This is a genomic window from Paenibacillus agilis (assembly GCF_007786455.1).
Classification (GTDB): domain Bacteria; phylum Bacillota; class Bacilli; order Paenibacillales; family Paenibacillaceae; genus Paenibacillus_B; species Paenibacillus_B agilis.
This window is the reverse complement of sequence record NZ_VNJK01000001.1, coordinates 1,311,088-1,426,430: the sequence shown is the minus strand read 5'-3', so window position 1 is coordinate 1,426,430 and position 115,343 is coordinate 1,311,088. Positions and strand designations below refer to the sequence as shown.

Here is a 115,343-nt window from a genome sequence, read left to right as displayed (position 1 = left end):
TTTATCCAAATAATCATCGAATGGAACAAGCAATCCATTTTGACGCAAACGTTCAACTTCGCCATCACGCTGCATCCAGATTACATCAGGAAGCGTCCCACCTGCGATCAATGTGTTAAGCTTTTGGTTTGCTTTACCACCTGAAAGAATCGGCTTAATCGTAACTTTCATATTGTCTTGAATCCACTTTGTAGCAGGGTCACCACCCCATGCTGGCATGGAGAACCAGTCATAGTGACCATAAAGTTCGATTTCAAGCGGTTCTTTACCAAACTCATACTTCGCAGTTGATGCTTCTGGTGCGGTTGTTTCAGAACCTTTTTTCTCTGGTGTTGTTGCAGCAGGTGTTCCACCGCCGCCACAGCCAGCCAACAATGACATTGCTGCAAATACCGCGATAAGCGGAAGCAACAATGACTTACCCCAACGGTTCTTCATAGACATAACCCCTCTCTTATTATGCGTGTGCTGATCACTAAGATCATCTATGTTTAAAGCAATGCTTCAAACAACATCAGTTAGAGACTACTCTTTCAAGGAACCTACCAATACACCTTTAACGAAGAAACGCTGCAAGAAAGGATACACCATGATGATCGGCAATGTTGCTACCATCATTGTCGCCATTGATAGCGATTTCGTAGTTACATTAGATGCACCTGCCATTCGAGCAGCAGCCTGTGGATCTAGCTTACTCATCTGCTCCGTCATGATATTTGCATTCAACGTATTACGTAGAATGGTCTGAACAGGCAGTAGATTTTCATTATTAATATAAATGCTCGGAATAAACCATTCATTCCAATGTGCGACTGCTGTAAACAAGGACAATGTTGCTATAACAGGACCAGACAACGGAAGAACAATAAAGAAGAACGTTTTCCAAGGTCCGCAACCGTCCATTTTCGCCGACTCTTCAAGTCCCGCCGGCAATCCTGCAAAGAACGTACGGAATATAATCATATTCCACACTGATACCAAACCTGGCAGGATCATAACCCAGAATGTATCCATCAATCCCAACTCGCGAATAAGCAAGTATGTCGGGATCAAACCACCGCTAAAGTACATTGTGAATACGCACATGATCATGTAGTATTTGCGACCCATTAATTCACGCTTTGTCATTCCATACGCTAATAATGATGTGGCGAAAATACTTAGAAACGTACCTATGATTGTACGAGATACTGAGATAACAAAACCATTCAGAATCCGTTCATCTTGCAGTACAATTTTATAGTTTTCGAGTGTGAACTCTCGAGGCCAGAAGGTAATTCCTCCAAGCATCGTATCTTTACCATCATTCAAAGATATAACACCGGCATTCCAGAATGGGTAGAACGTTACGAAGGCCAGCAAGGTCAGAAACGAGTAAATCCAAACCTGAAGCATTTTATCACCAAATGTTAGTTTCATCGTGCTACCTCCTTCCTACCACAAACTGTTGCCGCTGCGACGAGCGATGGCGTTAGCAAGTGTAAGTAATATGATACTGACTACTGATTTGAACAAACCTACTGCAGCTGCATAAGAGTAACGGTGATTCTCGATACCGACCCTGAGTACGTAGGTGTCTATAACATCCGATACGCTCCAAACGATTTTGTCCTTACTCAGGAGTAATATATCTTCAAATCCAGCATTCATAATGTTTCCGATGGCAAGAATCATGAAGATGATTACTACAGGCATAATGCATGGAAGCGTTATCAGGAAAATTTGTTTAAACCGGCTCGCACCATCCATCGCTGCTGCCTCATACAAGTGAGGATCGATACCTGCAATTGCGGCCAAGTATACAATCGAAGCGAATCCGATTTCCTTCCAAACGTTGGTCGTAATAAGGATAGACCAGAAATATTCCGGCATCGAAAGGAAATTCAATGGTTCTTCAATTAAGTTTAGTTTCTCTAGTATGATGTTAATGCTGCCGTTGTCTACAGATAGCATCGAGATAACGAAGCCCGATACGATAACCCAAGACAAGAAGTGCGGCAAGTAGCTTAACGTTTGAACAAGACTCTTAAAGTATTTGTTACCAACCTCGTTAAGCATTAAGGCGAGAAGAATTGGTGCCGGGAAGCTAATTAGCAACTTCAAAAAGCTAATGACGAGCGTATTGCGTAATACTCGTTCAAAATCAGGAGATTTGAAGAAAGCTGCGAAATGCTTAAATCCAACCCAGTCACTAGCAAAAAATCCTTTGAACAAGCTATAATCCTGGAAAGCAGTTAGTACCCCGTACATCGGGATATAACTAAAAACAAATACGAAGCAGAGAGCTGGCAGTACCATCAATTGAATATCGATTTGCTTAATAAAGCGCTGCCATCCACTTTGCTTTGATGCTTTGATTTGGAGCCCTGGATCTGGCGCTGAGCCTTTAGAAGTGCTCAAGTCAGTAGGCGACATAATCATTCTCTCCTTTCCATCTCTCTTTATAGACTTCTGTACTACTATTGTATGAAGCAACCGCTTAAACGAATAGATGAGGAAACAACGAATTGTGATACTTTCCCATGGAGTTATATCATTTCATACAAAAAGACCTACTGAGAAATTGAATTTCACAGTAGGTCTCTTATTAATTGTTATAACTATTAACGTTTACCAGGCTCATACGGAACACCAAGTGCAGCCGGAGAACTGGATTTTTTGGATGTAAAGATTAGAACGACAAGCGTAAGCACATAAGGAAGCAAGTAGAATATTTCATTTGGAATATGCTTTGCTGCTTCTATGACTTGAATTTGGTCTTTAACCGCTTGTGCTACACCGAAGAACAAGGCAGCACCAAAGGCTCCAATTGGATGCCAGCGGCCAAAGATTACAGCTGCCAAGGCAATGAAACCTTGACCAGAAATCGTATGGAATGTAAAGCTGCTGTTCATCGTCAATGTAACTGTTGCTCCACCAAGAGATGCGATCATCCCACCTGCTAATACTGCCAAGAAGCGCAAGCGATTTACTCGAACGCCTGCAGTATCCGCAGAACCAGGATGCTCACCAACCGCACGTAAACGCAAGCCTAGTGGTGTACGATACATTATGAAGTAAATAATGATAGCTAGTGCAATTGCAATATACGTTACCGGATATAGGCTAAAGAAAGCGACACCTACGAACGGAAGTTCAGACAAGACTGGAATGCTCACTTTACTAAATACGTTTTGCAGAAGTGGTGTTTCCGCCGCACCGTCGAACAAAAGCTTTACAAAGAAGAACGTAGAGCTCGCTGCCAACATGTTTACAACGATACCACTAATTACTTGATTCGCCTTAAAGCGTACGGAAGCAATAGCATGCAATAGAGCGAATAGCAAGGTGAATATTGGTGCAGCCAAGAAACCGATCCAAGGCGCTGCTCCAGCCATACCTGCTTGCTCGGCATAATAAGTGACAACCCCTGCTGTAAATGCACCCGATACCATGAAGCCTTCTAATCCTAGGTTAATTACACCTGCTCGCTCAGTAATGAGACCACCCAATGCTGCAAAGATAAGCGCAGTCGCGAATACGAACGTACCATTAATGAGAAACGCTATCATTTCCACGAGCGCTCACCTCCTTCCTACGAGTCGAACGTCGAAGTTGGAATAACACGCGAAGCATGCCTGGAGCCGCTGCAAAGAAGATGATGATACTAACAACCATGCGAATTACTTCTCCTGGTACATCAGCACCAAAGCTCATTCCTTGCGAACCGTACATCAATGCTCCGAACAATGCAGCAGCCAACAATATGCCGATTGCTGTATTCATACCTAGCAACGCAACCGCAATACCGTCAAAGCCTAGCCCTGATGTCGTTGGCGCGATAGCCAAATATTTGAACACACCTAAGATTTCAAATGTACCAACTAATCCACCCATCATACCGGAAATAAAGAATGTACGATGAATCGTCTTATTTACAGAAATACCAGCATAGTGTGCAGCATGTTTACTGGAACCAACTGCACGCAGCTCATAGCCCCACTTCGTCTTATTCATATAGAAGGAATAGCCGACCAGAAGAAGCATCGTGATGATGAATCCCCAGTGAATACGAGCTCCGTCAAACCATTGAATTAAGAAAGGCATTTCAATGCTTGCTGAATCTTGAATCAACTTCGAACGAGCTGTACCTTCTTCCATCATGAACATACGAACGACGATATGGCTAATATATAGCGCACTCCAGTTCAACATGATACAAGTTACAACTTCGTTAATGCCTCTGCTCGTTTTCAACCAAGCAACAAGCATCCCCCAAAGACCACCGAATATAGCGCCTACAACGATTGCAAACAATGTATGCAGAATAGGCGGAAGCTCTAAGAAATGTCCGACTAATAATGCACCGATGGAACCCATTACGATTTGTCCCTCTACCCCGATGTTAAACATTCCACCGCGGAAAGCAATCGCAACAGCCAAACCAGTCAGTATAAGTGGCATAATAGAGCGAATAGTTTCGCCAATATCATACGGATTTCCTACAATTTTCTCGATCATGGACTGGTAAGCCAATATAGGCTCATAGCCCCCAACTAGCATAACAATCGCACCGATCAGTAAGCCGAGGAAAATGGAAATGATCGAAATCCAAATGGATTCTTGTTTAAATACATTGATGAATGACTTAAGCTTAGCCATTGGACGATTCTCCCCCCAACTTTCCTGCCATCATTAATCCTAACTTCTGCTCATTTGTCGCCGAAGGAGTCGTCTCTCCAACAATTTGTCCATTGAAAATAACGAGAATGCGATCAGCTACATCTAAAATCTCATCCAATTCAAAGGAAACGAGCAGAACCGCTTTGCCAGCATCGCGTTCAGCAATTAACTGCTTATGCACAAATGAGATAGCACCTACGTCCAAGCCTCGAGTTGGCTGTGCCGCAATAAGGAATTTCGGATTCGCTTCGATCTCACGTGCGATAATGATTTTTTGCTGATTACCACCAGATAGGGAACGTGCCAGAACCTCTGTGCCTGGGGTACGAATATCGTAGCTCTCGATAAAACGCTCTGCTTCTTTTCTAATATTATTTTCCTGCAATATGCCAAGCTTGCTCATCGGACTGTTATAATAGGATTTCAAGACAGAATTTTCGCTGACTGTAAAATCAAGTACAAGTCCATGCTTATGGCGATCCTGTGGAATATGTCCAACGCCGGATTCGCTGACTACTCGTGGCGACAAGTTAGCCATTTCCGCTCCATTCATGCGGATAGAGCCCGAATCCACCTTCATCATGCCAGTTAATGCTTCTATTAATTCACTTTGGCCATTACCGTCTACACCAGCGATACCGACGATCTCACCTGCTCTAATGTCAAAGCTCACACCACGCAGCATATCTTGACCGCTTGCATCCTTTACATGTAGATCTTTAACTTCTACCAATCGTTCACCTGGCGTTGCAGGTTCCTTGTCTACATGAAGACTTACGTTACGGCCTACCATGCGTTCTGCAAGCGCTTCCGGAGAAGCTGTAGCTACTTGCAGCGTATCAATGACTTTACCTCTGCGAATGACTGTACAGCGATCTGCGATTTCCATAATCTCTTTAAGCTTGTGCGTAATGATGATGATGGATTTGCCTTCTGCCGCCAAGCCTTTCAATATCGCAAGCAATTCCGTAATCTCTTGTGGCGTCAATACAGCCGTCGGTTCGTCGAAAATTAGAATATCCGCACCACGGTACAAGATTTTCATAATTTCTACACGCTGCTGCATACCTACCGAGATCGTATCTACAACTGCATGCGGTTTAATATTTAGGTTGTATCTATCGGATAATTCTTGAATGCGCTGTACAGATGACTTAAGATCGAGAGCTAGACCTTTTTTTGTTTCCATACCTAGTACGATATTTTCTGTAACCGTGAACGGTGGAACAAGCTTGAAATGCTGGTGAACCATTCCGATGCCGAGTTCAATCGCTTTACTAGGGGTATCCATGGAAACAGGTTGGCCATTTATCCAAATCTCACCTTCATCTGGCTGATACAGACCAAATACCATATTCATCAGAGTCGATTTCCCGGCCCCGTTCTCACCTAGCAGCGCCAATATTTCACCTTTGCGCAACTGTAAGTCTATGCTGTCATTTGCAACGATTCCCGGAAATCGCTTGGTGAGCCCCTTAAGCTCAAGAACGATGTCGTGTTGAGCGGTCATACGGATTCCTCCTTAAGAAGTTCCCCCACCACTTAAGCGGCAGGGGAATTGGCAATGCATATTGTCAAAAGTACAATTACTCGCTAGGAACTGTGATTTCACCGTTGATGATCTTCGTACGGAATTCTTCTACTTTTTCCAATACTTCTGGAGCAACGTTTTTCTTAGAAGTTGGAGCAATATCTACGCCATTTTCTTTCAAGCCCATGTAAGTTGTTTTACCTGCAGGGAACTTGTCGCCTTCCAATTGCTTGGAAATTTCGATAACAGCGTTATCAACACGCTTAATCATAGAAGTCAAAGTAATGTCATCGCCAAATGTCAAGGATTGGTCCATATCTACACCGATAACCCAAACATTTTCACCACGTTGCTTACGCTCTTTTGCTTCATTAAATACACCGTTACCTGTCATACCAGATGCGTGGAAGATAATGTCCGCTCCGCCTTCATAAATTGTGGAAGCTGCAGATTTACCTTTGTCTACACGGCTGAAGTCAGCTGTGTAAATAACTTTCAAGTTCTTCGCTGCTTCTGGGTTAACTGCTTCAACACCAGCGCGGAAGCCAACTTCGAAGCGCTTGATTACTGGCAATTCCAAACCGCCAACGAATCCAAGTTTGTTTGTTTTAGTTGTAAGACCAGCAATAACACCAACCAAGAATGAGCCTTCATGCTCTTGGAACAGGACGGAAGCAACGTTAGGTGCTTTTACCTCCGCGTCAATAATAGCAAGTTTAGCATTTGGATTTTCTCCTGCAATTTGTTTAACAGGATCCATCATTGTAAAGCCTGTTGCCCATGTCAAATCATAGCCGCCCTTAACGAATTGGTTCAAGTTAGGAATGATTTCAGCATCTTTTTTAGGCTCCATGTACTTGACACTAACACCTTTTTCATCACGAAGCTTTTGCAAGCCTTCCCACGCACTTTGGTTGAATGACTTGTCGTTTACACTACCCAAGTCTGTTACGAGGCCTACTTTGAGATCACTTTTTGGTGCAGAGCCACCAGCTGCTGGATCTGTCTCTTTGTTTTTAGCACCACAGCCAGACAAAACGAGCGTGAGCACCATAACACTTGCAAGCATTAATAACCAACCTTTTTTCTTCATGCGTATGTTCCCCCTATGAATGATGTATTGGTATTGCGGTATTGCCACTACCTATCGTAACCTAAGTTACTAAAATGCACCATAACTTTGTTACTAGACTTATAGCTGGTAACTAAAACCATCACCCCCACACTAAAGTAAGAAGAAGTTAAACTTGGTTTGAAAGCGTTTTCTAGTGTATGATGACACTAGTGATAATATAAACAAGGTGGATTAATACGATGATAGATGATTTGCGTCAGGTTACCTTCTTTCAGGATTTGCCTGAGCATGCTATAAAAGAACTCATTCCTAAGCTAAAACACCGTCATTTCAAGAAAAATCACACCATTATTTATGAAGAAGATACGAATAGAGACATTTTTATTATTCGTTCCGGCTTCGTCAAAGTTTATCGCATTGAGGAAGATAAAGAGTTTATTTTCAACTTCTTCTTCCCAGGTGAAACCATAGGCGAAGTGGAAGCTATCGATCCGGCCTCCGCTAGAATTGCTTCTATTGAAGCAATGGATAACGTACAGGCATGGATGCTTAGTGGTGAAGACTTTATGGAACTAACCGAACGATATCCTTCGATACTGCGTCGTGCCTATTGCCAGCTCGTAGATAACATTCGGGTGTTGAATCGCAAGATTTGCTACTTGTCCTTTATGGACGTGAGACGCAAATGCGCTAACCTACTGCTGGACCTATCTACAAACTTAGGTGTTGAAGATAGCGGTTACATTCAAATTCAATATAAGTTCCCTCATCATGTGCTTGCCAATATGGTAGGCGTTACGAGAGAGTCTTTGTCCAAGACGCTCAAAGAATTTCAAGATGAAGGATTAATAGCCGTTAATCAGAAAACGATTACAATTATGAATTTGAAGAAAATGTCAGAAGTCAGTGAATCTTCCTATATTGAACAGAAGCAGCGCGTCTGGCGTCGTAAGGACACTGCACATAAATTCAACTTATAGCTGCTAAGACTACATCAAGCAATGCCTGAGCGTATTATTTTATGAATGCCTGTACCAGAACTTGTTCGCTAAATGATTCTAGCACCATTGTAGTCCAACCTTCGACCTAGTCGCAGTGAAGCCGAGAACTATTTTTTTGTGAGCAAGAACACAAAATGAAAACGTTACAAAACACTGAAATGATGAATATGTGGTGTTAGGCTAGTATTCAAACAGCATTTTCGTGTCATCCTAATAAGCATCGTCTACATTAAACCTATTTTAACCGGTGGTCAGTGTGAGCGTATTCAAAATTAAGATGAGACGAAGTTGCTACATTAAAATGAATGATAATTTGGAGGTTTAGCATGAGTATACATTTAGAGGCTCCACAAGGTGCAATTGCAGAGAAAGTACTTCTTCCAGGTGACCCGCTTCGTGCGAAGCATATTGCAGAGACATTTTTAGAAGATGTTCAATGCTATAACCAAGTTCGTAACATGTTGGGCTTTACAGGTACTTATAAAGGAGAGCGTATCTCCGTTCAAGGAACAGGCATGGGTCTTCCATCCTTCTCCATCTATGCAACAGAGCTAATTAAAGATTACGGTGTTAAAACATTGGTTCGTGTAGGAACTTGCGGCGCGATCCAACGTGATGTTCAATTGCGTGAAGTGTTGATGGCACAAGGTGTTTGTACAGATTCCTCCATCATCTCGCACTTCTTCCCTGGCATTTCGTTCTCGCCGATCGCGGACTTTGATCTTCTGCATCGTGCATATATGATTTCTAAAGATCGTCAAATGCAAGTACGTGTTGGTAATGTCCATACATCCGACTACTTCTACTCCGAGAACCCAGAGGCTGTTAGCAGACTTGGCGAATTCGGCGTTATGGCTGTTGAGATGGAAACGGCTGCATTGTACACGTTGGCTGCAAAATACGGCGTTAAAGCTTTGTCCTTGCTAACAGTTAGCGATCATATCGTAACAGGTGAGCAAACGACATCAGAAGAACGCCAAACTACTTTCAACCAAATGATCGAGCTTGCGCTTGATGCGATCGTAGAAGGCAAATAATATTCGTATAGATTCAAATTGAAGAAATACGTGAAACACAACCGGGCATTCCTAATTAAGGAGAGCCCGGTTTCTTTTGATTTTACGCACACGGTATAAAGACATACCAGACGGGAAATACAATGCTGTATGTTGTGTTCACTATCTCGTTATGGTATAGTTACCTTCCTGTTTTTACGCACTTAAGAACAATACGTAGCTATTTCAAACTACTCTTAGGAGGTAACTGAAAGTGAGCGAATCTTTTCAAAGTGCCTATCAAGAAGAAGAACAACGTCTCGAACAGACGTTGTCTCTCATTCACAGGCAGTATGATGAATTAAAACAAATTCCGGTCTATCGCGGTTCAGATTTCACAGAGCAAGTACTTGAAGATCATCGTGAGACAAGAAGGCAAAGACTGCGCAGAGCTGTTAAAGACCCGTACTTCGCAAGAATGGACGTACGACAAGTAGGTCGCGACAATAGTCATATTCTCTATATAGGTAAACAAGGGGTTGACGATGAAGAGACCTGGAAACTTGGGGATACAGAAGCCTACCCGCTTGTCTTGGATTGGAGAGCTCCTGTTGCGAGTTTATTTTATGCCTTCAACGGTGGAGAAGAAGCAGTTCAATATGAGACTCCTGAGGGAGCCGAAGCAGCACACGTCGATCTAAAACGAAATCTTGTTATTCGTCAGGAACGTTTGCAGAGAGTGGCAGATACGTATAATCGATCGTCCGGCGATGAGCATGTGAACGACGAGTTCCTCGTCTACCGGCTAGGAGAAAATAAAGATAATAAGCTTCGTGATATCGTATCAACGATTCAAGCAGAGCAGGATCTTATTATTCGTGCCCCTAAAAATAAAGCCTTGTTTATACAAGGGGTTGCAGGTAGTGGTAAGACAACTGTTGCATTGCATCGCCTTGCTTTTTTGCTTTATCAGTATCAAGAGCAAGTACGTGCGGATCGAATGATTATTTTTGCCCCGAACCGAATGTTCTTGGATTATATATCTGATGTGCTTCCTGAACTGGGTGTAGGAGATATCCAGCAGCGAACATTCGCTGACTGGGCCCTAGACTGGACTGGGCTAGATGATCGGATACAGCTTATCAGCGCAACAGAAGAAGCCGAGCTCTGGTATGGTGAACTGCAAGGAGCTAATCAAGATATTCAAGCTGCTGGCGGCAGAATGAAAGGCTCTCTTGCTTGGAAACAACTTATTCAGGATGCTGTGCAAGACATTGTCGAGCAGGCTGTACCAGAAGAAGACTTCAGTCCATGGGACGGGGCGCTCATTAAACATGAGCAGCTATTGACATGGTATCATGAGGAGTATCGTTCTTATGCTCCTGCCAAGCGGCTAGAACGTGTATCTGCACGTATTCAACGTTGGGTCGAAATGGAACTGAAGCGTGAACGTTCACGTACAACTCTTCAGGAGAAGAAACGCAAATCCTCTTCCCGTCTGAAAGCCTATATGAAAAAATGGCCGAAGCCAGATGTCCTGCATATCTACAAGACGTTGATAAAAACGGAACCTGTTCGCCAGTTCTTAGCACCAGCATTATGGAAACGAACCGTCAACGATCTGAAGCAGAATCAAATTCGCCAAGAAGATTTAACGACAATGACCTATATCCATATGCTTATGTATGGTGTTGAGCGAACGCATACTTTTGATCATATTGTCATTGATGAGGCACAGGATTTTTCTCCCCTTCATTTGGCATTATTGAATCAATGCGTCCGCAGTCAATCCTTTACCGTACTCGGCGATCTTTCTCAGGGTATCCATGCTTATGCAGGTATTGAAAGCTGGGATGAACTTCGCAATCTCTTCCAAGAGGAAGATACAGGTTACTTCGAGCTAAGACGAAGCTACCGCTCTACAATGGAAATTATAGAGTTTGCCAATGTCATCTTGAAGCGTGGAATTACTAACCCTATTCTGGCAGAGCCTGTCTTCCGCAGTGGAGAACCTGTTCGAGTTCTTTCTCATGACGAGGATAACCAGCTCACTTACATCGAGACTGAGCTTATGGCTATGAAAGAACAGAACTATGAGACAACAGCTCTCCTCACCCGCACGACTGAGGAAGCGCGTCAATTAGCTGCTGAGCTTAGAGAGAATGGTTGGGAAATTAATTTAATGGATGGCAAACAAGATACGTATGCAGGGGGCATTTCTGTACTACCTGTATATTTATCAAAAGGCTTGGAGTTTGATGCCGTAACGATTATAGGTGCTGACAGCACTCGCTATGGTCTGCAACCACTTGAGACTCGCCTACTCTATGTAGGCTGTACAAGAGCATTGCATCGTTTAACTGTGCTTTACACTGGAACGTGTAGTCCGTTAATTGATAGCGTCATCGAATAATAATTATATTGGCTAATACAGCCCAGCTGACTTTTCTTTAAGAATAAAGAGGAGTTAGCTGGGCTTATTCATGTGTTTAGTAGAAATAGAATGCAATAAAAATTGTCTAGATTGTGATCGATTCATCTTTGATTGGTTTAAGTAAGAAGAGAGGGATGCATTTGTACTGCACTCTTCCAAAAGAAGTATCTCAAAAAAGCTTATCATTTCATGAAACTTTTTCTAGTCGTGAAACGTCATTCTATAGAAGGAGGTTATGAATTTGAAAAAAACCGCCCTAATAACCTTTACATTAGCCATCGCTCTTACATTACATCTCGACTTACCCGTACAGGCAGCTGCTGCTGTTGATAATCAATCCGTTAATGTGTTCAACGCTCATGGTGAATCCATTTTATCAGGATCCATTTTGCACGAAGGCGCTAGTTACATCTTAGCCTCACAGCTTCATGAAGTGATGGACGTCGAACTTCATTGGGAATCCACTTCCCATTCCGTTGTCATAAAAGGTGAGCGGCATCAGGTAAATTGGTATTCCATTAGCGATAAACTAAAAGTAAATGGAAAAGATGTTACCTTAACAGAAAAGCCAATTATTAAAAATAAACGTACTTACGTGCCTATTTCACTGCTTAAAAAAGTATTTCATCTTCCCGTCAGCTGGGACCAGCCATCCAAGACCGTTATCTTCTTGGATGGTAGCTCAGCTGACAATTATTAATGCGCAAAAAACAACCTTAGTTCGTTCTTACACGAAACTAAGGCTGTCGCAGAAATAGTTAATTTTATTATTTTAGACGTTGGTCTCTTCTAAACCAGTTCCAAACCGCTTCTACGTCATGCTCATCCAAGCATTGTGTACTGAAACTGGTTCCCCCAACATCCCCCATCAGTTTCACTTTCATTCGCTGTAAACGCATCTTCTTCTGAAGAGGTGTTGAACGCTTTTGGAATGTTACTATTTGCTTACGGCGTGCAAAAATCGTATAGCGTGCCAAATCCCTTTTCCAAATGGTAAGCTGCTCGTCACGGCACGTGAATCCCTCGTCTGAATGTGCGATATAAGAAATCGGCACGGTTACAACGAATAACAGCAGAACCCACCAGCCAACTGCGCCAAAATACCAGACGGCTGCAGCTGTAAGCAATCCATTTATAAGCGTGTCCCACTTCAAGAAGGTCCAAATGGCTCTCTTCGGAGAACGTTTCTCCCGTTCAACCCAGTTAAACTGTGGTACCATTTCAGCCATCCAGCTTTGTAGAAGCTGCTTACGAATAAATGGGTGTAAAATAACCATTTCGTTTTTATTCGAAGATACGACATGAAGACCAACCTCGGCATATCCGAGAACTTGACGCAGAATACCTTCCTTCACAACGACCGCCTGCACCCGCTTAATGCGAAACACATGCTTCTTCTTCTCTAACAGCCCATAGGATATGCTAATTTGACTTCCATCAAACTCCAATTGGAATCCACCGTATTTCAATATATAAAGAATCGTAGAAAGAGCCCATGCTGCAATTACACCAACTATGACAATTCCCCACCAAGTCGGGAAAATCGCCTGTGCCATTGAAATGATTCGGTCGTAGAGAGCTGCTGGCAAAATATCATCAGCGAATGAAATAACACCTAACATAAACGTAATAACTAACCCAATGTTGACCGTTGTAATCGATGCAAACAACACCTCGATCAAAGGCAGCTTATATGTATAAGCAACAGTTTGAGCTGTATTACGCTCATGCTCTCGTTTGTTATCAATAACATCAGGTGAAGAAATGGCATGTTGCTCCGAGGCTAGTTGAGACTGGGCATTAACATCATCACTCTGATCATAAACTAACTTTTGTTGTTCCTGTCCCACGACTTCAACTTCTTTTTTCAGCTTCATCGATGATGATTGACTGCGAATCCACTGTTCCAGTTCGTTTGCCGTATCCAGTGTTATCGCTTTTAGAACGCCATCCCCTTCAGATTTCCCCCCTGGCATTTCGATCTTGATCCGAGCAATACCTAACAACCGATGAATTAACGGCTGCTCCACATTAACGGAATGAATACGAGAATAATAAAGATTTCGTTCTTCTCTGAACAAAATACCTTTGTGGATACGAACACGATCATGCTCTAGCACATAATAGAATCGCTGCCAAGACAAGTAGCTTGTAAATAGCCCAAAAAGCAATATACCCGGTAAAATTGCGTGATACCATTCTAATTGAGCCGAATCTCTTATATCAAAGAAGACAATAATAATTAAAGGTATGAGCGCTTTGATGACTTCCAGCCAAGACAGTAAAATCTGAGCAGGATGAAGCTTATTTCGCGTTGGGGTATACTGTACACTTTCATGATCATTCATCAGTATCCACCACCCGTGCTAATGTTCCGATATAAGCTTTAAGTTCATCTGCCTCCTTCTGCAGCAAACCGCTAATTTTATGCGTGCCAGCAGCTGTGACAATCATCGTAGAAGCAAGTCCGTATGCACGCAGCAGTGGGCCCGTCTCCGTCTCCACATGCTGTACTTTTGTCATTGGAATTAGCACATGACTACGGAACCAGACCCCTTGCTTAATTTCCATTTCTTCTTCATGAACAACGAAAGCAAAGTATCGATACTCGAGTCTAGGCCAAATAAAAACATATAGGACAAACAATGCGACAGCAGCTATACAGGCTGTAATGGCTGGCCACATTAGCCAATTCCACATATAGGCACATACTAGATAAGCTATCGCTCCCAACAAGATTAAGGAAGTACTAATAATACTGCGCCACCTAAATACATCCAGCATCTTTTCATGCAGCATACGCATAGGTTGATTTTCTCTCTCTATCATGATGACCCCTCCGCTATCCTTGTATCTTTGGTTTCATTTCTACTGGGGATGGATATGGAGTGAGTTTCTCCGCCCACTTAAGAAGTTCATCTTGCTTTAAGTCTGGATGACGACTCATTAATTCATAAAGATAGCCGTTCTCCTCCCAAGAAAGTATCTGAAGCTCTTCCCAATACATCCCTTGCTTATTTCTAACTTTCACTTTGTTATCGCCTGCCGAAGTATTATCTCCATCATTTGCAGATGGCGAGATATATAATTGAAACATTGGCGTTCCGTCAGGCTTATCATAAATAAGCGAAATTAATGTCCAGTCTGCATCCTCTCCAAAGTCATACACTTCTTTTTCCACATGTGAAAGTTTAATATCTTGATTTTGCGGTAGATGCATCAGACCGCTCTTTAGAAATTTGGCAGCCTCTTGCAATGTAATTCGATCTGGCTTGATGCTCTCATCCATACTCTCTATCTTTACATGGGATGGAAGAATTAACTCCAATTCCTTATCTTCGAATTTGTTCCTCGTTTCAAAGAGCGTATACTCCGTTACAAATTCGACTTCGTCGGACCGCTCTGAAGTTTTCAATACCATCCATGTTTCCTTATCAATCCACAGTTCCATTTCTGAACGATACGATGAATCTTTCGTTACAGCACGCAGTCGCTGTACAGGCCGTCCCAAAAAGGTATCATCCTCTACCGATTTGATGGTGTAATTTTTACGGATCGACTCCATCTGCATCATAAAACTTTCGCGAGTTCCGAAGGACACTTCTGGATCCTCTGGGGAAAATGAAGTGATGTAGGCTACTTTATCTCCCTTTGTATAAGTAAGTAAGTCTCGCGGTGTCTGTAGACTATATTGAACCTCATTCCCCTCTATCATCTCTCGATAAATCCGCCCCTGCTTAGCACCCACCCATTCTTTTAACAAATACTTCTCATCCTTTGACTTCCCGTCCCTATACGTAAAAGTCATGTTTGCCTCCGCATAATAAGAAACCAACTCGTAGTTAGGCGGCGTTACCATATCTAAGAAATTATTAGGTGGTTCGGACTTACTCCAGTTCCAGCTCCAGCCACAACCTGCCACCGGGAAAACGATGAAAACAACAAAGATCCATTTGATAACTGTCAAACCTTTTGTTCTCATGTATCTTCGCCCTCCTTCATAGCACTCTTACTGGGGTGGATCGGAAATTGACACATCACGACCGTACCATAAGGAGCTTTCGACCATATATGAAGCTGCCCATAGTGTCTGCGTATAATTTCTTGTGTAATACTTAGACCTAATCCGAAACCTTGCATGGACTTGGGTCGTGACTGCTCGCCTTGAACGAAAGGCTCAAGCAATCCGGACAAAATTTTATCAGGAATGACCGTACCTTCATTGAAAATGATAAGGCTTGCCGCATCAGTTCTACGAACATCGTTCAACTGCTGCTCAAATGGTGCCAACCAATCAGGTACTTGCTCAATCCCTGACACAGCTGCCATGCCAACACATCTTCCAGCTGAAGTATGGCGAAGCGCATTACTAACAAGATTGTCAGTCAGACGCATCATTTGTTTAGGGTCCATTTGATAAGTGCCCTGCACTTCGATACTCGTTTTTAATTGCACACCATTTTTGCTGCATAAAGCATCATAGCCGGAGAACAACATATCAAATATTTCTTCGCCTTCGACCTCGATCAAGTTAGTAGGATATTTAGAAGAACGCAGTGCTGCAAAAAGCGTTAGATCATCAAGCATTCCTCGCATCTGCTCTACTTTGGATTTAACAATTGCCCGATAATCCTCTTGCTCCTCTAGTGTCAATTGTGATCCATTTTCAAGTGCTTCCATATAGGCTTGAATCGAAGTTAGTGGCGTTTTCAAATCATGAGATAGAGAAGCAACCATAAATTGCTTGTCCTGCTGCTCTCTCGCCACTTCTTCACGTGCGGCTTCAATATCTTCACGCATATCTCCAAAATGCTTTATCAAAATCCCCATTTCATCATTGGAAGCTTGCTTCCACTCTGTAATAGGCTCATTATTCGCAAGCGCACTCATCTGGCTCATCAGATGTCGCATTGGCTGAATAAGTTTACGCTTCACCAGCAACCATACAATGACATACAAAATAACAAAGAACAAAATAATTCCGGCGATAAGCTGCCACACGGTGTTGCTAACTTGCTCTACATATTGCTCTCGCTCTACATGTAAGTCGTAAAATCCTATAAGTTGATCACCATGAAAAACGGGCTGCTTCATTTTAAAAGCACGAGGCGTTTTTTCAAGCTGATACAGTTTGCTGTATAGCTCTTCAGCAGGGACACGCAGGAAATATTGCTGGTAGTCATCCTGATTCGTGGAAAATAAGCGGTACCCATCCGCTCGATACAACGTTAGCTCAATGGAGTCATCCAGCAACAATTCAAGAGGCTTGTATCTCTCATTAGATTGTACACGATACCATTTCGGGTTCATGATTTGTCCTTCATACTGTTGCATTTTCTCTGTAACCTGGACGTATTCTTCCAACGCTTCACTTTTATCATGTTCATACGTTACATAGGCAAATAAGCCAAAAGCGATTACAGGAAGCAGCATAACGATTAAAAAAGCACTCATCAGCCAATTACGGAGCTTCATTGGTCACGCTCTCCAATAAATCGATAGCCACTGCCCCACACAGTCTCAATGAATTTTGGATTGCGAATTTGTTCCCCAAGCTTCGTCCGAAGACTCTTAATGTGAACATTAATCGTATTCGTGCAATCCTCATGACGCTGCTGCCAGACATGCTCATACAACTCGGTTTTGGAGAATGTCCGATCCGGATGTGTTGCCATAAGCACGAGCAAAGCCCATTCCTTGCTCGTAAGATGAATATCTTCTTCGTTCAAATAAGCACGCTGACGCTCAAAGTCAATTAACAATCCATGCTTAAATACCATTTTCATCGCTTGAGATGGCTGAGCATTTCCTTGACGATAACGTCGTAGGATGGATTGTATCCTTGCAGTAAGTTCAGTTAAACTAAAAGGCTTTGTCAAATAATCATCTGCTCCGAGTTGAAGACCGCGCACCTTGTCCTCATCCTCAGCACGAGCACTTATAATAATTAGCGGCACATCGCTAATTAATCGTATATTTTTACATAAATCATATCCATCCATCTCAGGCATCATAAGATCTACAATAACAAGATCATAATTACCATTCCGAAAATCTTCCCAACATTCAAGTCCAGTAGATGCCCATGTTACATCACATCGTTGTCTGCGAAAATGATCGCGTACAATGCGGGCAATCTCAGGATCATCTTCAGCCAATAAAATTGCAGTTCCATCTAACATTCCATTCAACCCTCCTGCACTTATTGTAAAGCTTCATCGTATAACGAGATTGACATTTAAGAAAGAATTCATATTTGGCAACAAAAACAAAAAACACCATACGTTTAGGTACGGTGTCATTTAATCACATTTATTTGCGTTCTTAACGGTGTAAGACATGTTCCTCTTTCCTCAATCCACTGAGGAAGTATGTGAGCCCTTTATCCTTCTTGCCTGCTCTGTCCACAATTGTCTAGCTACAATATGCAGACCATATCCAAGCCATCCCCCGCCAGTATTCAATATCATATCATCAACATCCAGGGTACCTAGTTGCAGACCATATTGGAGCATCTCTATCGTTACCGTGAGAACAAGGGACAAGAGCACTATTATCCACCAGCGCTTAAATACAGGCAGCAAAAGCGGAATAAGAAACCCTAATGGCAAAAACAACAAAACATTACCGAATAAATTATTAAACCATACATCAAATGGATAATAATCGAGGTGGAACATATATTCCTTAATCGTTTGAAAAGGGACTAGATTAATTGCATATTTACCCGTCATGTCCAAAGCTCGGTAGAAGCCGAAAAACAGCAAATATGTAGCGTATAACAAATATAAAATCAAGACAAGCCATCCAACTATCGTTAGATAAGTCTTCCATGCTTTGACTTGTTTAAGGGTAAACGAAGTCATACACGAGTCACCAACTCTCACACAACGAAGGAAGCTTGCCTCTCTTTATCATCGAATCAATGTAGAGATGATTCTACTTCTTCGTGGATTTAATAAAAAACCGCTCGTACCACAAATACCCAACAGCAATGAGGCAAAGCAACAAGACTAGAGCAAGAGTATACATCATTTAACCCTCCATGTGCAAATCATATTCGTCTGTATACGCTTATCATTGATGTCTGACACTTAACTTATACATCACTGGCCAAATCATTACTGCTATCTTTTTGACGTTTGTTCGAATTAAAAAGTTTGATACGGCTAAGCAAATAATCAATTAGCGCAAACAGCCATGCGGCCGAAACAAATGTGATTATTTCATGCCAATCCATAGAATACCAGTGCCATGAACTCTCGTTGCCATGAATAAAATAACGCAGCGTAATGAATGCAGATACCAATCCCCCAATTGCATATAACAGCAGATAGCCAAACAAGCGAACAATAATGACTACTCTAGAAGGAGCTTCTTCTGCTTTTTTACTACCTATCCGCATGATGAGATCAATTAGTATGGACAATGGAATTCCTATAGCATAATAAGTGCCTCCCAGCACAAACATAATCATGGTAAGAAGTACACGGCCAGTAGCGTCTACGGATAATAACGAAGACAATAATGTGATTATGTTTACACCGAAAACTATCATAGGTAATGTGAAAGAGAAAACAATAGTCGCTATAAGTGCCGAGATACATTTACGCATAATATACAAGGAATCACCTCCCGTTTCTTTATCCATTTTCTGTTTATAATTATATCACTATGTATAACAACTGTTCATAATAATCGTTAGATACAAATATGCATCCGCCACATAGCCACATGTATGCGTACATAAAAATAAAAAGCTGATATCCATTTTAATCTGGATACCAGCTTGTGCAATCATCATCGTATTAATGTACAAGAAGCGCCTTCTGCAATGCGTCTTCTACAGGTACGTACGCATAACCTAGGTCACGCGCTACTGCATGATACGTCATCTCTCCACCAGCCGTATTAACACCCGCTAGCAATGCCTTGTTCTCTTGCAATGCACGCTCTAGCCCTTTGTTAGCGATTTGCAGCGCGTATGGCAATGTCACGTTAGTCAGTGCCATTGTTGATGTACGCGATACAGCTCCTGGCATATTGGCTACGGCATAGTGTACGACACCATGTTTCACATAAGTAGGCTGGTCATGCGTAGTTACACGATCAACAGTTTCCACAATACCACCTTGATCGACAGCTACGTCAATAACTACAGAGCCTGGCTGCATAGATTGAATCATCGCCTCTGTGACAAGCTTAGGCGCTTTAGCACCTGGAATAAGCACGGCGCCAATGACAAGGTCAGAATTACGAACAGACTCTGCAATATGCATCGGATTGGACATCAACGTTTGCACGCTTGTACCGAATATATCTTCAATTTGACGAAGACGATCAGCGCTTAGGTCAATAATCGTTACATCTGCACCAAGACCAACCGCGATCTTCGCTGCGTTCGTTCCAACGACTCCACCACCGATAATCGTCACCTTACCACGTTGTACACCTGGAACACCGCCCAGCAATATCCCTTTACCGCCGTGTACTTTTTCTAAGAACTGAGCGCCAATTTGTGCTGCCATACGTCCCGCTACTTCGCTCATTGGTGTCAGCAATGGCAATGTACGATTGACTTCTACCGTTTCATAAGCAATACCGATTACACCTGAATCCAATAACGCCTTAGCAAGCTCAGGTTCAGCTGCTAAATGTAAATAAGTAAACAATATTAGTCCTTTGCGGAAATATCCATATTCAGCAGGAAGCGGCTCTTTTACCTTCATAATCATTTCCGCTTGTGCCCATACATCAGCAGCTTGCTGTACAATAACAGCCCCTGCTTGTTCATAATCACGATCTTCAAATCCGCTGCCTACACCCGCTCCACTTTGGATGAGCACTTTATGCCCAGCTTGGCTTAAAGCCATAACTCCTGCTGGCGTTGCAGCAACGCGGTTTTCATTATTTTTTATTTCTGCTGGAACTCCGATAATCATCATTGAATCCCCCTCAAGTTCATTGCGAATGCTTAAAAGTATCACTTCTTAGATTTAATATAACCGTTTATGACGATCACAGCTTCGTCCAACTTTATGAAAAAAAATAATCCGCCTTGTGTAATTTCACAAAGCGGATACCTAGCTGATTTATGATTGCCATTGGTCCATTTTCAATTCTAAATACAATGAAATTTTTTGTTCCATATCGTTTAAGTCGATACCGCCAATGTCTGTTATTCGCTTCAAGCGATACATTAGCGTATTGGAGTGAATATGCAGCATTTCAGCAGCTCGCTTCACGTTACAATCTGCTTGCAGAAAAATGGAAAGCGTACTAACTAACCCGCTCTGATGCTCTTTATCGTACTCCTTCAGCTTAGACAGGCTCAAATGCTTCATTGGACGTGCACGACGCTCCTGCATCATAGTAGGAAGGAAACGATACCAGCCCAATTCTTCGTATCGATGCAAATGTCTCATTTCCTCAGGCAGGTGCTTCTTCATATTCATAACCGTTATTGCTTCTTGATAACTCTTCACAACATCCATATATAAGGAATAAGATAGCCCACTCGTCAAATGAATGGGCTTCACTCCGAAACGCTGCTGCATCCGCTCCATGAGCAGCATCCACGCAGCGATGTGCCCATCCATATCTTCATCCGTCGCATCAATCAGCACAAGCAAGCGCTGCTCTTGCCTTACATGGAGCACTTTCCGATGCCGCTGTGCCGTATGTATCGTATACAGTACTTGCTCATACAATTTCTCATTCAGCAATGTATCAAATTCAATAATCATAATCCGATATGATTTGGGCAAAGTTATTCCTAATTGGTGCGCTCGATCTACAATTCGATGCTCTGAATCCATACTCCCGGTTAACATTCCCCAGAAAAATTCAAAGCTCTGTTCTTCACGTCTACGACGTTGGGTTTGAACTTGCAGCAATTTACCTCTAGCGGCATGTGATGCTTTGTTCAAATCATCCAAACCTTGTTCATCGATTCCTTGGTGCTCATCCATCACCCATATATAACCGAGGATATCCTGATGATGACGGATCGCGACTGCGATGCGCCGATTCAAGCCGATGGAATCAATCGGTTCAATAATCACGGGAACTTGGCTCCCCATAATCTGCTCAATGATACCTTCACGCCACAGCATACTAATGACATGTTCAGGTACACGCCTGCCAATAATTGTTGCAATGCGAACCGGATCGGTATCAGGTGCATGCGTACTATAAGCAAGCAGCCTATGGTTACTATCCTCAATCGTAACGGGACATTGCAAGATCTGACTAATCGTGTCCGCTATCGCTTCAATGGACTCAAAGTCACGATCAAATGGATCAAATGGATCAAGGTGAACATTCATTTAAACAAAACCCCTCTATCTGCACACACTTTTTCCATATGTACATCTATAATAATATGCACGAGGCGCTTACCTCTTTCAACCCTATATAACAAATGAAAAATTCGAACATATGTTACGTTATTTCTCCATTTTGACCGTTTATGGTGTATGCCCGGCACTATGCCCAAACTTATCATTATTTTTCTATCGTAAAATCAATTAACCCTATGCTATAATACAAAAATTGTCTATAAAATTCAAAAGAAAACTGAAAAGGTGAACCATTTGCTAACTAGAAAAACGTATCTCATTATTTTAGCAACCATCATGGCTTTGTTAATGTTCCTTATTTTCCGAGTTGAAAATTGGCAGTTGTGGTGTCTGATCGTAATGATTGCTTCCTTATGGGGAACTAGCAAGGATGCCAAGCAAATTTCTTGGCTTCGCTTTATGCCTGCGGGACTACTGACATTATTGATCTTCTACATCATCTACAAATATGCGAATCCATTCTGGTTCAAGGTCGTTGCATGGCAAACCGAATCCATGCATCATACATTCAATTGGAATGAATGGTTTAACTCGATTCCTGGCAATGCACCATGGATGTTCCAATTGTGGCAGCCTGAATGGCTAACGACCTATATGCAATCAGTATATATATATGGCTTTACGTTGACATATTGGTTGTGTATTATTCGCGCCTTTTTCACGAAGGACGTGAAAAAGTTTGGGCGCTACGCGCTCGCAGGCTATTTGCTGCAAGTACCGCTTATTTTACCTTTCTACAACCTCATCTTCTTGCAGGAAGTGTGGTATGTACAAGGAACACCTGACCTGCTTGAACGGGGCTTAACAGCAGCAGAGGCGTTCAATGTTACGATTAATTGCTTCCCTAGCATGCATACGTCTATTGCCTTTGCAGCCGTTCTGTTGGCTATGCGTGAACGGAGTAAATGGTATCGATGGATTGTTGGTGTTTTCGGTATCTCGATTATGATTTCAACGCTCTATTTGAACATCCATTGGATTATTGATATGTTTGCCGGTATGCTGTTCGCTTACGGCTGCGTGAAGCTGGCGGATTGGATTGTGGATCGAAAAGCATTTGATCGGTTTACGAATTACTTTGAAGGATTCGGAGCTAAGCTCGAACAGAAGTTAATCAAGGATAATCCTACAACACATGATAAAGATTTCGGTGCATAATGTTCAAGTAGTAGTGAATTATTGAGTTTGAATTTATGCCTATTCTAATAAAGAGCTGTTGGATGATTGAACAGGGTTGAACCCGAACAATGACCAATAGCTCTTCTTTATGTATGATTTTCGAGGTATGTTTTTCGAGCCTATTTTCTCTCAAACGAAGTAATGAACATATGAGGTGCCACTTCGATTTCTTTCATTTCTTGAAAGCCACATTGTTTGTACAATTGCTTAGCAGGTGTATTCTTTGCGCCTGTACTCACAATCACTTTTTTATTTTTTGCGATATCATCTATAATATGCGCGACTAGTTTTTTAGCAATTCCTTTTCTAAAATGATCGGGATGTACGACCAAGCGACAAATATCTATTAACTGTCCCTCGTCTATATAAGAAATAAAGGCAGTCAGTTCTCCCTCTACATAATAACCTTTAAAAGTCTCATTGCTAGCCATTAATGTTTCCACAGTATCCTTCAATGGCGGAATATCATAAAAGCCGATTAATTCAGCCTCTACTTGATAAGAAGGAATTTGCACATCAAGCATTTGTTTAGCAATTGCTTCATTGTCTACTATTAATGTATGTATCATAGAAACCTCCCAGATGTTAAATAAAATCTGCTTAATAACCGTCTCTTCATTTAACCATCGAAGTGGATAAATTGTCCATAATCTCCCCGTATGATAATTCTAGCTTACTGTCAGATTAGGATTGAACTCCCACTGTGAATTTCATCACTATTTGTGATACAATACTTTCTATAGAAAATGGTTTACTATCTAACACGTACTGATCAGTCACTATGCAAATAGTCGCTAAGAACAGTACCCAAATCTAAACGAACAGGTGATTCATTTGACTGAAAAAGCTAAATTTGCACTTTTGCTTTTCTATAAATTTGTTGACGTTCCGAATGCTGAGCAGCTTGCTCAAGAACATTTGGAATATTGCAAACAGTTAGGCATTAAAGGTCGCATCTTGATCGCGGATGGCGGTATCAATGGTACATTAACAGGAACAATCGAACAAACAGAACAGTATATGCAGGATTTGAAACAAAACCCTCTGTTTGCAGATACGGTTTTTAAAATAGATCCAGTAGAAGAACATGCTTTTAAAAAGATGCATGTCCGTTATAAAAAGGAACTTGTTACGTTCCGTGTAGATGATAGAAATCTTGATCCTAATGTACTTACAGGTGGCCATCTTAGCCCAGCAGAATGGCATGAGTATTTACAACGTGATGATGTAGTCGTACTTGATGGCCGTACAGGCTATGAATTCGATCTCGGGCACTTCCGCAATGCAATTCGTCCTGAAGTTGACAGCTTTAGAGAGTTCCCAGAGTGGATTCGTGAAAATATGAGTGATCTTAAGGACAAGAAGATCCTTACGTACTGTACGGGCGGTATCCGCTGTGAGATTTTGAGCAGCTGGATGATTCAAGAAGGCTTCGATGAAGTATACCAACTTGACGGTGGTATCGTTACCTATGGTAAAGATACAGAGGTACAAGGAAGATTATTCGATGGTTCATGCTATGTATTTGATGAGCGTATTTCTGTGCCAATCAACCATACAGATGAAGCGGTTATCGTAGGTCGCTGTCATCACTGTGAAAAGCCAGCAGATCGTTATATTAACTGTGAGCTTGATTCCTGCCACTTGCAGCATATCGTTTGTGACGAGTGCGAAGCTGAGCACAACGGACACTGTTCAACAGAGTGCGCTGATAAAACTGCTGCCGCAGCAGTATAACCCTTTTATAATCACATTACAAAATAACATAAAGAGCCTGCAATCTCTTTTCGTCAGCTTAAGCTGGTGCAAGAGTATTGCAGGCTTTTTAGCTTTACATTTTAAAAATGTCACATAGTAAAAAGGATGAATTCTCACAAACTTAATGGAAGAAGAATACTCTGAAAAGTCAGTATAGCCGCTGAATCATGCTAAAACGCCTTAAAAGTGTGTCGTATAGAAGAAACGAAGAGGAATATTAATGCTAGTACATGTAAGGTGAATTAAAGTTTTTTGTAAATATATGTTTGATCCCAACTTGGACCTGTCGTTGAAATATGCACCCACCCGACAGGTATGTTATAGAATGATTTCACTCCTACTTGCGCTCCGCTTGGAGCACCATTTAGATTTTTAATAATGAACGTTTGATCCCAACTTGGTCCTGTCGTACTTACATGAACCCAACCACTAGGTAGATTATAAAATGACTTGATGCCTACTTCCGCTCCATAAGGGGCGCCATTTAGATTTTTAATAATGAATGTTTGATCCCAACTCGGACCCGTTGTTCTTACATGTACCCATCCAGGAGGGATATTATGGAGAGATTTCACGCCTGCCTCTGCTCCATAGCTATTTGTTTGATATCCTAAAGAGGATACCTGATTCGTAGTAACTGCCGCTGCCTGCACCCCAACTGCTGAACCGAGCAGCGCTACTGCCAACACACTTGCTACCGTAAGTTTCTTGATCATTTTCATTTCTCCTCTTCATAAGAATAGTCTAGTAATGAACAGCACAAGCTTCCCTTTCGTAATAGATTGTGCTTTCGCCAAGATTGTACGCCGCTACTCTAGTATTAGCAATATATTTGTAGACAACTTCTACAAAATAAACAATAAGACTCAGGGACAGTTCGTCACTAAGTCTTGCTGCATAGATGCATATAAGTTATTTTTCGAGGATTTCTACTGTATATTTACAAATCTAATCTACAAAAAACCTCCCTGCTCTACATACAAAAAAAAGGGAGCTCTACGCTCCCTTTTCATTTATGCGGTTGAAGCCTTTCTCATTCGTCTACGCTTAACTAACTCCGGCCATGCTACGCCAAACATAATGAGCGCAACACCGCCCCATTGAAGCAGACTCACATGCTCATGAAGCACAAGCATCGACATCACGATGGCCATTGGAAGCTCCATCGCCCCTAAAATAGAGGCCATGCCAGCCCCCGTAAGCGGTACTCCTTTTGCAAAGAACAGCGTCGATAAAACAGGACCCATAATACCAAGAATCAAGCCGTATTTGCCAAGTCCATCGAAAATAATGGACGGATCGAAGAAGAATGTAGGTGTCACGACGATGGCCGCTACGATAAAGCCGCCTGTTACCATATAGGCAGTGCGCGTGATAGAGTCAGCATCTGTCGCTACACGACCACTAACAAAAATAAATATCGTATACGTTAGAGCCGATAATAGACCGTATATGATACCTTGCGTATGGAAAGTAACTCCCTTAGACAGCATTCCACCAGCAATGACTGTTCCTACTAACAACGGAATAAGTGCAACCAACTTCTCTTTAGCAGGAAATTTGCGTGTAGTGATCGCTTCTAATACAACCCCCATCCAAGTGAACTGGAATAAGAGCAATATCGCGAAGGAAGCGGATACATATTGCAAGCTCTGATAATAGAAGACACCAGTTAGCCCCGTAGAGGAACCCACAACAAGCAAAAACAACGCCTCATTCATAGCTGGCTGGCGACTAGCCTTTCCAGCTTGCTTAGAGCCTATCAGCTTCTTGCCACCTACCAGGCCCCATAGGATCAATGCACCAACCAGCAGCTGAATACCTACAACATCATTGACGATGAAACCTTCACCATATGCAAGTTTTACGAACGTAGATAATACTCCGTAGAAACATGCTCCCAATAAAACATAAATAATTCCTTTCACTGCAACCATTCACCTCAAAAATTAATAAATAAGAAAAGGGCCTTAACGAATAAGACCCTTATCTCACTACTTTATATGTGATTAAACTTCTTTCAAGATTCCTTTAATAAGTGCAACGAATGAAGTTCTTACTTGTGCAGCTACCTCGATAACCTCTTCGTGGTTAAGCGGTTGGTCAAGAATACCACAAGCCATGTTCGTCAAGCAAGAAATACCTAGTACGTTCAAGCCTGCGTGGTTCGCTACGATAACTTCTGGTACCGTAGACATCCCCACTGCATCAGCGCCAAGCGTACGGATCATGCGGATTTCAGCTGGTGTTTCGTAAGCTGGGCCTGTCCACCAAGCGTATACACCTTGCTGCATTTTGATACCTTGAGCATCTGCAACACGTAGAGCCAATTCACGAAGCTCTGGGCTGTATGCTTTGGACAAGTCTTGGAAACGAACGCCTAGCTCGTCGTTGTTAGGTCCCATTAGCGGGTTGTTCATAACAAGGTTCAAGTGGTCTGTAATAAGCATAAGCTCGCCAGCTTTGTAGCTCGTATTTACCGCGCCACAAGCATTCGTAATAATTACGTTTTCCACACCAAGCGCTTTCATAACACGTACTGGGAAGGTAACATCATCCAACGAATAACCTTCATAGTAGTGGAAGCGACCTTTCATAGCTACGACGATCTTACCTTCCAATTCACCGATAACAAGCTCGTTTGCATGTCCTACTGCCTCAGACTTTGCAAAGTGAGGAATTTCACTGTACGGAATGACAACTGCGTTAGCAATATCGTCCGCAAGACCGCCAAGACCAGAACCAAGAATCATACCGATTGTTGGGCGAAGATTCGTCTTTGTCAAAATAAAGTCTTTTGCTTCATTAATATGCGCTGTTTGATGCATAATAAAACCCTCCGTGTCTAAACATAATATAACAACTATTGTTTAAGTTATCGCTATCTTATTATAGCTTGTTTCTTCTTATTATACGAACATACCTGCAATTGTTGCACTTAGCAAGGAAGCAAGCACCCCTGCGAACATCGCTCTTAGACCGATCGAAGCAATTTCTGCACGACGCTCAGGAACAAGGCTTCCGATACCGCCTACACAGATTGCAATCGAGGAGAAGTTAGCAAATCCGCACAATGCGAATGTAATAATAACTTGTGTCTTCTCAGACAGTGTGCCCATTACAGGAGCAAAGTTAGAGTATGCAACAAATTCGTTCAATACAATCTTTTGACCGATAAACGTACCAGCTTGTACAGCTTCAGACCAAGGAACACCGATTGCTAGTGCTAATGGAGCAAAGATATAGCCAAAGATTTGCTCAAGTGTAATGCTGAATCCGAACCATCCACCAACTGCGCCAAGACCACCGTTCAACATCGCAATAAGGGAAGTCATTGCAAGCAACATTGCACCAATTGTAGCTGCTAGCTTCATACCGTCGATTGCACCAACGGAAATCGCTTCAATCAAGTTAACCGATTCACCTTGATTTTTCTTCACATCAATTGTAAATGTGCGTTCGGAATTGTCCGTTTCAGGCATGAACAACTTCGCCATAATAAGTCCGGATGGCATAGACATAAAGCAAGCTGCCAACAAGAACTTAAGGTCAACACCCATTCCTGCGATACCAGCCAATACAGAACCGGATACGGATGCTAGACCACCCGTTACTACCGCGAACAACTCAGACTTTGTCATTTTGGGAAGGAATGGCTTAACAACAAGTGGTGCTTCAGACTGACCAACAAAGATATTCGCTGCAGCAGACAAAGATTCTGGCTTGCTTGTACCGAGAAGCTTAGAAATACCGCCACCAAGTACACGAATAATAATTTGCATAATGCCTAGATGATAAAGCGCTGCAATAAGTGCTCCGAAGAATATAACTAGCGGCAACACTTGGAATGCGAACACAAATGCAATACCAGATTGCTCTGTATATAATCCACCGAATAAGAACATAATTCCGTCATTCGCATAACCGATCAAACCATTAACAAAGTTAGACAGCGTCCCCATTACTTTTACGCCATATTCATTTTTAATAGCCAAGTAAGCGAAGGTAATTTGCAGCAGCAAACCAATCAATATCGTACGCGGTTTAATCGCTTTACGATTCGAAGACATTAGAAAACCGATTCCAAAAATAACTGCAATCCCTATCAAGCCGCTTAACACGTTCATGAGATGTCCTCCCTAAGATGAATGTGTGACAAACTTTTCGTTCGCTATTAGCGAAAAGCCACACAATTAAAACTCTAAATCTTAATACCCGCTACCTTCATTGCTGCCGCCATCCGTAACGATTGCAACGCTTGCACTTGCACCAATACGGCTTGCTCCTGCTTCTACCATCGCCAATGCGTCTTCACGTGTACGAATGCCGCCAGACGCTTTCACTCCACATGCATCACCGACTGTTTCACGCATCATACGAATGTGATCAACTGTTGCTCCACCTGTACCAAAACCTGTAGACGTTTTCACGAAATCCAATCCTGTTTCACGAGCCAAGCGGCAAGCTTCTACAACTTGTGCATCCGTCAAGTAACAAGTCTCCAAGATGACTTTAACGATTACGCCTGCATTTGCTTCGTCACGAAGTTCTGTAAACGCACGCATTTCACGCTCAACTTGCTCCCAACGTCCGTTCAATACATCGCTGATGCTCAATACATAATCGATTTCAGTTGCACCGTTTGCAATTGCATCTTTTGCTTCAAACACTTTTGTTGCCAATGTGTTTGCTCCAAGCGGGAAACCGATAACTGTACAAATTTCTACTCCGCTATCTTTCAACTGCTCAGCTGCTAGAGATACATAGCAAGGCTCAACACAAACAGAAGCGAATTGATACTCACGTGCCTCTTTGCATAGTTCAACGATTTGCTCATCTTGTACATTAGGTTTCAATAGCGTATGGTCAATCATGTTTGCAAGTTGCTGGTTCATCTTGAATCTTCCTTTCTTCATTCCATTAGTTTGCGTTCAATTGGTCTAGCATAGCTTGAGCTGTGAATTGGTCTGTTACAAGTACATTTACATAACGTCCTCGCAAAGCACCTAACATCACATCTACTTTTTCACGTCCACCTGCTGCTAATATGCTAGTTTCCTTCTTTGCAAGAACATCCAGTTCAATCCCTATTGTACGTTCGTCTAAGTCTGTAGAGCAGATTTGTCCATCTCTATTAATATAACGAGCGCAAATATCACCGACTGCCTTCGTCTGATCCAACGCCTTCATTTCATCAGGCGATAAATAGCCAGCCTTCATTAGAACAGAATTACTATGATGCGTACCTGTTGTTACAATAGCAATGTTTGCTTCACGGCCAATCTCCAATACTTTTTTGATGTGCTTGTCCGATATAATCGCTTGTTTGACCAACGTATGATCCACAATTGCGGGAACCGGTACATAGTATGGAGTTGTATGAAATGCAGCGCTTACAAGACTAGCAATTTCGAACGCGTACGTATCCGCTGAGAAGCTTATTCCACCGTTCAACTGAACGACTCTTACATTTTGTACATGCTTCGAAGTCATTTTGCCGGCGATCTTATACAGTGTCGTTCCCCATGTGACGCCAATCGTATCACCGTCCTTGACAATGTCATGAACATATTGGGCTACACTCTCAGATATTACCTCTTTAATAACTTCTGAATCATTTACAGGTGCCATCGTAATGATGCACTCTTTCAAATTGAAATGCTGCTGAAACTGTTCCTTCAAGCTTGAGCAGTAATCGATAGGATCAAATACTTCAATCTTAACGACTCCACTTTGCTTCGCCAGCTTTAAGTAACGTGATACAGAAGGGCGAGATATTCCTAGCTTTTCTGCAATCTCCTTCTGGCTGAGGTCCATTTGATAATAAAGTTTTGCAACTTCTACTACGATGTAAGGCTTTTCATTTTCAATCATAAAAATGTTATCTCCTTACTGCACCCTATCAAAATTAGCCAATCCGTTTCGATACGTTATCATTTCATTATGAAATTATGTCAAAGAAGTGTTTGTCATTTGATTACATAGTAACTGAAAAACGCTTACAACGTCAACTAGAGTATGTGTGTTAACGTTTTCCAAATAAAAATTTAATCTTCGATGAAATTAATTTCATACATAAACAACCAAATGATCAATTCACACTATAAAAAAGCACCGATCACTCGGTGCTCTGTCTATGTTTATATTATTCTCTCATCTATTACCTATTACATACGGAATTAAAATTAAAATGTTCGCTGCCAGGTGTACTCTATAAGTTGAGTCTCAAAGTGTTCATGCTTCTCCACCATATGAGAAGTCTGTACAAAACCATTACGCTCATAGAAACGCCGGCCTAGCTCATTTTTATCCTCTACCCAAGCGACAAGCTTGTTCATGTGAGGCATTGTAGACAGATAATTAGATAACAGCAAGCGTCCAGCACCTGCATTCTGCCGATCTGGGTGCACATATATACGCAGTAACTCATATTCTCCCGCCGACTCTTGCTTCATAACCTGGGCAAACGCAATAATAGCGCCTTCTAGTTCACAGACATAAAAATGCCGTTCCTCTCTTTGCGCATCTCTCTCTGCACTTCGCTCCAGATTATCCATACTGTAAGCACTACTGACGAATTCCTCAATAAAGGATTGTGGATAGATGTCACCATAAGCAGCATTCCATGACTGCTTAGCGACTAGTTGAACATGAATAGCATCTTCTTTTAGAATTGGCCGAATATTCATCGCATCTTCCCCCTCATCATGTTAGTTATTCAGCTAATAAGCAAGTGTAAAACATCTGCGTGATTCCCTGAGCACCATGTCTGCCTTCAAGTGACGAGGTAATCTACGATCGTTTCTCATATCCTCCCAAGGCTTAAAAGATACCGGAATGTAGCACCACCAAGGGGCATAACCATCAGGAGTTGAAACAAATTCAATGATCGTAATCGGCTTCGGAAGCTCTATAGAAGAAGCGTCTGACAGATTACCCTCCGCTTCCAAACAAAGCTGATTGTAAGGCCTCATTTCATAACTTCCTCCACGCACCTCAATGACATAGTCACCATCCGAAATATCCCGATTGCTATGACATCGTACTCCGGAGAAATAACGCTGTTCCAACCGTAATCCATACACCATCGGCATCACCTTCTGTTTGTTAAGAAAGGTGCCTCCATGAACCGAGCTTTGTTCCGTTACATGGTGGTACATATCCTCATAGCATTCATGAAAAGTACCCGCTACATAAAATGACTTCAGATCGACGGTTTGTTTCATATGAATATATCTCCTTTTGAGCACGCTTGGCAACCCCTGGAAACGCAAAAAAGGACAATCCTCGAGTAATGAGAATTGTCCGATGCTTTCGGCCACTGTGCTATTATTTTATTGGTTATTCTTAACATATCATAATGACTATGAACTGTAAATGTTGAATTACTGTCCTTCTTCCGAATCCATTCGCTTCAATTCAATTTTGCGGATACGGTGGCGTTCTTTTTCTAAGATAGTGAACATGACCCCTTCCACGACGATTTTACTGCCGCGTTTGCCTTCAGGGTGACGATCGTACAACCAGCCTGCAATCGTGTCAAAATCATCGCTTTCTAGATGCGTACCAAGCAGGTCATTGACGTCACTTAGCAATACTTTACCATCTACACGATAATGCCCTTCACCTACTCGCTCCACCTCAGCGCGTTCTTCGGCATCGAATTCATCTCGAATCTCACCGACGATTTCTTCGAGTATATCCTCAATCGTAATCATACCTGATGTACCGCCGTATTCATCGACTAGTATCGCCATATGAATATGATCCTGCTGCATCTTGCGAAGCAACTGCTTAACCGGCATTGCTTCTGAAACTGTCAGTACAGGGCGAATTAAGTTCTTCAACGGTTGTTCACGAAGAGTGCCATCCATCGTAAGGAACAATTGCTTCATGTTGACCATCCCGATTACATTGTCCTTGTCATTATGAATGACAGGATAACGAGTATACTGTTCCTCTCGCATAATCGGAATGTTTTCCAATACAGTAAGATCACCATCTAAGGAGATCATATCTGTACGAGGTACCATGATTTCTTTAGCTAGCAATTCATCAAAAGCAAAAATTCGGCTCACATATCCATATTCCGTGTTATTGATTTTACCGCTTTCGTAGCTCTCACTTAAGATGATTTGAAGCTCTTCTTCAGAGTGAGCCTCTTCGTGCTCACTAGCAGGCTTCAATCCGAACAAGCGAATTAGTGCATTCGCTGAACCATTCAAGAGCCAAATGAACGGATACATAATTTTATAAAAGAAAATGATTGGCTTTGCTAATAGCAAAGTGATCTTTTCTGCTTTTTGAATGGCCAATGATTTAGGCGCAAGTTCACCTACAACTACATGAATGTAGGTCATCAGTACAAATGCAATCACAAAAGAAAGGACTCCGGCCAGTTCTGGTCTAATACCAAACTCGTTAAAAAGAGGATGTAGCAGTTTCTCAACTGTCGGTTCTCCTAACCATCCTAATCCAAGTGCGGTAATGGTAATACCCAACTGACAAGCAGACAAGTATCCATCTAAATTACTGATTACTTTTTTAGCTGCCAGGGCGTTTTTTTGTCCTTCCAATACCAATTGATCGATACGGCTCGTACGAATTTTGACGATAGCAAATTCTGTTGCTACGAAAAATGCAGTCAATCCAATTAGTATAGCTATGAGGATAAACTCAACCGTGGGAATTTCCATTAGATAGGTACCTTCTCCTTTTGACATTAGATTTCATAATTCTTGAAATAGAGATACTCTTATTATAATTTCTTGTTTCAAAAGTTACAAAGTCTGAATCCAGCCGCATTTGACTCTCTCCACAGCAACATGACTATATAGTCAGTGTCAGCGACCCTTTTTGTACGGTTACGCCACCACAATCCCATTCATTCGCCCACGCGCTGAAATTAATTTACCCTATTTCTCATTATTATGTTACGTGCTGACATTCTGAATTCCATACCTGTTTATTATCCGCAAATTACAGCTTAGTAATATGTACCATGAATGTAAAGTTTACAACCTGTTTATATTTAATAATATATTAAGATATTATTGAAAATAATGGGATTTCAGTATTACAAATCCCTATTTCCAGTTGACACCCCACAATAGATCGGCGTATGATCATGAATAATAAACTACCGTTTGTTATAATTATAAACGTTGCGGACAGGAGGAACACATCATGTCAACTCATCAAGCAGCCGCTTCCAATGCAACGAATCGTAAGGACAAGCATCCACCAGGCTTGTATGTACTATTTTTCACGGAAATGTGGGAAAGATTCAGTTACTATGGAATGAGAGCTATGCTCGTACTTTACTTAACTACCGCGTTAATTAGCGGAGGTTTAGGTTTTTCAGAAAGTACCGCTCTTACGGTTTACGGTATTTTTACCGGAGCATGTTACTTCACACCACTATTGGGTGGATATTTATCTGATAAATATCTCGGAAGAAGACTTGCTGTAACCATTGGCGGTATCTGTATTGCAATCGGAAACTTCGCTCTATTTATGGATCAAACCACGACTATGTTGTATACCGGTCTTGCCTTTATCATTATCGGTAATGGATTCTTCAAACCGAATGTCTCTACGCTTGTCGGCGATTTGTATCCTAAGGGTGACCGTCGTGTAGACTCCGCTTATACGATATTCTACATGGGTATCAACGTGGGCAGCCTGTTCGCACCGCTCGTGTGCGGCTACTTGGCTGAGCAGTTGTTCAAAATTCCTATGGCTGATACAATCTTGTACGGTTATAAATATGCATTCTTAGCTTCAGGTATTGGTATGATCATCGGGCAAATTATTTTTAATACACTAGCTCCTAAATATCTTGGTGATATCGGTAAAGCACCTGTGCGCAGTAAGAACGATCAAAAGACTGCTGCAGTCAAAACTCCATTAACACCACTTGAAAAGCAGCGCACAAAAGTTATTTTAATTGTCACATGCTTTGTTATTTTCTTCTGGGCAGGATTTGAACAAGCAGGCGGGTTGTTAACGTTGTATACGAATCAATTTGTAGATAAAACCATATTCGGTTTTGAAATTCCGACATCTTGGTTCCAATCCATCAATCCATTGTTCATTATTATTCTTGCACCAATCGTCTCTGCACTATGGTTGAAGCTTGCTCGTTCCAAACGTGGAGACCTAAGCTTCGGAGTGAAAATGGGACTCGGGATGGTACTATTGGGTGTAGGTTACATGGTACTGCTAGTAGCAGTTATGCAAACAGGTAGCGATCCAAATAGCGTTATATCTCAAGCTCATATTATGTTTATCGTTGGAACATACTTCTTCCACACACTTGGGGAATTGTTCTTGTCGCCAGTTGGCTTGTCCATCGTAAACAAAATTTCTCCGGTTAAACTAACTTCCCTGTTAATGGGAGTATGGTTATCAAGTACAGGAATTGCCAACATTTTAGGAAGCCAATTCGCTTCTAACATTAAGACACTTGGCTATTTCAACGTATTTGCCATTATAGGCGCTGCTGCTATCGTTCTTGGCTTGGTTCTAATGATGCTATCCAAGAAGCTCAGTTCCATGGCGCAGGTATCCGAACTATAAAACTTTAGCGATATACAACAGCCCTTGTCCTATATAGGATAAGGGCTGTTTTTTTATACTGTATGAACCGAAATGCGCAGCATATATTCTATCCTAATTTGTCTTAATTCCAAACGATTTCAAGCTGCTCCTCAAAGCTAGCTGATTCCTCCGTACTAGCTTCTTCAGAAGATTGCATGTCCAGCGGCATCTTACGGGCTACGCCTGATTGATGCGCTGCCTTAATAACCGCCGTTCGAACGCTTTTAGCAACTTGTTCATTAAATACGTTCGGGATAATGTAAGTCTCGCTCAGTTGATCTTCTGTTACAACAGAAGCAATCGCATGCGCAGCTGCCAACTTCATCTCTTCCGTGATATCAGTAGCACGACAATCTAGCGCACCACGGAAAATACCTGGGAAACAGTGTACGTTGTTAATTTGGTTTGGATAATCCGAACGCCCTGTCGCCATGACTCTAACAAATGGCGCTGCTACATCCGGATCAATCTCTGGAATCGGGTTCGCCATCGCGAACACAATCGGATCAACTGCCATCTTCTTAATGTCTTCAATTTTCAATACACCAGGTGCAGATACACCGATAAATACATCCGCTCCAGCAATAACATCCGAAAGTGATCCACTTAAATTGTCTGGGTTCGTAATCTGTGCATACATATTCCATTGTGGGTTATCATATTGGATGCCTCTACAAATCGCACCAGCACGATCTACACCGACGACATGACGAACACCTGCCTTAATCAGCATTTTCGTACATGCAATGCCGGCGGAGCCAATACCATTTACAACGACTTTAATATCTTCTAGTCGCTTGCCGCATACTTTTAGAGCGTTGATAAGTCCCGCCAAGATAACTACTGCCGTACCATGCTGATCGTCATGGAATACAGGAATGTCCAATTCTTGCTTCAGTCGCGCTTCAATTTCGAAGCAGCGTGGAGATGAAATATCCTCAAGGTTAATCCCTCCGAATGTTGGAGCCATAGCCTTGACGATCCGTACGATTTCATCTGGATCTTTAGTATCTAGGCAAATCGGGAAAGCATCAACACCAGCCAGTTGCTTGAACAGCATCGCCTTTCCTTCCATAACAGGCATTGCTGCTGCTGGGCCAATGTCGCCCAGACCGAGCACCGCCGTTCCATCAGATACAACAGCAACTGTATTGCGCTTGATCGTTAAGGAATGAGCTTTATCAGGATCATCTGCAATAGCCGTACAAATTCTTGCTACCCCAGGCGTATAAACTTTCGAAAGCATTTGACGGCTTGTAACTGGATGTTTCGGCTTCATTTCGATTTTACCGCCAACATGCAGCAGGAATGTTTGGTCTGAAATATGAATCACGACTACGCCTTCCAGCTTAGACAATTGCTCACCTATCATTTGTCCATGCTCTGGATCTGCAACATTAACCGTGATATCACGAATATGATGCGTCTTTGTCGATGAAATAACATCGATACCGATAATATCGCCGCCATCATAACCAATTTGTGTCGCTAACGTTCCAAATGCCACTTTCTCTTTACCGTATTTTACTCGGATTGTAACGGTAAGCTGCTTATTCATGTTGCTGCGTTCTTTCACAATATGTTCCTCCTCGTTGGCTCATCTGCATTTTGATTCATCTGGATGAAACCATTCCCTATCCATGTTGTGTAATGTGCAAGGCTGTCTTTTTTTATATATCGTGTATTAGCTAAAGAAATTCAATAGCAATGTTGCTAAAATTACGGTAGCTGCTCCACCAAGACGAGTAGAAATTTGAGCGAATGGCATCATTCCCATACGGTTAGATGCAGATAGAATCGCTACATCGCCTGTACCGCCCAAGCCGCTGTGACATCCTGTTACGATTGCAGATTCTACCGGGTACATGTTCATAAAACGAGCAATGAAGAAGCCTGTACCAACCATCGCTAATACTACAGATGCGCAAACTAAGATGTAGCCAGGGCTGATTACTTTTACAACATCATTTAGCGGTACATACAGCATACCGAGACCAACCATAAGCGGCCAAGTCAATGACGTAGATACAAACTTGTACAAGTGGAATGCACCATGCTCTACTTTCGTAGGAAGCAATTTAGCATATTTCGCTACGGCTGCAGCGATAATCATAATAATTGCACCTGGAATGCCTACGAATTTGGACATTAGTGCTCCAAAGATGAAGAAGCTGCAAGCTACAAGCAAGCCAGTACCCATTTGAGCAAAATCAATCTTCTTCTCTTCTTCTTTCGTATTCAAAAGATCGTTGTCTGCACCAGACTTAACTAGGATTCCATTACCACTCAAATGCGGGCGTTTCTCACCAAGACGCTTCAACAAACCTGCGCAAATGATAGCGACCACGTTACCGATAATCGCCGCTGGAATCATCATCGATACATAAGTAGCAGATGATTCTCCAAGAATCGCAGAATATGCAATCGATAGCGGCAAGATGCCTTCTCCAATTCCACCGCCAATAATCGGTACGATAATAAAGAAGAATGTGTGATAAGCACTATAGCCAAACGCCATACCTACAAGCAAACCTGCACCAACAGAAGCAAGCGTACCCAATACGAGCGGTACAAACATTCTAGAAAAACCTTTAATCAATACTGTACGATTCATCCCAAGAATACTTCCAGCAACTAATACCGAAATGTAGAAGTACAAGAAGTTCGATTCCTTCATTAACACATGAACGGCTTCCATGGAATTAGGGTTAAACCAATTTAAGAACACCATAGTCGAAGGGACGAAAATAGCAAGAATGGCTGGTCCCCCGATGTCTTTGAGAATAGGTACTCTTAATCCGATATCGCCTAACAAAACACCCAACACGATGATAACCGCGAAACCACCGATCATGTCCGTTGGCAGCTTGCTAAAGTAAGCAGCTAGAAACACGATTGTTGCTAAAGCAGCATAAAGCGGAAGTGGAATGACTCCAACTTTTATTTCACTAAGCTGCGTTAAAAAGTTTGCTTTTTTAGATTCTGTCTGTGGTTTGACTTTAAGTTGACCGACATTCTCCATCTCTGCAGCACCTCCAAGTTGTGATTACGTTTTCATCATATTCGAAATGTAAACGCATTCATATAATATGAAATTTAATGTTTCGTTTTGTAATTAAAGTAAGTAAAACTACGAAACTATTACAAATGAAAAAAGCAGCCTATTCGGCTGCCCTTCATGTATCTATGAGACGATACTTTATAAATAACGATGAATGCGACTTACTTTGTCAGGTAGAAAACGATATGTGTAGGAAGGTCTACCAATAAATCCGTAGCATATTTCAACGTCCAGAACGCCAGCCTCGCTAAGAAACTGCAAATATTTTCGCATTGAAACTCGTGATATCCCTACTTGCGCAGATAATTCCTCCGTCGTAAATGACTTCCCTTTCATGTCATCCACGCAGTTATATACCAATTGCAATGTGTTCCTTGTCAAGCCTTTTGGCAAATCAGCGACTTCAACATTTCCTTTTGCATCAGCAGTGTGGAACAAAAGCTTGTCCAGCTCCTCTTGGCTCATCTGATTCTGGCTCTGCATCAAGTTGACTTCTTCACGATACGTACTAAGTGCTGCTTGAAACCTTGCAAATTCAAAGGGTTTAATCAAATAATCAACTGCGCCAAGCCGCAAAGCCTTTTTCACACTTACAATATCACTTGCTGCGGTAATGACAATGACATCTACAGCCTGATCACGCAAGCGAATCGTCTCCAGGAGCTGCAAGCCGTTCATTCCGGGCATATAAATATCAAGCAAAATCAAATCAATCGGTTCTTTCTGGAGAACATCGATTGCCTCATCTCCGTTGGATACGGAAGTAATATGCTGAAAACCATTCATCTGCTGCAAATAATGTTTGTTAAATTCCCTAACCATTGGATCATCTTCAACGATCATTACCTTTATCAACTTTCGTCAGCTCTCTCTCTTGCTAGGATAAGGAATCATAACCGAAATGGAAGTGCCTCTACTAGAATTGGACTCCACAGCCAAAGTTCCATATGCTTGCGCTACACATTGCTGGACAAGATGGAGACCGTAGCCTCGATCTTCCCCTTTTGTAGAGAAACCCAGCTCAAACATATGTGGTCTTACACAATCAGGAATACCCGGACCATTATTGATAACTTTAATCGTTAATATGCCTTCATCTTCATAAAAGTCAATCCGAACCGTACCGTCTTTTTCATTAGACAGCGCTTCCATAGCATTGTCTACCAAATTGCCTAGAATCGTAATTAATTGATGGGCAGTTGTAGATTGCTCAGATTCTGGAAGATAACTCGTTTCGCTAAGCTGGAAATGAATACATAGTTCACGAGCTCTGCTCATTTTACCTAGTAAAAAGCCCGCTATAACTGGATCACGCACCTGCCTCATAATTACCCCAATATCTTCTTGATGACGATTCGCTACTTCACTCACATATTGTTGTAATCGCTCATATTCCTTCATATGGACAAGTCCAAGAATGACATGCAATTTATTCATAAATTCATGCGCTTGTGCGCGCAGAGCATCTGCATACATACTTACACCTGTAAGCCTCTCCGCAAGTTGACTCACTTCCGTCTTGTCTCTGAAGGTCGCAATTGCACCCGCCACTTTCCCATTAACCAAAATGGGAACGCTACTTACAATAAGACTAATGCCTCTTAATTCAATTTCTCTGTTCGGGACAGCCTGTTTCGTATGAATAGTTTGCCTTAGGAATCCGGGTATGATCTCTTCCGCATACTTCCCTAGCGCAGCTGTATTTACTCCTGCTTTATCAAATAATCGTATTGCTTCTTCATTCATAAGGGTAACTGTGCCATCCCGCTCAACAGCTACGATGCCTTCACGAATAGATTGAAGCATCGCACTGCGCTGTTCCAGCATATGAGCAATGGCAGCAGGTTCCAATCCAAACAAAATGCGTTTAATTTTACGAGCAAGCAGAACAGCCCCTAATCCACCAGCTACAGCACCAAACAGCAGGCCAAGATAAATAATCCATCTGTTTTTCGTTACCGCATCCTCAACATGCTCCAATGAAATACCAACGGCTACCACCCCTACTTGTACTCCTTCTTCGGTCATAATGGGTTTAAAAGCACGTAGTGATTTACCTAAAGTCCCTTCGCCATAAGATACATGCTCTTGCCCCTGTAATGCTGGCTTTTCATCTCCGCCAACAAAGGGCTTGCCAATCATGGAAACATCGGGATGCGACTTGCGGATTCCGTTAATATCCATAATAACGATATATTCCATTCCCGTCTTCTGGCGTACAAGATCCGCATAATGTTGAATTTGTTCCTCAGGTCTTTTTCCACTTAGCGCTTCTGCCATCATGGGAACGGTTGCAATTGTGCGAGCAACGGAAGTCGCCTTTTCCTCCACTAAATTCGCCGTATTATAGGCAGTCTGTCGCTCAATAAGAATACCTGTCACAAATAGAGATATCGCTACCACGCTGCAGACCAACCAAAGAATCGTACCTTGCAGACTGAATCGCAATCGACTTTGCTGCACTTTGATTCCACCTCTTGCATCAAATTTACGCCAATCATTATATCATAGGTACAGTACTTGGAAGAAAAATTTTCTTTCTGTACGAAAAAAGCAATCCAGACGTTTCACTGAATTGCTTTCTCCTATTACATGTATCAGACTGCATACACTTCAAAATCCCATAATGAATAACCCCAAGTCGTGCCTCGTTTTCGGCCGTTCATTTTTATATATCTGCACTTGATATCTTTGAGGTTATTAAACTCCTCAACTCCACCTGTACCATTATCGTTTGTAACAATGGTTTGCCAGGTGACATTGTCATCGGATACATCAATCGTATAAGATTGAGCATAAGATTCCCAATTCAATACGATTCGCTGAACTTCCGTTTGTTCTAATAAATCAATACAAATCCACTCGTTGTCGCTTCCAACAACGCTTCCCCATCTCGTACCCTCAACGCCATTATTCACATTTTCTTTCGTGAAGATAGACGTTTCCTCTGACGAACAGGTAACCGGTTTGCCGAGCGCGTAGTTCGTATCTTTATACCCCGTCTGGATCGTTACACGATCATTACACTGCTCGATATAACCAGAGAAATTTTTAACTCGTATGCGTATTTCCAAACAGCTGTCATACGCAAGATTCGTTATTTCATAAGTATTCGACAGGGTAGTTCCATGCAGTGTGTCATTAACATATATCTCATAGCTATATAAGTAATCTTCCTGAATAACCTCAATCCAGTCTAGCTTAACCTTATTCAAATCTAGCATTTTGCAAGTTAGTCCAATGTCGGTAATTGTACTACGAGTTGTCTCACTTGCACCCTTACGAAGTTCGCGTTCCTCTCTCTTTTGCACAATCAATTGTTTAATCTTTACTATTGTTTCTTTTTCTAATAACTTTAACAGCAGCAGCTTATCTTCAACTTTGTAGTTGCTGATGTTCGCTCCAACTTTCGCTTTGAGGAATACTTTTTGGAGACTATCAGCATGCTTAATGATCTCTCCTAATTGAGCTATAGGTGGGTAGTGAATTACTTTTAAAAACTTAGCTAGGAAATAACGAGAACCCGCGATAACGGCCAATGCAGTCTCCATACTGTGGTACAATTTCAACTGATCCTCTTTGTTATCATAGTGAAGCTGATACAGCTCATTCATACGATCGTACAATTTTATATCCTCGTTAACCAGCAAGAAACTGTCTTCGAATTTTTTAATTAAAATCTCAACAATCTCTTCTGTAAAAATATAATCTTCGTCATAAATATAATAAATGTACTTAAAGCTATCTTCCAAATAATTAAAGGCATTCTGGATGTGTATTTCTTCATACGGATGCCCCGATATACCAGGAACATCAGAGATGGTGAACGTTCCAGCCTCTTCATTATAAGATTGGAGTCCAATTACATGAACGCCGTCTGGCAAATGCGCCAAATGCGGCAAATGATTTTGCGAAGCCCACATATATAAGGTTTTATTAGCTGCAAGCTTATCTTTCACATACGGATACGCTGCCGACATTGAGGGAAAATATCGATACAAAATGTATAGACCGACATAGCTCAATTCACTCAGGGTCTTTACGCTCATTGTCCAACGATCCTGCCCATTATGAATGGCATGCTCAAGAATGTCATCCGTCTCCACATAAGCATCAAAAAAAAGATAATCCACGGGTATTCCTTTATCAAGCAATTCGGCAAGGTACTGTGCTTTAAAACAATTGAGATACCGATGCTTATAATAATCCATATGATTTACATTCAAAGAAATCCCTCCTTGAAAATCAAACCTCGGCAATTATGAAATACTTTTGATAGATGAGGATCATACAACGAAATGAATTCAATCATAGAGTCGTGATGTGGGGTTAAGTTAGGAAGCAATCTAGTACTCAGAGTCAAAATTCCATATATTTGTTGTTATAGTAGCATACACTTGGAATCATAACAATCATATCAGTCGATATCCATAATTGAAGTTATATGTGCATCTTCTAAGTTAAAATTCGATTGGTTTCCTTTTTCCTTAATAGTTCCTCTAAGGCTTTAGCTACACCGTCATTATCATTGGTATCCGTAACGCTGAACGCTATCTCCTTCAATTCCTTTATTGCATTCCACATTTTTCAAACAAACCAAAATCGTTATAATCATCACCGAATACAATCATTTCATCCCCTGCTCGAAACAGCTTAATACGACCTTCATATTTCTTTGGGATATTTCTTTTTTAGAATTAAGAAGTGTTCCGTCCAAGTCCAACACTACTGCCGAATATTTCATGGCAAGCCCCCCTTGTGATTTCTCGCCATTCTTTTTATTTCCTGTCTTTAAGCAAATACACAAATAGACCCGACCTACATTAACTATCTCCTCGGCCAGGTCTATTGAAAGATGAATTACATACTTTATTCTCCTATAATCTATCATTCCATCGCATTAAGCCTCCGTCCAAGAAGTTCTGACATACCCCAACTTCATCCCTATACGCTCCATGTTACGATGACTCTGTGATAGGAAAGCACATTGACTGATTGCAAGTCTGCAATCATTACGATTCGCTTCTACTAATCTTCTTTGCAGCATCCTATTGTGCAATCCGCGGGTTCGATATTCCGGCAATGTCGCTGCAAAGGTCAATGAAGCCAAATGATTGTTCATATACATGACACTTGCCGCCGCCGGAACTTCATTCACATACGCGATAAAGAACTTCCAGCCATCACGCTGACACAATACCTTATTGTTTTGAGCTACATAAGGAATGCCGTCATCCGATAATCCCGTTCCTCTGCAATGTATCCTGGCATACAAATCAAACTGATCTTCTTGAACTTCCTTAATAGTAACCCCATCTTGAATCTCTTCCTTAGGGAACGCGGGATCTGTATACAAAGAGCAATGGAATCCCGATTGATACAGTCCCAAGTCTGCTAAGCGCTTCAAAAACCGGTGATCGACCATGGATGGGATGATTTCGAACTGAACTTTTCTGTCTCTGCTTCTATAAAAATCAACAATCGACTCAACATATTCAATATCTGCGCTTGTCAGGCCCTTTACCGTATTAAATGTTGGCCACGGCATTGTTCGACTATAGAAACATACCGCATTTCCAAAATGCTGGACCTCGATTCCTTCAGGATTATTTGGTCTGTTCTGAATCGCAATCATACGTTCTGTCATATAGTCGATCTCTGAAGATTCGATATCCTGAATCAGCTGTTGCGATGGAATGGTAAGATTCATATCATGCCTCTTTAAGTATGTTTAGTTATTATCTTGATTTCATTTTGTGACGAGTATGTAATGACGCTGCCTTGTGCATCATCTATATGAATCTTAGTAGGTAGTGGTGCTGCTATGACGTCAGACATAAACCACTGTCGCCCTTCTTTGACCAAGATGATTAATCCTTCTTCATCTCCGACTGGTGTAAACGTATCACTTTGTTCCAGCCAATAGTTTATGCCCAATTCTGTCTTCATGGTTTCCACTGCCGCTCTTACATCACGAACAGGAACTCCTACTTCGCTTATATTAATATAGCTGGATATGGAGAATTTTTCATTTGATGCGTTAGAAAGATTGTGTCTCGCAATGCATTCAAGAATATTGCCATCGGGATCTAGGAAGTAGAAAGAATGTGCATTCCAATCCTCAAAATGTATAATGGTTTGTCCATCCTCCTGAATCGGATTCACCTGTTTTCGTACGAACTCCAGCGAATCAGCAATTTGGTTTTCAGGAATATTGATGGCAAAATGATACGAAGATGGCAATGTCTCATCCGTTCGCTCGAAATATAGCGCAGTACTACCAATTTGCACACAAAATGAATGTTCTGTCTTATCCAATAACTCTAATCCTAGTACTTGATGATAAAAATGCTGCATCTCATTTAGCAATCTACATTGAGCTTCTACTTTAATAATCTTCATCTCGTCTGCCCCCATGTTGTCCAAAATTATGTATAAAGCAATTATGCTGCTCTATCCAACCGCCTGTTTTTTTATCGCATCTACAATCAACGAAACAAACCCTAATTCATTTTCCTTGTTTCGATGATCAAATCGATATGAACGATAAATAAAGCCCTCTTCAAGATTCCATTCCTTACATTTCGTTTTGAAAATAACCGTCTGGTACTGCACAGCGGATATATCCGTTAGGCTCCAATAATGAGTACTTAAACTTCAACAATACCTTGGATATCATAAGGATAATCGATATGCTTTTTAATGACTTCAACCGCTTCTTTAGAAACATATAGCTCGACCATATATAAAGCAAGATCGATCGCTGTCGCTACCCCACCAGCGGTAATGACATTGCCGTCTTTCACAATTCTTGCATGAACAACTTCTTCGCAGTAAGGTTCAAGCAGATCGTATGCATTCGGATGAGTGGTAGCTTTCTTATTTTCCAAAAAACCAGCTGCCCCAAGCAATAACGCGCCTGTGCACACGGATACAATCGTTTCGACCTTCTCCGCCTGCTTCAGCCATTCAATAAATTCTTTATCGTATCGCAGCTTACGAGTTCCTATTCCACCAGGCACATACAACAAATCGTATTGAGAAAGGTCTGGCTTTACCTTCGTTACTTTCACCGTAAAACCCAGCTCATCCGTAATTTCTTCTGTCAGCCCGCAAATATCCCAAGTCGTTCCCTGTGTTTTGACAAAATTGTTTAAACGATAAATCACATCATAAAATCCGATAAAGTCCAAAAACGTAATTCCATTAAAGAGTACAAATCCAATCTTCATTGTTCTGCCTCCTCACTTCGTAGGTATCCTACTTATAATTAAAGACCAAATGCTCCGAACACTTGGTCTTTTCAATACGATTATCTACTGTTTTTCCATCTAGTTGTTTATTCATAAGGAACGAAAGCATCTTCTCGCACAATTAAATTTATAGTTATATTTTACCTTTGTTTTCCTTCATGCACAAGCGCATACTTCATTTTAACAAGCCACTATGGAGTATTATTTCTATAAAAATCTATCATCTTCTCAAAAATAGAAATCTCGTCCTTACGTGCTCCATACACCATTTCACTTTGCTTAGCTATATGCTGCACATTATCCTCAACATCATTTGCCTTATAAATACCTACAGAATGTGGCATAATGCTGCTCATGTAAGTAAAGTACTTTAGTTGTGGTTCTATTAAACGCAAATGCTTATCAAAATTCCGGCGCGTTTTTGTATAGTCAGAATGTTTACGCATCCTCAATTCTTCTTCTTCAATCCATAACACAATATAAGCATCAGGAAACGATATTTCTTGATTGAGAAGCTTCTCTCTAAAGTAGCTCGCCGTCTCCTCAAGCGTCATTGATTCAAAGCCGTAAACCCAGTCGTACCATATTTTAAATATATCCCCGTCTAGAATGACATACTCAAATTCCTTGCTCTTCTCTTTCGCCAGCTTCCATCTGTCTACTTGTCGTTCCATTAACCACAACATAAGATCTTTTCCTTCTAGCTGCGGTTTATCAAATAGAAATGCCGTTTCTGGCACAACATATGCATTGTATCGAGCAGCGAATGTTTTACATGTTGTGCTTTTCCCCACTGAACTCGCACCTTCAATACAAATAATCGTCATGAATCTTCTCCTTGATGATTATAGAAAACGGTTTAAACTAACTGTTCATATTTTAGCAAGTAGCCTTTCGTAGTACACCTTACGGTCAATTTACATTTGGAAAAAATAATGGTTCATGATGGTTTCAAATTTACCTATCGATTGTTTAAGAGGACTATGAGAAGAACCGCTTACACGAAGTGGTATGACTCATGAAATATCGATAACGAATGAAGTTAATCGTAAAAATAGCAGGCTGGCGTTCACAATTCAGAATTTTTTTCAACTTATCTCTTATTCTAATGCTGCATGGTGCAGAAGCTTCTGTCCACGGAGCGCATCTTCAATAGTTTGTTGCAAATGTCGGACAATTGCCTCTGAGTAGTCATTCAAGAAGAAGTGTCCACCCTCATATTGGTAAGTTGTACACGTTCCTTCTGTATACTGCCCCCACCCACTCAACTCCTCTAGGGTAATGTCATCTTGAATTCCTCCAAGAACTGAAAAATCACATGTCAAGCGAGTAGACTTAGGTTGAAATTGATACGTTTCCAAAGCTTTCAAATCTGCTCTAAGCATAGGGACAAATAGGCGCACTAGCTCAGCATCCTGGAAGAACTCTGGTGATGTGCCTCCTAATTTAATAATCTCCTTCTCGAATTGCTCAGGCAAAAGCGTGTGCAGAGGGCTTTTCCGTCCCGGCAGATGCGGTGCCTTTCTTGCGGCCATGCACATATAAAGCGGCATCCGCCCCGTTCTCTGCACAACCTGGTGTGCTAGTTCAAGAGAGACTAGACATCCCATACTATAACCAAAAAATGCAAACGGACCAGATCCAATTTTATCTTTAATAGTATGATAAACATCCTCAACCACTTCATCCATACAGTCCAAAAGGGGTAATTCCATTCTTGCGCCCCTCCCTGCAAGTTCGACAGGCAAAAGTTCGATTTTTGAAGAGTCAATATACTTTTTCCATCGGGCATATATAGCAGATGAACCACCTGCATAAGGTAGACAAAATAATTTAACTGGCTGCATCATTCCACATCCCTCTTCAATCATTTATGAGCGTGACTACATAATATGAACAATATACGCTTGGTAACAGATGACGTCCAGAAATAATCAGCGTTCAAACATCACAACCGCGAACATTTGCCAACCACATGAAATTTTCTTCTTGCCTCTATTCGAGTACACTTAATCCTTTTCATACAGGCTGATCTTCCATCCATTCCCCCATTCTAAGCGCTTCACATATTTGTATCCGCACTCTACGTAATACTGGTTCAATCTATGATTCTCAGCCATGCAGTCCAACCTAATCTTCTTTCCCTTATCTCTTATGTATTGCTCAGCCCAGCTTAATAATTGACTCCCGATCCCTAAGCCAACGTAATCTCTGTTCACCGCAAATTTATGTATATACCCAGATTGCTCATCATCAAGCTCTTCCCAAACGATTGGATCCGACCAACAAATGAATAAAGTTTCGACAATGACTTCATTCATTCTTGCCAAGTAAAATTCACACCCATTGTGGAAAAACTCATGTATATGTTCGAGATGAATTTCATCAGGATGCCATTGGTTTATTCCTTTTGCTTGTATCCAGCTTGCTGCTCCTTTTAATAACTTCAAGATTTCATGACTTTCTTCTATGGAAGCTGGCGACACGTCGATGCAAACATTCTCTTCTACTCGTTTCACTAGCCTCACCTCAATTTTATTCAACCATTGCGATGGAACGCATCAACTCGCCGATTAGCCCTTCATTTTGATGTACACCGAGATCAGAGTTGGTCATCATAACAGCACCGGTACCTAAATGCGGCTGCAGCTTCAACATACATTGATATCCCACACCCCAACCGAGTGAGAACATCTCCAGCTCTCTACCTGATTGATCAAAGAATACGCTTAACCCAGCCCATGGCACACAACCTTGAGCGGTAATCATTTCATTAATCGTATTTTGCGATATTCCAAGTTTCCCACGATCCTGTAAAGTATTGAGAACCTCAATAGCTAACTGCGCCAATTCTGAAGCCGTTGACCATAAACCCGCTGCGGATGGATACGGATATATACAATACTTATTATCGATCACGTTTCCATTTTTATGGTGACCACAAGCAAAATTAACGTCATGCCCCGCCAATGTTTCACTTGCGTATCTACTGTTCTTCATTGCTAATGGTTCAAATATCAGTTCACGAACTAACTGTGTAAAAGCCTTACCCGTGACGTCTTCGATTAGCTGTTGAACGACGCAATAGCCCATATCCGAGTAGTGAAAGGCTGTGCCAGGGACATGGCTAATCCGTGCTGCTTCTGAACAATATAAGGTTCTACCTTCTAAAATTTCAAGCATAGTGGGGATACCTTGACTCGAATCAAACACGCCAAAACTGTGAGCTGGATCTTCGATTCCTGATTGATGAGAGAGCAGGTTGCGCAGTGTAACTTTATGAATGGATGTCAAATTACAATTCGGTACTTTCCACGAAATAAGCTTGTCATTCACATCCTCATCTAAATCAACAATACCTTGTTCAACTAGTTTCAAGACTACTAACGCTGTAACAAACTTACTAATCGAACATACACTAAACATCGTTTCACGGTTGATCGATTTGCTACCGTCCGCTTCACACAAGCCAAATCCTTCCACCTGACTCAGCTTTCCATTCTGGATTATAGCCATACTGAGCCCAATAACTTGAAAATGCTTCATCCGCTCCATGATATCCCTATTTGCTAGCATTTTTTGATTACCTTCTCTCTTAACTATATTGACTGAGCATTTACCACTAAGATGATTCAATCGTTCGATAGACTACCGGTATCATGGATCTAACTACAGTTATTCAAACACTGTCCTACCCTCTGTAACGTTCTTAAAAAATATTTCTTTCGGATAAGGGATTGCAATGTCCGGTAATTCATCTTCACGAAAGAAAGACAACTGCTCTGCCTCGCCATCCATTGCTTCTAGCTTTCCGCCTATTATAGAACATTCAAATACGATAACTAAATACTCCACTTGATGACCATTGCTATATTGGTACTGATACTTTTCTCCGCCAAATACGCCTATAATTTGAGTTGGTACGATTGTTAAACCCGTCTCTTCGTATACTTCCCGCACAATCGCTTGAGCTGGTGTCTCACCGATTTCAATGGCGCCTGCTGGGAGACCCCAAATTTGTTCGTTACCTTTTCTGATGAAAAGAATATGACTCTCTTCATTTCTGACCACCGCCGCAACGGAGGGCATAAATAGAAGCTCCGCTCCTACTTTGTCTCTCAAATTTTGATAGTAGGGTGACATAGACATTTCGATTAATACCCCTTTTCTAGTCTCATAAGCAGCTATTGTTTCCTTGCTTTTAAAAATAAAAATAACGGAATTCTCATTCTTCGCTCATAAGTTTCGATATTTGCAAAGTTTTTCTGCATCGGCTTCGATTCACGTAAACTTTCAATTATAAACCCAGCTTTCTGCAGCGCACCGAAGTAATCTTCTATCGTTCTATGATATTTAATGGCGGTCCCACCAAGCCATTCCTGCTCACGGGCCCCCGTATAAAAATATTGATCGACCTGCCACGTCTCCTTAAACCCTTTTGGTTGGCTAAAGCCATGTGAAGAGGTGATCACTGGATGTTCGACAGAGAATACAAAGCTTCCGTCCTGTTGAAGCGAGCGATAAAAACGATGAAACAGCAGCTCAATATCTTTGATGTAATGAATCGCGAGTCGAGACACGACCAAATGAAAGAAAGAATGAGGAGACTCCCATTCTTCCATCGAGCTATGTATAACTCTACCCTGTTTATGCTTCAACACTTGCCTCGATAACTCAACCATATTGCTGGAACCTCAACTTCTTCTTTCGAGATACTTCTTGAACACTTGGTCTTGATCATAGAATTGAGAGCCATTGTATTTCATAAATACACCTCGTATTAGGCGATATAATCTCTTATCCTATAAGTCCCTTGCAGGCATTATACAAACTATACATACCGAAACTGAGTAGAATGAGGCCGGATAGAGCATTTATCCATTTCATAGATTTCACGCTAATCATTCTTTTGAATAGGCTAACTACTGAACAAAGCGTCAGCCACCAAAGTGCAGAACCTGTAAATACGCCGAGAACGAGCATAAAAGATGACTCCGATGAGGATGTAATATTCATTCCAGCAAAAATGCCAATGAACGAAATGATCGTTAATGGATTTGTGAGTGTTAATAATAAGGTTGTGCCAAAGGTTTTCATATATCCCAGATTGTTTGATTCAGGATCTATTTGATCCCTTACTGGAGCTCTAAACGTACTGTAAGCCAAATATAACAAAAACACCGCACCTATTAGCTGTATCCAGTTGGAATAACTCACTAAAAATTGCATAACTATTGTGAAACCAAATGCTGCAATACACCCGTACAATGCATCAGCCAATGCCGCTCCTAATCCTGCTGCTAATCCATATGCTCTTCCGTGAGCTAATGTTTTTCTAATGCATAGAATGCCAATTGGGCCGACCGGAGCTGCTATGGAAATACCGATAATGATTCCTGTCAGTAAAGCGGTCATTTCGTTACCTCGCTGTATGATAAGTAGATTGTGAAAGTGTAATTGAAATGATTAAATGTTGTGGGGATTCTAAGAAGTTGGGCAATCAGTTCGTTTATCGTAATGCTAATTCGTAAACGTTTGTATCCTTTTGCCATCGCCTATTCTATCGCTAAACTGACCTTTCGTATATTCATCTATTACTTTGTTCCAAAATAGTTGGGCTGGTGTATTGCTTTCCATCTGAAACACTTCCCAATTCCCTTTATGCAAGTTGAATATTTGTTTAGCTACCGTTCTTCCAATTCCAGCTTTCCGATATTTTTTCAGAACAAAAAATTCTGCAATCGTAAAGAAGCTCCGCTCCTCTGATTCGACGAATCTTACTAGTACAAAACCAGCATATTTGCCTTCCTGCTTAATTAGGTATGGAAACCGATGATTTTCATTTTTGTGTTCCCAATAGCTTTCTAGATAAGGATACGCGCCAAATAAGCCGTCCTCTTCAACATCACATTTTATAAATTCGGAAAAATCATAAATATAGAGCTGCATTAAATTTCTAATGACTTCTTTGTATGATTCAGAAGCTCGAATGCATTCAACATTCATATGTAGGTACCACCTTTTTTATTTTTCAACTAATTGAGCTTGGCCGTGAAAGCATTGCGGACCAAACCCAATGCTGTTCCTAGAATAAGACTAACGATTTGATATATTCTTATCATTAGCGCTTCTAATCCACCAACTACATTCTCACCACTTACCTGCTTCCAATCTCCTAACACATTCATAAAAGCAATCGACAACAGAGGTGCTATTACGATGATGAGCAAAGCAAATGGCCAGTACTTATTTTGATAAAGTATCCGAGTCGGTAAGGCGTATAAAATGGTAAGCCCGAAAATAATAGCCTCTATACTTATGGGACCCTCGATTTGCCCGATAATGATGGAGATGACCTCTATAGAAGCCGCATAAACAAAACTAAGCATTATTGCCATTGCAACAGCACTCTGTTTCGACCGAACCATGATTAAACACCTCCCTATATATGCTCTTAAGCAGCCGATTACTTGCTGGAAAACGCCTAAGTGATACTAACCTCTTAATACACCTACTTTTCCTTCCTTTAAATCCATAAACACAGGTTTTTGTACTTTATTAATGGTTTTGATATCGATATCTTCTATTCGCTTAAATACAAGCTGAAGAGACTCATTGTACGGGTCAGTGAAAATAAGACTCTCGTCAGCTTCGGCAATCGTTCCCTGTAAATCTGCTTCTACCTGAAATAGAAACATAACGAAAACAACTTCAGTTCCATCTGGATATGTATATTCCATTCGCTCCCCTGTGTAAATGGAGTCTAAACTGGAATGCAGCACTTCAAGTCCCGTTTCTTCCTTTACTTCTCTAATCATCGTTTCTTCAATGGTTTCACCAGGTTCCATGCCTCCACCTGGCAATCCCCAATCACCGTAATCCGAGCGCTTCTGCAGCAGTATTCTTCCTTGGTTATCTCGAATAATGGCCCCACCTGTTACAATGATCCGTCTCGTCATGATTGTCCGTCCTTTTATGTATGTTTATCCTATTAAATAAGATTCTCGATAGAGCTTCTATTCTCATATTCATCTAAACTCATTCCACTCTTTAATTTCCATTCTCTTCTTCCATTCATTGAGCAATTTCTCACAACAGCTGCTGCCGCTGATGGAGAGGTAAATTCCACATCTTTTGCAAGTTCAAAAAAACTGCCACTGTTGGATAATATGAAAAAATCTTCTTGTTCAAGCTGATTTCTTAACCTTACATAGTTATGACTAGAAAAACTATTCACAAGCTCCTTTCGTATATAAGATCCTTTCAGAAGTCTATATGCTCCATCTTCTACTACTAGCATCGCTTCTCTGGTCTCTTCACCTTTAGCTCCAGGTACATTCAAATAAAAAACGGTATCCTTATTGCGTTCCTGATCCATATCTTCCTTGACTTCTGTAACTTTCTTTTTAGTAAAATCAATAATTCCTAAATTACTTAAAACAAAAATAATGTTTTCATTAAAATCTTTCATATCATCACAATCTGAGAGTGGCAATTTTGAACCTGGGGGAGTATTCGCATTTACAGTTTCGATAGTAGTCTGATTCCTTTTGGCGATTTCATACAATTCTCTTTCGAGATATCTTACATGAGATTTTGTTAAGTTAGCGTCCTTGCTTATAAATACTACAAAATCACTCCACCAATCTTTATTTTTAAAGTGCTCGGAAATCCTTTTATTTACTTCATCCGCTTCACCTATATATATTTTCTTTTGGAAAGAATCTTCTATTTCTGATATCAAAACATAGATACCTGGTGCCGATAGCTCCTCAAAACTTTGTAGTGTCTGAACGTGCTTTCTTTGCCCAATGTAAGCTTTTCCCGTCCAATTGCTTAATTCTGCTGTTTTAAGATTTTTATAATTTTCACCCATTATGTAGAGTTTTATTGATTTCCCTCTCACGAAATATCCTCCATTTTATATTTAGTAAGATCTCTATAGCTATTATTCACTTTCATCTATTCTCATTTTAATAACTTGTATCATTCTTAAGCCATCACTTGGATACAGTGATCCATTAAAATAATAATGTACTGTATCCTAACTGGATTAAGAAATTATCTCTATTATCATACCATTAAAATTATGGAAAAAACCATCATCAAATCCATCAATATCCACATATATCGAACAAGTATCTTTTACAAGAGCACGCACAAGACGATCGCACAGGTGAAAGATAATTAGAAACTTCAGAAACTATTCAAAACGCAATTAAAAGACTAACAAGAGAAATTTATTGCCCGGGAAAAGATCATTCAGTAGAAGTTATAAAGCGAGTGAATTTCTGTGGAAAGATGCTTTTCATTCAGCTCTCATTTCCTTCATATATTAAGACACAACTCACATAAACCTCTCTTGAATGATTTTATTTAATCTCACTTCTACATCTATCATTCTTCTCGCATTTATCATAAAGCTATCTTCATCACTTGAGTAATGAAGCAATGCAAGTACGCCTCTTACAATTTACCCAAATCTCCATGAATAAACGTCTGCTTCATGTTCTGATACACAACTAACTCATCCATTACATCCTCAAGCTTATTTGTACTCAACATGAAAGAATAATCTTTCTGAATATGCTTCAATTTGTCCCTTGTATTTGATCTAAGAGTCTCTAAATTGAATCTATCTTCTTGATCAATTAAGCTTTCGTTAGCTTTAAGCTTAGTATGTAATATTCCTAATGATCTTCCCATTTGTTGATACGTATCCAGTCAAAATAAAACGGCCTCAGTACCATGAAACTCAGGACGAAGGCCGTTTAACTAAATTATATGTTTTATAGATCCGAGTTACACAACAGGTTGCGGTTCACCATTTAGATCAAGTGCACGCGCTGTTAAAGCATGAATTTCCTTAATAAGTTCAGGATTTTGCACAAGTGACACGCCATAAGACGGAATCATCTCTTTTAATTTAGGCTCCCACTCTTTTATATGCTGCGGGAAGCATTTTTGCATAACTTCCAACATGACTTGAACAGCCGTAGAAGCACCAGGAGAAGCACCAAGCAAAGCAGCGATCGAGCCGTCTGCAGCAGTTATCACTTCCGTACCAAATTGAAGCGTACCTTTACCGCCCTCATTAGTATCTTTAATAACTTGCACACGTTGGCCTGCTACTACCAAATCCCAATCTTCACTCTTAGCGTCTGGAACAAATCCACGCAAATCTGCCATACGCTGTTCCTTCGATAACATGACCTGCTGGATCAAATACTTCGTTAATGAAACATTTTTAGCTCCTGCCGCTAGCATCGTTACAAGATTGTGCGGTTTAACAGAAGTTACTAGATCAAAGATAGATCCTGTTTTTAAGAACTTAGGCGAAAAACCAGCAAACGGTCCGAAGAGCAATGTTTTCTTATTGTCGATATATCTTGTATCCAAATGCGGCACAGACATCGGCGGTGCACCAACTGGCGCTTTGCCATATACTTTTGCATGATGCTGCTCAATCACTTCCTGGTTGTTGCATGCCATAAATAGTCCGCTTACCGGGAAGCCACCGATAGCTTTACCTTCAGGAATACCGGATTTTTGCAGCAAATGCAGGCTTCCACCCCCGCCACCGATAAATACAAACTTGGCAGTATGGCGTTCCACTGAACCACTCTCGACATTTCGCACTTTCAATTCCCATAAGCCGTCGCTCGTACGCTTTATATCATCAACGCTTTGCTTATATTCAATGTTAACTTTTTTCGTTTGTAAGTAGTCAAGTAAGAGTCGCGTTAAAGCACCAAAGTTGACATCAGTTCCTGTGTCAATTTTGGTTGCCGCTATAGGCTCATTCGATGTGCGGCCTTTCATAATAAGCGGAATCCATTTTTCCAGTGTTGCCGGGTCAGCCGAATACTCCATTCCATGGAACAGAGGATTGTTTGACAGCGCTTCAAAACGATTTTTTAAAAACGCTACATTCTTTTCCCCCATTACTAAACTCATATGAGGCAATGGCATAATAAAGTCTTGCGGATTACGTATCAGATTGCTGCTTACAAGATAAGACCAGAATTGCATAGAAACTTGGAACTGTTCATTAATTTTTACAGCTTTGCTAATGTCTACGGACCCATCTGGCTTCTCGGAAGTGTAGTTAAGCTCACATAGTGCAGCATGCCCTGTTCCTGCATTGTTCCACTCGTTAGAGCTTTCCTCACCTGCGCTAGCAAGCTTCTCAAACACTTTAATTTCCCAGTCTGGTGCTAATTCTTTAAGCAATGTCCCCAATGTTGCACTCATGATTCCAGCACCAATTAAAATAACGTCTGATTTCGTTTGTCTGTTACTCATTTTTTACCGTCCTTACACGCTAATATTTGTAGTTAAGTTGTAGGTTCTCTAGCTGCATGGGCTCTCACTATTATTTATAGTTTAAAATATTACGATTATAGGCTATGAAAAATCCGGTAAATTGCAGTGATAACATACGGTTACCGTCAGGTAGTGAGAACTCGTCTACAAACCCTAGGCATACACAAAAACCAAGGCCTGGACCCGATTTTGCATGGGTAGTGGCTTTGGTTGGCAGTTTTCATTGAAAAGCCGCCATTCAAGTTCTTAGTTGTGCTGTAATTCTTATTTTGGACATGAAAAACGATTCTCGAAAAAATGTGGTACCACCAGTCTTGATTCGCAAGCATCCCCAATATGCTACTCACCAACGACTTAAAAAAGCAATCTTAACATCAAAAATCAACCTGAGCTCATTTGCTCAGGGGGAAATGGAATGTTTAGACCCCCTTGTAAACTATTGATACAAAGAAAGATGGACCCTCCTCAATCTGCTAAAAACTTAGAGATTTTTCATCCATTGAGGATTACTATTATCATATCATATATATATCCAATTGTTAGTATTGATTTTCACATTATCGTAAAGATTTCTATGAAATTCGTCATTTTGATACATTTCTGCATGTACAACAAGTTAATAAACGTAAACATCGGATATTTATACCTACTGAAGTAATATGCATACATATTCAGCCTTATGTATTCAGTCCATTCTTAAGTACAAAAAAACGCCTTACAAGGCGTCTAAGGGTTAGCATGCATCTATAATTTCACGTATTTGCTTAATATGCCTTTGCTCATGTATGTACAATGACCTAACCCATTCCAGTAGTGACAACTCCTGAAAAGCCGGATGTATAAAATGTCTTCTGCTCAGAACAGATGGATCTTCTAAGGAGTGTAATAATTCATATAACTTCTGTCTTGAGTTACTTAGTCTTTCCATGATTTCATAGTTACCTAAACACTCATCCGTTGGCTTCACAATATCAGGGGCTTCAAACTTTTTACTCCTATCCAGCAGCACGTCTATTGGTTTACTTTCGACATATGAATCCTCTTTGCTCTTTAACCCTTTCCTTATAGCTACAACATATAATTCTTCTACCGTATATAGATGCTGACCTATTTGACTAATACTCCAGCTGTTCAAGTCTATCCTTTTATGTAACTGCTCTTCATTCAATTCACGTAGTATTTCTACTAATTCGTCTCTTGTTTCATCTAGCCGTTGCATAATAGACTGTAGTTCCACAAACATCTCCCCTTCATATCAATTAAAAGCATCTCCCGTTACTACGTGCTAAAAATCCTTGATGAGGAAGGTCTATGATGTATATGTTAATCATGCAAATACGATTCACGATAGCAATCTAACTATTCCATACTAAGTATTAAAAACCTCTTTAACAAACGGTGTAATTTTAAGAATTCCATATACACCAAGATGGGTATACCTCTCCATATTTCCACCTACTTGTTCTGGATAGTTCATAACTATTTTTCAAGCTCACTTATTTCTCCATCTTGGTATCCAACTACTACCCGTCTCGTCATATTCACAAATAGTCCGTTGTCGACCACACCAGGAATCAAATTAAGCTTGTTGTGCAGCTCTTGTGGAGCTTCTATATCTCCAAAATGACCGTCCACGATGTAATTGCCATTGTCCGTTACAAAGGTCTCGTTATCGATTTTTCTCAACCTCGGTTCATATCCTAGATCGTAAAGCTTCTTTATCGTCACTTCATGCCCAAATGGGACGATCTCAACAGGCAAAGGAAACGTACCTAGACGCTTTACTAGCTTACTCTCATCCACTATAACGATAAATTGCTTGCTTGCTGCAGCCACGATCTTCTCTCGTAACAGCGCTCCTCCCCCACCTTTTATCAGATTAAGCTCCTGATCCACTTCATCCGCCCCGTCAATCGTCATATCAATCTCATTCATTTCAGCAAATGAAACCAACGGAATTCCGAGATTCCTTGCAAGCTCTTCTGACTGAACAGATGTAGCAATTGCTTTTATCTGAAGTCCTCCCTGCACTTTTAAGCCCAATTTTTGAATGGCCCAATAGGCGGTTGAGCCAGTGCCCAAGCCAACGATCATGCCATCTTGTATGTAATCTACTGCTCGTTCAGCAGCTATTCGTTTTGCATCCATACGTGCACCTACTTCTATTTATTTATCCGTTCCCATCCTATTCTTCAGGAATGAAAAAGGTTTCATTTGCAATTTGCATCAATCTGTCGGTCGCTTCTCGACTGTTTGGATTTAGTCCTAATGTTGTAAATATGTCGTACAGCTCTTGCGTGCGTAACAACACTTTGTCTTATTTATTGGTTACACCAAAAGGCACATGAACAGAAGGGAATATTCTCGCTACTCCCTCAATATGGCTTACCTGATCGTCAAAGAAGATGTGTGGTTTAAATATGCTAAGTACCCTCTTCTTCTCAATCCCTCCAAGGAAAAATGCCTCGTCCACTCGAATATCCAGCTTTCTTAACGTCGTAATGACTCTCTCATGTGCAGGAGCGTTTCTGGCCGTCGCAATTGCAATTCTGATCCTTGGTTTATAAGTTGGATCACTTAGGTTTTTTGCAATTACCTTCTTTTGCAGATTCGCTATCTCGGTGAAAAACCGCAACAAGGGACCAGCAGGCAACGGTTCACCCGCTAGATTTCTTTCGTGGGAATGAAAGTTCTCCAATTCACCGCCTTGGAAAATGGATTCAGCAGAATCATCTGCAATAATACCATCAAAATCAAATGCCAATCGCAGCTCCGTATCCTCTTCATCATCAACATAATTCGAAGGATAAATACAACCTGCAGGATATCCGCGTTCTACTGCCTCTTTAACATCCTCCGGATTGCCAGATAAGAACAAACTAGCATTAAATGCGCCCATATATTCAAATGGATTACTGCCCGCAACAAAAACAGCTCTACTAATCGATAAACCATAATACTCAATAGACTTAAACACTCTTAGGCCCGTATCGGGATCGTTTCGGGATAACAATACAACCTCTACAAGCTGCTCTTGTGGAGTATTGATGCTTAATAGCCTTTTAATTAGAGGGAAAGCAACACCCATTGCAAACACTTCATTTTCATGCTCTCTTTGATATTGCCGGTAAGCATCCTCCCCTTTTTCTTGAAATACTCGATCAGATTCCGAAAGATCAAATAAAGCACTGGAAGCTACAGAAATAACAAATTTACTTTCAATTTCGTACGGCATGTATCTCTATCCTTTCATTGCGCACAATTGCATGTAATGTTAAAACCATGAAGATAATAAAGCAAAGACAGCAAATAAAACAATGATCGTAATAAAGAAATATCCGAATATTCGAACTGGTTTGGGAAGCACTGAAAATACAATTTTCTGCGTTTTACCTATCCCTTCAATTCGCTGTGCGTCTTCAAGAGTTGACGTTGTACTTGAATCAATTAATTCTGAGTTATCCGCAGTACGCTGCGTCTCATGAATGTTTCGATCTTCCATAATATCACCTCAACTATCAGTATCCAACGAATCTGTCATTCAAAAATATGGTCAGAAAATCTTAACCATTTCGCTGATAAAATACGCGGCAGGAACGAGCAGAAACTGAGCTAAAATCGTACCTACAAATCTAGAAGCCATGAGCATCACGTAGATTCTACCTATCTGCTCTTTATACTTCTCATCCTGACATGCCTTGTCTGTAAGCAGGCCAATTTGTGGATCGATAAAAATGGTAAGCAATATGGTCGCAATTCCGTTGATTAATCCGGATGCTTGCGAGGCCGAAGTACTCAACTCAGGTACCAAGTGAGCCGCATATAAGGATGCTAATACACCTACAGAATAAATGCCTGTAACGAGTATATTCAACATGATAAATCGTTTGGGTATTCCTAAGTAACGAAAGTTAGAAATTCGAAAAGACGGTTTCCTCACATAGTGCTTCGCGTTCTTTAACTGTCCAATCGTCACACTCGAAATCATCTTTGGAAGAGAGCCAGCAAGCTGCAGCTTCAAGATTACCCTTTCCCAAATACGAGCGAACGTTGGAGAAAGCAATATCGCAAACAAAGTACCAATGGATGCGGCAATAAGGATCATTCTAAGATATTCTAATACGTCAAAAGTAGGTTCAATCTTGGCATAGTCGATGAATTTGGCTGTCATCGGCGCTTGAATCAGATTGGCTGTTCTTGAAACTAATAGAATAATCCCCGTTAAAGATAGTGCGACTGCCAGTTTATTGACCCTAATCCCAGCTAAGCGTAACGAATAAGATAAGGTTTCAAACATGTGTATGATCATCGTTAAAACACATACAACAAATAGACTCTGTATCATTTTCATATCTCCGTTTAAAAGACTTTAGTATTAGACTTTATAGTATTTAGGTGCTGCAATTATAACGAAATGACCCTACCTTAGATACTTTTATATCCGGCAGGGTCATCTGTTGCTGTATAGCCACTTACACTATTGTACATTTAAATAACAGGCGATGTAAGTCCAGTTTCGAGACAGTGCTACTATATCGTACGCAGTTACTACTTTCCTTGATTAGCTTCCCATATAATTTTGTTTATGAAAACGGTCTTTGAATCCGCATAAGCTAACTTGTTTGTCGAGTGTTCCATCGTCAATTTTTGTTTAAGTTCTTGATATTCGTTCCTAGCATCTTCATTTTCTCTTAAATAATCTCTCAATGTCAGCTGCTTATCAAGATACTCGCTTCCGGTCTGAAACATATGGATTTGATGTGTTCTCGGCTCTCCTTTATTAAAATAATGCCGATCAGGCAGCACATCGGTTCCTCTGTATACGTATCCAAGCCTCTCTAATCCAGGTACACAATGGATGCCGGCATCAAATGATTTTAGCTCTATCGCAATGTCTATAATCGGCTTAGCGCTTAAGCCTTTCACAGCTGTACTTCCTATGTGATGAATTGCCACGATGCCACCATTTATTTCGCACCTAATTTTGCTCACTTCTTCATTAAATTCAATTTCCCACTGTTCCGTCCAAGGAACAAGGTAGACTTGGCCTTTAGGTAGCCCGAGCATTGGTATCATCCTTTTTCAAATTCATCTTTTCTACATCAAACCATCTCCGCAGCTGATTAATTTGAGCGTGATGATAGCGACTATGATCAGCCATATGCCATAGGCCCCAGCGTATCGTTGCTTGCTTCTCATTTTCATGCCCAAAGGCAACAACCTTAGCTAGATCTGCATCTGTTAATTGCGCACATGTATCTTTCAACATTTCTATTACACCCTCATATTGAGAAATGAGCGTGTTCCATGATACCCCGTTGACCATTGGAATTCTGTTATTCTCATCTATCATTGGGCCGTATTGCTCTATTAAACTTTCCGGAAGTGGTTCCCCTTTTATTCTGTAGACCCAGTTGAGATCAACGTACATAAGATGTCTTATTAACTGAGCGGTACTATTAAAATGATTAGTAGCACCTTTGTAATCTACTTCTTCTTGAGACATACCATCCGTGATTAGTTGTAGTCGTTGGTAATTTTCTTTAACAGCCGAATATAACATTCCCACGATAAGTGACATATTTGCTTCGCCTTTTAAATCTTTAAACATACTAGCCCCCTCCTCGTTCCAACTCTTCTGAAGCGTTTCATTATTTCAGATGGAAATGTAGCTCTGTCTTATAACCAACTTTTTCAAACCCACATTTTTTATACATTTCTTTAGCCGTGTCTGAATGGTCCGTAATTAAATAGGCATGCTTCACGTTTTTCTCGTATGCGCTTTGCAACAAATATCGAATGACTGCGCTTCCATAACCTTTTCTTTGATGCCCTTCTAAAATGTCGAAATCTTCTATTTTGGCTATGTTTTCCAGTGTCATAAGCTCACAATTTCCCACTGGTATATCTGCAACATAACAAACGTATAAATCTAACGGGCTATTCGGTACCTGATAAACTTTAGATTTACGATCAATTCTTCTTGTCGCAAACTCCAGTCCCATAGATTGTTGACATGCCAATATATCTACCTTTTTACCATCTGCAATAATTTCATCCGTAATAGCTTTTTTAACAACACAGGACGTGTTGCCATTTATGTTTCTATATTGTTCCGTCTTAATGTACATATAATCATAAATAGCAACTTCCGGTTTGATAGGCAACTTCTCCAATATCTCGTTATCCACATCAAAGTTCATTTCTATTCGTAAAAAATCCTTATTTTGTTCTTTTCGCAATGTAAGCTCATTTATAATCATTCCCGCTAAGTCAGTACTGTGCTCTTTTATTAACGAATAATTATGCGAATACATATCAGGAATCTCATCATCCCAAAATCGAATAAGGTGTTCTTCCTCATGGCTTTGTGAAAATAAACTGGTATATGCTATTTCAGTATTTATTAGCTGTGTTTTCATGATGTCCCCCTAATAAAAATGTTAGCGTTCAATTTACATCATCATTCCGGTAGTAAACTTCTTATATTCTAACGATTGATAATAAGGTATCAAACTTTCGCTGCACATTTGTTGTAATTCATCTTTAGAGAGATGAAGGGAGTTCCACCCAAGCGCTTCATAAAGGTCAACTAGGTCTTGAAAATTGTCCGGGGGCTCGATCGTATAATGAACTGCTTTTCCCAAATTATCACCTTCCGAACTCCTTAGAATGAACAATATCGATTTGAATCAATGCATCTCTTCATTTAACAAAACCATATGAATATGGTCTTCCCATACCCCATTTATTTTTAAATATTTTCGAGCCAATCCTTCATGATCAAATCCGAGCTTTTCAACCACTCTCATAGACGCCTTATTACTTGGCATAATGTTGGCTTCAATTCGATGTAGTTGTAATTGTTGAAAAGCCACAACAATAACTGCTCGCAAAGCTTCAGTCATGATTCCTTTCCCTTGCTCTCGCTCATCCATTTTGTATCCTAAATGACAGGATTGGAAAGCTCCTCTTATAATATTACTGAGCGCTATCGATCCAATAATCGTATCCTCCTTAAAGATCCACACTTTAAAGAGACTGCCTTCTTGAATTTTTCTAAATTCTTCACGAAGCAGTGATTCATGATAGGCTATGCTGTAATAATCAGCATTTCGTTCAACTTCCCATGGCTTCAGAAAGTCTGTATTCCTGACTACAAAGTCCAATACTTCTTTAGAATTTGTTTCGTCGATGACTTTTAACGATATATGATTAGTAATCCAAATAGGCTTCATCAAATGCCTCCTTAACCATCGTTTTGGCTAAAAAGATATAGCAACGTATAAGCTCATAATGTATTTTGGCATGTAAAAAACGCCCTAGCCTTAGATAGTTCTTATCTTTGGACTGGGGCGCTTGCCGACAGATATTATTCCATTATTATACACCTATGTATGAAGAGCCGATAGCCCTTAGGCGAGAAGCGAGAATATAATGCCATAGGATTATACGTTCCTTCTTACGCTTCTTCCTCGTTTCTATACTCTAAAATATCTCCAGGTTGGCATTCTAACGCTTTGCAAATTGCCTCTAACGTTGAAAAGCGAATCGCTTTTGCCTTTCCATTTTTCAAAATAGACAGATTAGCCATTGTTATGCCAACCTTCTCCGTAAGTTCGGTTACGCTCATTTTCCTTTTAGCCAGCATTACATCAATATTGATTATAATGGCCATGTTCATTTCACCTCAGACTGTCAAATCATTTTCAGATTTTATATCAATGGCATCTTGTAAAAGCTTTTGAAGAACCGCAGCAAACACTGCGATAACGGTTGAAGCAAATATAATAACCAGTCCTATTACGATGAGACCTGGAGCGTCATCCACTTCCGCAAAGAGATACAAGATTGGCAACGCAGCCACATACAAGATGCTAATTGTAATTGCACAACATTTTATTTTCTTTAAAGCGAGCACGGATCGATCTGAGAAAGCTATATTCTTATCAATGTAGCCTAGCAGTCTTAAGGCCTGATATAATGCTACGAAAAACGCTGCCGCGGTTGCATATACACCTATTAAAGCAGGATATTGCAAATATGCCAACTCAGGAAAATGTGATGCTACTTTCATCGCTACTATAGGGAAGAAAATACATAATGCAACAATCGGCGCTCCCATCAGAATAACAGCTATCTTTAAAAAAAGCGTTGAACCTCGTTTCATAAATACACCTCACTTCATAATCATCTATTTGAATGTAAACCATTATTTATTGTTTTGCAATAAATTTTTATCTATAATAAATATATTATTATTTTTAACTGATGTTTATGACAGATAAAATAAAAAGCATTCCTCATTATAGAGAAATGCTGGCTGCCCGGAACTTAAAAATCTTATTTACAATTTCACCATTCTGCTGAATTCCAATCAGCATTTACAGTGCCCAGATCACGGTACGTTGCTATTTTATCGTTAGTTTGAACTAAGCTGCAAAGATGAGTCCCTTGAATTCTAGCGGATCTAGCCTGACATTGTATGATATCTAATACATGACGACTAAATTCATAATCAATGCCAGACAGAATTTCGAAGTTTAAAAATACTAGAGCAATATCACTTTCTGAAGGGTACATATCTGAAAGGCAATCATTAAAAGCGTTAAGATTCTTCCCATAGTAACTCGGGAACCCTAATATTTGTGCAACATTATTATGAAAATCCATTTCTGTTTTCCATTCGGAACAATCGATTATATGTATGTTATAGTTTTCCTTCAATAAAGCATCAATTGACGAATCTATGTACTGTTTTTGATAGAATAGAACAACATCGCTGTTCAAAAATAGACGATTCGAATAGGGACTTTGTGCTTCTTGAGCTTTTAAAATAGCTTCTTCCCAGTCTGTTTCAACAGCTGGATCCAAACCGCTAGTTAAATCTCCTAAAATATTGCCTACATCATCAGACTTTGTTCTTGCATAATATACTTCTAAATAATTGATCATCGCTTGAAAAGCCGTTTTGGATGAAACTTTCACTGCGTACACCTGCTTCATATCTATTTCTTCGAGCTTTAGCATAACCTTTTGTCATTCTCAATTCTACTCTCGCATCTAAACTAATCCTCATTCAGCACTTATTATACTAAGATCGTTCCACCCAAAGGCCACTTCGATCAATGTTTCTCCTCCGATTTTGATTTCCTTTTGGGATATGTATTGCCCTCCCATTTTCTTATAAAATCCAAGCGATGGATTAGCTTCGAGCACCCACACCATCATGGAATGATAATTATCTGATCTTAATTGGTTTACGAGTTTATGAAAAAGTAATTTACCATACCCACTTCCTTGAACTTCCTTCAGCAAATAAAGAGAATAAATCTCCGCGTCATAGTCCAATTCCAGCTCTCTGCTCTTTCCACCATTTATAAATCCCACAATCGTGCCTTCAGTTTCGATTACATAAGTAGTTTCATCCTGCTTCTGGTTCTCAAATATCCATTCCCAACTTTTTTTGCGTCCTTCAATCGATAAGTTTGATAGAACTGCGTCTGCTATAACCCCTTCATACGTTGTCTTCCAACTATTCACATGAACCACTGATAATCCTTCTATATCTTGGCGATATGCGCTTCTCACATTCATCATTAGATGTCTTCTCCTCTATCGCATTTTAATTAGAGCCACCAGCATTCAAAAATGAAACATAATCAAACTCGTCCAAATATCTTTTTGTACTGAACTTACTTCTGTAGGTCAATAATTTACCATCAAAATACGTTTCATCATAAAAATAAAGCGGATAGGATGATTTACAGTTGGGCTCAACACCATTTGTAAGAATCACTTTATTCGTGTACTTAATGTTATCAAACTGTTCTAAGTCATTCTGAGTATAATGGAGAACGCCATCCATAATAATAAAAATATTGTTCAAATCTATACGTTTCGTGCGTTCCTCCCATTTCTCTTTTGCCTCCTCAAAGGATGCAAAGTGCATAAAATACAGTTTTACCTCTCCAAACTCATTTCGTAATACGCCAACAGGAAAGTTCTCCTCCGTATCCGTATCTTTAAACAATTCGGTCTTCGAGTATTCTTCTAAATAGGTTACATATTTAATAAATTCGTCGTGTTCAAAATACATATTAATGGTTGGTGAGTTAAAAGGTAGTCCTAAATCATGATAGATAATACCTCCAACACAATTGTTAGAAATAATAGTAGGGGTTTTGTTGATTAGTCTTCTGCGCTTCCTATTGCACGCTATATTTCGAATACGTTTCATACATGTATTGCATATATATTGAATAACTCTATGGAATGGTCGCAATGCCATCTATCCAACCTCCTCAAAGGCACAAATACAGACATACAATTCCAAACTGTCTACTAATGAAAGTCTTCTATAATACTTTTTATGCAAAATGAATAAAAAGACCAAGTGCGCTAACACTTGGTCCGTACATTCGGCTAGGATAGGTATACACTTCTTAGTCCGTTAAGATTCGATTAAGTTATATTTTACCATTTAAAGCACTATACCACAAGCATTCTTATCTCAACTTATTTCAGATTTCATTATGTTTTTTATAAAACACATCGTTAGCTCTTAACATATAGAAAATCTTTTATCCTTCTAATGACTGTGCTGTAAAATGGTAAAACGCTTCAGCATCCGCACTCGTTCCAAAACCAGCTTGCGCCATCTTGTCACTGCCTCCACCTTTGCCGCCATAATCGGCTAGATGCTGTTTAAAGAACGCTCCACAAGCGAGTGCATTCTCTCCGCCCTGAGCTAGGACCACCTTATGATCCGCGTTGGACATAAAGAGCACCAGAACGTCCGTTTGTTCAGTGAGCTTAGCCGCTAAGTTCTGTATATCCTTAAGTGACTTATCAGCAAATACATGCTGAATAAGACTGCCTTGACGCTCCGCCAACAACTTTTCAGCCAAGTAAGCATCATTTTCAGCCTTCACAGCGTTCAATTCAGCTTGGATCTGCTTCTGTTCTTGATCCCATTTTGCAACCCGCTCCAAAATCTCATCCTTTGCAGCTTTGAACTTAACCGACAAACTGCCGAGTATATCCATTCCGGCATTAAACTCATTTAACGCACGATATCCACATTTAAAATAAATACGAGTATTTCCCTTCTGCTTCTCCGCTTTTAGCAGCTTGATCATGCCGATCTCACCCGTTGCGGAAACATGAGTGCCACCGCACGCGTTGTATTCGATACCTTCAATTTCAACGATCCGAATATCGTCCGTTACCTTCGGCTGCTTCACTAGCGGAAGCACGGCAGCCTGCTCCTGACTCACAAAATAATTCGTTACCTTGCGATTCAGGTAAATCTGATCATTGACCTTCCGCTCAAGCATCATCAACTGAGCCTGCGGAAGATCAGGACGAGCAATATCAATCGTGGCGTAATCCTCACCTAGATGAAAACTGAGCGTCTCCGCCTCGCATACCTCCAGACACGTAGCAGATAGTAAATGCTGTCCGCTATGATGCTGCATATGATCGAACCTTCTATTCCAATCCAATTGGCAGTCGACCTCTTCATGTTCAGGAAAACGCTCAACTTTATGCAAAATCTGCTCTTCTTCATTTACGACATCTAGAACAGCAATGTTATCGATCCAACCCAGATCACAAGGCTGCCCTCCACCATTGGGGTAAAAAGCCGTCTCTTCCAATACCAAATAATTTCCGTCCGCCCGCTCCAATTTGCGTGCGATTCGTGTCTTCCATTCTTGAATATAAGCAGATTCGTAATATAACTTCTTTGTCATTTTCCTGTCCTCACTATTCCTAAGTTACCTTTACTTTACTATACATTTACCGTATAGCTCCACCCCGAGCAAACTTACGTTGAATCTCTTCCAAAAAGCATTGAACCGCAGGGGCTAAATACCGATTTTTCATAAACATTAAATAGACAGTTCGTTCTAAGGCAGATGAATTTATCGTTTTTCGGACTATAGATGGATCTCTCGGTTCAACTAAGTAATTTTCCGGCATGATGGCAATCCCTAGATTTTCTCTGACCAATGTCAAGGCCGTTTCGAATCGTTCGATTTCAAACTTGATGTTTGGAGAAGCTTGCTCGAGCGCAAAGGCTTGCAAAATGTCTTCCCTCGTCTGGAATCCTTCCATACTAATAATGAAAGGTTCTTGTTCCAATTCTTTTAATGTGATGGATTTCTTTCTGGAGAGAGCGTGATCCCGATGCAGCACAAGGACTAACTGTTCATGATATAAAGGGATCGATTCAATATCCTCTGCATGGATGCACTGATTCGTAATGATGAGATGAGTATGGTATTTCCGTAATGAATCGACCACCGCCGCTCTACTTAGCACCTCAAATAGCTTAATATGAATCGAAGGATAACGGTCTTGATATTCACGGATCACTTGAGGAACCCACTGCCGCACTGACTCGATCATGCCTATGACAAGTTCCCCTCTTCCGATCAGCTTTACTTCTACCATCTCTTTTTTCAAAATGTTCATTTGCGAAAGCAGCGGAATCGATTTTTGATATAACACATGGCCAGCGTCCGTCAGTTCGATCTTTCTTGTACTTCGCTCAAATAGCGGCGATTCGACCTCACGCTCTAAATTTTTAATGGCATTGCTTAAAGAAGGCTGTGATATATGTAGTTTTTGCGCAGCTTTGGAATAGCTTAATTGATCGGCAACTGTTACGAAATAATGTAAATGTTTAATATCCAAAATGAACCTCCATTCACTATTTATAACTAAAAGCTATCAATTCATTCGTATTATATATTTAAAATTATAAGAATGTCATCATATAATGAACAAAATACGTAGAAAGGGTGGGGACATTGCGAAACCATGTTGGAACCGATATATGGATCGGCCGGACGGATCATGCAGAAAGAAGAAGCAGCTTCCGCTATCATCAAATCGTGGAGCCAATGGAATTACTTGCACCACAGGAAACCTTCTCTACCAATACTTGTGCCATCATCGGTTTTGAATGCGAGGAAGGCGTTCGGCGTAATCAAGGAAGATTAGGCGCGGCAGGTGCTCCGAATGCACTTAGACAAGCGCTCGCAAGTATACCTTGGAGAACAACAGAGGGTCATCGCCTTGTCGATGCGGGGAATGTGACTTGTTCCAATGAAAAGCTTGAAGAAGCCCAAGAAACATTGGGCAATGCTGTAACTGACCTACTATCCAAATCAGCTACTCCCGTTATTTTAGGCGGAGGACATGAGACGCTGTATGGGCATTATTTAGGCGTTCGCAAGCATATAGGACCAAATGCTTCACTCGGAATTATTAACATTGACGCCCATTTCGACATGCGTCCCTATGACAAGCAACCATCATCAGGGACTATGTTCCGACAAATATTAGAGCAAGATAGCAACAGCTCCTATTTTGTACTGGGCATTCAGCGTTTTGGAAATACACAGGAACTGTTCGATATAGCGGATGAGCTAGGTACCCGCTATATACTAGAAGAAGAGATGCATCTAGGACAAATGGATCACATTATGTCATCCCTATACGCATTCATGGAACAGCATGATTATGTCATGCTCACCCTTTGTACCGATGTTATCAATGCGGCATATGCACCGGGAGTCAGCGCATCATCTCCTTTCGGATTAACACCAATGGTTGTACGTGACCTTATCCGCACAGTTGCAACTCACAAGAAAACGCTTTCTTTCGATATATGCGAAGTAAATCCGGCTCTTGACGAGAACGGCAGAACGATAAAGCTAGGCGCGTACTTAACGAATGAAGCCATTATGGCATTTATGGGGAGGAATATGGATGACGCTGGCACTTAATCAAGTGAATACGATATTTTTGGCCGTAGCCCTGCTCGTACTAGGAACCTTCTTGGTTAGAAAATTAGGCATACTGCAAAAGTTTTGCATTCCAGCACCTGTTGTCGGTGGACTGCTGTTTGCTACCCTAGCTACGATCCTGAAAGCAACAGGTGTATTGGAAATTACATTGGATACATCGCTTCAAAGTCTATTCATGCTCACATTCTTCACCACGGTAGGATTGGGAGCAAGCTTTCAACTTATTAAACTAGGCGGCAAGCTGCTCGTCATTTACTGGCTTGCTTGCGGATTTCTAGCTTTGGCACAAAACGCGATTGGCGTTTCTCTTGCCTCGTTATTCGGCCTCCATCCGCTAATCGGGATGATGGCAGGAGCCGTATCTATGGAAGGCGGACATGGAGCGGCAACCGCATTTGGCCAAACTATCGAAGCTATGGGAATCCCCTCTGCATTGTCCATCGGGGTTGCAGCAGCTACCTTCGGACTTATCGCCGGCGGTCTAGTTGGTGGCCCAACTGTAAAATATTTAATAACCAAATACAATTTGAAACCAACAGAAACAAAGGAAGAAGCAGCAGACGTAGAAGAAAAAGTGGTACCGATAACGACAAATACGTTCTTCATCCAAGTGCTGATCATTACATTTTGTATGGCGTTAGGAACGTACTTGGGAGGACTGTTCACATCAGCAACTGGCTTTGTCCTTCCTGGATATGTCGGGGCTATGTTCGTGGCCGTTATCGTCCGCAACGTCATAGATAAATTCAATCCGAACACTATCGACATGAAGAGCATTAACCTAATAAGTGACGTTACACTTGGTCTCTTCCTATCCATGGCGCTTATGAGCATCAAGCTCTGGGAAGTAGCTGATCTTGCCCTTCCGCTTCTTTTCATCGTGTTGGTACAAGTTATTTTTATCGTTCTGTTCGGCATTTTCATTTTGTTCAGAATGCTAGGCAAAGACTATGACGCCGCCGTAATGGTTGCTGGATTTACAGGCCATGGCCTTGGCGCTACACCAAATGCAATGGCAAATATGGCTGCGGTAACAGAACGCTTCGGGCCATCCCGCAAAGCATACCTGATCGTGCCTATCGTAGGCGCATTTCTTATCGACGTGTTTGCCATGCCTATCATCATTACGACATTGAATTTATTTAAGTAGTATTTTTCTTTTGATAGAGTTCATTGAACAAAATACCAAAACCTCCAGCCACGATGTGGTGTTGGAGGTTTTGGTATTTTTAAAGATATCCAATCCTTCTGGTTCTTACATATTGGCTTAGGGGATGACAAACCAAAGGTGGAGATCAAAGGCATAATGATGTTGTAGAAAGTTCTAGATATCGCAGAACTAATTCTCTATTTTTCCACCTATTATTATCTTTTTAATGTTAACTCGAATTCTTGACATGCAATAACAAATACATCATCATACGTATAAATTATATATTGCTTTAACTCCAAATCTCTTACCTTTTTTATATCTGTAAGAATTTTTGTATTAAGCATTTCTCCAAAGCTGCTACTTGCATTATATAAATCATTAAACATCTCTAAACTTACATCTAGCTCAACCATTTCAAAATAATAGACTTTCTTGAATAGCAGTTCGTATCCAATAAACCCATCATTATTTGATTCTGAACATAATAGTCCGTTAAACTCACCAAGTAATTTAACTTCATTTTTTTGATAATTGAATTGAATATCATCAAGGAAGATCGCATCTCTCCCTTGAATTTGACCAAGTGCGGTTTTTACAGCTTTAATTTGTTCCATCTTATAGATACCTCACTGACTAAACTACATCAATGTTGCGCAACCGTAAAACCCTTACAATTTCTCCTGTACTTAAAATTATACGATGCTCACTAATTATCATTTAAACCAAATTTTCTAGTCTGGAGCTTTGTTTTATACAAGTTCTCTAATGCTATTACTTCATCAGCAGTAGCGTTTTTGGGGATGATCTGCAAAACACTGAATTGAAAATGATTAAAGGCTGCGGGGTTACTTTCCAAGTGCTTAATCATTAATACATTGTTCCCATGCTTGGTCTCCACGTATGTTCTCCATCGTTGGAGTAATCCGCCCTCTCCATAAGCTGAGCCTACGTACTGTTTACCACTGATACAATCTACAATAAGATAAATGGCGTACACTGAACGTAAAGCTTTGTGCCAACTTTCATAAAGCACAGGATCAGCAACTACTTCTTTTAAACTAGAAAATTCTAAAACAATATTTTCATATCCTTTGAATGTATATTTCTCATATTCTTGTATAGCTAATACTTCCTTTTCATTAGTTGCCCATTGATTCCAAGAAATCGTTGCTTTCCCCCAGTTAATTATTAATCTGCCCTCTAAGTCTGATAAATGCTTAGTTTTTTCTAATTTGAAATTGTAAAAATTATCATCTTCTGTTATATTGAGCGGATTGAATCCCGCTCCAAGCTCAAATGGCACTGCTTTACGCCCGGTCTGATCGATAACCTTGTAAAAACCATAAAATTTAGCACTGCTGCTCGGCCCACTCACAAAAGAAGCTATGTAATCACAGTTTTTAAAGAAGCCACTCTTTTGAATACTTTGATACTCATTAAGTAAGTCTTTTTCAAAACATTGCTTAAATGCACTACTATTAAAAGAATGTCTCAGTAACTTAATCCTTTTTATGTCTAAGCCAATTATGGCTTTATTTAATCGTAACAGGATATCTGATAGATACAATGATGACATATGAATCCTCCACATTTTATTCAAAGTGCATATTCAGTGCAGTTATGGTTTTGCTTATTTATATACGCCTCTATAATTCTCAGGTAATAATTCTGCTATTTTCTTCATCATATATTTTAAAGTGAAATCTTCATATTCATTTTTGTCTTGTTCTTTTGCTCTCTTTTGAAATTCAAATTGTTTTCCAATGTTGATATGAACATCTGCATAATTAAAGCTTTCCGCCCGCATATCTCCTTCTGTATTTATAGGTAACAGTTTTTCTGTCCCATAGATTCCAATAGGCACAATAGGTGCGCCTGTCATTCTTGCGATAAGGAGGATTCCCTTCTTTGCTTCGATCAAGCTACCAGCTCTACTTCTAGTTCCCTCTGGGAAAATCAATAAACTTTCCCCTTGTTTAACAAGCTTAATAATCTTCTCGAGACCCTCTTTATCAGCAGTATTGGGTTTAATATTGGTAGTTTTAACTACATTAACCCCTATACTTGTAACAGCATCATGTGACAGTTTTGCACCTGCTACAAAAGTCGGATCAATCTCTTTTAAAACCTTACCTAAAACTAATCCATCAGAATTACTTAAATGATTACATATAAATATCGTTGGTGTTTGTATGCCCTTTAAGTTTTCACTACCTGTTATGTTTATATTGGCATATTTCTTCAGGTATCTAGCTACAATTTTTTTAGATATGTATGTGACTAATTTATCTGGTAAACGATTTATCATTTTTGCCGTTGCAGTGGATATCATTTGCTCATTCCTCCCGAATGTTTCAAGTAGTCAAACTCCCCCGCCAAACCTAGTCCTATTTATATTATATGAAGTTGTGGACTTCTTCGAGCCCATTTCAAAAGTTCTCTGGTATTTCTATATGTTCCTCTTGATTTCAATGTCTCTATTAATTTCTCATCCATATATGTAAATTCATCAGGTATATCAAGACAAATCAACTTGTTATTAATAAGTTCTTCGTTATACTTATCACTTATTCTTCTTATATGTTTCTTCTCCATGACAAAAATAATATCTGCCCAACCAACATGGCCACCCGTAACTTTAATTCTGGCACCATCTTCCGTACCAGCCGATCTGACATCAAATTCATTTAAGTCACTGAAGACTGTTTCCTCAGTTAGACTTCGCCATTTGTTTTTACTACAAACGAATAATAATTTTATGATTTTGCACCTTTCAAGTTGAGTTCGCAAGGCTAGCAACGCATTCAATTGTTCAAGCGAATGCGTAAAAGGAAAGTCTTTTTTCTCTTGAACCCCTTATTTAAGTGATGCAGTCCGCAAATCAAAGGCAAGTCGTTGTTATAAAGTTAACTGGAAACTATTCAAAACCCATCGCTTCGGCTATTATCAAACTTTCCTTCCTTAAATCTCTTCTCTCAGCAAAAAAGATTTCGTATTGGAAATCCTACTAGGTAAGAAGAGGATCTTCGTGAAATGAAGAAAAGTATAAAAAGAGGCTTTCCATTGCTTCCAATAGCCTTCTTGACTCTGCTGGTTCTAAAACTCATCAATTTGCTATGCACAATCTACTGAATCTTTTAAAAACGTACCAAGAAAGCATTCTCAAGCTTGAAAGGAAAATGGAGGACTTAGCACAAACCTCTCACTACTATCATTTGCTTCGCTCTATTACTGGAGTAGTTCCTATAACAGCCGCTACGATATACGCTGAAATCGGGGATATATAAAGGTTCCTTTCCGTGAAACAGTTGACCGATTTTACCGGGCAGGATTCATCTGTTTACGAGTCAGGAACCTTTAAAACCAAACAGAATGGTATCTGGAAACGAGGCTCTGCTTATCTTCGAATAGCGCTCTATCAAGCAACCGTTGCAGGTATTTCAAAACAGATCCATGGTCCGCGCAATCCGATTCTACGGAAATATTACCAGCAAAAGTGTCAGGAAGGCAAACCTACAAAACTAGCAATTGTAGCAACTTCTAACAAACCTTCTCGCATGATCTTTGGAATCCTAAGTAGCAGCATACCTTTTCAAGATAACCAACAATAACAATATGTACATTAGAACATAAAATTACCTTTTCTGAGCACTCTTCTTTAAGTACGCCTAATTTATTAACAACTTAATTTTAACTAGGTAATTCTTGACTTTGATGAGCTGGTTTAACTGAAGGTACATACTTCTTCGAGAAACTATCTTACTGGCTTACTCTATTCCATGGTCTAGAATTTTTATATGGTCTTAAGTATTCCAATAAGTGATTGTCAATAGTGTTTACAATCTCTTGAAAATAATCAATGTAGTCATCTAACTTTTCAACTGTTAAGTATCTTTCCCCTCTCATTCTAACATTATGAGCAATATGCCCCCTGTATTTAACAAACTCATTTATAAAATCCATGTCATCTTGTGTTAGACAGCCCAGTATATTTTCACAACCTATAAACTTCTTGCTTAATTCTTTAATATTATGAGTTTTCGGAGTGTTGAATCCTTCAATTCCTTGTGAGACGATTTCATCGAGATATAGCGTTTTCCATCCTCCATCTGCCAACTGCAAGACTTTCTCATCATTTTTATGATTCTTCACATATTGGCTTATAGTTTTTTTCACTTCTCTAGGTAGATCCTCTATTTTATTTAATGTCGCAAAGTGAATAGAAATTTCAAGTATAATATCTTCTATGTATGTTTCCCAAGCTCCAGCCAACAATATAACTCCACTTCTAGTTAAATGATCAAGCGCTTTCCTTCCCTTTGTATTGAATACTGCGAGAAGAGTTTTGTAGTCTTGTGAAAGCCTTTGAACATCAATAGTTCTTCTTCTATAGTCACGATAAGAATACGATGGCATACATCCACTTCCTTGTTTTATAATATGAACTTTCAGTCAACGTTCTTGTATTCACGAGTCAGAGAGGGTTATAGGAGCGTCAGCGACTGGGTGCGTAGTATTTAGCCTAGCAGGATTGTATTGCAGATTCACTTCTCCGAATCGCCTCTTGCAGACCAAGGAGCCGTTAGGCGACGCGGCGCGAATACTGTGTTACATGAAGTTCTTGACTTCTTCGATTAACAATCATAATTTGATAATGAAAAAAGTGCATCAAATTGATGCACTGTGAATAAATACAGTAAAATATTTGTATTCTACATAAAAATCATTATTTTTGTTTATGAGCATCACATATTCTTCATTACGGGTTTCAATTAAACCTACTCCAGAAAATAGTAATCTTTTGTTCTTATCAACTAAGGATTTTAATGTCACAAATAAACCACTAAAGTTAACTGGAGCGTTATTAAAGAAGAATTGTTCAAAGTATACCTTGAAAATGTCACTATTTTCTTGAATATCAATAACAACTCTGTTTTCTTCTAATAAAACGTTTTGGATATACCCCTCAATACTTCTAGTTGTACCAATATCATCATCCGTTAGGTTGATAATCGATCTATTTCTAACTGGTGGCTCTTTAATATTATTCTGCCCGCTAGTTAGATCTGCGCCCGCTCCAGTGGTAGGAACAATAGTTAAAGATGGATTTTCTAACGCATTCGGCTTGACCTTTGGTCTGGGTTTCTTGTTAATATTCGTTTTTGGTGGAGTACCTGCTTCTTGCTCTTTTCTCCTTTTCTTTAGATTATCTAAGACACTTTTTATGTGCTTATCACTAAGCATCATAGTTGAAGTAGCAACATTTTTTTGTTTGTTTGCCTTTTCCATTCTTTCAAAGAAATCTATACAATCTTTTGTATGATTGGCCTTGGGCCAAGTTTTAAAATGAGCTCTTACTTTTCCTCGCGGAACATAGGATAACTTTGAAGGACATCCATTATATGTGCAAAATAAATTCTTCTTAACATTTGTAAAATGTTCGTGTTGTTCGATATTACTAACCAATATGGGTTCATCCATATCTTCATACCTGTAAATTGCTTCATAAATAGGCATATTCACACCTCCAAATTATGGTTCTATATGCCTATTATAATTCACTAATATCATGATGTCATTAATTCACGAAAGATTTAATTATTAAGAAAATTTTTCATTGAGCTAGCCCTTAGCCCCATGTCCTCCCAAAATTATATTGGTAGGAATTTCATGCAATATTTCAGTGTTCACGATGTCTGACGAAGTCAGATGTACCCATCCCCGAAATCCTGATGCCGGGCGAGGGCATATGCCGATGAGTGAATACTATGTTATGTGAAGTTCTTTCATCTTTGATTAAGCCCCAAGAATCTCTGTACCTTTCCATGAAGTGATCTACGTGCCCAAGATATGCTCTTTGGTTTTTTGTATTAAATCCTTTTAGCACCGTTTTTTGTTGTAATCCTACGCCAAACCCTTCCTTCAGGACAACATATACGGAGCATCGGGAAGATAGAGAGTAAGTTACCCACTACAATAACAGGCTCATCTTTAAATATAGAGACGAATCTCTTTACACCTGCTTCTGTATCAGGTATGCACCATTCTTTCTGATCAGGATGCCATTTCCGTTCGTCCTTCAATAACACGCACTTCACTTAGCCAAGATGCCAAAGGGCGCATCCTAATCAATAGGTATCCTTCCCTATTCACTTCCATGCTTTAGGTAATCTTTCACATATGTATTCGACATATCCTCCCAATATCCCCCTTTTTTTCTCGATATAAGAACACAAAAAAGAGACAACAGTAAAGTATGTTGTCTCCTATGCTTTCGTGATTCTATTAGGCTAAAATTCTTAGATGCGATGTATCATAGCACCATTCACTTCATCACCCACGTCACTTTTCACTCACTGTAACTGAACGTTCTACGATTCCCGCTCATCAGGAATTCTCGGTTCTGGCGGGTATACAGGTGGATCTGGATATTTTACACTGCTAGAACTATTGGACGATCCATAAGACGAACTATAAGAAACTTTCGGTGAACCGCTCGACGAGTTGTTCGGTTCGGAACTAAAGTCCATTTCCGCAGGTTCGAAGGACTTGATGGATTCAAGCTCTTCCTTATAGTCAGCTACATCCCAAGAATAATCCGTTTTACGGTGCGCTCCAGTAGCTGTCGCAGCTCCAACAGCCCCTACTCCAGCACCTGCTGCAAATCCTGCGCCCGCCGCAGCTCCGCTTGGCACAAATGCGCCATCACGAGCTTTCATCTCGCCAAAGCCGAAGCTTTGAGCCGGACCACCAAACCCGTTAGCCTGCGCGCCATCTGGACGGTTATTGGATTCCGCAGGGTTTCCTTCTGCCGGTGTTTTCTTCATATTCTTCGTCACGATAAAGAGATAACTTACAGCTGCCAACACACCCGCGGCAATAGCCATCATAATACTTACTTCCATCCAAGAATCGTTGTACAGCAAGTACGTTAAGCCATTTGCAATCTTCTCTCGCAGCATACCGACGGAAAGACCAACTGACAAGCTGGCGATAGCCGCGAACCAAATTGAAAAGCCTAGCTTCCCGTGGACCGAGAAGAGCAAATGCAAGCAAGCCATTAGCAGCAAAAATGCCGCCCCATGATACATAAACATGCCGAAGTTATCAAACTGGCTCCATCCGAACACATCGATAAAGTTTAAATATTGAATTTGTTTCGATAACATCGTCTGTTCTACTTGGTACCATGCGATATTCAGTACCGACATAGCTGCTGCCGCCACTACATAAGAGAGTATCGCACCAACGTAGTAAGCACTCGACGATATATTTTCACGCTTGGCTTTACGGAACACAACCAACGGAACGAGTATTGGCATAACCACGAGTAAGGCCATGACTATATTCCCATGCGATACTTCTATCTGATTCATCGCGCCATTTGCGACTAGCGTCGTGTTCACAGCGAGACGAATACCTTCCACTCCGAGCAGAACGAGAAGCACTAAGCACATGCTCCACAGCGAACGGCCGAATATTTTCAAAATTCCATTCATCTTTCGACACCCCATCTTGTCATTATATATCGATAAGACGACACAATTGACAACAGCCCTTCAAAATAGTCGAAATCAATATTACGCCGCTGTTGCCCATCTATCACTAGCCATGTCATTCCTTATATCATTACACATCATCTTTCTTAACGAAACTACGCTTAACTAAACCACGTGAAAGCAAGATTCACGATACAGGCACACACTATTAAGCAACTTCTCTATGCTGAAAATGTCTGGCGCACGCTCTATCTATATCTGTCTCTGTCTCTGTCTCTGTCTCTGTCTCTGTCTCTAGCACAGCATAATGCCTAGTTGTCTAATTGCACTATTTACAATGCATATCTGTCCGCTTTACCCGTATCACATAAATAATGAGCAGAAGCGCGATATAGCCTAACGTAACAGCATTGAACCACAACATTTCCTGTACAGAAAGCACCGCACTCTGCGTTATCACCTCAATCGTTTGCTTCACCGGCGGAAGCAGCCACAGCAGAACATGCAGCATATCAGGAAGCATTTCGGCTAACTTGCTCTGAGACAGCGATAGCGCGAAGACGATAATAATCCCGCTTACCGCCATTCCTTTACTAGAAACAAATCGCGATTGGAACAGCTGCGCCACACCGCTGGCAATCAGGCCAACTTCTAGATGAATCAAAAATGCTAATAGTCCCATTTGAAAACTAACCGAGCCAGCGAAAGCGCCGATCGCAATTGGGTACAACACGGTGAGTAAAGCGAGACATGCCAACATTAGCGCAAGAGCTCCCCATTTGCTCATAAAATAGGTAGATATCTTCTTCGTATGTAATAACGCCAACTGCTCTTGTACGCGATCTTGCGATTCATGGAATGCGTAGCTAAACCATCCCGCTACAAATAAAAAGATGACGGCTGTCGCAGCATAGCTGCCGATAATCGGGTTAGGTTTTTGCGAATAGAATAACGTAAATGCGAGCAAATACACGATCAATGGAGCTACATATCGATTCGTCCGACTGAAGGATAATAGAAAATAGCGAATTAATGAGAGGCGCATAAGATTCCCTCCTCATTCTCAGTACTTCCAGCACTAATCTGCTGCACAGATACAACCGAACCACCTGCTCCTAGTATCAACCGCAGCACATCATCGCTAGATGGCGATTGTACTTTTACGGACAAGCAAGGAGTTAGGCCGTCCGTTTTCTTATCCTCTTCTTCCTCATACGACTCCAACATAGCAACTGCTTCATGAGCATCCAGCAAAAGATGCAGCTCCTCGCTCATCCGACAACACACAATAAGAGTACACGCTGACTCCGTACGCAGTAATATCTTTCGAGTAACTGGTTCGACGCGATCGGCACCACTCTCACTCACTTTTACCAGCTCATCTCCTACAACTAAGCCCATCTCCAGCGTAATAATGCGCTCAGCCACGCCATCCAGCAGATCGGATTCATGGCAGACCATCATCAATGCTGTGCCTTCCCTGTGCATCTCAATAAGCAACTGCTGCAGCTTCCGCTGTGCATCCACATCCAAACCCGATAAAGGCTCGTCCAAGACAAGCAAATCAGGCTTGCGCAGCATCGCTTGAACGAGATTGACCTTCTGCAGCATCCCTTTCGAAAAACCATTCATGCGTTGATTTCGATACGGCTCCATTCGGAACAGCCCCATAAGCTCGTCTAGCCTACTCTGAATGTCGCGATCCGACATCCGTTGGATACGTCCCATAGCCATCAAATATTCATACGGACTCATATTCAACTGTGGAAACCGTTCCGGCACATAACCAATCGTACGCTGGTCTTCCTTTTCCAAACCATCCATCCACCGTACACGTCCAGTAGTCGATCTCAAGAGCCCGCAAATCGTACGCAGTAATGTACTTTTGCCAGAACCGTTATCCCCGCGAAATAAGATCGATTGCCCTCGCGGCACGGTTAGCATTATGCCCTTCAATACATGTGAGCCGTCATAATACTTATGTACTTGATCAATCATCAGCAAAGCTGTTCCCCCTTAGCTAAATGCGATAAACAATACACCAGCCGTAATGAGCACGACGCCAATCCCAGACATCCAGTTCAATGTTTCACCAAGAATAATCATCGCCAAAATAATCGAAAACACGACGCTCAACTTATCGATCGGCGCCACTTGCGTTACTTTTCCGTATTTCAACGCGATAAAATAGAACAGCCACGAAGCTGCCCCTGCAATACCGCTTAACCCGATATAGAGCAAAGCTTTGCGATTCTCGAGCGCCTCACCGACCAACTGCCATTTCCCTTGAACGACGATGACCGCGATCATAAACAATGCCATAATGACAGCCCGTATCGTCGTAGCTACGTTCGGGTCTATCCCTTGCAAGCCAATCTTGCCGAAGATGGCCACCAAAGCAGCCGTTACCGCAGACAAGAGGGCAAAAATTAACCACATACTCATGCAAATTCCCTCTATTCATTCCCAAAATATACTGATTGATCTATTATAACCCACACCCACTTTTAAGGGTAATGGACGGAATCCAGAACAAATAAGCAGATAAACCTCTTTATAGTTATGAAACCTTCTTAAATCGTTCATACTACATCTACCTGTTCCAACACATTCCTACAAGGAGGTCCCTCACGTGAATGAAGATTTGCAACCGCAGCACGCGGAAGAGCGTGTTCCGCTTCGTATCGACCGCAGTTGGTTGGAATCGTTCCGCGCACGTATCGATCACAACGGTCCTTGGGACGATTGGACGTTGTTCCAGCTAGCCTATGAAGCCGAGCAAGCACGATTAGTAAAGAGCTTTGATGAACTGCAATGTCTCACCCACCTTACGAGTGTAGAACCGCTTCCTCATCAGCTGGACACCGCGCGCAAAGTTCTGCATGAGATGCGGGGCCGTGCGATACTTGCGGATGAAGTAGGTCTAGGCAAAACGATAGAAGCTGGACTTATCCTGAAAGAATATATGGTTCGCGACCTAGTGAAACGAACGCTAATTCTCGTGCCTGCTTCACTCGTACTGCAATGGGTACGTGAATTGAATCATAAGTTTGGCATAGCAGCTGTTGCACAGAAGAAGCCGTATCATTGGCAATCCGAAGTCGTAGTTGCCTCTATGGACACCGCGAAGCGCGAGCCGCATCGATCCATATTGATGGAGCAAGAGTATGACATGATTATTATTGATGAAGCCCATAAATTGAAAAACCGCAAAACAACCAACTACCAATTTATCATGCAATTGCGCAAAAAGTTCTGTCTACTTCTAACCGCAACACCTGTGCAAAATGACATGAATGAGCTGTACAACTTGATTACACTGTTGAAGCCTGGTCAGCTTGGCCGTCATGGTGAGTATAGTGCGAATTATGTAGCGGACAAACGCATTCCGAAAAATGAAGGCGGTCTGCAGCAGGAACTGTCCAAAGTAATGATTCGCAATCGACGCGGCGAAGGCGGTGTTCATTTTACGAAGCGTATCGTCAAAAACATCCCGCTTACCCTTTCAGCAGAGGAACAAGCGTTATATGACGGGGTCACTACATTCGTGAAGGAGCAGTACAAAGCTAACGGCGGAGACTTAGGCAGCATGTTCTCTATGATCACCTTGCAGCGTGAAGTATGCTCCAGCCGTGATGCTGTCTTTTTAACCTTAGTAAACTTGTCTAAAAAGCTCGCGGAAGACTCGCCGATTCGGAATAAGATATGGGAGCTAGTCGACTTAATCAAAGGTATTAAAGAAAATACGAAAGCCGAAACGGCGATGAATCTGATTCGAGAAATGAATGAGAAGGTTATCGTCTTTACCGAATATCGGGCAACGCAAGAATATTTGATGCAATATTTCAGCAATCACGGCTTGCTAGCTGTACCTTATCGCGGTGGCATGAACCGAGGCAAAAAAGACTGGATGATGGATTTGTTCCGCGGCCGCGCACAAGTGATGATTGCTACAGAAGCAGGTGGCGAAGGAATCAACCTTCAGTTTTGCCATCATATGATTAACTTCGATTTACCATGGAATCCAATGCGTGTGGAACAGCGAATCGGACGTGTCCATCGTTTGGGACAAACGAATGATGTGAAAATATATAACCTTTCCACACGAGGAACAATTGAGGAACATATCCTCAACTTACTGCACGAGAAAATTAATATGTTCGAGATGGTTATCGGCAGACTCGATATGATACTAGAACGTTTCGAGGAACAAGGGAGCTTAGAGCGCAATCTGTCACGTATTTTGATGGAAGCCAGCTCAAAAGAAGATATTGAACGAGAAGTTCATTCATTAGGACAATCACTCAATTCGATTCGCAACCAAGTTCATAACGATAAGACAATTCAAGCAAAAGATGAGCAAAGAGCAGCTGTTCAATCTTTTCTGAACCAATACAGCACGGAAGCGGAGGCGTAAAAGCGTATGGATACGGAACAAATCTCATCTTATATCATGCGCTATCTTGATGCGACGTCTTGCAACATTATGGAGAAAACGCCTGTCTACGTGACCGTGAAACTGTCTGAGCAAGCCGATCGCTTATTGACGAATCGTCCTTATTATTGGGGCTTTATTGATCGAACAGGAACGGAAGCGGAAACGATGCGCTACACTTTCGTCTTCGATCCGGACAATATGCCACCCGATCCGTATCGAGCTCCTATTAGCTATGTAACTGCCCCTAGCGTACCGTCAAATCCAGTTGCAGCTGGTGATGCGGCCATTCAGCGTACATTTGGCGTGGCTCCTGGTTTCAATGGGGGGTCACGCGGCCCTGACCGCATCCCTAGAGAAAATGTAAACTTTGGCTCTAGGCGATTGGCTCAAATTATGGATGTTGCCAAAGAAAGCGGACGCTTCGTTTCCTTGTACGAAAGTTTAGACAGCGAGTCGGAAGTTCAGTTCGCTCGTGGTCGTCATTCTGTTGCTTATGAACCATGGATTTTGCTTAATGTAAAGTTGGAATTCGCTTGTGACCTAAAACGTGAAGAAGTCCATTCTATTGGCTTTTCCCTTATTAGTGGGACTCTGCATACGAATTTCATGGATAAAATGATGCAGTGCTCCCTTACGCCGAAGCTCCCAGCACAAGTCCATACGATGACTTGGCGTTATACCTTAGATCAGGCGGTCCAACAGATCGAACAAACCTTGACAGAGCATGTCCGAAATAGTGACGAAGCATGGGCTGTGGAAGCTAGTGAACGCCTTGAAGATGAATGGGATCGTTTAGCTGCTTATTATGAGCCACTTTTGAAAGAAGAAGCTGAAAATAAAGCCAAGGCAAAAGCAAATGAAGTAACTGTGACAGTAACAGATACAGATACAGAACAAGCTTCTCAACCCGTTATTTTAACAATCGTGGTTAATGAAGAACCGCCAGATGAAACTGAGCAGGTGGTGACGGATAAAGAGCCAAACCAACGAACACTTCAAGAGCAATATGATCTGCGCCGCAACGAAATTGAATGGCAGTTCCAGCCTCGTATTGAAATGTCGATCATTAACGCCGCGATTATTTATTTACGTTCCAACAAAGTAATGACATGAGCGTACGACATCGTTTGGAGACCGAATTGACGTTTATTTACGCCTCATCCGTCTATACGCCACACTGCGTCAAAATTAGAACGGCTGTCGGAAGCAGAGCAGGTGCTAAACCGACAGCCTTTTTGTCTGTTTATTTTTACAATAGTAATTATGAAATGATGTACAGCAATACGTATCTTTACTCGACAATTGGCTTAAAAAAATGTCAGTTCGGGTATAGCTATACTATCAGCAATTATGGAAAAGTGAGGTGCAACCCATGCTTTTTACCTTTAAGTGGACAAGCACGACACGTATACAACGAATGTTGACGGCGGTTATGATTATGACCGTATTTTCTTGTATGATTACGCAAACGGTTACCTATGCAGCTGTCCCCTCTTCTTCTTTTACGACAAATGATACTGATGAAGCTTCGCTTAAGCAGATAGTACAAACAACGATCAAACAATTGGCACAGCACGTCCCCTTTACTTCATGGGCCCAAGCTACTACCGATATTCAGCCGTTAGGTGCAGGCACCCATGGATGGCTTGTCCGTGTGCTAAATCAGGCTAACAAGCCAATTGGCTATCTTATTTTTCACGCTAAAGAACAAGGCGGTTTTCAATTGACCGAGTATGGCGAAGGAGCCGAGCTGCCTTATGACAAGCTTGCACTGAAGCAGGCCTTAAAACAACATGATATCCCGCAAGAAGCCATCACTATCGAACCGGTATACTACAAACCATTAATCGCCGCTTGGAAAGTACAATCGCCTTCCTCAACAAAGTGGATCGATGCGATTACGGGCGAACTTCTTCCTGAAGAATGGATGCAACAATTGGATAAAAAGTTGGGCAAGCAATCGAAAATAACTTCCGTCGTCTCGACCGTTAACAAAACGAAGACGCGTATCCCAATCCGTACAGTCAGTACATTGCGCACATCCTCAATAAACAGCCAGCATTCGGACTTTTCAAAGAGGATAAACTCAAACTACTCAGACTCATTAAACTCATTCCAAGAATCGTTACAATCAATGAGCACCTTGCAAGCTCAAGCAAGCACTCAAGGTCAACCTTTTGATCCTTATGACAACATTTTATGGATGACCAGCAGTACACAGCTTCGCGGTGAGAGCGCTCTTACTTGGATGCAAAGCTGGAACCCTGAAACTTCATCTCAGAACTGGATTTATGTCGTTCGCAAGGAGCAAAGTAAAAAAGCATGGAATATCCCTTACGCGGTTATTGGCAAACAGCAGTGGACAGCAGCGGAGACGAATGTTGAGTCTACACTTTCAAATTCAATTTCGAATTCAAATGCTTCCTCATCCGATTTCCCTATTCAGCGATATTGGATCATGACAGGAGCAGGAGAAGACTCATCTTCTAAACGCTGGCTTGCAGAGGACACTTTACTGGAACATGGATACCTAACTTCGAATAAAGAACTTATTGATTAATGAGAATCATGAAACAAAATCATGAAACATACAAAAGGCGTGCCACTGTTCCGTGGTACGCCTTTTACCTTGCCATGTCATTTTTCCAATCAACAATGATCGTTATGATGTTCTTTTCATCCATTTCGTAAACAATGTGCCAATGGAGCGGTTCGGTAATTTCGCTGGCTGTTCTGCTTTGCTTCCCTTAACATGCTCCGTCCACATACCGATGCTGAATGGCACAAGACCAAACCATCGTACCATCCAATGCTCTCGGGGACGCTTACGCTGCTCTTTACGGCGCTCCTGACGCTCCGATTGAGGAGTATCTACGTACGTAACAACTTGCTTCGTGATGTATTTAATCAGATCTTCTTTTTTCGCCATCAGATCTCACCTCGAATTGTATGCGATACTTTCTTTGTCTATAGTGTGCTCATGACGCCATAAATCTAAACGAAGGAATCCGATTGCAGTACTGGCAACGATCACATAGGATGCATTCCCCTCATTCGTGACAGCCTACAAAATAGGAATGATGGAGGAAATGAGGTTACTTGTGATGTCCATGAAACGAAGTTTATTCATTGGAGCGATGCTACTGCTCGTGTTCACCATCAGCTCCAGCAGCTTGCAAGCTCAAGCTGCTCATCTTATTCAAAGCGATGGCTCAGAGCAGATGGAGAATGACGAACATCATGCTCATCCCGAGAACAACCTGAGCCAGAACCCGAATACGAAGCATATTTTCCACCCCGGTGCTATTCTCATTGATGCGGGTCACGGTGGGATTGATGGCGGCACTGTACACGGTAATGTACTTGAAAAGGATATTAACCTTGCTATCGCTCGCAAATTGTATTTGCTGCTCCGCAGCAAAGGAGTTCCAGCAGTACTCAACAGAACCGGCGATTATGCATTAAGCGATGATAACCGCTGGTCGGCAACTCGTTCTCGCCATCGAAAAGACTTAGCACAACGGCGTCAACTTGCTAAAGAGCTGCCCGTATCCATGTTTGTTAGCTTACATGTGAATTGGAGTAAGAATAGCAGAACACGAGGCCCGATCGTGCTTCATTCCGAAGAAGGCCGCAGTGCCCTGCTCGCTTACCTTATTCAGCAAAATATGAACCCATCGTTCAACACACGTAATGATTGTCAAATTGGTCCGACCTTTTACTTGCTGCGGAAAATGCAGCAGCCTGCTGTTATCGTAGAAATGGGGTTTATCAGCAACGAAGCCGATCGTACGATGCTCACCCATTCTTCAAGACAATCCGCTGTAGCCGAACAGATTTGCAATTCCATTATGCATTATTTCGCTACTTTTTCTTGAAAATAGGTTGATTGTTGTTCCTTAACTAAGTCCGAGACACGCACGAAACGAACTTTCTGCGTTACGTTTGGAATGGAACTACGAAGTACAGAAGCTGTTTTAGGCCCAAAAACACCAACATGGCCAATCGCGATTGTTATAGGCTGAGTATTGGACATTTCAATGAGCTTGGCCCATTGTTTGTTAATATGAGCTAACGTATATTGTTGATCAAAGAAGAGATGGTTGTTCAACACCTTGACACCTACTTCTTGGCCAACCTCTCCAACGATGGATCGAAAATTAGTTCGACTATCAAGGAAGTAAAGACCTTTCTCTTTACAAACCTTGAGTACGACGCGCATGATTCGCTTGTCAGCCGTAACCTTAGAACCCATATGATTGTTCATGCCTACAGCATGAGGCACGGCAGCAATAGCTTCACGGACACGCTTTTCTATTTCTGCGTCAGTCATGTTAGCTAAGACTGCGCCTGGTCCAAGCCAGCTTGCCTTGCCAGACTTCGGCTCCATTGGCATATGTACGATAACATCATGGCCCATCTGATGCGCCTTCTCCGCATCTTTAGCCGAAGTCTGCAAAAAAGGCATTACGGCTACAGTTATTGGTACCGGAAGGTTCAGCATATCATCGGTGCCTTTCATATTGTTGCCGAAGTCATCGATAACAATGGCAATTGTCGTTTTAGTCGACTGTGCAGCTTGAGAAGGATGGGATGGGGCAGCATGAGCAATTCCTTTACCGTTCAAGAGTACAAATGTCATCACAACCATGACTATACTCAAAAAAATTGCAATTACCGATCGTTTCGAAGTAAATTTTCGCATACAACATTCGTCAAACATTTATTTATTCAGCCTCCTGACTTCAAATGGAGTTGTTACAAAAAGCTGCATAACAAAATAACAACACTCATTTTGTTATAATATGCTCTCTAGAATCGCATATCATGCTAGAACTTCCACATTGATTCCATTGACAAGGCTTGTCTTCATAACCTAAGATAAATAGTACGCAAAAATTGAAATGCAGGTGAATAACTATCATGACGTATCAACCGCTTGTGAAATCAGTTGTACTATCGACACAAACTAAGAGCAATGACACTGAGCTAGTCCAGCTTATCGTAACTTTGCAAGATGCAACACAATTGCGCCTTATTCGTGGTGACGGCATCAAGAGCATTACTCGTTTACTTACAAATCCGTGCCCGATCTGCCGCAAAGACTTCTACTGTAAATGCTTCGATCGTTTCGTAGAAGAAATCGACGGTCAAGTCGAAGAGAAAGACTGGAAATAATATGACCCCTTATACGCTCACCTCATTTCCAATAAGATGAGCGTATAAGGGGTTCTTTCTTTCTTTGCCAACCTATTAGCTATTCGTTACTTGAATGCAGCATGCAACATAGATGCCATCTCTGCCCGCGTAACCTGCTTGGTAGGACGGAATGTTCCGTCTTTATATCCACTAATAATTCCTTTTTTGGTTAATTCCATAATAGCTCCATAGGACCAGCGGGATGATGTTACATCGTTGAACGTTTTGACCGCTGAATTAGATGTCTTCAGAGAAGATTGCTTCACCAGCCTGTTGATCATAACCGCTATCTCTTCCCTCGTGACCGCTCGATTCGGTGCAAAGCTGCCATCTGGCATACCCGATACTAAACCAGCTTGCGAAGCGATCTTAATTGCATCTGCAGCCCAATGTTGAGCGGGTACATCCCAGTATTGCTGCTTGCCTCCACTGTTCGCTGGATTGCCGTTTAAGCCATTAACTCTAACAAGAATAGAAGCAGCCTGTGCACGTGTTAGTGCTGCATTAGGCGCAAAATAATTTGGCTTTAGTCCCGTCATCCAACCTTTATCTTGCAATATCGAAATGGATTGCTCCGCCCAATGACCTACCGTATCCAAATAAGGCACGCCATTTAACCAAGAACGATAGTTGTTCCATAGATCACCCGAATCTTCATTCAAGCTCCATACACCAGCACCTTTAAGATCATACTTGCTAACAAGACTTAGCTTCGCTTTAATCGAACGATCGTTATCGTACCAAACCGTATACGTACCAGGTGTTAGCTTTTTATCATGGATGGTCGGCACAGGATCGCCTTTTTTAATAGTAAAAGTTGCTTTCGCTGATTCCGATTTCTTATCATAACTGAATTGACCGCCATATTGCTTAACAAGCGAGTCAATTCGGCTGTGCTGAATCGCATCTCCTTTAATACTTCCATCTTCATTCCAATAGCGACCGAATGTAGGAATACCCATAACTAATTTATGTTTAGGTATGTCTTTCAAACCTTCTTGAATGGATTTCTCGACAAAAGACAAACTAGCTACAGGACCAGCAGGACCACCACGATAGCTTTGATCATAGGTCATCATAATCAGGTAGTCACAAGCATCAGCAAGTGCCTTATAGTCATACGAGCCATGCCAGCCCGTCTTCCATCCATGTGGGTTAGCTGCAACAGCAACGGATACTTCCTTATCGGCTGGCAGTGCTTTTTTGAGCTTGCGAACAAATTCCGTATGTACGTCCCGCTCGGCCGTAGTTAAATTTTCAATATCGACATTGACTCCGTCTAAATTGTATTTCTTCACCGCATCGGCAATTTGCTTAATAAGCCTGTCCTTATTACGCATCGCTTGTTTCCCGACTTCACGGTCCCAATGATTGCTTAAGAAAGGTACAACTTTGATACCACGCCGATGCATTTCAGCAATAAATGAGGGGTCAAGAGCGGGGCTTAACAATAAAGAGCCGTCTTTGTTCAAGTCAAAATAACTTGGCGAGATCATATCCAAACTGTCTTGTGTCTGATTTACCGCCTCTACGTATTTACTTGGAGTACCGAAGTAAATATAAGACATCGAATACTTTTCTGCCAACGCAGAAAGAGGAAACATGGTGAGTGTTAAAGTGAGTAACAGTAGACCTGCAATACTTCGCTTTATGTAGGGTTTTACTTGCATAAATATGATAACCTCCTAAAATGTTACCTTGCGATCATGCATCTGATAGAGTTTAGGAACAAGTCATAAATATTGGAATATGATTTGGTATACAGAAGAGCGCAGGATCCAAATCGTTGGGGGAGTTGAGGTTGAGCCAATTTATTATTTTTATGTAATATTTTTGGTAATTTATAAGAATAGATCTTATCGCTAGATTCTAGTATACTTGATCTTTCTTTTCCTCATATTTGTGTGAATTTAACCGCTAACTTGTTAATAGATACGCTTACAAATTGCTGCTCACCTCTAGATGGAATGGCTAGAGAGCAGAAAAAACCGCCCCGTAAGGAGCGGCTTCATCATTTACCTACTATACCAATTATGGCGTATAGAAATTTTGAGTATAATACACTTCCATATCTCCGCCAAATGCGACTCCAACACCTAAGCGCGCGAAGTCTCCAACAATATTTTCACGATGACCTAATGAATTGATCCAGCCTTCATGTGCAATGATAGCGCTCGTCTGGCCCGCAGCGATATTCTCTGCCGCTGCAGTATACTCTATATTATCATCATCCATTCGATCAAATGGAGATTTTCCATCTGGATTTTTATGATCAAAAAAGTCGCGCTTACTCATATCTTGGCTATGCTTACGAGCTGTATTGGCAATGTTCGCATCCGCTTTGAATGGTTTCTTGCCCATTTGTACACGAAAAGCATTAGCCAAGTCTAGCAGCTGACGCTCAAAACTTTGCTGCAATTCTTTGCTAGGTTTTCCGTGGAAACTCTTGAATGCCAACTCTGTTTGCTTATCTATGACTTGCACAGCCGTGACAATATTTTTACGGTGTTTATCATAAAAGACAGTCGTGTACGTATTATCAACCGCATAGATTGCTGAGTTTGGCACATGATTATATCGATAAATCGTATTTCCTTTCTTAATTTCTTTGATCGGCTTGCCATATAGCTTTTCAACTTGAGTGCGTGACGTCCCAACCTTGATCCCCTTCTTGGATGTCCAACCAGTAGAATTGCTGTACAGCGCAACTACTTTTCCGTTGCTTACGCCAACCTGCAAATATTTTTTATAATCTTTGTTGTATATGTACCATTTGAACCCATATTCACTCATATCCTTGCGCGCAGGCTGCCCCAACTTCTTCACAAGCTGCGCTTCTGTCATTCCAATCGAAATGCCCTGCATCGTTATTTCACGAGCAGCTGTTTTACTTACAGCCTTATTCGCATTATAGTTCACAGCAAGATTGCTAGCTGGCACAGCTGCTGCTTCTATAGAATTTATCGTAGAATTACTGTACAACAGAGCAGTTCCAGATAATAAAGTAAACGCAAGTATAGCTGCTACTTTATTTTTGAATCGCATCTGCTTCATTTGGCGTGGTTGCTCCATAGATGTACCTCTCCTGTTTGCATGCATGTTGTCATACAACCTCCCTCAGTTGTTTCATTCTACTATACGTGGTTATTACAATATTGTCATGAGAATGTGTTCCTATTTATTTATGTTCATTTATAAATTTTTTTCTAAATGAAATTAACACTTATAGCACTGTCCCTTCAGTATCCTGATGTACTGGAATTTCGAAATAATCACACGTTTTTTAACTATTATTTCTAAACAACAAAAAACCCTCGCTGCGCAAGGGTTTCGACATGAGTATGTATGGTGCAGTTAAGAGGACTCGAACCTCCACGCCCTTGCGGGCACTAGAACCTGAATCTAGCGCGTCTGCCAATTCCGCCATAACTGCAAATTAAAATAATTGCTATCATCTACATGAAATAGATTCATATACTTCATGTAGAACATGGATTACAAGTAATAATATAGCATGCGCAATATATGAAGTCAATCAGACTCTTCCTCTCAAAAACTCTTCTCATCACTCCTGAAATAAACAAAAACTTGCCCTAAATAATGGACAAGTTCCGTGCCTGTAACTAATTATTTTCCGCAGCTCGCAAAGCTTCTTGTACCCTTGTCACTCCTTGCGACAGCGTGTGTCCACCGCCAAGAGCAGCTGCAACCGCCACTGCTTCTAGTACCTCGGCATCTGAAGCGCCTTTATGTCGAGCTTCACGAACATGATATTGCGTGCATACTTCATTATTGGCAAATAGACTTATACCCAGAGCAATAAGCTCCTTCGTTTTCCTATCTAATGCTCCATCTTGAAAGCACACTCCTGTAAAAGAATGATACGCATTCACGATATCAGGCAATACACCCTCTAAATGAGAAATTTCATTTTTGTATAGTGTCACTTTACTTGTTCCATTAGACATTAACATCTACTCCTACAAAATAAGCTAAGGTGAACCCGATGAAGGGCACGCCTTAGCTTGTCCGTACACATGTGCTATTATGCTTAATTACTCAAATAAATCCCCTAACACATCGAACACAGTCTTTGGCTTTTTGTGCTTCTTATGTCCATAGGGATTGGAGTGCCCATGTGAATGTTGACCATAGCCTTGCTGGCCATATTTATGCGAATCATAATTGTTCCTTTGTTGATTATTATATTGATTTGGTGGAATTGGAGCATTCCCAGTATTGTAGGACGCATTCGGCTGTACATAGCCGCCAGTAGGCTGCTGTTGATAGTTGGGAGGATAATTTTGAACATATGAGTTATATTCATCACGAAATTCTCGCACGCCGTTCATCAGCTTCTCCAGCTCGCCCCGATCCAGCCATACCCCTTTACAATCTGGACATATATCAATCAGAATGCCTTCCTTCTCAACTTCACGCATACGAACGTCAGAACATACAGGACATTTCATGGATGTGCCTCCTTAAAGGTAGATACAATCACCGCAACCTCACACCCTTAATTTACCACAACCTAAAATGTTCCCACAAGGCACGCACTCATCATCCCTAACCCTCTACGATTAGGCCCGCCTTCGAACGCATCAATATATATTAGTCCAGATCCTCCAATAAACCAGGAGGCAGTTGTCTTGGCTCATCCATCCGTTGTATAGCGTAGCTGCGTTTTAGTTTAACCACCCGTCGGTTCCGTCTACGAATCATAACGGTTTCGTCATCCCAAGCCACAACATAACCTTTCACATCATTTATCTCTAAAAAATCTCTAACGACACGGACAAAAGTCCCATCGTTGCGATACTGGTCCAACACCAATTCATCCATCATAAAATACTCCTTCTTCCGATTAAGCATCAAAATAATTGACTTGCACCTTCAATCCAATATATATGCTTAGAGGCCTGTCAAGCACACAACGCTCTGCTCCACAGGCCTCTTAAACATGCTTAGCTATTAATGTCCAACATGTTCGCGTGTATCATTCTTCTCAAACCAGTAATCCAGCACTTTTGCTGACATCACACGTTTATCGACGTATTCCGCTTGCTGCACACTGAACAGATGTCTCCAAGGCACATCTAACTCCTGGCATAACTTCACGATTGTCAGAAGCTCTGACCATGCCACGTAGCGTTTGTACCAAAAAAACTGGGGATGCTCTATCATATAAGGATACAGATCATCAAATTCTGTGTGTTTGCAATCTAATGCACGTTCGAAATGCACCTTAGCCTCTGACACTTTGCCCTGCATAAATGGAACGGTTGTTTCCTGTACCATTTGCTCAGCCCCCTCTCCTGCTTACTTATTATTATATGCCAACAATGCACAATGAGAAAAGTAAACAATTGCTATTCTTCTGCAACAAAATGGAGATTTATGCGTCTAAAACGATATATAGTTTATCAAATGAAACATACAACACAACTTTAGCCTATATTTGATTCTACTCTTCGATATGGGGTAATATAGGATAGATCCGTCGCGTGGCGGTTAAGGGAGGCAAACATGATGATGCGAAAGTGGCGTCGTACCCTTCTTGTTCTCATGACATTCTCGCTCATCATAAGCGTACTAGCAGGATGTCGAGTTGAACAAGAAAGCACACATAGTAAAGAAGTGGACAACCATTCCAATAACCCTTCGTCTCAATCTAATAACGATACATCCACAACAGCTCCCAAGGACAAACAACAAGAAGGTGACTCGTTCGATCGCAATTCACCTAAGCTTCTAGGATTATCTTTAACCTCCACGGAGAAAGAAATCGCCAAACAATTGGGAAAGCCACAGGCACAGTTTATTATGGATGACACACCTAAGATCGAAGTATGGGAATATGATGGATATACAGTTGGATGCATGGAGAACGGACATATCGCTTTTGTTGAAGTATCTGGCGCAGGGCAGTCAACTGGTATCGAAGGGCTTAAAGTAGGCGACCATCAAGGCACTGCCGAGAAAGTGCTCGGTAAGCCTGATCGAAATACTGGCTACGTATGGAGTTATGCAGGAGACGATGCTTTATTGCGCTTAGATCTGGATCCAAAGACACAGATTATCCAATCCGTTAAATTATTTTCTCATCCCGCTTAATCTTTCAAGTAACTTATCTTATTCTGTACTTTATAAGATGTTAATACATTCCTTCCATTAGCAACCCTCTCGAATCCCTGCAGCGCTTCGAGAGGGTTTTTTGGCGTTCTTCCCAGCCACTACTCGCTAACTCCTCTATTGTACTTTGCCTAACCGCTCACAAGTCATGATAGCTATTCTTGTCCCTTTTCAAGTCATGTCCAACTACTTTCTGGCATACATCTAATCATGAGCTTGCTTCGGACAAGTACAACATAGCTCAAGGAGGTTACCCCACTATGAAGTCATTACTTCGAATTATGCAAATCTCGTTTACATACATTGGTACCGTTGTCGGTGCTGGGTTTGCAACAGGGCAGGAAATCGTCCAGTTCTTTACGTCCTATGGTAGATTAGCCATGATTACGATATTTATAGCCAGCATCCTATTTATTTGGCTTGGTACCAAACTTATGCTCATTGCCAATCGTCTTCAGGCTCAATCCTATGAAGATGTCAATATCGCTTTATTTGGCCAACGCACGGGAAAGCATATTAGCATGTTTACGTTAATCGTACTTATAAGCGTCAATGGAGTTATGTTAGCTGGTGCCGGGTCTATTTTCGTAGAACATCTAAATATGCACTACCAGACAGGACTGCTCCTTACGATGATTGCTGCCTACTTCGTACTGAATCGGGGAATGAATGCGATCTTGCATTTAAACTCTATCGTCGTACCTACAATGCTTATTTTTACTGCTTTTATACTATGGGATACGATCGAAATGCCGAGCACCTCAAACGCGTTTATGTTAATAAGCGACAAGCCACTCTATGCGGCATGGTCTGCCCCTATTCTCTATAGCGCCTTCAATCTAGCCATGGCTCAAGCTGTTCTCGTACCATTAGGCGCCTCGATGCGAGATGAAAAAGTCATTCGCTGGGGAGGATGGATAGGAGGCATTATGATAGGAGGCATGCTGTTTGCTGGGCACTTCGCACTATCTGCCCATATGCCTGGCATCACTCAATATGATATTCCAATGGGCCATATCGCAGATGGACTGAGTATGTTTATTCAAATCGTGTATATCGTGCTTATTTTCTCAGAAATATTCACTACCTTCCTCGCAGACGTATACGGCGTTTCCTTACAAATTCGCCAGCGCTTCAAGCTGCCTCCCAAGCTCGTTATCGCTGGGTTAATGTTATTCTGCTTCGTTATGAGTCAGTTCGGATTTAAACCACTAGTAGCATTTCTATATCCCGTATTCGGCATGTTTAGTATTTTATGGATGTATTTGCTCATCCGAATCAAACCGGAAACGATCCCTCAAGCGCCACCTGCTGACTTAATGCGGGGGTCCGGTACATTCAAACTACTACGCTCCAAATCCAATCCGTTCAATCGATACTAATCCTTTTATAAAAAAAGCCTGTCAGGACAAACCCGACAGGCTTACTATTTATAATCAATCTTCCTAGTCTGTTCCTCCACAACTCGTCTCTTATCCATTTGCCGCCCAAATAAACGATGTGTGAATGATTATCTTCAAACTCTATGCTCTATGCCCCAATCAACGATTCTCCGTTAACCACGTAATACTTCGATGATCCTTCACCATCTATCTCTTCTACCCAGCCTTCTTTTACGAATAGTTTCAGGCTCAAATATATCGTAGATAGTGAAACATGCCTATTCTCCTTATGAAGCGCTGTATAAATATCTATTGCCGTCGTTGGCGACCATGTACGCTTCAGCATGGAAAGTACAATACTTTGCCTTTTCGTCAATGGAATTCCTCCAATCATTGTTAACCTTGATTATGAATCACCTTATCATCTCATTCAGCTGCAGCCACAAAAGTTCCAATTACCGCTTCGCATGACTTCGTGTATCAATGGTATATATACATATTTATTATTAGATGATAATTATTATCACTTTGTTCTTACTATAAGATAACACATCCTAACCAACTTATCAATAATAATTCTAATTTAAAAATAAAACTAAAGGACAAGCCTATCTTTCAATAGACTTGTCCTCAAACAGCTTCTATATTTCGTTTTATCCGTCTACTTTCAACACATGAGCATCCGGTACAATATCCAATAGTACGTCCACCATATGCGTGTGACAAGTTGTCCAAATTACTTGATGGCTGACAAGCAGTTCCGGCAAACAAGCCAGTGTCGCACGAAGTCGAGCTTCATCAAAATTGACAAATATATCATCCCACACAAACGGAAGCGCCGTGCGCTCAGACATTCCATCTGCCAAAGCAAAGCGCATCGCCAAATAGACCTGCTCCGCCGTTCCCCTGCTTAATTGAAGGCTGTCGAACAATTTCCCATCTTTGCGCTCAACAGAGATGGATTCACTGCCAAATGGCGTCAGCACTCGCACATATCGCCCTTCCGTCATCCGCTGTAAATAATGACTCGCACGTTGAAACACAAGTGGCTGCTTCTCCTCTTCATATCGTTGCCGTGTGCGCCTTATCAACGTCTTCGCAATGGCATGAACCGCATATCGTTCAGTCTGTGCATCAAGCTTCGCTTCTAACGAGGCTTGCTCTTGAACAATATGCTCACTCATAATACGCTGCTTTACACTATCGATCTCCTGTTGTATCCGACCAAATTTCTGTTCTACTTCACGCTGCTGCTCTTCATGACGCCGGACTTGCTCTAGAAGCATATCCACTCTCTGTGCAAGTGCCTGCTTATCATGCTTTATGAGCAGCGCCTCTATCGGAATGAATTCTGCTTCGGTGCCGCCACGATAGCAAATCGCCTCTACTTGACGTAATTCTGTACGCAATTGCCTGTACGCTGCCGCTTGACGTTGAAGCGCAAGAAACTCATCTTCACCTGACGTCCCCGCCTCTTCCCATAATTGCTGGTACATACGGGATGCTTGAATTCGCTCTGCTTGCAATTCTTCATGTTTTAATTCGAGCTCACGACGCTGTTGTTCAAGCTGGCGGAACGTAACAAATGTGTGTTCTTCCTGCTCCATCTGCTCTTGTAAATGGGCAATTGAAGAAAATAGAAGCTCCCTTAATTCGATCCATCGCTTACTGTCAATTGACACAGCAGGAATCAGTTTAGAGTCGATGGTGATGCCCGTGATGCCCACACTCGTTGCATATTCATCGCCTGCCGATTGAACCGCTTGATTGGCTTGTTTCATTATCCGATAACATTCATTCCAATAAGATTGAACTTGATCCCACAATCGAAGCTCACGTTCACGCAGCCTTTGTGTCTGCTGTTGAAGCTGGATGGCTTGTTCAACGCGACGCAAATGCTCCTGAACACTTGCAGGACTCCACGATTCTGGCAAGGCATGCTCTTGAAGCCACGTCTGCCATACTTGATTATGCAGCTCTGCGTTTTGAATAGCGGCCTCTACTTCTTGAGCCGATATGCGAATGCGGCGTCCCGCTTGTTCCACCTCATCGGCAGACAACTGTTGTCTACGTTCCAACCGCAGCCCTTCTTCCTTCCAGTCCAACACCATTTGCCACGCTGATTGCACGATCATTTCTTTCCGCTCGCCTTGGTGTTGAGCAGAAACAGTAGCTAGAACAGGTTTCAAACCTTTCACAATCTCTTCTCTTATGACAGTAATTTGCTGCGCCGTTTCTGCATGCGAGGCATCTGTGGGCATAGCCGGGTGCTCAGAAAGCTCCTGCTTCCTTTCGCCTAGTAAGAACAAAGAAATAGAAGCTCCAACGATACCAATGATAAATAACACACCCGCTGCTAACCACAGTCCGTTAAATCCTAATACAGCAGCTGTACAAGTACCCATTAACATCAAAATATATGCTGTAATACGATTCGACGACTGGCCTGTCTTACGGCTATTGCGAGCAGCTCGACCACCTCGATAAGATAGGCTTCCATTGCTTCCATCATCCGATGCCGATTCATGTTGCCCAACGCTCACGGGCGCCATCGAATTCGAATAACGGAGCAACCGCTCTTCTGCATCCTGCAATTGAGCCCACAAACGCTGTATACGATCAATTTCACTACCTGCAGGTGACCACCCACTATGTGCTGCGCCTGCCAACCTATGTGCTTCACATGCTAATTTCGCTTGTTCAAAGCCGCTTGTCAGCTCACTATATTCCCGCAGCTTTCGAGCATGTTCTTGAGAAGCAGTGTGCTTATCTCTAAGAATACGTTCAGATTCCAACTGCATGCTTTCAACTTCATGTCCCAGTGAAGAGGGCCAATCCTTCTCGTAAAGCTGTTCTGCAGTCCAGTTAGCTCCAGATTGTCGCGCCAGCAATTGCAAGTCTGCTTCACAGCTATCTATCTCCTGTGTTAATTCACGTGCAGAATCCGCCCAGTGCCTTACCGTTTCGACCATGCTGACCAATCGCTTCACTTCAGCCGAAAATTGTAACACTTCTTTACGTGGAGAAAGCCTCCTTAGTTCCAGTATGATCCTCTGCTTATCCAATTCTACTTGCTCTTCGCGAAGCTCCAAACGCTCACGTTCACGCGAGAATGTCTCCCAACGCTCATCCCAAGCTGTATGCCATGATGCGGAAGATTGCAAGTCAGTGAGCTGCCCCTTTATCGAAAGTAAGTGGACCCAGTCATCCGAAATATGAAGAGCTCGTTCTGTCCAGCCCCTTGCCTGCTTACACTGCGCACGTTCATCATGCAAATTAGAACGCAGCTGTTTCAATTGCTCCTGCTCCTCATAAAGCAATTGCAGCTTCCCTTGCAATCGATCCGCATCCCGCTTCATTTTATGTACACGGTCTATATTATTCAAAGTGACTGCTATCGGCTGTGTGCGTCCGCGCTGCTTGTATAGTCTCTCCAGCTCCTGCTGCAGAGACTGTTCGCTTAATACGACCGAACGCCCCGCTTGAAATCCGCTGTCATACATAAATGCACGCAGCTCATCTCCTTGCAACGTATGTACAGCATGCAGCTCATCGAGAGAAATAGCGAAAAGACGACAGAACAATTCAGGATGTACGCCGCCTAACAGTTCCCGCTCCATATCCGATTGACGTAATTCATGTATCGCTCCATCATTGCTCAACCTTTGAATTGCAGTGCCGCCGTCTGCCTTATTGTTGGAGCGAGTGAGCAGCCATCTACGATCATGAGCATCCGCTGCTTCCATTCGTCCTGCAAACACTTGCTCGCCAGCTAAACCATATCTATCCGAGGTTCGTTTCGGCCTACCGTAAAGCATCATTTTTATCGCATCTGTTATCGTACTTTTCCCCGATTCATTTGGACCCAAGATTACCGTCAAGCCATGAGTCGAGAAGGAGTAGGACTTATCGTATAAATGCCCGAGCCGCTCTATATCCACACGTTCTATCCTCATGTCAGCTGCTCCTCTCCCTGCAGCATATCGACCGCCAATACCAATGCTTCTGCCAGCCATTTACGCCGAACTTCTATAGACTGACTTCCCAGCCATTGTTGCAACTTAGCATTCCCACCTAAAGTTAGCAATGCTTCCTGTATAAGCTCGTCAACCGCCTCATCAGACTCGCATACGTTGTCCGTCATTCGGATGAGCTCACCTGCAAAAGATTCCGATTCCCTCCATGCCCCCATGTCAACGACAGCTTGGCTATGTATACGAAGCTGAATTGGCCACACCGCATCAAGTCCTTCTTCTAATCGAAGCCGTTCTGCCTCTCTCCAGGCCTCTTCCAGCTCGCTTGCCAATCTGCCACGTTTGAGTTCTGAATGCAGCGGTGTTGAACCAATCAAGGTTAGCCGAGCACAACTCAATCGGTCTGTTCCACGCAACCCCTCTATAGAAGCAAACATAGACTCCAACAATTCCTGTTTCGTCTCTATTGACTGTAAAGATAAGCTTTCATCAAACCATCTAACATCGTCCAACGGGTGAAAAACAAGCTCGCTTGTCCCATCCTCTAGTACGTCTACCACGTAAACGCCTTTCGCACCTGTTTCCTTGATGTGCCTGCCCTGAATATTACCGGCATATACAATATAAGGCTGTTCCTGCATCACTTCCCGCTTGTGGATATGACCTAGTGCCCAATAGTCATAATCTTTTCGAATCAAGTCTCCTCGTGAACACGGGGCATATGGATCATGTTCAGCACGTCCATCAACCGTTCCATGGAGCATGCCGATACGATACAATCGCTCTGACGATGCCATCCTATTTCCGTCGCCCACACGCTCACCCGCTTGCAATGATTCCTTCACATGACGCTCTGGCTGATCAGGATAGTGCAGGGCGATATTGTCGTAAACTGCTTTTTGCCCATAGGACATACCTGTTACAACAGCAACAGGCTTTCCAGAACGATCATATATCAAATGACAAGATGGCTCATCTGTACCAAAAACAGTTACCCCAGATGGCCATGACCAACGTTCTTCTTCCGTCAATGGATCGTGATTGCCATGTATAATAAACACAGCTATTCCATTCTCGGATAGCCGTTTCATACCTCGCTCTAGCCGCCATACCGCTCTTAACGAACGATGAGTGCTATCATGCAAATCTCCACTTAGCAGAACCGCATCCGCTTCTACTTGTATCGCCAAGTCTACAAGTCTGTCCCACGCTCGGAACACGCCTTGCTCCAATCGCTCTTGCAGCACATCCGGCAGTGATTGCAGCCCACGCAGTGGACTATCAAGGTGAAGATCTGCCGCATGGATAAACCGCAGCATTCTGCTCATAGGCAGCCCTCCTTACGAACATACTTTCTCTCTAGTATAACGAATAAGCCGATGCATCGCCATGCATCGGCTTATTTTATAGACAAGCATATTTACATTATCGTTATCGTTTTAACTCTGATCAATTTCTTATCGTTACTAACCTCTATTTACTTTCTATAAGCAAGATAGATTTGCTTCAGTTCGTGTACAACACGCGATAAGGAATAAGCCTGCTTTGCCTTAGACCATGCTGATCTCGCCAATTCATAGCGGAAAAAGGAATCCGTTATAACCCGCTCCATGGCATTGGTCAAAGCTCCAACATCATTAGGAGGTACTAACAAGCCATTTACGCCATCCTCGATTTGTTCTGAAATTCCGCCCACATTGGTCCCTACCAGCGCCAGCCAGCAAAGAGCAGCTTCTGCAAATACAGAACCAAACGCTTCTGCACGAGATGGCAAAACGAAAATATCGGAAAACGGCATGAACTCTTCGGGATGAAGCATATAGCCGTAAAATATTGTTTCATCATAGATTTCTAGTTCAACCGCCATCTCTTCCAATTGCTCGCGTATCGGACCATCTCCGATAATATGGAGAACAAACGGGTAACCTCTACGTTTCAGCTCCGCACAAGCATGCAGCAGAACATCTATTCCTTTCGCGGGAACCAGACGACATACCGTAATTAACTGAGGTACCTCGTTATCATGGGCGATTGGCTTGAATCTCTTCTCATCAAAGCCATTAGACAATACTTCAATCTGTTCAGGCTGTTGGACATAAGGTGCCAAATAAGCCTTAAAAGACTCTGACACAGTCATGATCTTATCTGCTTTCGCTTCCAGCTCTCTATAGATCGATGTTAAAAATTTATGATCGATGCTCCCCGGCTTAATATGCTCATTTAAAATAAGCTCTTGTTCATAACTAGAATGAATTGTCACAATGAGCGGGGTATCTGGGAACATCCGCTTCATCGCTAGTGCAGCAATTGGATGATGCGCATGGATAAGATCATAGGGCTGCTGGATACGCAGCTTGGTCCACCATATATAATCTCTATAGGTTTGTATATATTTCTGAACGACAGGAGAACTTTCATACTTCTCCCAATTAAACGTTTCAAATTCTACACTATCTTGACCTTTACCACGAATACGTTTAGGTAGTGAGAATAGCTCCATTGACCAGTTAGAAGACTGGAATCGCTCCAATAAATGAGGGATCATAGAGGATACGCCGCCAGGTTGTTCAGGCGGGAAGAACAAAGCTTGTAAAATCTTCATAGGTGCCCCTCCTTTTTCTTCGCATTTCACACACCATCGTTTATAATATATTAGAAGTTAAATAACAGTAAAGTACAATATTAGGAGTGCCCCCATGTACGAGAATGTGAAATTGTTGTTCACAGATAGCGACATCATCGCACTAACGAGTATGTGTCACTTATATATCATGCTTATTATGATGCTGATGGCTTTTCGTCTGTATATGAAACAACGTTCAAATGCTTATATATTACTTTTCCTATCTGTCGTCATTATGGCCTTGGATAGACTGATGATTATTAATGATTCGGCCCTCGACAACCCGACGCAGCAAGTGCTCGGTGCAGGAAGATCCGTCTTATTCATGACATCTTTCTTACTAATCAATGTCGCCATCTTACGGCTATACAAACGCTTCAATCGCAAGATGCGCATGCGTTTCACGATCTTATTTCTAGGTGTACCTATCACCTCTTACTTATCTTTACTGCTATCTCCTGATGGCAGCTATATCGAGATTACAGCATGGCCGCTTATTATTTATCAAGTACTCATCGCATTATTATGTTACAGGTGGATCGCACCAAAAATCAATCAACGCACTCGTTACACCTGTGCAATCATTGCCTACCTTGGCGTACTGCTTACTATATTTATTAATGTATTGTGGTATGAAGGGAATAGTGAGTCACTGCTCATTACGAAGCTATTTATGATACTAATTTATTTTACAATCGTACTGTTTATATTCTTTGAACGGATTATCGAAAATTTACAAACGACATACCGTTCTTCCATTACCGATGGATTAACTGGATTGTACAATCGCCGCTTTATGTATCAACGAATGAATCAATATATCGCCAAAAGCCAAAAAGTATCCGTTATCTTTTGTGATATTGATAATTTCAAACGACTCAATGATACAAAAGGCCATCTCGTAGCAGATGAAGTATTAATAAAAGTGGCCCAAATCGTCAGAGATGAAGTCGATGATTGTGGTTTGGCAGGACGCTTTGGTGGAGAAGAAATCATTGCATTTGTGCAACAGAAACAAAAACAGCTTCACCCCGCACATATCGCAGAACAAATTCGAGCACGAGTCGAAGAAGAAACGGGTTCTACCATAAGCATCGGCTACAGCTCCTTAATGAAAGGACAAACGGTCGAGGAACTCGTACGAGAAGCAGATCAAGCGATGTATCATTCCAAACAAACGGGCAAGAATCGTGTTACTTGCTATCAAGAAATTGAAGGAAAAATCACACCTCTTAGTTCATATTAAAGTCATGTTCCATACGATTATTCCGACACTATACATATTAACAAACAAAACCTCCATTTCCACAAACAACGTGGATCTGGAGGTTTTGTATTAATCAGCAACGAGATTCAAATACGAGCCGATTTTTTTGAATTATTGAATATCACGCTTTTTGAACACCAAGATGGAGACAAGGAGCAGCGCTAACATGTACAGTGCATACATACCAAATGAGAATCCGAACGTGATCCCTTCAATTGGTGGTTCGCCCTTATAATACGAATTCCAATCTAGATGCGGAAACACCGTATACTTATACCACGGCTTATCAAAAATAAACATGATAAGCATGCCTGCCAACGAATTTAATATAACCGCAATACTAATGGATAGCCCCAGACTTCTTGTCAATACAGCTGCTGTGAAAGCAACAAAAATATAAAACAATTCATTTGGAAGAGTCAAAAAGAATGGAAGAATGGTTCCCTCCCACAACAAATGTATTCCACCAGCGGAAGAATCAAATAAAATAAACGCGGCAAGCGCCGTTACAAGCATCATAGCCAAATTAACGAACAAAACGACTAACATAATCGTAACCAACTTGGACATTAAAATCGTTGTTCGGCTGGCAGGTCTAATCAGCAATTGCTTAATCGTTCCATCTTTGAACTCATCTGTAATGATTTGCGATGCAATGACGATGGAGAAAATACCTGTAAACACACTCGTGATTTCAAAAATAACGGAAGTGAATCCAACACTGCCCACTTCACTACCACCCTCTGATTGAAACCATAACTGAAAGCCAATTGCAGCGGCTAGAACGACAAGCAAGAAAATAAGGTAGTACGGCAGCTGTCTCTTGCTCGTTATCTTCATCCATTCATTCCGCACTAATGCTGTAAAGTAACTCATTGAATGTGACCTCCTTTCGTCATCGACAAGAACTTGTCCTCTAATGTTTCCGCAATAGAGCGAACTTCATAAATCTTGATGTGATGACGAACGAAGTGTTCTACAATTTCAGGTATTTGATCACGAGTAAGTGTGAGCGTTACAACGTTATTCTCCACTTGTACGGGTTGGTAGGAAGTTCCCTCCAACGACTGTGCAGCCGCTTCACCCTGTTCTACATGGAATTGAATAGAACGTGTAACTTGCTGCTCTTCTGTATGCTTGGAATCAAGAATTTGTTCTCCTACATATTTACCATTTTGAATAACCACTACGCGGTCGCACATTAATTCAATCTCGGACAACAAGTGACTTGATACCAAGATAGAAATGTTCTCTTCTCTAGCCAGACGCTTCAAATAGTCCCGCAGTTCTCTAATTCCGGCAGGGTCAAGACCGTTGGTAGGTTCATCCAAAATGAGAATAGATGGCTGGTGCAGCAACGCTTGCGCAATACCGAGACGCTGCCTCATACCGAGAGAGTAATTTTGAACTTTTTTATCCAGAACCTGATCCAGCTCTACAAACTTTACGATTTCATCAATACGTGATTGAGAAACATCTTTCCCACACATGCGGGCAAAGTGCAGAAGATTCTGTCTGCCTGTCATAAACTTGTACAACTCTGGATTTTCAACAATTGCTCCAACATGAGCCATTGCCTTAGCCCGATTTTTGACTACATCATGTCCCTCTATGAGAATTGTACCTGAAGTTATACTCATTAAGCCGACCATCATTCGAATTGTGGTTGTCTTTCCGGCACCGTTAGGGCCCAAGAAACCATAAATTTCTCCGCGCTTCACCTGGAAGGAGAGCTGATCGATTAGTGTTTTTCCACGAATTTTCTTCGTGACGTTCTGTAGTTCCACTACGATATCATTCATCTTTTGTTGACCCCTTTCATCTATATCTGTATCCAACATTCTCGATACGGATGTTAATACACATGATTAACAGCCGAGTGATGAACACTATGTCCTTACGTATCAATAGCTGCTTAGTTTCGTTACAATAACTTAAGAAACTAGATCCTGCTAGAATATTGCATGCAACCGGTAACGTTCGGTACACTAATACTATAGTAGTATCACACACCAAATGGTGGTTCAACGAGTATTCAGGCGAGCTTACCTATAACCATAAAGCTTGCATAAATATCGTTAGCACAGCCGTTATCTGATTTTAACTAAAAGGAGCAGTAACCCGAGTATGTCCAACATCAATACCCAACCTACCCTACCAGAAACCTATAAGCAGCAAATGGAACGGATGCTGGGAGAAGAAACAGAAGCATTTCTGCAAAGCTTTTACGAAGAACGCACCTATGGGTTGCGCATCCATCCACTTAAGTGGGAACAGCATAAAATGATACTTGAACCCATCATGAGCACCTTTTCCCTACAACCAGTGCCATGGTGCGATGAAGGTTATTATTATGATCCCAACACTCGTCCGGGCAAACACCCGTATCATGCGGCAGGATTGTATTACATCCAAGAACCGTCTGCCATGTCCGCCGTACAACTGCTAGATCCGCAGCCTGGAGAAATCGTTCTCGATCTAGCTGCTGCACCAGGCGGGAAAACGACGCATATTGCAGGTCGTCTACAAGGCAAAGGATTGCTAATCGCAAATGAAATACACCGAGAACGTGCCAAAATATTAGCAAGCAACGTGGAACGGATGGGATGTACGAATGCAATCGTCACCAATTCCGATCCAGATACATTGGCAGAACGTTTCCCGATGTTCTTTGATCGCATTATGCTCGACGCGCCTTGTTCTGGTGAAGGTATGTTCCGCAAAGATACAGATGCTATCCAAGAATGGTCCCCTGAGCACGTGACATTGTGCGCTACTCGACAATGGGACATCATTCAAGCAGCAGTTAGCATGTTGAAACCCGGAGGCACGATAGCTTACTCCACTTGTACATTCAACTATGCGGAAAATGAACAAACGATTGAGCGCTGGCTAGATCATTATCCAGACTTTACACTTGTACAGCAAGAGCGAATATGGCCGCATAAACAGCGCGGAGAGGGCCATTATGTAGCGGTATTACGTCGTGCTGGCCATCTTGAGGATACAACAGAATGTTCAACTTCGTCAGCTTCCGTGTCTATGACGTCGTACTCATCTAGCGCTACTTCAAGCTTGGAAAAAGGAAATAAAGGAAAACATAAGAAATCAGCTGGTCGGAAAAACCATCCTTCTTCTTCGAATGCTGATGCTGTGTATGAACAGTTCGTGCAATGGGCTCGTGAATATATGCCGAACTGGCAAACTCCTATGTCCGGCAAGCCGATTCTGTTTGGAGAAGAACTGTATTGGCTCCCTGCACCTGCCGATTTCAGTTCTGACCAGAGCTACTGGCTGGAAGGGAAGTTAAACGGCCTACGTGTACCGCGTCCAGGCCTGCATCTTGCCCATGTGCTTAAACAGCGTATTGAGCCAGCTCATGCGTTAGCACTATCATTGCCTGGCCCAGCATCTGCATCATCTTCTATTCAGCTGTCATCAGCATCAGACGCGGCAGCGATACTAAAATATTTGAAAGGTGAAGCTTTGTTGCTCGATCAAGATGTACAAACAGACAGCAACGAAGTTGTGAAAGGCTGGACACTTGTCACGATCGATGGATTGCCAATCAGCTGGGGTAAATCAGCTAATGGCATGATTAAGAATCATTACCCAAAAGGATTGCGCGCTAACTATTTACTTTAGATTAAGCCTCATGACATACAACGAACCGCGGCCACAACATAGACAGCCACGGTTCGTTGTATCATCCTTCTACGTATACACTTATGTAATGGATCTTGGTGTGTATAATACCTCTTCTTAATTTTCTTCTACATCAACGTAAAATAAGGCATCATCAATAATCTCATCATGAAACATCATATTCAGATGAAGCGCTGTAAATGATTGTTCCTTTGCCAGTTCATGCACGATCGACTCTCCGATATAATGCCGCTCACGTCCTGTACCTGGAACTCTAAAATCAATAAATCCCGACAACTGTTCACCTTCCGTGTTAACCGTCGCCAACCCTGCTGGCAGCGAACCTCCTTGCTCTGTATAAATATCATACATTAGCGCATCTCCATCATCTCTTGCGAGAATGATTTGGATGCCAAGAGCCTCGCCTGGATGTGGGGGGCAGATTGCTAATTCGTGTTTATGGTTACCTCTATCTTGTTGAAGCCTTTGATTCGTCGTCGTTAATTTGAGTGTTGCATAATCTTCTACCACGATCCTATCATCTGTTTGGCTTGCTCGATATTCATTATCGATGACATATTCATCATCAACTTCATATTCTTCTTGTTCATGGTCCCATTCCTCCCATGATGTCTCGACAGAAGAACTTACGATATGCGAATACTTCCCGCTAATAACTTGCAACTCTCGCTGCTCAGCGTCTATCGCATCAGACAATCGCTCAATGTAGCGCTCTACGACTTGTTCCAATTGCTGCTCCATCTCACTTGAACTTAGCGCATCTTCATCTATAATGAGCGTACTGTATAGTCTGCTTCCTTCCCTATACATGACGAGCAACGTTGCCGTATATACGCCATCTATGAGTATATCGATGGCTTCTGCCCCTGCCGTTACAAAGTCCGGTCTCATTTCTAAGCGATACATACATAACCTCCTGCTTATTCTGACAATGATTCATTCATTAACATTAGCATGCCTTGCTAAACCGTTAGACATGCGCCCAAATACACATCATCTTGGCAATCGCCCATACCGAGACGTGATATAAGCATATGATACGATATGCCGAATGACGGAAGTTCCGCCGCATCAATACAACTGCACGGAACCCTGTACCCCCTTCGGTAGAGCTAACTACAAGGGTAGAGGAGGAATGAGAAGATGGGCGCAGTAGGAGGATACTACAATTCGATAGGTGTTGTCTTGGTATTGTTCATCTTGTTGGTCATCATCTCTCGTGCTTTAACTTACTGATGCCGCGAACGATGGCAACAACAAAAAGGAGGGGATTAATCCCCTCCTTTTTTGGCGCCTCAATATGTGAGGGTTAAGATAAGAAATATTTTTTCAGTACTGCATGTACCCCGTCATCGTTATTTGATAACGTAACTTCATCTGCCGCTGCCTTGACATCGATTGGTGAATTATCCATAGCGACACCAATTCCAGCAAATTGAATCATAGTCATGTCATTATAATAGTTGCCGACAGCCATTACATTATCGCTTGAAATACCGCGAAGCTGTGTCAATTGCTTCAATGCATTCCCCTTCGTTGCTTCTTTATGCATAATATCGATAAAGAAATCGCCAGACCGAATGAATTGAACCTTATGATCCCATAAGCTCAACGCCTGCTGAACACGATCTATATCTTCTTTATAGCCGCTCATCGTTAACTTCAAAACAGGGCTTGCTAGGTTGTCCCAGCCTGGGAAGTTTTTCGGTTCAATTAGAAATTGCTTATACGTATTCAACCAATCTGCAGATAACAGATCTACTTGGTTCACATAGAGATCAAAGGCCGTATTAATATCATAATGCACCTTTTCTTCGTTGCAGTATGTCAAGTAAGGCTCTAGATCCATTTGGCTCAGCTCAAATTGATGGAGCATGCTTTTATCTTTAGAAGCTACTGTTGCCGCTCCATTATGAGTTATGACAACACCTTCTAGACCCAACTTGTCCAAATAAGGCAACGTGCTTACAGGGCTTCTACCCGTACATAATACGATCTCCACACCTTGAGCAGCAACTTCGCGAATCGTATTTGCATTCATTTCCGATAAAGAGTGATCATCATGGAGCAGTGTTCCGTCCATATCAAGGGCAATCATTTTAATGTTGTTCATGCTGTGAACCTCCATCTCGCTGTATTAAAACTAAGAAGTAGCTTGCTGCAACGAGGCAAGCTCGTCCTCACTCAGTTCCCGCCATTGACCGATTGGCAGCTCAGAATCGAGCTGTAAAGGGCCCATCGTTAATCGTTTTAAGTACACAACTTGCTTGCCTACTGACTCAAACATACGCTTTACCTGATGGAATTTACCTTCGGTAATCGTCAGTTCAATGTGGCTAATCACTTCTTCCGTTGGCAGTGACTCCTTGCTCTTAATGACAAGCTGTGCTGGCTTCGTTACATAACCATCATCCAACGTGACACCGAGTGCCATAGCTGCCACATCGTCTTCAGTTACATCCCCTTTGACACGAGCAAAATACGTCTTAGGCACATGCTTGCGCGGTGCTAGAAGTTCGTGTGAAAGCTTGCCATCATTCGTAAGCAAGAGCAGTCCTTCTGTATCTTTATCGAGTCTTCCAACAGGGAATGGCTCGAAGCAAAGCATGTCGTCAGGCAGCAAATCGATCACCGTTCGCTCACGGCGATCTTCTGTCGCGGAAATAACTCCTGGCGGCTTATGCAGCATAATATAGACATACTCCCGATACTCCACTTTTTGTCCATCGAATTGTACGTCGTCTGCATCGGGATCCACTTGCTTGCCGCTATCTTTGATAGCTGCCCCATTTACCGTAATAAGACCAGCCTTAGCCCATCTTTTAATCTCTGATCGGGAACCAAAACCCATATGTCCGAGCAGCTTGTCCAATCTCATTTTTGCCATTAGGTTATCCACCTCCATGCAGCTGGATATTCATTTTTCAATATACCATCCACCCATTTGCCGAAGCCAAGCGGACAATTTTCTAATGTTATCATAACGTAACCTTTCCTGTCTTTCACACTCAAGTCGGAAGCAGTGCACAGTCGATCTGGATCAACCGTCAACGTATCCCCTCGTAAATAAGCAATCACTTCTTGCTGCTCCAGTTTCAGCGGCAATGTACGAAGCATATCGCTTGGCTGTAAAGCAAGTGCTAAAGCATGAGAAGGTTCAAAGCGTCCATTTTTCAATGTTCCTAAAAACAGTCCTGGTCGCGCTACTTTCAGCTTTAGCAAACGCTCCACTGGGAGCGGACAATCATAGGCATAGTTGCCAATACAAGCATTTAGCTCACATCTGTTATTCACAAGCTGCTGCTTGCTCCATTCAGCATACGTATCGACATATTCTTGCTCAGGACGGCGAATCCCTTTCGGTAATTTTACCATCTGATCTTTGCGAGAGTCTGATTTATGGGTTTGCTTCCCTTTGCCCTTCTGCTTGGGACGGCTAGAGACATGAGATAGTTTACGAATTGCATCAACATCTACATCCGGTTGGTGCAAGCTTGCAACAGAGCGAGCTGGTCGTTCCCCTTCTCGTTCCAGTACCGCGACATAATGACCTTCGCCATTTACTCGGTGGGGCCATAGCCGTATCGTTCCTGCTGTTGCTTCAATCGCTTCTTCCGCAGCTACCCAGCCCTGCTCTTCCATACATGCACGCGCCCATTCTGGACGTCCCGCTTCCATCCCATGCTTTAATTCTATCGTGCGCACTCGGAAGTCAGGATATTTGGTTAGGAATCGCGCAATGGAAGCTTCATTCTCTTCTGGAGAGAACGTACACGTTGAATAGACTAGGCGACCGCCAGGGGCAACAAGCTTGGCAGCACTGTCCAATATATCCTGCTGCATGGCCGCGTAAGCAGTGACGGGTTCACGTTCCCATGCACGAACCATATCAGGGTCTTTGCGGAACATCCCCTCTCCAGAACATGGTGCATCCACGAGCACACGGTCAAACCATTGCGGGAAAGCATCCGCGATTCGTGCTGGCTCTTCATTCAAGACGATCGCTCGCGTGACTCCATACAGCTCCATGTTTCTTACAAGTGCTTTTGTACGATCTGGATGAATGTCATTCGTAACAAGTACTCCATTTTGCCCGATGCGGGATGCGATTTGAACCGACTTCCCTCCAGGTGCCGCACATAAGTCCAACACATAGTCCCCATCCTGTGGCTCCAACAGCTCAACAGGCGCCATTGCACTTGGTTCCTGTATATAATAGAAACCTGCGTGATAATAAGGATGCTTGCCTGGACGAAGTGAAGGATCAATATAAAACCCATCCTGTGTCCAAGGTATAGGCGACAGTTCCATCGGTGCGATTTCTTTCCAAGCCTTTACACTTTTTTTAAGCGTATTTACCCGCAGTCCTGCATAAGGCGATATATGATAGCTTTGCAAAAAAGACTCCCACTCCTCGCCAAGTCGATTTTGCATCTGTTCGATAAACATTTGAGGTAACGTCTTCATTTTGTCATCCTTTCAGCTAGCTATTGCATATTGGCAATATGCAACAACCCAAACAACATCTCTAAATAGCATATCACGTCTGGCTATTTTTTTGAAAGGAATGAAGGGGGAACTCTGTCGAAAGTTGTCTTATTCGTGGATTTCCGTATTTTAATCTTTCATTTTTGTCACATTAGCTCATTTCACGATATTTACGCTCGCAAGCCCGTTCATAAGTTGATATGATAATTTAGTTACTAGAAAGGCATTGGTCATACTCATGACACAACAACAAGAAGAACAAAACAGACATTAGAACACAAGAAGGAGGTAATGCCCCAATGCTACGTATCGAACAATTGTCCCACTCCTTTCGCAATGGAGATGAGATCACGCCCGTCCTGCAGCACATCGACTTTCAAGTTGCAAAAGGCAGTATGGTTGCACTGCTAGGCAGCTCAGGATCAGGTAAATCAACGCTGCTCAATTTGATGGCAGGCCTTATGAAGCCTACAGAAGGAAATATTTACATAAACGAACACAACATCGTAAAGATGAATGAAAATCAACTCGCTGAATTTCGCAGAGCACATATCGGATTTATTTTTCAAGCCTATGAACTTATTCCGAATTTAACCGTTATTGAAAATGTTGAACTTCCATTCGTGTTCCAAGGCGTATCCCCTCGTAAAAGGCGTGAGAAAGCCCAACATTTGCTCGAACAAGTCGGCTTGCCGGACAAAGGAAAAATGTTTGTCTCCCAACTTTCAGGTGGTCAGCAGCAGCGCGTAAGTATCGCACGATCGCTTATTACAGAACCTTCTGTCATTTTTGCGGACGAGCCTACTGGAAACTTGGATACAAAGACAGAGGATGAAGTCATCTCCATTCTTAAACAGCTCAATAAGAAAATGAACACTACTTTCGTTATCGTTACCCACGAACGAGAAGTTGCGGAGCATACAGAACGCGTATTAACACTTAAAGACGGCCGACTTATCGAAGACGCAGTAACAACAAGTGCCCAAGCAGCTGGCTCAGGTATCGGAGGCGTACATACATGAGGTTTGGTGATTATATCCGCTTATCTTTTGACCAGCTTCGCAGGCGCAAGGTTGTAACCATCCTATGTGCGCTTGGCATTTCAATAGGCTGTGCCGCTATTGTCGTGGCGATGAGTATCGGAGAATCCGCTGCAAAATATTCAGAAATGCAGATGAGCCGCTGGTTCAAACTTGATGAAATTACGGTTTCCCCGCAGAGTACGGGGCAATCAGGTGATCCCTCTGCAAAGTCTGAAATTGATGAAGGTTCACTGCTTACTTCACAGAAGCTTGAACTCATACGCACATTCCCGCATGTTCAAGCCGCTGCTCCGATGCAAGAAATCGGCGGGTTTCAAACAAAGCTAACGAATGGGACCACTTCTTATGTGCAAGTGATCGCTACGGATCTGAATAGCTTACAAGCATTCGGACATCAAATGCGTTTGGGAGCTGTGTCGGATTTGCCTCAGACCGTAATAGCCAACTTTGGTGCAACATTCGGTTACGTAGATGACAAAGCAAGACAAGCGCTCTACGATAAGCTGCGCCTAAATCCATATGACGACGAAGTGTACAAACAGCTTGAAAATTTAGATCGTCTGCCTGCGAATTTATATCAACAGTCAATTCAATTTGTTCAATATGACCAGCAATCAGGTCGGGAATATCTTTCTCCCCCACTTCGTGTGGCCGGCGTAATGAAGAAACCAGATAGCCAAACTGACAATATGGCTATGAACCAGAAAATCATGTATGTATCTTTAGAAACAGCAGAATGGTTGCGTAAGCAGCCCGGTTTTAGACCGATTGAATCTGATTCATCTGCGAATATGGTATCTACAACTGTAGAGCATTATCCGTTAGTGACTGTTAAGGTTGATAGCCAAGATAATGTAAAGCAAGTGGAGAGCAAAATTAAACAACTGCGTTTGAACGCGATGCACAATCTCGAACAAAAAGAACGGCTCAAAGAAGAATTTGCGATGATGCGAACGATCGCACTCGGCATCGGCTTATTTATATTGTTTATTGCTTCTATTTCTATTGTTGTAGCCATGACAATGTCTACCTATCAGCGAAGACGCCAAATCGGAATTATGAAAGTCCTCGGTGCTAACCTGCGGCAAATCCGCAATATGTTTATCATTGAAGCTACGTTAATTGGTCTACTAGGCGGAATTATGGGAGTTATTTTCTCACATTGGATTATATGGGGAATTAACGGTCTTGTACTTTCGAGTGGAGCTGAAGCTAGCGAGGTTTTATTTATCGCCCCTTGGATTATACCACTAGGTATGTTCTTTGCGATTATTACGGGAATATTGGCTGGACTATACCCTGCCATTAACGCGTCTCGTACGGATGCCTTGACAGCAATTCGCCGTGACTAGTATATGTAAATTAGAAGAGGAGCACTTCCGATATGAAAATTAAAAAAGCAATCAAGTGGACGATTATTCTCGCATTGTTAGGCGGTATTAGCTATGGACTATATTCATTTTCTCAGCCTAAAACGATGCCATTAGATACAGCTGGTCAAGAGGATCTCACCTTCCCAGTTACGAAGGAAACATTAGTGAAAACGATCGCGATTACGGGTAAGTCATCTTATGTCAGCGAAACGATCGTATATGCACCTTTTAATGGAAAAGTGAACAAGTGGAATGTCAAGGACGGACAGCAAGTGAAGCGCGGCGACACCTTGTTCCAGCTAGATCCAACTTCTATCCAGCAAGAGATTACAAGGGCGGAAGCCGAACTAAAGAAACAAGATCTTGAAGAGCAGCTAGCTAAGTTTAAAGGTGAGTTTGCAGCAGGCGAAGTGAGCGCTCCTTTGACGGAAGAAAGCTCCAAACAGCACTACGTTCAAAAAGAAACAGAACGTGTACAGAAAGAAATTACTTCCCTTACACGTACGATTCAACAAAAAGAGATCGCAGAGAAGAAGTCAAAAATCGCTCAATCTCATTATATCTCTCCAGTATCAGGTATTTTCCTCTATGATGATGCGGCTAAGCTTCCGCAGCAAGTTCAGGAAAATATGCGTGTAGGCAAAATTGTAGATGTAAATCAACTTCAGCTTGTTACCTATGTCGGGGAGCAAGATATTTTCTCGCTTAAGCCAGGCATGTCCGTAGAAGTGGAGCTAACGGCGCACAAAGATATCAAATTGAATGGTGATGTCGTAAAAGTATCTAAATTCGCTAAAACAGGAGCTGACGGTGCTGTTGTATCCCCCGCCCAATTCGAAGTCATTGTAAGCCTAGCTAAAAATCCAAATTTGATTGCAGGCCTTAGCTTAAACGGAAAAGTTGAGGTGGAGCGCAAGGACAGTACGATTGTTGTACCTACGCTTGCTGTCATGAAAGATAGCGAAGGCTCTTATGTAATGCTTAAATCTGCTGGCGGTACAGCGAAGCGCCAAAACATAACAGTAGGCTTAGAGACAGCGGACAA

The 115,343-nt window shown here is 41.6% G+C and carries 115 protein-coding genes, 1 tRNA gene and 1 pseudogene (2 of these 117 only partly in view); 23 read left to right on the top strand and 94 right to left on the bottom strand.

The annotated features are described in order from the left end of the window. The 7 genes from FPZ44_RS06340 to FPZ44_RS06310 all read right to left on the bottom strand — a co-directional run. Positions 1-438 carry the 5' end (the start) of an extracellular solute-binding protein gene (locus tag FPZ44_RS06340; protein ID WP_144988413.1) on the bottom strand. It extends 1,221 nt beyond the left edge of the window, so 438 of the gene's 1,659 nt are visible here — the first part of the coding sequence; its start codon is at positions 436-438; the stop codon falls past the left edge of the window. A gap of 87 nt (positions 439-525) precedes the next feature. Continuing rightward, positions 526-1,419: a carbohydrate ABC transporter permease gene (locus FPZ44_RS06335; RefSeq protein WP_144988411.1), complete on the bottom strand. Its 894-nt coding sequence runs from the start codon at positions 1,417-1,419 to the stop codon at positions 526-528. Between the two features lie 15 nt (positions 1,420-1,434). Continuing rightward, positions 1,435-2,298, bottom strand: a complete 864-nt coding sequence (locus FPZ44_RS06330) for an ABC transporter permease (RefSeq protein ID WP_261378368.1) — start codon at positions 2,296-2,298, stop codon at positions 1,435-1,437. A gap of 305 nt (positions 2,299-2,603) precedes the next feature. After that, a complete protein-coding gene (locus tag FPZ44_RS06325; protein WP_418789167.1) occupies positions 2,604-3,551 on the bottom strand; it encodes an ABC transporter permease in 948 nt (315 codons plus the stop codon). Continuing rightward, positions 3,532-4,641 (bottom strand): ABC transporter permease, encoded by a 1,110-nt coding sequence (locus FPZ44_RS06320; RefSeq protein WP_144988405.1) that lies wholly within the window; start codon positions 4,639-4,641, stop codon positions 3,532-3,534. Before FPZ44_RS06320 ends, FPZ44_RS06325 begins: the two co-directional genes overlap by 20 nt. After that, positions 4,634-6,172 (bottom strand): ABC transporter ATP-binding protein, encoded by a 1,539-nt coding sequence (locus FPZ44_RS06315; protein WP_144988403.1) that lies wholly within the window; start codon positions 6,170-6,172, stop codon positions 4,634-4,636. The genes FPZ44_RS06320 and FPZ44_RS06315 overlap by 8 nt, the downstream gene beginning before the upstream one ends. Positions 6,173-6,248: 76 nt before the next feature. Next, positions 6,249-7,286 carry a BMP family lipoprotein gene (locus FPZ44_RS06310; RefSeq protein ID WP_144988401.1) on the bottom strand — a complete coding sequence of 346 codons (1,038 nt, stop codon included), beginning with the start codon at positions 7,284-7,286 and terminating at the stop codon, positions 6,249-6,251. A gap of 221 nt (positions 7,287-7,507) precedes the next feature. On the opposite strand from FPZ44_RS06310, the gene FPZ44_RS06305 reads away from it, so the two are divergent. The 4 genes from FPZ44_RS06305 to FPZ44_RS06290 all read left to right on the top strand — a co-directional run bounded on the left by FPZ44_RS06305 (position 7,508) and on the right by FPZ44_RS06290 (position 12,398). Beyond that, positions 7,508-8,248 carry a Crp/Fnr family transcriptional regulator gene (locus tag FPZ44_RS06305; protein WP_144988399.1) on the top strand — a complete coding sequence of 247 codons (741 nt, stop codon included), beginning with the start codon at positions 7,508-7,510 and terminating at the stop codon, positions 8,246-8,248. A 347-nt stretch (positions 8,249-8,595) separates the two neighbouring features. Continuing rightward, positions 8,596-9,306, top strand: coding sequence for a purine-nucleoside phosphorylase (deoD, locus tag FPZ44_RS06300; protein WP_144988397.1), 711 nt, complete (start codon positions 8,596-8,598; stop codon positions 9,304-9,306). Between the two features lie 232 nt (positions 9,307-9,538). Further along, positions 9,539-11,677, top strand: coding sequence for a HelD family protein (locus FPZ44_RS06295; RefSeq protein WP_144988395.1), 2,139 nt, complete (start codon positions 9,539-9,541; stop codon positions 11,675-11,677). A 262-nt stretch (positions 11,678-11,939) separates the two neighbouring features. Then, positions 11,940-12,398 carry a copper amine oxidase N-terminal domain-containing protein gene (locus FPZ44_RS06290; RefSeq protein WP_186785937.1) on the top strand — a complete coding sequence of 153 codons (459 nt, stop codon included), beginning with the start codon at positions 11,940-11,942 and terminating at the stop codon, positions 12,396-12,398. 67 nt (positions 12,399-12,465) lie between these two features. Here FPZ44_RS06290 and FPZ44_RS06285 read toward each other — a convergent pair whose 3' ends face one another. The 9 genes from FPZ44_RS06285 to FPZ44_RS06245 form a co-directional block, all read right to left on the bottom strand. Then, positions 12,466-14,046, bottom strand: a complete 1,581-nt coding sequence (locus FPZ44_RS06285; RefSeq protein WP_144988391.1) for a PH domain-containing protein — start codon at positions 14,044-14,046, stop codon at positions 12,466-12,468. After that, on the bottom strand, positions 14,039-14,527 hold the full coding sequence (locus FPZ44_RS06280) for a PH domain-containing protein (RefSeq protein WP_144988389.1): 489 nt from the start codon (positions 14,525-14,527) through the stop codon (positions 14,039-14,041). The genes FPZ44_RS06285 and FPZ44_RS06280 overlap by 8 nt, the downstream gene beginning before the upstream one ends. A 13-nt stretch (positions 14,528-14,540) precedes the next feature. Beyond that, a complete protein-coding gene (locus tag FPZ44_RS06275; RefSeq protein ID WP_144988387.1) occupies positions 14,541-15,680 on the bottom strand; it encodes a sigma-E factor regulatory protein RseB domain-containing protein in 1,140 nt (379 codons plus the stop codon). Beyond that, complete coding sequence (locus tag FPZ44_RS06270) at positions 15,677-17,173, bottom strand: sensor histidine kinase (RefSeq protein WP_144988385.1); 1,497 nt, start codon at positions 17,171-17,173, stop codon at positions 15,677-15,679. Before FPZ44_RS06270 ends, FPZ44_RS06275 begins: the two co-directional genes overlap by 4 nt. After that, positions 17,170-17,880 carry a response regulator transcription factor gene (locus FPZ44_RS06265; RefSeq protein ID WP_144988383.1) on the bottom strand — a complete coding sequence of 237 codons (711 nt, stop codon included), beginning with the start codon at positions 17,878-17,880 and terminating at the stop codon, positions 17,170-17,172. The genes FPZ44_RS06270 and FPZ44_RS06265 overlap by 4 nt, the downstream gene beginning before the upstream one ends. Positions 17,881-18,051: 171 nt before the next feature. After that, positions 18,052-18,564 carry a VanZ family protein gene (locus FPZ44_RS06260; RefSeq protein ID WP_144988381.1) on the bottom strand — a complete coding sequence of 171 codons (513 nt, stop codon included), beginning with the start codon at positions 18,562-18,564 and terminating at the stop codon, positions 18,052-18,054. Between the two features lie 233 nt (positions 18,565-18,797). After that, positions 18,798-19,322 (bottom strand): hypothetical protein, encoded by a 525-nt coding sequence (locus FPZ44_RS06255; protein ID WP_144988379.1) that lies wholly within the window; start codon positions 19,320-19,322, stop codon positions 18,798-18,800. 184 nt (positions 19,323-19,506) lie between these two features. After that, positions 19,507-20,640, bottom strand: a complete 1,134-nt coding sequence (ald, locus tag FPZ44_RS06250; protein ID WP_144991714.1) for an alanine dehydrogenase — start codon at positions 20,638-20,640, stop codon at positions 19,507-19,509. Between the two features lie 150 nt (positions 20,641-20,790). Beyond that, positions 20,791-22,026, bottom strand: coding sequence for a PucR family transcriptional regulator (locus tag FPZ44_RS06245; RefSeq protein WP_144988377.1), 1,236 nt, complete (start codon positions 22,024-22,026; stop codon positions 20,791-20,793). Positions 22,027-22,293: 267 nt separating this feature from the next. On the opposite strand from FPZ44_RS06245, the gene FPZ44_RS06240 reads away from it, so the two are divergent. Then, positions 22,294-23,217, top strand: coding sequence for a phosphatase PAP2 family protein (locus tag FPZ44_RS06240; protein WP_144988375.1), 924 nt, complete (start codon positions 22,294-22,296; stop codon positions 23,215-23,217). A 140-nt stretch (positions 23,218-23,357) separates the two neighbouring features. On the opposite strand, the gene FPZ44_RS06235 is transcribed toward FPZ44_RS06240, so the two are convergent. Further along, entirely contained in the window at positions 23,358-23,807 is a 450-nt protein-coding gene (locus FPZ44_RS06235) for a GNAT family N-acetyltransferase (protein ID WP_144988373.1), read from the bottom strand. Positions 23,808-24,072: 265 nt separating this feature from the next. On the opposite strand from FPZ44_RS06235, the gene trhO reads away from it, so the two are divergent. Then, positions 24,073-24,975: an oxygen-dependent tRNA uridine(34) hydroxylase TrhO gene (trhO, locus tag FPZ44_RS06230; RefSeq protein WP_144988371.1), complete on the top strand. Its 903-nt coding sequence runs from the start codon at positions 24,073-24,075 to the stop codon at positions 24,973-24,975. 263 nt (positions 24,976-25,238) lie between these two features. Here trhO and FPZ44_RS06225 read toward each other — a convergent pair whose 3' ends face one another. The 9 genes from FPZ44_RS06225 to FPZ44_RS06185 all read right to left on the bottom strand — a co-directional run bounded on the left by FPZ44_RS06225 (position 25,239) and on the right by FPZ44_RS06185 (position 33,692). Next, complete coding sequence (locus tag FPZ44_RS06225; protein ID WP_144988369.1) at positions 25,239-25,712, bottom strand: hypothetical protein; 474 nt, start codon at positions 25,710-25,712, stop codon at positions 25,239-25,241. A 297-nt stretch (positions 25,713-26,009) separates the two neighbouring features. After that, entirely contained in the window at positions 26,010-26,924 is a 915-nt protein-coding gene (locus tag FPZ44_RS06220) for an EamA family transporter (RefSeq protein WP_144988367.1), read from the bottom strand. An 81-nt stretch (positions 26,925-27,005) separates the two neighbouring features. Further along, positions 27,006-27,824 (bottom strand): purine-nucleoside phosphorylase, encoded by an 819-nt coding sequence (locus FPZ44_RS06215; RefSeq protein ID WP_144988365.1) that lies wholly within the window; start codon positions 27,822-27,824, stop codon positions 27,006-27,008. A gap of 81 nt (positions 27,825-27,905) precedes the next feature. Continuing rightward, positions 27,906-29,123: a NupC/NupG family nucleoside CNT transporter gene (locus FPZ44_RS06210; protein ID WP_144988363.1), complete on the bottom strand. Its 1,218-nt coding sequence runs from the start codon at positions 29,121-29,123 to the stop codon at positions 27,906-27,908. Between the two features lie 81 nt (positions 29,124-29,204). Then, entirely contained in the window at positions 29,205-29,891 is a 687-nt protein-coding gene (gene deoC, locus FPZ44_RS06205; protein ID WP_144988361.1) for a deoxyribose-phosphate aldolase, read from the bottom strand. Positions 29,892-29,916: 25 nt separating this feature from the next. Beyond that, positions 29,917-30,870: a sugar-binding transcriptional regulator gene (locus FPZ44_RS06200; protein ID WP_261378227.1), complete on the bottom strand. Its 954-nt coding sequence runs from the start codon at positions 30,868-30,870 to the stop codon at positions 29,917-29,919. A gap of 311 nt (positions 30,871-31,181) precedes the next feature. Further along, complete coding sequence (locus tag FPZ44_RS06195) at positions 31,182-31,685, bottom strand: GNAT family N-acetyltransferase (RefSeq protein ID WP_144988359.1); 504 nt, start codon at positions 31,683-31,685, stop codon at positions 31,182-31,184. Positions 31,686-31,718: 33 nt separating this feature from the next. Beyond that, on the bottom strand, positions 31,719-32,222 hold the full coding sequence (locus tag FPZ44_RS06190) for a hypothetical protein (protein WP_144988357.1): 504 nt from the start codon (positions 32,220-32,222) through the stop codon (positions 31,719-31,721). Positions 32,223-32,381: 159 nt separating this feature from the next. After that, a complete protein-coding gene (locus FPZ44_RS06185) occupies positions 32,382-33,692 on the bottom strand; it encodes a hemolysin family protein (protein ID WP_144988355.1) in 1,311 nt (436 codons plus the stop codon). A 490-nt stretch (positions 33,693-34,182) separates the two neighbouring features. On the opposite strand from FPZ44_RS06185, the gene FPZ44_RS06180 reads away from it, so the two are divergent. Beyond that, positions 34,183-35,577 carry a peptide MFS transporter gene (locus tag FPZ44_RS06180; RefSeq protein WP_144988353.1) on the top strand — a complete coding sequence of 465 codons (1,395 nt, stop codon included), beginning with the start codon at positions 34,183-34,185 and terminating at the stop codon, positions 35,575-35,577. 103 nt (positions 35,578-35,680) lie between these two features. Here the strand turns inward: FPZ44_RS06180 and FPZ44_RS06175 are convergent, their stop codons facing one another. From FPZ44_RS06175 to FPZ44_RS05980, 39 genes and pseudogenes are all read right to left on the bottom strand, one after another. Continuing rightward, positions 35,681-37,156: an NAD-dependent malic enzyme gene (locus FPZ44_RS06175; RefSeq protein WP_144991712.1), complete on the bottom strand. Its 1,476-nt coding sequence runs from the start codon at positions 37,154-37,156 to the stop codon at positions 35,681-35,683. A 126-nt stretch (positions 37,157-37,282) separates the two neighbouring features. Further along, on the bottom strand, positions 37,283-38,620 hold the full coding sequence (locus tag FPZ44_RS06170) for a 2-hydroxycarboxylate transporter family protein (RefSeq protein WP_144988351.1): 1,338 nt from the start codon (positions 38,618-38,620) through the stop codon (positions 37,283-37,285). Positions 38,621-38,797: 177 nt separating this feature from the next. Further along, on the bottom strand, positions 38,798-39,514 hold the full coding sequence (locus FPZ44_RS06165; protein WP_144988349.1) for a response regulator: 717 nt from the start codon (positions 39,512-39,514) through the stop codon (positions 38,798-38,800). A 6-nt stretch (positions 39,515-39,520) separates the two neighbouring features. Then, positions 39,521-41,122, bottom strand: a complete 1,602-nt coding sequence (gene dcuS, locus FPZ44_RS06160) for a DcuS/MalK family sensor histidine kinase (protein WP_144988347.1) — start codon at positions 41,120-41,122, stop codon at positions 39,521-39,523. Positions 41,123-41,256: 134 nt separating this feature from the next. Next, the gene (locus FPZ44_RS06155) at positions 41,257-42,885 is read right to left on the bottom strand and encodes a discoidin domain-containing protein (RefSeq protein ID WP_144988345.1); all 1,629 of its coding nucleotides are present in this window, start codon (positions 42,883-42,885) and stop codon (positions 41,257-41,259) included. 229 nt (positions 42,886-43,114) lie between these two features. Then, positions 43,115-43,243 (bottom strand): HAD hydrolase family protein, encoded by a 129-nt coding sequence (locus FPZ44_RS06150; protein WP_144988343.1) that lies wholly within the window; start codon positions 43,241-43,243, stop codon positions 43,115-43,117. A 43-nt stretch (positions 43,244-43,286) separates the two neighbouring features. Next, complete coding sequence (locus tag FPZ44_RS06145; protein ID WP_144988341.1) at positions 43,287-43,403, bottom strand: HAD hydrolase family protein; 117 nt, start codon at positions 43,401-43,403, stop codon at positions 43,287-43,289. Between the two features lie 156 nt (positions 43,404-43,559). Further along, positions 43,560-44,369, bottom strand: a complete 810-nt coding sequence (locus FPZ44_RS06140; protein ID WP_144988339.1) for a GNAT family N-acetyltransferase — start codon at positions 44,367-44,369, stop codon at positions 43,560-43,562. A gap of 11 nt (positions 44,370-44,380) precedes the next feature. Further along, entirely contained in the window at positions 44,381-45,061 is a 681-nt protein-coding gene (locus FPZ44_RS06135) for a VOC family protein (RefSeq protein WP_186785936.1), read from the bottom strand. A 51-nt stretch (positions 45,062-45,112) separates the two neighbouring features. Next, positions 45,113-45,235, bottom strand: a pseudogene (locus tag FPZ44_RS26775) (class I SAM-dependent methyltransferase); the annotation flags it as partial. A gap of 74 nt (positions 45,236-45,309) precedes the next feature. Then, a complete protein-coding gene (locus FPZ44_RS06125) occupies positions 45,310-45,891 on the bottom strand; it encodes a DJ-1/PfpI family protein (protein WP_144988335.1) in 582 nt (193 codons plus the stop codon). 212 nt (positions 45,892-46,103) lie between these two features. Beyond that, complete coding sequence (locus FPZ44_RS06120; protein WP_144988333.1) at positions 46,104-46,739, bottom strand: P-loop NTPase family protein; 636 nt, start codon at positions 46,737-46,739, stop codon at positions 46,104-46,106. Positions 46,740-47,012: 273 nt separating this feature from the next. Beyond that, a complete protein-coding gene (locus FPZ44_RS06115; RefSeq protein WP_261378367.1) occupies positions 47,013-47,759 on the bottom strand; it encodes a thioesterase II family protein in 747 nt (248 codons plus the stop codon). A gap of 162 nt (positions 47,760-47,921) precedes the next feature. Continuing rightward, a complete protein-coding gene (locus FPZ44_RS06110; protein WP_144988329.1) occupies positions 47,922-48,431 on the bottom strand; it encodes a GNAT family N-acetyltransferase in 510 nt (169 codons plus the stop codon). Between the two features lie 16 nt (positions 48,432-48,447). Then, positions 48,448-49,488, bottom strand: coding sequence for a serine hydrolase domain-containing protein (locus FPZ44_RS06105; RefSeq protein WP_144988327.1), 1,041 nt, complete (start codon positions 49,486-49,488; stop codon positions 48,448-48,450). 99 nt (positions 49,489-49,587) lie between these two features. Next, complete coding sequence (locus FPZ44_RS06100; RefSeq protein ID WP_144988325.1) at positions 49,588-50,061, bottom strand: NUDIX domain-containing protein; 474 nt, start codon at positions 50,059-50,061, stop codon at positions 49,588-49,590. 35 nt (positions 50,062-50,096) lie between these two features. Further along, a complete protein-coding gene (locus FPZ44_RS06095) occupies positions 50,097-50,594 on the bottom strand; it encodes a class I SAM-dependent methyltransferase (RefSeq protein ID WP_261378226.1) in 498 nt (165 codons plus the stop codon). Between the two features lie 115 nt (positions 50,595-50,709). Then, the gene (locus tag FPZ44_RS06090; RefSeq protein WP_144988323.1) at positions 50,710-51,327 is read right to left on the bottom strand and encodes a LysE family translocator; all 618 of its coding nucleotides are present in this window, start codon (positions 51,325-51,327) and stop codon (positions 50,710-50,712) included. A gap of 105 nt (positions 51,328-51,432) precedes the next feature. Next, complete coding sequence (locus FPZ44_RS06085; protein ID WP_144988321.1) at positions 51,433-51,918, bottom strand: GNAT family N-acetyltransferase; 486 nt, start codon at positions 51,916-51,918, stop codon at positions 51,433-51,435. A gap of 29 nt (positions 51,919-51,947) precedes the next feature. Next, a complete protein-coding gene (locus tag FPZ44_RS06080) occupies positions 51,948-52,340 on the bottom strand; it encodes a hypothetical protein (protein WP_144988319.1) in 393 nt (130 codons plus the stop codon). Positions 52,341-52,406: 66 nt separating this feature from the next. Beyond that, positions 52,407-52,871, bottom strand: coding sequence for an NUDIX domain-containing protein (locus FPZ44_RS06075; RefSeq protein ID WP_186785934.1), 465 nt, complete (start codon positions 52,869-52,871; stop codon positions 52,407-52,409). A gap of 32 nt (positions 52,872-52,903) precedes the next feature. After that, the gene (locus FPZ44_RS06070; protein ID WP_222429794.1) at positions 52,904-53,818 is read right to left on the bottom strand and encodes a GIY-YIG nuclease family protein; all 915 of its coding nucleotides are present in this window, start codon (positions 53,816-53,818) and stop codon (positions 52,904-52,906) included. Between the two features lie 896 nt (positions 53,819-54,714). Next, positions 54,715-56,217, bottom strand: coding sequence for a malate:quinone oxidoreductase (locus FPZ44_RS06065; RefSeq protein ID WP_144988315.1), 1,503 nt, complete (start codon positions 56,215-56,217; stop codon positions 54,715-54,717). 754 nt (positions 56,218-56,971) lie between these two features. Next, positions 56,972-57,475, bottom strand: a complete 504-nt coding sequence (locus tag FPZ44_RS06060) for a DinB family protein (RefSeq protein WP_144988313.1) — start codon at positions 57,473-57,475, stop codon at positions 56,972-56,974. Positions 57,476-57,717: 242 nt separating this feature from the next. Next, on the bottom strand, positions 57,718-58,386 hold the full coding sequence (gene rpiA / locus FPZ44_RS06055) for a ribose-5-phosphate isomerase RpiA (RefSeq protein WP_144988311.1): 669 nt from the start codon (positions 58,384-58,386) through the stop codon (positions 57,718-57,720). A 169-nt stretch (positions 58,387-58,555) separates the two neighbouring features. Beyond that, positions 58,556-59,473 carry a 5'-nucleotidase gene (locus FPZ44_RS06050; protein WP_144988309.1) on the bottom strand — a complete coding sequence of 306 codons (918 nt, stop codon included), beginning with the start codon at positions 59,471-59,473 and terminating at the stop codon, positions 58,556-58,558. A gap of 39 nt (positions 59,474-59,512) precedes the next feature. After that, on the bottom strand, positions 59,513-59,740 hold the full coding sequence (locus FPZ44_RS06045) for a hypothetical protein (protein WP_144988307.1): 228 nt from the start codon (positions 59,738-59,740) through the stop codon (positions 59,513-59,515). A gap of 51 nt (positions 59,741-59,791) precedes the next feature. Beyond that, entirely contained in the window at positions 59,792-60,583 is a 792-nt protein-coding gene (locus tag FPZ44_RS06040) for a lipid II flippase Amj family protein (protein ID WP_144988305.1), read from the bottom strand. A 203-nt stretch (positions 60,584-60,786) separates the two neighbouring features. Continuing rightward, positions 60,787-61,305 carry a GrpB family protein gene (locus tag FPZ44_RS06035; RefSeq protein WP_144988303.1) on the bottom strand — a complete coding sequence of 173 codons (519 nt, stop codon included), beginning with the start codon at positions 61,303-61,305 and terminating at the stop codon, positions 60,787-60,789. After that, entirely contained in the window at positions 61,289-61,849 is a 561-nt protein-coding gene (locus tag FPZ44_RS06030) for a DinB family protein (protein ID WP_144988301.1), read from the bottom strand. The genes FPZ44_RS06035 and FPZ44_RS06030 overlap by 17 nt, the downstream gene beginning before the upstream one ends. Before the next feature lie 40 nt (positions 61,850-61,889). Then, entirely contained in the window at positions 61,890-62,660 is a 771-nt protein-coding gene (locus FPZ44_RS06025) for a GNAT family N-acetyltransferase (RefSeq protein ID WP_144988299.1), read from the bottom strand. A 270-nt stretch (positions 62,661-62,930) separates the two neighbouring features. After that, entirely contained in the window at positions 62,931-63,476 is a 546-nt protein-coding gene (locus FPZ44_RS06015) for a GNAT family N-acetyltransferase (protein WP_144988295.1), read from the bottom strand. 224 nt (positions 63,477-63,700) lie between these two features. Further along, a complete protein-coding gene (locus FPZ44_RS06010) occupies positions 63,701-63,916 on the bottom strand; it encodes a helix-turn-helix domain-containing protein (RefSeq protein ID WP_144988293.1) in 216 nt (71 codons plus the stop codon). 12 nt (positions 63,917-63,928) lie between these two features. Further along, positions 63,929-64,408, bottom strand: a complete 480-nt coding sequence (locus FPZ44_RS06005; protein ID WP_144988291.1) for a DUF2975 domain-containing protein — start codon at positions 64,406-64,408, stop codon at positions 63,929-63,931. Positions 64,409-64,593: 185 nt separating this feature from the next. After that, complete coding sequence (locus FPZ44_RS06000; RefSeq protein ID WP_186785933.1) at positions 64,594-65,226, bottom strand: barstar family protein; 633 nt, start codon at positions 65,224-65,226, stop codon at positions 64,594-64,596. 87 nt (positions 65,227-65,313) lie between these two features. Next, positions 65,314-65,838, bottom strand: coding sequence for a GNAT family N-acetyltransferase (locus tag FPZ44_RS05995; protein WP_261378225.1), 525 nt, complete (start codon positions 65,836-65,838; stop codon positions 65,314-65,316). A 25-nt stretch (positions 65,839-65,863) separates the two neighbouring features. Next, positions 65,864-66,529 carry a DUF1919 domain-containing protein gene (locus FPZ44_RS05990; protein WP_144988287.1) on the bottom strand — a complete coding sequence of 222 codons (666 nt, stop codon included), beginning with the start codon at positions 66,527-66,529 and terminating at the stop codon, positions 65,864-65,866. A 292-nt stretch (positions 66,530-66,821) separates the two neighbouring features. Next, entirely contained in the window at positions 66,822-67,994 is a 1,173-nt protein-coding gene (locus tag FPZ44_RS05985; RefSeq protein WP_144988285.1) for an alanyl-tRNA editing protein, read from the bottom strand. A 46-nt stretch (positions 67,995-68,040) separates the two neighbouring features. Next, complete coding sequence (locus tag FPZ44_RS05980) at positions 68,041-68,940, bottom strand: LysR family transcriptional regulator (RefSeq protein ID WP_144988283.1); 900 nt, start codon at positions 68,938-68,940, stop codon at positions 68,041-68,043. A gap of 107 nt (positions 68,941-69,047) precedes the next feature. On the opposite strand from FPZ44_RS05980, the gene hutG reads away from it, so the two are divergent. Continuing rightward, positions 69,048-70,037 carry a formimidoylglutamase gene (hutG, locus tag FPZ44_RS05975; RefSeq protein WP_144988281.1) on the top strand — a complete coding sequence of 330 codons (990 nt, stop codon included), beginning with the start codon at positions 69,048-69,050 and terminating at the stop codon, positions 70,035-70,037. Beyond that, positions 70,021-71,208, top strand: coding sequence for a sodium/glutamate symporter (gltS, locus tag FPZ44_RS05970; RefSeq protein WP_144988279.1), 1,188 nt, complete (start codon positions 70,021-70,023; stop codon positions 71,206-71,208). The genes hutG and gltS overlap by 17 nt, the downstream gene beginning before the upstream one ends. Before the next feature lie 215 nt (positions 71,209-71,423). Here gltS and FPZ44_RS05965 read toward each other — a convergent pair whose 3' ends face one another. From FPZ44_RS05965 to FPZ44_RS05950, 4 genes are all read right to left on the bottom strand, one after another. After that, positions 71,424-71,825 (bottom strand): hypothetical protein, encoded by a 402-nt coding sequence (locus FPZ44_RS05965; RefSeq protein ID WP_144988277.1) that lies wholly within the window; start codon positions 71,823-71,825, stop codon positions 71,424-71,426. A gap of 92 nt (positions 71,826-71,917) precedes the next feature. Continuing rightward, on the bottom strand, positions 71,918-72,787 hold the full coding sequence (locus tag FPZ44_RS05960; protein ID WP_186785931.1) for a GIY-YIG nuclease family protein: 870 nt from the start codon (positions 72,785-72,787) through the stop codon (positions 71,918-71,920). A 54-nt stretch (positions 72,788-72,841) separates the two neighbouring features. Continuing rightward, complete coding sequence (locus tag FPZ44_RS05955; RefSeq protein WP_144988273.1) at positions 72,842-73,543, bottom strand: lysophospholipid acyltransferase family protein; 702 nt, start codon at positions 73,541-73,543, stop codon at positions 72,842-72,844. Between the two features lie 59 nt (positions 73,544-73,602). Continuing rightward, positions 73,603-74,001, bottom strand: a complete 399-nt coding sequence (locus tag FPZ44_RS05950) for a low molecular weight protein tyrosine phosphatase family protein (RefSeq protein ID WP_335926095.1) — start codon at positions 73,999-74,001, stop codon at positions 73,603-73,605. Between the two features lie 509 nt (positions 74,002-74,510). Here FPZ44_RS05950 and FPZ44_RS05945 point away from each other — a divergent pair. Further along, the gene (locus FPZ44_RS05945) at positions 74,511-74,822 is read left to right on the top strand and encodes a transposase (RefSeq protein WP_144988271.1); all 312 of its coding nucleotides are present in this window, start codon (positions 74,511-74,513) and stop codon (positions 74,820-74,822) included. 148 nt (positions 74,823-74,970) lie between these two features. On the opposite strand, the gene FPZ44_RS05940 is transcribed toward FPZ44_RS05945, so the two are convergent. From FPZ44_RS05940 to FPZ44_RS05915, 6 genes are all read right to left on the bottom strand, one after another. After that, entirely contained in the window at positions 74,971-75,627 is a 657-nt protein-coding gene (locus FPZ44_RS05940) for a HEPN domain-containing protein (protein WP_144988269.1), read from the bottom strand. Positions 75,628-75,879: 252 nt separating this feature from the next. Continuing rightward, on the bottom strand, positions 75,880-76,728 hold the full coding sequence (locus tag FPZ44_RS05935) for a hypothetical protein (protein ID WP_144988267.1): 849 nt from the start codon (positions 76,726-76,728) through the stop codon (positions 75,880-75,882). Between the two features lie 854 nt (positions 76,729-77,582). After that, positions 77,583-78,710 carry a hypothetical protein gene (locus FPZ44_RS26370; protein ID WP_186785930.1) on the bottom strand — a complete coding sequence of 376 codons (1,128 nt, stop codon included), beginning with the start codon at positions 78,708-78,710 and terminating at the stop codon, positions 77,583-77,585. 328 nt (positions 78,711-79,038) lie between these two features. Beyond that, positions 79,039-79,755, bottom strand: coding sequence for a hypothetical protein (locus FPZ44_RS05925; protein WP_144988265.1), 717 nt, complete (start codon positions 79,753-79,755; stop codon positions 79,039-79,041). Continuing rightward, complete coding sequence (locus FPZ44_RS05920; RefSeq protein ID WP_261378366.1) at positions 79,740-80,708, bottom strand: ATP-binding cassette domain-containing protein; 969 nt, start codon at positions 80,706-80,708, stop codon at positions 79,740-79,742. The genes FPZ44_RS05925 and FPZ44_RS05920 overlap by 16 nt, the downstream gene beginning before the upstream one ends. A gap of 18 nt (positions 80,709-80,726) precedes the next feature. Further along, positions 80,727-81,155, bottom strand: a complete 429-nt coding sequence (locus FPZ44_RS05915) for an EamA family transporter (RefSeq protein ID WP_144988261.1) — start codon at positions 81,153-81,155, stop codon at positions 80,727-80,729. A gap of 187 nt (positions 81,156-81,342) precedes the next feature. Here FPZ44_RS05915 and FPZ44_RS05910 point away from each other — a divergent pair, with 187 nt between their 5' ends. The 3 genes from FPZ44_RS05910 to FPZ44_RS05900 all read left to right on the top strand — a co-directional run bounded on the left by FPZ44_RS05910 (position 81,343) and on the right by FPZ44_RS05900 (position 85,708). Beyond that, a complete protein-coding gene (locus FPZ44_RS05910; protein ID WP_144988259.1) occupies positions 81,343-83,127 on the top strand; it encodes a DEAD/DEAH box helicase in 1,785 nt (594 codons plus the stop codon). Positions 83,128-83,133: 6 nt separating this feature from the next. Then, a complete protein-coding gene (locus FPZ44_RS05905) occupies positions 83,134-84,261 on the top strand; it encodes a YqhG family protein (protein WP_144988257.1) in 1,128 nt (375 codons plus the stop codon). A 259-nt stretch (positions 84,262-84,520) separates the two neighbouring features. Further along, complete coding sequence (locus FPZ44_RS05900; RefSeq protein ID WP_144988255.1) at positions 84,521-85,708, top strand: hypothetical protein; 1,188 nt, start codon at positions 84,521-84,523, stop codon at positions 85,706-85,708. Between the two features lie 102 nt (positions 85,709-85,810). On the opposite strand, the gene FPZ44_RS05895 is transcribed toward FPZ44_RS05900, so the two are convergent. Next, the gene (locus tag FPZ44_RS05895; RefSeq protein WP_144988253.1) at positions 85,811-86,077 is read right to left on the bottom strand and encodes a YqzE family protein; all 267 of its coding nucleotides are present in this window, start codon (positions 86,075-86,077) and stop codon (positions 85,811-85,813) included. 175 nt (positions 86,078-86,252) lie between these two features. Here FPZ44_RS05895 and FPZ44_RS05890 point away from each other — a divergent pair, with 175 nt between their 5' ends. Then, the gene (locus FPZ44_RS05890; protein WP_261378224.1) at positions 86,253-87,026 is read left to right on the top strand and encodes an N-acetylmuramoyl-L-alanine amidase family protein; all 774 of its coding nucleotides are present in this window, start codon (positions 86,253-86,255) and stop codon (positions 87,024-87,026) included. Here FPZ44_RS05890 and FPZ44_RS05885 read toward each other — a convergent pair. Then, positions 87,005-87,871 carry a divergent polysaccharide deacetylase family protein gene (locus tag FPZ44_RS05885; protein WP_144988251.1) on the bottom strand — a complete coding sequence of 289 codons (867 nt, stop codon included), beginning with the start codon at positions 87,869-87,871 and terminating at the stop codon, positions 87,005-87,007. The genes FPZ44_RS05890 and FPZ44_RS05885 overlap by 22 nt on opposite strands. A gap of 200 nt (positions 87,872-88,071) precedes the next feature. Between FPZ44_RS05885 and FPZ44_RS05880 the strand changes: the two genes are divergently transcribed. Then, positions 88,072-88,326 (top strand): hypothetical protein, encoded by a 255-nt coding sequence (locus FPZ44_RS05880; protein WP_144988249.1) that lies wholly within the window; start codon positions 88,072-88,074, stop codon positions 88,324-88,326. 86 nt (positions 88,327-88,412) lie between these two features. Here the strand turns inward: FPZ44_RS05880 and FPZ44_RS05875 are convergent, their stop codons facing one another. From FPZ44_RS05875 to FPZ44_RS05845, 7 genes are all read right to left on the bottom strand, one after another. Beyond that, positions 88,413-90,017 (bottom strand): S-layer homology domain-containing protein, encoded by a 1,605-nt coding sequence (locus tag FPZ44_RS05875; protein ID WP_144988247.1) that lies wholly within the window; start codon positions 90,015-90,017, stop codon positions 88,413-88,415. A gap of 361 nt (positions 90,018-90,378) precedes the next feature. Further along, positions 90,379-91,419 carry a CAP domain-containing protein gene (locus FPZ44_RS05870; protein WP_186785929.1) on the bottom strand — a complete coding sequence of 347 codons (1,041 nt, stop codon included), beginning with the start codon at positions 91,417-91,419 and terminating at the stop codon, positions 90,379-90,381. A gap of 274 nt (positions 91,420-91,693) precedes the next feature. Continuing rightward, positions 91,694-91,780: transfer RNA gene (locus FPZ44_RS05865), tRNA-Leu, on the bottom strand. A 190-nt stretch (positions 91,781-91,970) separates the two neighbouring features. Further along, entirely contained in the window at positions 91,971-92,315 is a 345-nt protein-coding gene (locus FPZ44_RS05860) for a carboxymuconolactone decarboxylase family protein (protein WP_261378223.1), read from the bottom strand. Positions 92,316-92,402: 87 nt separating this feature from the next. Continuing rightward, positions 92,403-92,819 carry a TFIIB-type zinc ribbon-containing protein gene (locus FPZ44_RS05855; RefSeq protein WP_144988241.1) on the bottom strand — a complete coding sequence of 139 codons (417 nt, stop codon included), beginning with the start codon at positions 92,817-92,819 and terminating at the stop codon, positions 92,403-92,405. A 142-nt stretch (positions 92,820-92,961) separates the two neighbouring features. Continuing rightward, complete coding sequence (locus tag FPZ44_RS05850) at positions 92,962-93,195, bottom strand: hypothetical protein (protein WP_144988239.1); 234 nt, start codon at positions 93,193-93,195, stop codon at positions 92,962-92,964. A 126-nt stretch (positions 93,196-93,321) separates the two neighbouring features. Then, a complete protein-coding gene (locus FPZ44_RS05845) occupies positions 93,322-93,648 on the bottom strand; it encodes a hypothetical protein (protein WP_144988237.1) in 327 nt (108 codons plus the stop codon). A 228-nt stretch (positions 93,649-93,876) separates the two neighbouring features. On the opposite strand from FPZ44_RS05845, the gene FPZ44_RS05840 reads away from it, so the two are divergent. Both FPZ44_RS05840 and FPZ44_RS05835 read left to right on the top strand, forming a co-directional pair. Then, complete coding sequence (locus tag FPZ44_RS05840) at positions 93,877-94,464, top strand: DNA uptake lipoprotein (protein WP_144988235.1); 588 nt, start codon at positions 93,877-93,879, stop codon at positions 94,462-94,464. 278 nt (positions 94,465-94,742) lie between these two features. Further along, on the top strand, positions 94,743-95,864 hold the full coding sequence (locus FPZ44_RS05835) for a YkvI family membrane protein (RefSeq protein WP_261378222.1): 1,122 nt from the start codon (positions 94,743-94,745) through the stop codon (positions 95,862-95,864). Positions 95,865-96,012: 148 nt separating this feature from the next. Here the strand turns inward: FPZ44_RS05835 and FPZ44_RS05830 are convergent, their stop codons facing one another. The 4 genes from FPZ44_RS05830 to FPZ44_RS05815 all read right to left on the bottom strand — a co-directional run bounded on the left by FPZ44_RS05830 (position 96,013) and on the right by FPZ44_RS05815 (position 102,440). After that, positions 96,013-96,240, bottom strand: a complete 228-nt coding sequence (locus FPZ44_RS05830; RefSeq protein ID WP_186785928.1) for a transcriptional repressor — start codon at positions 96,238-96,240, stop codon at positions 96,013-96,015. Positions 96,241-96,517: 277 nt separating this feature from the next. Next, the gene (locus FPZ44_RS05825) at positions 96,518-99,880 is read right to left on the bottom strand and encodes an AAA family ATPase (RefSeq protein ID WP_144988231.1); all 3,363 of its coding nucleotides are present in this window, start codon (positions 99,878-99,880) and stop codon (positions 96,518-96,520) included. Beyond that, complete coding sequence (locus tag FPZ44_RS05820; RefSeq protein ID WP_261378221.1) at positions 99,817-101,166, bottom strand: metallophosphoesterase family protein; 1,350 nt, start codon at positions 101,164-101,166, stop codon at positions 99,817-99,819. The genes FPZ44_RS05825 and FPZ44_RS05820 overlap by 64 nt, the downstream gene beginning before the upstream one ends. A 149-nt stretch (positions 101,167-101,315) precedes the next feature. After that, on the bottom strand, positions 101,316-102,440 hold the full coding sequence (locus tag FPZ44_RS05815; RefSeq protein ID WP_144988229.1) for a glycosyltransferase family 4 protein: 1,125 nt from the start codon (positions 102,438-102,440) through the stop codon (positions 101,316-101,318). A 94-nt stretch (positions 102,441-102,534) separates the two neighbouring features. Between FPZ44_RS05815 and FPZ44_RS05810 the strand changes: the two genes are divergently transcribed. Next, a complete protein-coding gene (locus FPZ44_RS05810; RefSeq protein WP_144988227.1) occupies positions 102,535-103,707 on the top strand; it encodes a GGDEF domain-containing protein in 1,173 nt (390 codons plus the stop codon). Positions 103,708-103,839: 132 nt separating this feature from the next. Here the strand turns inward: FPZ44_RS05810 and FPZ44_RS05805 are convergent, their stop codons facing one another. After that, positions 103,840-104,604, bottom strand: coding sequence for an ABC transporter permease (locus FPZ44_RS05805; RefSeq protein ID WP_144988225.1), 765 nt, complete (start codon positions 104,602-104,604; stop codon positions 103,840-103,842). Beyond that, positions 104,601-105,530 carry an ABC transporter ATP-binding protein gene (locus tag FPZ44_RS05800; RefSeq protein WP_144988223.1) on the bottom strand — a complete coding sequence of 310 codons (930 nt, stop codon included), beginning with the start codon at positions 105,528-105,530 and terminating at the stop codon, positions 104,601-104,603. Before FPZ44_RS05800 ends, FPZ44_RS05805 begins: the two co-directional genes overlap by 4 nt. A gap of 325 nt (positions 105,531-105,855) precedes the next feature. On the opposite strand from FPZ44_RS05800, the gene FPZ44_RS05795 reads away from it, so the two are divergent. Next, a complete protein-coding gene (locus FPZ44_RS05795) occupies positions 105,856-107,373 on the top strand; it encodes an RsmB/NOP family class I SAM-dependent RNA methyltransferase (RefSeq protein ID WP_144988221.1) in 1,518 nt (505 codons plus the stop codon). 117 nt (positions 107,374-107,490) lie between these two features. On the opposite strand, the gene FPZ44_RS05790 is transcribed toward FPZ44_RS05795, so the two are convergent. Then, positions 107,491-108,300: a hypothetical protein gene (locus FPZ44_RS05790; RefSeq protein ID WP_144988219.1), complete on the bottom strand. Its 810-nt coding sequence runs from the start codon at positions 108,298-108,300 to the stop codon at positions 107,491-107,493. Positions 108,301-108,537: 237 nt separating this feature from the next. Here FPZ44_RS05790 and FPZ44_RS05785 point away from each other — a divergent pair, with 237 nt between their 5' ends. Then, positions 108,538-108,630, top strand: coding sequence for a sporulation protein YjcZ (locus FPZ44_RS05785; protein WP_084509389.1), 93 nt, complete (start codon positions 108,538-108,540; stop codon positions 108,628-108,630). A 73-nt stretch (positions 108,631-108,703) separates the two neighbouring features. Here FPZ44_RS05785 and FPZ44_RS05780 read toward each other — a convergent pair whose 3' ends face one another. The 3 genes from FPZ44_RS05780 to FPZ44_RS05770 are packed head-to-tail and all read right to left on the bottom strand — an operon-like array spanning position 108,704 to position 111,861. After that, positions 108,704-109,507 (bottom strand): Cof-type HAD-IIB family hydrolase, encoded by an 804-nt coding sequence (locus tag FPZ44_RS05780; protein ID WP_144988217.1) that lies wholly within the window; start codon positions 109,505-109,507, stop codon positions 108,704-108,706. Between the two features lie 30 nt (positions 109,508-109,537). Continuing rightward, entirely contained in the window at positions 109,538-110,272 is a 735-nt protein-coding gene (locus tag FPZ44_RS05775; protein WP_144991707.1) for a pseudouridine synthase, read from the bottom strand. Between the two features lie 8 nt (positions 110,273-110,280). Next, positions 110,281-111,861, bottom strand: a complete 1,581-nt coding sequence (locus FPZ44_RS05770) for an RsmB/NOP family class I SAM-dependent RNA methyltransferase (protein ID WP_144988215.1) — start codon at positions 111,859-111,861, stop codon at positions 110,281-110,283. Positions 111,862-112,181: 320 nt separating this feature from the next. Between FPZ44_RS05770 and FPZ44_RS05765 the strand changes: the two genes are divergently transcribed. The 3 genes in view from FPZ44_RS05765 to FPZ44_RS05755 are tightly spaced (at most 32 nt apart) and all read left to right on the top strand, a layout consistent with a single transcriptional unit that may run on beyond the window. Next, positions 112,182-112,904 (top strand): ABC transporter ATP-binding protein, encoded by a 723-nt coding sequence (locus FPZ44_RS05765; protein WP_144988213.1) that lies wholly within the window; start codon positions 112,182-112,184, stop codon positions 112,902-112,904. Next, positions 112,901-114,277 (top strand): ABC transporter permease, encoded by a 1,377-nt coding sequence (locus FPZ44_RS05760; protein WP_144988211.1) that lies wholly within the window; start codon positions 112,901-112,903, stop codon positions 114,275-114,277. The genes FPZ44_RS05765 and FPZ44_RS05760 overlap by 4 nt, the downstream gene beginning before the upstream one ends. Before the next feature lie 32 nt (positions 114,278-114,309). Beyond that, positions 114,310-115,343: the 5' portion of an efflux RND transporter periplasmic adaptor subunit gene (locus tag FPZ44_RS05755; RefSeq protein ID WP_261378219.1), read on the top strand. The gene runs 52 nt beyond the window's last position; 1,034 of the gene's 1,086 nt are visible here — the first part of the coding sequence; the start codon lies at positions 114,310-114,312; the stop codon falls past the right edge of the window.

Bases quoted from the DNA above. Each gene is read 5' to 3' on its own strand.
- FPZ44_RS06335 (WP_144988411.1), bottom strand. From the start codon at position 1,419: ATGAAACTAACATTTGGTGATAAAATGCTTCAGGTTTGGATTTACTCG.
- FPZ44_RS06330 (WP_261378368.1), bottom strand. From the start codon at position 2,298: ATGGTACTGCCAGCTCTCTGCTTCGTATTTGTTTTTAGTTATATCCCG.
- FPZ44_RS06325 (WP_418789167.1), bottom strand. From the start codon at position 3,551: ATGATAGCGTTTCTCATTAATGGTACGTTCGTATTCGCGACTGCGCTT.
- FPZ44_RS06320 (WP_144988405.1), bottom strand. From the start codon at position 4,641: ATGGCTAAGCTTAAGTCATTCATCAATGTATTTAAACAAGAATCCATT.
- FPZ44_RS06315 (WP_144988403.1), bottom strand. From the start codon at position 6,172: ATGACCGCTCAACACGACATCGTTCTTGAGCTTAAGGGGCTCACCAAG.
- FPZ44_RS06310 (WP_144988401.1), bottom strand. From the start codon at position 7,286: ATGAAGAAAAAAGGTTGGTTATTAATGCTTGCAAGTGTTATGGTGCTC.
- FPZ44_RS06305 (WP_144988399.1), top strand. From the start codon at position 7,508: ATGATAGATGATTTGCGTCAGGTTACCTTCTTTCAGGATTTGCCTGAG.
- deoD (WP_144988397.1), top strand. From the start codon at position 8,596: ATGAGTATACATTTAGAGGCTCCACAAGGTGCAATTGCAGAGAAAGTA.
- FPZ44_RS06285 (WP_144988391.1), bottom strand. From the start codon at position 14,046: ATGAATGATCATGAAAGTGTACAGTATACCCCAACGCGAAATAAGCTT.
- FPZ44_RS06280 (WP_144988389.1), bottom strand. From the start codon at position 14,527: ATGATAGAGAGAGAAAATCAACCTATGCGTATGCTGCATGAAAAGATG.
- FPZ44_RS06275 (WP_144988387.1), bottom strand. From the start codon at position 15,680: ATGAGAACAAAAGGTTTGACAGTTATCAAATGGATCTTTGTTGTTTTC.
- FPZ44_RS06270 (WP_144988385.1), bottom strand. From the start codon at position 17,173: ATGAAGCTCCGTAATTGGCTGATGAGTGCTTTTTTAATCGTTATGCTG.
- FPZ44_RS06265 (WP_144988383.1), bottom strand. From the start codon at position 17,880: ATGTTAGATGGAACTGCAATTTTATTGGCTGAAGATGATCCTGAGATT.
- FPZ44_RS06260 (WP_144988381.1), bottom strand. From the start codon at position 18,564: ATGACTTCGTTTACCCTTAAACAAGTCAAAGCATGGAAGACTTATCTA.
- ald (WP_144991714.1), bottom strand. From the start codon at position 20,640: ATGATTATCGGAGTTCCAGCAGAAATAAAAAATAATGAAAACCGCGTT.
- FPZ44_RS06245 (WP_144988377.1), bottom strand. From the start codon at position 22,026: ATGAATGTTCACCTTGATCCATTTGATCCATTTGATCGTGACTTTGAG.
- FPZ44_RS06235 (WP_144988373.1), bottom strand. From the start codon at position 23,807: ATGATACATACATTAATAGTAGACAATGAAGCAATTGCTAAACAAATG.
- FPZ44_RS06225 (WP_144988369.1), bottom strand. From the start codon at position 25,712: ATGATCAAGAAACTTACGGTAGCAAGTGTGTTGGCAGTAGCGCTGCTC.
- FPZ44_RS06215 (WP_144988365.1), bottom strand. From the start codon at position 27,824: ATGCATCAAACAGCGCATATTAATGAAGCAAAAGACTTTATTTTGACA.
- FPZ44_RS06210 (WP_144988363.1), bottom strand. From the start codon at position 29,123: ATGAACGTGTTAAGCGGCTTGATAGGGATTGCAGTTATTTTTGGAATC.
- deoC (WP_144988361.1), bottom strand. From the start codon at position 29,891: ATGAACCAGCAACTTGCAAACATGATTGACCATACGCTATTGAAACCT.
- FPZ44_RS06200 (WP_261378227.1), bottom strand. From the start codon at position 30,870: ATGATTGAAAATGAAAAGCCTTACATCGTAGTAGAAGTTGCAAAACTT.
- FPZ44_RS06195 (WP_144988359.1), bottom strand. From the start codon at position 31,685: ATGAATATTCGGCCAATTCTAAAAGAAGATGCTATTCATGTTCAACTA.
- FPZ44_RS06190 (WP_144988357.1), bottom strand. From the start codon at position 32,222: ATGAAACAAACCGTCGATCTGAAGTCATTTTATGTAGCGGGTACTTTT.
- FPZ44_RS06185 (WP_144988355.1), bottom strand. From the start codon at position 33,692: ATGGAAATTCCCACGGTTGAGTTTATCCTCATAGCTATACTAATTGGA.
- FPZ44_RS06180 (WP_144988353.1), top strand. From the start codon at position 34,183: ATGTCAACTCATCAAGCAGCCGCTTCCAATGCAACGAATCGTAAGGAC.
- FPZ44_RS06175 (WP_144991712.1), bottom strand. From the start codon at position 37,156: ATGAATAAGCAGCTTACCGTTACAATCCGAGTAAAATACGGTAAAGAG.
- FPZ44_RS06170 (WP_144988351.1), bottom strand. From the start codon at position 38,620: ATGGAGAATGTCGGTCAACTTAAAGTCAAACCACAGACAGAATCTAAA.
- FPZ44_RS06150 (WP_144988343.1), bottom strand. From the start codon at position 43,243: ATGTGGAATGCAATAAAGGAATTGAAGGAGATAGCGTTCAGCGTTACG.
- FPZ44_RS06145 (WP_144988341.1), bottom strand. From the start codon at position 43,403: ATGAAATATTCGGCAGTAGTGTTGGACTTGGACGGAACACTTCTTAAT.
- FPZ44_RS06140 (WP_144988339.1), bottom strand. From the start codon at position 44,369: ATGAATCTTACCATTCCATCGCAACAGCTGATTCAGGATATCGAATCT.
- FPZ44_RS06135 (WP_186785936.1), bottom strand. From the start codon at position 45,061: ATGAAGATTATTAAAGTAGAAGCTCAATGTAGATTGCTAAATGAGATG.
- FPZ44_RS06125 (WP_144988335.1), bottom strand. From the start codon at position 45,891: ATGAAGATTGGATTTGTACTCTTTAATGGAATTACGTTTTTGGACTTT.
- FPZ44_RS06120 (WP_144988333.1), bottom strand. From the start codon at position 46,739: ATGACGATTATTTGTATTGAAGGTGCGAGTTCAGTGGGGAAAAGCACA.
- FPZ44_RS06115 (WP_261378367.1), bottom strand. From the start codon at position 47,759: ATGCAGCCAGTTAAATTATTTTGTCTACCTTATGCAGGTGGTTCATCT.
- FPZ44_RS06105 (WP_144988327.1), bottom strand. From the start codon at position 49,488: ATGCTAGCAAATAGGGATATCATGGAGCGGATGAAGCATTTTCAAGTT.
- FPZ44_RS06100 (WP_144988325.1), bottom strand. From the start codon at position 50,061: ATGTCTATGTCACCCTACTATCAAAATTTGAGAGACAAAGTAGGAGCG.
- FPZ44_RS06095 (WP_261378226.1), bottom strand. From the start codon at position 50,594: ATGGTTGAGTTATCGAGGCAAGTGTTGAAGCATAAACAGGGTAGAGTT.
- FPZ44_RS06090 (WP_144988323.1), bottom strand. From the start codon at position 51,327: ATGACCGCTTTACTGACAGGAATCATTATCGGTATTTCCATAGCAGCT.
- FPZ44_RS06085 (WP_144988321.1), bottom strand. From the start codon at position 51,918: ATGAATGTTGAATGCATTCGAGCTTCTGAATCATACAAAGAAGTCATT.
- FPZ44_RS06080 (WP_144988319.1), bottom strand. From the start codon at position 52,340: ATGGTTCGGTCGAAACAGAGTGCTGTTGCAATGGCAATAATGCTTAGT.
- FPZ44_RS06075 (WP_186785934.1), bottom strand. From the start codon at position 52,871: ATGACGAGACGGATCATTGTAACAGGTGGGGCCATTATTCGAGATAAC.
- FPZ44_RS06065 (WP_144988315.1), bottom strand. From the start codon at position 56,217: ATGAGTAACAGACAAACGAAATCAGACGTTATTTTAATTGGTGCTGGA.
- rpiA (WP_144988311.1), bottom strand. From the start codon at position 58,386: ATGGATGCAAAACGAATAGCTGCTGAACGAGCAGTAGATTACATACAA.
- FPZ44_RS06050 (WP_144988309.1), bottom strand. From the start codon at position 59,473: ATGCCGTACGAAATTGAAAGTAAATTTGTTATTTCTGTAGCTTCCAGT.
- FPZ44_RS06045 (WP_144988307.1), bottom strand. From the start codon at position 59,740: ATGGAAGATCGAAACATTCATGAGACGCAGCGTACTGCGGATAACTCA.
- FPZ44_RS06040 (WP_144988305.1), bottom strand. From the start codon at position 60,583: ATGATACAGAGTCTATTTGTTGTATGTGTTTTAACGATGATCATACAC.
- FPZ44_RS06035 (WP_144988303.1), bottom strand. From the start codon at position 61,305: ATGCTCGGGCTACCTAAAGGCCAAGTCTACCTTGTTCCTTGGACGGAA.
- FPZ44_RS06030 (WP_144988301.1), bottom strand. From the start codon at position 61,849: ATGTTTAAAGATTTAAAAGGCGAAGCAAATATGTCACTTATCGTGGGA.
- FPZ44_RS06025 (WP_144988299.1), bottom strand. From the start codon at position 62,660: ATGAAAACACAGCTAATAAATACTGAAATAGCATATACCAGTTTATTT.
- FPZ44_RS06015 (WP_144988295.1), bottom strand. From the start codon at position 63,476: ATGAAGCCTATTTGGATTACTAATCATATATCGTTAAAAGTCATCGAC.
- FPZ44_RS06010 (WP_144988293.1), bottom strand. From the start codon at position 63,916: ATGGCCATTATAATCAATATTGATGTAATGCTGGCTAAAAGGAAAATG.
- FPZ44_RS06005 (WP_144988291.1), bottom strand. From the start codon at position 64,408: ATGAAACGAGGTTCAACGCTTTTTTTAAAGATAGCTGTTATTCTGATG.
- FPZ44_RS05995 (WP_261378225.1), bottom strand. From the start codon at position 65,838: ATGATGAATGTGAGAAGCGCATATCGCCAAGATATAGAAGGATTATCA.
- FPZ44_RS05990 (WP_144988287.1), bottom strand. From the start codon at position 66,529: ATGGCATTGCGACCATTCCATAGAGTTATTCAATATATATGCAATACA.
- FPZ44_RS05985 (WP_144988285.1), bottom strand. From the start codon at position 67,994: ATGACAAAGAAGTTATATTACGAATCTGCTTATATTCAAGAATGGAAG.
- gltS (WP_144988279.1), top strand. From the start codon at position 70,021: ATGACGCTGGCACTTAATCAAGTGAATACGATATTTTTGGCCGTAGCC.
- FPZ44_RS05965 (WP_144988277.1), bottom strand. From the start codon at position 71,825: ATGGAACAAATTAAAGCTGTAAAAACCGCACTTGGTCAAATTCAAGGG.
- FPZ44_RS05960 (WP_186785931.1), bottom strand. From the start codon at position 72,787: ATGTCATCATTGTATCTATCAGATATCCTGTTACGATTAAATAAAGCC.
- FPZ44_RS05955 (WP_144988273.1), bottom strand. From the start codon at position 73,543: ATGATATCCACTGCAACGGCAAAAATGATAAATCGTTTACCAGATAAA.
- FPZ44_RS05940 (WP_144988269.1), bottom strand. From the start codon at position 75,627: ATGCCATCGTATTCTTATCGTGACTATAGAAGAAGAACTATTGATGTT.
- FPZ44_RS05935 (WP_144988267.1), bottom strand. From the start codon at position 76,728: ATGCCTATTTATGAAGCAATTTACAGGTATGAAGATATGGATGAACCC.
- FPZ44_RS26370 (WP_186785930.1), bottom strand. From the start codon at position 78,710: ATGAATGGAATTTTGAAAATATTCGGCCGTTCGCTGTGGAGCATGTGC.
- FPZ44_RS05925 (WP_144988265.1), bottom strand. From the start codon at position 79,755: ATGCGCCTCTCATTAATTCGCTATTTTCTATTATCCTTCAGTCGGACG.
- FPZ44_RS05920 (WP_261378366.1), bottom strand. From the start codon at position 80,708: ATGATTGATCAAGTACATAAGTATTATGACGGCTCACATGTATTGAAG.
- FPZ44_RS05915 (WP_144988261.1), bottom strand. From the start codon at position 81,155: ATGAGTATGTGGTTAATTTTTGCCCTCTTGTCTGCGGTAACGGCTGCT.
- FPZ44_RS05905 (WP_144988257.1), top strand. From the start codon at position 83,134: ATGGATACGGAACAAATCTCATCTTATATCATGCGCTATCTTGATGCG.
- FPZ44_RS05900 (WP_144988255.1), top strand. From the start codon at position 84,521: ATGCTTTTTACCTTTAAGTGGACAAGCACGACACGTATACAACGAATG.
- FPZ44_RS05895 (WP_144988253.1), bottom strand. From the start codon at position 86,077: ATGGCGAAAAAAGAAGATCTGATTAAATACATCACGAAGCAAGTTGTT.
- FPZ44_RS05890 (WP_261378224.1), top strand. From the start codon at position 86,253: ATGTCCATGAAACGAAGTTTATTCATTGGAGCGATGCTACTGCTCGTG.
- FPZ44_RS05885 (WP_144988251.1), bottom strand. From the start codon at position 87,871: ATGTTTGACGAATGTTGTATGCGAAAATTTACTTCGAAACGATCGGTA.
- FPZ44_RS05880 (WP_144988249.1), top strand. From the start codon at position 88,072: ATGACGTATCAACCGCTTGTGAAATCAGTTGTACTATCGACACAAACT.
- FPZ44_RS05875 (WP_144988247.1), bottom strand. From the start codon at position 90,017: ATGCAAGTAAAACCCTACATAAAGCGAAGTATTGCAGGTCTACTGTTA.
- FPZ44_RS05870 (WP_186785929.1), bottom strand. From the start codon at position 91,419: ATGGAGCAACCACGCCAAATGAAGCAGATGCGATTCAAAAATAAAGTA.
- FPZ44_RS05860 (WP_261378223.1), bottom strand. From the start codon at position 92,315: ATGTCTAATGGAACAAGTAAAGTGACACTATACAAAAATGAAATTTCT.
- FPZ44_RS05855 (WP_144988241.1), bottom strand. From the start codon at position 92,819: ATGAAATGTCCTGTATGTTCTGACGTTCGTATGCGTGAAGTTGAGAAG.
- FPZ44_RS05850 (WP_144988239.1), bottom strand. From the start codon at position 93,195: ATGATGGATGAATTGGTGTTGGACCAGTATCGCAACGATGGGACTTTT.
- FPZ44_RS05845 (WP_144988237.1), bottom strand. From the start codon at position 93,648: ATGGTACAGGAAACAACCGTTCCATTTATGCAGGGCAAAGTGTCAGAG.
- FPZ44_RS05840 (WP_144988235.1), top strand. From the start codon at position 93,877: ATGATGATGCGAAAGTGGCGTCGTACCCTTCTTGTTCTCATGACATTC.
- FPZ44_RS05835 (WP_261378222.1), top strand. From the start codon at position 94,743: ATGAAGTCATTACTTCGAATTATGCAAATCTCGTTTACATACATTGGT.
- FPZ44_RS05825 (WP_144988231.1), bottom strand. From the start codon at position 99,880: ATGGCTGGCAGAAGCATTGGTATTGGCGGTCGATATGCTGCAGGGAGA.
- FPZ44_RS05820 (WP_261378221.1), bottom strand. From the start codon at position 101,166: ATGAGCAGAATGCTGCGGTTTATCCATGCGGCAGATCTTCACCTTGAT.
- FPZ44_RS05815 (WP_144988229.1), bottom strand. From the start codon at position 102,440: ATGAAGATTTTACAAGCTTTGTTCTTCCCGCCTGAACAACCTGGCGGC.
- FPZ44_RS05810 (WP_144988227.1), top strand. From the start codon at position 102,535: ATGTACGAGAATGTGAAATTGTTGTTCACAGATAGCGACATCATCGCA.
- FPZ44_RS05805 (WP_144988225.1), bottom strand. From the start codon at position 104,604: ATGAGTTACTTTACAGCATTAGTGCGGAATGAATGGATGAAGATAACG.
- FPZ44_RS05800 (WP_144988223.1), bottom strand. From the start codon at position 105,530: ATGAATGATATCGTAGTGGAACTACAGAACGTCACGAAGAAAATTCGT.
- FPZ44_RS05795 (WP_144988221.1), top strand. From the start codon at position 105,856: ATGTCCAACATCAATACCCAACCTACCCTACCAGAAACCTATAAGCAG.
- FPZ44_RS05790 (WP_144988219.1), bottom strand. From the start codon at position 108,300: ATGTATCGCTTAGAAATGAGACCGGACTTTGTAACGGCAGGGGCAGAA.
- FPZ44_RS05785 (WP_084509389.1), top strand. From the start codon at position 108,538: ATGGGCGCAGTAGGAGGATACTACAATTCGATAGGTGTTGTCTTGGTA.
- FPZ44_RS05780 (WP_144988217.1), bottom strand. From the start codon at position 109,507: ATGAACAACATTAAAATGATTGCCCTTGATATGGACGGAACACTGCTC.
- FPZ44_RS05775 (WP_144991707.1), bottom strand. From the start codon at position 110,272: ATGAGATTGGACAAGCTGCTCGGACATATGGGTTTTGGTTCCCGATCA.
- FPZ44_RS05770 (WP_144988215.1), bottom strand. From the start codon at position 111,861: ATGAAGACGTTACCTCAAATGTTTATCGAACAGATGCAAAATCGACTT.
- FPZ44_RS05765 (WP_144988213.1), top strand. From the start codon at position 112,182: ATGCTACGTATCGAACAATTGTCCCACTCCTTTCGCAATGGAGATGAG.
- FPZ44_RS05760 (WP_144988211.1), top strand. From the start codon at position 112,901: ATGAGGTTTGGTGATTATATCCGCTTATCTTTTGACCAGCTTCGCAGG.